Below are 107419 nucleotides of genomic sequence, written 5' to 3' on the forward strand. Positions count from 1 at the left end.
TATGTTTGTGGGGGGTGCGCTGTCCTGGCGTGTTGTGCTGTTGGCTGGTGTTTTGGTGGGGGGGGCGGGGCGCGCGGCCTTTGTTGCCCCCCCCCCGCGACCGCAGCCGCCGTTCGATCTCGGCCGCCGCCGCCTCGGCGACGCCGATGACGGTGGAGGAAGAAGAAGGGTCGCTCGGCACCACCTCGACCAGATCGAGCGCAAAGCGCGATTTCAGCCGTGCCGCAAGGTCGAGGCAATTGGCGATCGGATGGTCGACGCGCACCTTGATCAGCCCTTCGGAGACTGCGAGCGACACCAGGCGCTGCGCCGTCTGCCGCGAGATGCCAAGCGTGGCGGCGATCTGGTCCTGGGTGTTGCCTGCGACATAATAGAGCCAGCCGGCACGCGCCGCGTCGTCCAGCCTGTTGCCGCCGCTGTCCTGCCGCGAATTCAAGTTCCTGCCTCCCAACCCCGCCGAGCATAAGAGGCGGAGCGCAGTAGTTTCGCAGGGAATGAACTTGCGCGCAATTGCCTATTGTAAGAGCAATTGCTTAGTGATGAAACTTGGTGTTTGGAGCGAAGTGACAAGTCGACCCAGTCTCGTTGCAACAGCAAGGCTGTCGAGGTTGCACCAATCCCGGTTCTAAAGCGCGTTGCGTTCGATCGGCCTCATGCGACACGTTTTAGGTTGCTTTTTATGCATGTCGTCATCGCAAAACCGCTGCACACTTTGCGCGACATGCATTAGCGGGGACGCGGCGGTTTATCTCGCGCGCTAAACGCTTTAAGGAATTTTTTGAGAATGGAGCCTTGCATGACGCCGAAAGCGGTTTTCTGGGATATGGACGGCACGCTGGTCGACAGCGAGCCGCTGCACGAGGCGGCGCTGATTGCGGCGCTGCACAGCGTCGGCATCGCGCCGCCGGCCGACCTGCATGAGCGCGTGCTCGGCATCGCCGCATGGCCGGTCTACGAAATGCTGCGCGACGAGTTCGGCCTCGACCTGCCTTTCGACGACTGGATCGTGCGCAAATACGATCACTATCTGCCGATGGCCGAAACGCTGACGCCACGCACCGGCGCGATCGAGATTTTCAATGAGCTGCGCGCGCTTGGCGTGCCGCAAGCGGTGGTGTCCAACTCGGACAGACTGATCGTCGATGCCAATCTGCGCGCCGTAGGCCTTTTCTATCCCGGCATGAAGACGGTCAGCCGCAACGACGTGCGTGAAGGCAAGCCGCATGCCGAACCTTTCCTGCGCGCCGCCTGGTTGGCCGACGTCGATCCCGCCGAGGCCGTGGCGGTCGACGACAGCGTGACCGGCGCCACGGCGGGGCTGGCAGCTGGGATGAAGACGATCTTCTGGCCAGAGGTGCCCATGGAGGGGCCGCCGGGGGCGATTGTCATCAACAGCGCCGCTGAATTGCGGGCCGAACTCGGGCTTTAAGCCAGCCCGGCGGGACCGCCCTCAACTCCGGTAGGCAGGCTCCTGCTCGTCGAGGATCGCCTTCAGTTCGGAAAGGTGGCGCTCGGCCTGGCCGGGATAGTCTTCCTGTTCCCTTGCCGCTTTCTCCGCGATCTCATCCGACAGTACCCGCAGCGGCCGACCTGTCCACAGCGCCTTGATATAGGTTTCGGCGGCGCGCTCGAAATAGAACATGCGGTTGAAGGTGTCGGCGACGCTGTCGCCGATGACCAGCACGCCATGGTTGCCCATCACCATCACCTTGACCTTCGGGTCGACAAGCAACTGGGAGCAGCGCTCGCCCTCTTCCTCGAAGGCCAGCCCGCCATAATGAGCGTCGACGACATGGCGGTTGAAGAAGATCGCCGAGTTCTGGTCGACCGGCGGCAGCGTCGAGTCGGCGAGCGAGGCAAGCACGGTGGCGTGGATCGAGTGGACATGCATGACGCAGCGCGCATGACGCACGTTGCGATGGATGGCACCATGCAGGCCCCACGCCGTCGGGTCGGGCGCATTCGGGCCGATAAGCGTGTCGGGATCATTGGCGTCGATCAAAAGCAGATCGCTCGCCTTGATGCGCGAGAAATGCACCTGGTTGGGGTTCATCAGGAATTGCGAGCCATCGTCGTTGACCGCCAGCGAAAAATGATTGGCCACCGCCTCGTGCATGTTGAGCCGCGCCGTCCAGCGGAAGGCGCAAGCGAGATCGACGCGCTCCTCATAGAACGGCAGGTTGGTCAGCACTTCCTTCTGCAGGCGGGCGATGCTCATCGTAACCTCCGTGAAGAGGCGAGGATGCCGCGCGACTGGAACGCGCGCAACCGGTTTCGTTTGGTGCAGGCGAACGCGATTGCTATGCCGCCGTGCTGGTGGCAGTGCCAGCTCTCAGCCCGCCATGCTCGACGATGAAATCTATCACCTCCTGAAGCCCCTTGCCGCGCGACAGGTCGGTGAAGCCGAACGGCCGTTTGCCGCGCATGCGGGCAGCGTCGCGTTCCATGATGTCGAGATTGACGTTCACATAGGGCGCAAGGTCGCTCTTGTTGATGACCAGGAAATCGGACCGGGTGATCGCCGGTCCGCCCTTGCGCGGAATCTCCTCGCCTTGGCAAACCGAGATGACATAGAGCGTCAGGTCGGCAAGGTCCGGCGAGAAAGTGGCGGCGAGGTTGTCGCCGCCCGATTCGATGAAGACGACATCGAGATCCGGGAATTTTTTGGTCATCTCGGCGATCGCCTGCAGATTGATCGAGGCGTCCTCGCGAATGGCGGTGTGCGGGCAGCCGCCGGTCTCGACGCCGATGATGCGATCCTCAGGGAGCGCCTGCAGCCGGGCCAGCATCATGGCGTCTTCCTTGGTGTAGATGTCGTTGGTGACGACGGCGATCGAGAACTCGTCACGCAGCGCCTTGCAAAGCTTTTCGGTGAGCGTCGTCTTGCCCGAGCCGACCGGACCGCCGATGCCGACGCGAAGAGGACCGTTGGGTGATATCATGCGGGGAACTCCGTGAGGGCAAGAATGGCAAAGCCAAGCCCGATCAGCAGGCACAGCGGCGAATAATAACGCAGATCGAGCCGCACGAAAGGCTGCTCGGGCGTCAGCCGGCGCCACCAAGGCGTGAAGCCGGCAATGCCGCGCGCCAGGAAGACCAGTGCGATGAGCAGCGCTGTGGCGGCGAGCCCGGCCTTGGGAAAGGGCGTGGCAAACACGCCTTCGAGCGCCATCGGCCACAGCGTCGCCAGGCCCAGGCATGCGGCGACGGCGAAGCTGGCGAAGGGCGCCGGCATCTCGTCGACGCCACGGAAGCCGACCACCGCGCGGGCGCAGGAGGCAGCGTCCCTGCCCGGCCAGATGCCGCCAATGCCCCAATAAACATGCAGTGCTGTGATCAACAGCAGGACGAGCGAGAGGGCGAAAGCGAGAATGATCATGAGCGGAACAGCCGCGAATACTGGGCCTCGTGCTTCATCGCCGTGACGTCGGAGATGAAAGCGCACCCGCCGAGATCATCGAGGGTCGAGCCGGCAGCGCGGTCGGCCGTGGCCAGGGCAAGCGGTTCGAAGGCGGCCAGTAGCGTCATCGCGGCACTCTGGCCAACGATGCCAAGCCGGATCGCAGCCTGGACGAGATTGGAGAAGAAGGCCTGCAGAAAGGCCGCCAGGGCGTCCCGCAGCGCAATGCCGTGACCGCCGGCAACGGCGCCGACGGCAACGCAATAGGCACATTCGGCCGGCAGGCGATCCAGCACCTGGCACGGCCAGGCGAAGGCCGCCTTCAGGAAAGCAGCGCCCTGCAGCATGGTCTCGGCATGGCGCTCGCGCGAGCCTGCCAGAGCTTCGGCAAGGGCGACGATTTCATCGAGATCGCCGGTTTCGCGCGCCCTGCGCCAGCTTTCGGCAAACAGCACCGCATCATTCCAGCCCGAACCCATCTCGACCAGCGTTTCCAGCCACGCGGCGAGCTCTTTGCTGTCGGCAACCAGCCCGGCATGCACGGCTTGCTCGAGACCATGGCTGTAGGAAAAGCCGCCGACCGGGAAGGAAGGCGACAGCCACGCCATCAGCCGCAACAAAGCAATATTGGAAGGCTGGGCAACGTTGGAAGGCTGGTCAGTCATGGTCATGGTCGTGCGAATGGCTGTGGGAATGCGATTCGGTATGGGTATGGGAATGCGCTTCGGCATGGCTGTGCGCATGCGCCTCGGCGTGAGAATGGCCATGGCCGGAATAAGCGCCGCGCACCGGCTTGAATGGCTCGGAGACGTCGCTCACCGTGGCGCCCAGCCCTTCCAGCATCGCCTTGATGACATGGTCGCGCAGGATGAGGATTCGGTCAGCCTCGATGCTTGCCGCGAGATGACGGTTGCCGATATGCCAGGCAAGTTCGGCCAGATGGACAGGGCCGCCGGCACGGATATCGTACAGCGGCTCCTCGGCCGCGATGATCTCGATGTGGCGGCCATCCTCCAGCACCAGCCGGTCACCATGGTTCAAGGTCACCGGTTCGGGCAGGTCGACCAGCACCTTGTCGTTACGCACCGTTTCGATGGCGCGACGGCGCAGATGCCGCTCGTCATGGGCAAGCACCGCACTGTCGTATGGCGTGGTGGTTCCGGCTTCGCCTGCGGCCAGGACGGAGACGGCGCGCGGGAATTTGGTGAAGTCGGTGCGAATATCGAGCTTCATGTAAAAACTGCCTCTCCCAAAAAGCCTAGCCTATCGCGTCCGCCGCCCCAATGGGGCTCAGACGATCGTGTCGAAGAGCCGCAGGATGAACGATATCTGATAGACGAGCGCGCCGGCGACAAAGGCGATGTGAAAGCGGCGGTCGCGCAGCAGGATCGCAATGACGCAAAGCGCGACGAAAACCGGCGTGCGGATCAGATATTCGACGCCAAAATGGGCGAAATGCTCCGGCCCTTTCAGCAGCGTATCGATCACGTCGAGCAGATAGGTCGCCGCCAGCAGGCCGAAGAACCAGGCCCGGCGCGAATAAAAGAAATCCTCATAGCTGGTGTAGTCCAGCATCGAATCCGGAAACAGCAGCGCGCAGAGCAGGAACAGCGTGACGGCGTAGAAGATGATGAACAGGTATTTGCCGAAAGTCCAATTCTCGATCTGGAACAGGCCGAACTCCCACCACCAGAAATGCACCAGCATTAAAAGCACCGACGCAACCCAGGCGAGGTGCACGGGATAGAGCCGGTATTGGCCGGGATGCTGGACGATGCGGGCGAGCCCCGACAGCAGCCGTGTGACGCCAAGGCCGATCACCATGCCCAGGACGATGCGGATATGCGGGAAAATGTCGTGGGCGTAGGGGAGTTGCTGGTCCATAGGCCTGGCGCGGCATGTTCTACATTTGGCGTTCTAGATTGTGATCTGAAAAGTGAAAACCGGTTTCTGCTGCGCTGACCTGCCGTTCGAATCTTGAGTCCGTTGAGACCTTGGCTATTGGTGCGCCGCAAGCAGATCGGATGAAATGGATGGCGTCTGCGCCAGATACTTCGTTGCCTTGCGAAAATAGGCCAACGGCCCGGAATCGAGATACTCGCGCGCGTCCTGTATTCCCTGACCGCGCGCCTGGATGAACAGCGCCGGCGCAAAGGCGCGTTCCGCTGGCGACAGATAGCCTTGTCGCTCGAAGGACCAGCCTTGCGTGCCGGTGGCGGTGTCGCGGTACTGAGTGAAACTCGCCGCAGTGTTGGAATTGAAGATACCAAAGCCGAAGAAGGTGACCGCGAGATCGGTTGCGAACTCCTCCATCTCGGTGCCGCCCGGCGGTTCTTCAGGCACCGAGAACAGCAATGGATGACAAATCTCATGCGCGAACGTCGCAATGAGCTTCATGGGCTTGGGAACGATCGCCGGATTGTAGGTGATTGTCATGGCACCGCCCCGGGACACGGAGAAGGTCCCGGCAGGCTCCCGCGGCGCGTCCTGAAGGACCTGAAGCGGTCCCAAAACCGGATCGATTGAATCTTCCTGTGGCACGAGATTGAAGCGGGCCGCATCGATGCCAAAATATGCCGCCACCTGCCCGAAATAGTGCGATGCAGCGGCGTGCCCCTGTTCTTCAGAGGGGGTGAAAAATGCTCGTGTTGGCAAGATCAGCGAACGTTTGCGCAGCGCGGCTGCCCCGCCGAAATGCCTGAGCAGCCAACCCCAGCAATCGAGCTGCCACTCCTCGTCGTCGGCGTCCAGCGGGGAGCTTGTGCGCCAGAACACGCATCACCTCAAAACAAAAAGTACCTTTGCGCCATCGGTAGCACGGTTGCTGGCTCGCAGGTCAAGAGTTCGCCGTCGGCGCGGACCTCATAGGTTTCCGGGTCGACCTCGACATGCGGCGTGGCGTCGTTGAGCACCATCGAATGCTTGCCGATGCCGCCGCGGGTGTTCTCGACCGCGACCATCTGCTTGTCGATGCCGAGCCTGCCGCGCAGGCCGGTGTCGAGCGCGGCCTTGGAGACGAACGTCACCGACGAATTGGTCATCGCCTTGCCGTAGGCCCCGAACATCGGCCGGTAATGCATCGGCTGCGGCGTCGGGATCGAGGCGTTGGGATCGCCCATCGGGGCGGCGGCTATCATGCCGCCGATCAGCACCATGTCCGGCTTGACGCCGAAAAAGGCCGGATTCCACAGCACGAGGTCGGCGCGTTTTCCCACCGCCACCGAGCCGATGTCCTTCGACAGGCCATGCGCGATGGCCGGATTGATGGTGTATTTGGCGATGTAGCGGCGGACGCGGAAATTGTCGTTGTCGCCGGTCTCCTGCGGCAGCGAACCGCGCTGCCGCTTCATCTTGTCGGCGGTCTGCCAGCAGCGGATCGCCACTTCGCCGACACGGCCCATGGCCTGGCTGTCCGACGAGATGATCGAGAAGGCGCCGATGTCGTGCAGAATGTCTTCGGCGGCGATGGTTTCCTTGCGGATGCGGCTCTCGGCAAAGGCGATATCTTCGGGGATCGACGGCGACAGATGGTGACAGACCATCAGCATGTCGAGGTGTTCGGCCAGCGTGTTGATCGTGTAGGGGCGTGTCGGGTTGGTCGAGGACGGAATGACGTTAGGCAGGCCGCAGACCTTGATGATATCAGGCGCGTGGCCGCCGCCGGCGCCTTCGGTGTGGAAGGCATGGATGGTGCGGCCCTTGATCGCCGCGACCGTGTTTTCGACGAAGCCGGACTCGTTCAGCGTGTCGGTGTGGATCATTACCTGCACGTCGTAATCGTCGGCGACCGACAGGCAGCAGTCGATTGCAGCCGGCGTCGTGCCCCAGTCCTCGTGCAGCTTCAGCGAGCAGGCGCCGGCGAGCACCATCTCCTCGAGCGCGGCAGGCAGGGACGCGTTGCCCTTGCCCGACAGGCCGATATTCATAGGGAAGGCGTCGAAAGACTGGATCATGCGCGCCAGATGCCACGGCCCAGGCGTGCAGGTGGTGGCCAGCGTGCCGTGCGCCGGGCCGGTGCCGCCGCCGAGCATGGTGGTGATGCCCGACATCAGCGCTTCCTCGATCTGCTGCGGGCAGATGAAGTGGATATGCGCGTCGAAGCCGCCGGCGGTCAGGATCTTGCCCTCGCCGGCGATGATCTCGGTGCCGGGACCGATGATGATGGTGACGCCGCCTTGGGTATCCGGATTGCCGGCCTTGCCGATCGCGGCGATACGGCCGTCCCTGAGGCCGATATCTGCCTTGACGATACCGGCGGTGGCATCGACGACCAGCGCATTGGTGATGACGGTGTCGACCGCGCCTTGCGCGCGCGACACCTGGCTCTGGCCCATGCCGTCGCGGATGACCTTGCCGCCGCCGAACTTCACCTCCTCGCCGTGAAGAGTGAGATCCCTTTCGACCTCGATGAACAGCTCGGTGTCGGCGAGCCGGACCTTGTCGCCGACGGTCGGGCCGTACATCTGCGCATAGGCGGCGCGGGTGATTTTAGCCATCAGCAATTGCTCCCGAAATACAGCCCGAAAATACCGCTTGTCGAAGCCGGGCCCCACATTGCCGCCATCCTATGGTCACGCAATGACCCGCTGAGCGACACTTTCCGATCCTATTTAGCGTTTGAGGTGGCCGGGCCACCCCAAAACGACAATTTGCCAATCGATGGAAAGGAACATCCATGCGCAAAACGACCCTTCTGGCAGCCGCCGCCACGCTGGTGCTCGCAACCGCCGCCAGCGCCCAGCAACAGCCTGCGCAGCAGCCCAGTCCGGCGCCGGCTGCGCCTGCTCCTGCCGCGCCCGGCGCGCAGCCGCAGGCGCCCACCATCCAGGCGATCAACGTCGTCGATATCAAGGATCTGCCCGCGGACACTCAAGCCAAGGTCAACGAGGTGATCGCCAAGCGCAGCGATGCCGACCTGCAGAAACTGCGCGGCTCGATCGACGCGACACCGCAGGTCAAATCCGCGCTCGAAGCCAAGGGGCTCACCTCGGCGCAGGTGATCGCCGCCAGCATGAGCACCAATGGCGCGCTGACGCTGATCACCAAGAAAGCGAGCTGACGAGACGAGGCGGCGGGCCGGCGCCCGGCCAGCCCGCCGCATCGCAAAGGGAACCTTCACGGGGGACGTTGCGTTTCGGTCCTGTCGCCCTGACACGAGCCTCGAAAAGGACCCTGAGAACGAGCGATGGCGATCACCACCTTCTCCGACACCAGATGGCTGCATGGGATTGCCGCGACCGCGTTTCTGGCAGCCAGCATTCCGCACGCCGCGCTGAACGCGCAGAGCCTCGACAGCGCCGAGACCGTCAACCGGATCGTCGGCTCGGAGGTCGGCCAGGAAGAGACCCAGACAAATGCGGAAGCCGGCAAGGTCAGTTCGGCGATCGACCGCACGCGTGAAAACATCGCCGCCGTGCGCAAGACATCCAAGCTCGACAAGGTCGATATCGTGTTTCTTACCGATGCCGCGCGCACCGAAGGCGGCCCGCCGCCGGCGATCGAAAACAAGGTCAGGCAACATCGGGACGACATCGCCGAGCTGCGCAAGGAGATCGAAGCGAACGCATTGCTGTTCAACGCCATCGATTCGCGGCGAGTGCAAACCGAGGACGTTCTGGCGGTGGAATTCGACGATCCGGGAAAGGTCGTCATCTATGCGGCGGCCAAGCCGCCCGGCTGAGCCGAAACTGCTCGACGCCTTCGATCTCACGGCGCGCCCATGATCTTCTGCTGAAATCCGTAGACCTCGCGCTTGCCGCCGAACGGCACCAGGGTAACGTCGCGCTCTTGGCCGGGCTCGAAGCGCATGGCGGTGCCGGCAGCGATGTCGAGGCGCATGCCGCGGGCCTTGTCGCGATCGAATCTCAGTCCCTCATTGGTCTCGAAGAAATGATAATGGCTGCCTACCTGGATCGGCCGGTCGCCGCTGTTGGCTACCTTCAAGGTGACCGTCGCCAGACCCTTGTTCAGTTCGATCTCGCCGCTTGCCGTGATGATTTCGCCGGGGATCATTGCGGCCTCACATGACGCCAAAAGCGAGGCCGGCGCCAATCGCGGCACAAGCGGCGCCAGCGGCGCGGGCAAGCCCGCGGAAGCGCCAGCCGAGGCCGAGACCGGCCGCGATGCCGACGGCGTGGAGCAGTGCCGTGGCAACGGCAAAGCCCGCCATATAGCCGAGTCCGCCGACATTCCCAGGCACCTCGGTGCCATGGGCATAGCCGTGGAACAGCGCGAACAGGCCGATGACGGCGACGCCGGCCGAGACAGGAAGATCGACGGCGAGCGCAACCAGCAGCCCGAGTGCCACGACGGACGCCAGTATCGCCGGCTCGACGAAAGGCATCGGCACATGCAGCATGCCAAGCACGCCGCCGGCCAGCATGACGCTTACGAAGGCCAGCGGCCATGCCCAGATCACTTTGTCGCCCTTGAGCGCGGCCCATAGCCCGACGGCAATCATCGCCGTCATGTGATCGAGGCCGGAGAGCGGGTGGGAGAAGCCGGCGGTGAAGGACCAAACCGTGCCGACGCCGACATGGGCATAGGCTGGCATTGCTGCCGCCAGCAACAGGACCGCCGACAGCGTTGAGCGTTTCATCGTAGCGGGGATCATCGGCGTACCTTCCATCTTCGAGTACCTCTCACGCTGCCTTGCGGGCCGGAGCGCAGCCCTCTGCCTTGAGGACGCGCTTGGTGGAGGCCGGATATTTCTTCAGCAGCGCTGCCGAACGGATCGGGCGGGCCGAGAAGTTGCCGCCGCAATTCGGACAGGCGCCGCCGAGCACGTTTTGTGCGCAGTCGGCGCAAAAGGTGCATTCGAAGGTGCAGATCACCGCATCCGTCGCATCGGGCGGCAGATCCTTGTCGCAGCACTCGCAGTTGGGACGCAGCTCAAGCATTTTCCTCTCCTTGGCGGTGTTATCTGATCGGCTCGTGCACGGTCACCAGCTTGGTGCCGTCTGGAAACGTCGCCTCGACCTGCACATCGTGGATCATTTCTGCAATGCCTTCCATCACCTGGGCCCGGGTGACGACATGGGCGCCGGCCTCCATCAGCTCGGCGACCGCGCGGCCGTCGCGGGCACCCTCGACGACGAAATCGGTGATCAGCGCGATCGCTTCCGGACGATTGAGCTTGACGCCGCGTTCGAGCCGCTTGCGGGCCACGATCGCCGCCATGGCGATCAGCAGCTTGTCTTTCTCCCTTGGCGTCAGATTCATGCTTTTTCCTGCGGTGGCACAATCGAGATCAGAGTGACCATAATTTGGGCAGGCCCGCCCGTCCGTTGAGCAATTCGACAAGCGGCACCAGCCGCTTGCGGAGCTGGTAGCCGTCCTCGGCGAACAGCCTCGCAAGAAGCTTGCCAGATTTCCGCACGCTCCAGAAACTGACGCCGCCCTGGCCGCCGACTATGCCCCGGGCCGGCTCGAGCAAAGCCTCTGCCCGTGGCGACACCATCAGCAGCGTCGCCACGGCGACGGCACCGCCGGCCGCTGCGGGACGGTTCAAGGCGGCCGCAATGTCCGGCCCGATGCGGAACTCCTCTGCATGGACCAGCGCCCCGTCCTGGCGGACGCGCCAGCGGTCGTGGAAATGGCCTTGCGTGGCCCGTTCACCCATGGCCAGGCGGCCGAAGACGGTGGCCTCCAGGATCAGCGCCTCGGCTCCGGTGGCAAGCTCCACGTCAAGGCTGCGGGCAAAGGCCGAGCGGTCGAAGACGATGGTTTCCTGTGGCAGCCAGGCAATGTGGCCGTCTTCCCCGACAGTCAGCTGCACCCGCACTTCGGCGCGGTCGGACGCGGCGCGATAGATTTTCTCGCAGGCCTGCGTTGTTATGGTTGCGGAGGCGCCGGCACCGACATCGACCTCCCAGGCGAGCCGGTCGCCACCGGTCAGCCCACCGGCGGTGTTGATCAGGACGGCTTCGAGCGGATCGGCCGAGACCGCCGGCATGCGGATCTTGGCTGAACCGTCCTGGTACAGACGCCGAAGACGCGTGCGGCCTCCGTTCCAGTCGCAGCCAAGCCGCGCGACGCCGGCAACACGCTGGGCCGGCGGCACTGAAGTCAAGCTATATGCGATCGTATCCACGACACCAACGTTAAGCACTGCGGCGGCTTTGTCGATATATAGCTTGTTGCTTGACAGCGTTTCGGTTTCTATAGAGGGAGCCACCTTGGTACGGTCACCGGCGCCTGGCGGGGGTAAAAGGCGACGATGACGACGTAATCGAGGACAAAAGGGGCGCTGATCAGTTGGCGTCGGGAAACGACAGAGTTGGGGAAGAAACCGAATGGCTGACCAGCTGGCAAACGATATCATCGCCAAGATCAAGGCTCATGCCGAGCCGGGCGGCGAGGAAATCACCACCAGTACCGAACTGACCGCCCTTGGCATCCATTCGCTGGAACTGACGGAGATCATCTTCGATCTCGAGGAAGAGTATGGCATCGAAATCGAGATGAACACTGTCGATGCCTGGAGCAATCTGAAGAATGTCGGCGACATGGTCGAGGCGGTTCGCGCGCTGATCGCGAAAAAAGCCTGACTGAATGCACAAGCGCGTCGTCATCACGGGCATCGGCGGATTATGCGGGCTCGGCACCAATGCATCGGCAATCTGGAATGAAATGCGCGCCGGCCGTTCGGCAATCGGCGCGATCGACAATCCGCTGCTGCATGATCTGAAGGTCAAGGTCGGCTGCGAAATCAAGGCGCTTCCCGAGCACGGCATCGACCGCAAGCAGGTCGTGTCGATGGACCGCTTCAGCCTTCTGGCGACGATCGCCGCGCGGGAGGCGGCACAGCAGGCGGGATTGAACCCGCACGCGGCCAACACCTACCGGATGGGCACCATCGTCGGCGTCGGCGTCTGCGGCTGGGAGGCAACCGAAGAGAACTATCGCGCCATCCTGCTCGAAGGCAAGAACCGCGCCGGCATCTTCACCGTCCCGAAAGTAATGCCGGGCGCTGCAGCCGGCCATGTCAGCATGAATCTTGGTCTGCGCGGGCCGGTGTTCGGCATCACCTCTGCCTGCTCGTCATCCAACCACGCCATTGCCTCGGCGGTCGATCAGATCAGGCTCGGCCGGGCCGACGTCATGGTCGCCGGCGGCACCGATGCGCCGCTGGTCTGGGGCATCCTCAAGGGCTGGGAGGCCCTGCGGGTACTGTCGCCGGACACCTGCCGGCCGTTTTCGGGCGACCGCCAGGGGCTCGTGCTCGGCGAAGGCGCCGGCATGGTGGTGCTGGAAACATATGAGCATGCCATGGCGCGCGGCGCCGCCATCCTTGCCGAAATCGCCGGCGTCGGCCTTTCCGCCGACGCCTCCGATATCGTCGCGCCAACCATCGAAGGGCCTGAGGCGGCGATGCGCTTCTGCCTCGTCGATGCCGGGCTCAATCCCGAGGACGTCGACTATCTCAACGCGCATGGCACCGGCACCAAGGCCAACGATCAGATCGAGACGGCGGCGATCAAACGCGTGTTCGGCGGCCATGCCTACAAGCTTTCGGTGTCCTCGACCAAATCGATGCACGCCCACTGCCTCGGCGCCTCCGGCGCGCTGGAAATGATCGCCTGCGTGATGGCGATCCGCGAAGGCATCGTGCCGCCGACCGCCAATTATCGGGAAGCCGACGCCGACTGCGATCTCGACATCACGCCGAACGTGGCGCGCGAACGCACCGTGCGCACCGCGATCAGCAACAGCTTCGCCTTCGGCGGCACCAATGCGGTGCTGGCGGTAAAGGCCGTGTGACCGCACCCCTTGCGGGTCCTTCACCGGGGCCGGCGAAACTTTCCATGCGCATATTGATCGCGCCAGGCGTCGCGCCTAACTCTCTGCGACCCGCCATGACCGTGCCGCTCGGCGCGGTCCCCTACCAGGAGTTTCGATGACCGATCTGTCCGCGTTTCCGATTGCCAGGCGCTGGCCGGCGAGCCACCTCGACCGCATCCAGCTTTATTCGTTTCCGACGCCGAACGGGGTGAAGATATCGATCGCGCTGGAGGAACTTGGCCTGCCTTACGAGCCGCATGCCGTCGATATCGGCAAGAACGAGAGCTGGACCCCGGAATTCCTGTCTTTGAACCCGAACGGCAAGATACCGGCGATGATCGATCCGGACGGCCCGGGCGGCAAGCCGATCGGCTTGTTCGAATCCGGTGCCATCCTGCTTTACCTCAGCGACAAGACCGGCCAGCTGGTCCCGGCAGACGCGACGCTGCGTTATGAGACGATCCAGTGGGTGTTCTTCCAGATGGCTTCGATCGGGCCGATGTTCGGCCAAGTCGGATTCTTCCACAAATTCGCTGGGCGCGAAATCGCCGACAAGCGCCCGCTGGAACGTTATCGCGACGAGTCGCGACGGCTGATCGGCGTCCTCGAAACGAGGCTCAAGGGCCGTAGCTGGATCATGGGCGACGATTACACGATCGCCGATATTTCGATGCTTGGGTGGGTGCGCAATCTGATCGGCTTCTACGAGGCGCGGGAACTCGTCGGTTTCGACGATTTCCCCAGCGTGGGCGCATGGCTGGAGCGTGGCCTCGCCCGACCGGCGGTGCAGAGGGGCCTCACCATTCCGGCCAGAAGCTGATCTTACGTCGATTCCGCTCGGCTATTTTGCCTTGGTCCGGGGCTTTGAGCCGCCCTTGCCGACTACGGAAGCAGCAAGCGACGCCGCACCTTTGGCGGTGGCAAGCACGGCACCGGCGGCGACATTGGCCGTTGCTTTAACAGTGCGCATTGCGCTGCCTGCGATCGATCCTCTGCTGCTTGCCGATCTTTTGGGCTTGGGTGCAGCGGCTTTGGCCGCGGCAGGCATCACCTTTTTCGGCGCCGCCTTGCCAAAGCTGGGCTTTGCCGCATCCTTGGAGCGGGCCGCTGCTGCCGGGCCGGCGCTGGTTTTCACTCGAGTGGCTTTTGATCGTGTTGCCCTGCCCTTGGCGGGCGCAGGCTTTCTTGCCATGGTTTCCATCGAACGGTTCCCTCATGGGCACAATTGCCGTGTCCGGGATAACGGCCTGAAACTGGCAAGGTTCCGGCCGGGCGGTTCCTTGCAAGTCAGGCCAGGTCGCCGACCACCAGGTCGGCGGGCCGCCGACGGGCAAGCACGCGGTCGATGTTCGGCATATCGTTAGAGGCGATCCAGGCGCGCGCGTCCTCGTCGGAGCGGCCGTGCTCGTGCCATCGCGCCAGCAGTCGGCGCTCGAGCTCGGCGCGCGGCACATCGACGAAGATCGAGAAGTCGAACAGCGGCGCCAGCCGCGTCCAGGGTTCCTCGTCGAGCAGCAGATAATTGCCTTCGACCAGGATGAATTTGGTGTCGGCGGCGACAATCGCAGCGGCGGCGCGCGACAGCTCCATGCTGCGGTCGAAGACCGGGATGGCGATATCCGGCTCGCCGGCGCGGATGCGCTTCAGCAGCGCTTCGAAGCCGGCAAAATCAAAGGTTTCCGGAGCACCTTTTCGCGCGCGAAGGCCGCGTCGATCGAGCACGACGTCATCGTAATGGAAGCCATCCATCGGCACGACTTCCGCCGTGCCTTCCGGCAGCAGGTCGTGCAAGCCTGCCGACAATGTCGACTTGCCGGCGCCGGGCGGACCGGCAATGGCAACGATGAAGCGCGGCGCCTTGCCGGCGCGCTTGAAAATGGCAGCAGCGATATGGGCGATTTCTGACATTGGCCCCTTACGGTGGTTCTGGCGCATTTTGGCGGCAGTTTTCGGAAATTTCAAACGCCGGATTGTGCCAAGCCTTCAATCGGGCCTGGATTGACCGATCCGCAGGAAATCGCCGTCGAAGCCGATGTCGCGCACGGCACCGTCAGCCGCCAGGATACGCATGCGGCCCGGCGAGGTCGTGACGTCGTGCGGCGGCTCGCCGGATGGCCAAGGCAGCGCGCCGATGACATGGCGGAACGAAAAGCGGCGCCCTTCGGAAAGGGCAAAGGCGGTCGCCACGCCTTCGCGCTTCAGCCAATTGTCGCCGAGCGATGCGGCGTGGCCGACGGCCGTGCGGCCGTCCTCGATGCCGAGCACGCCGCGGTGGCGGCCGCTCCACGGCGCATAGTCGCGCCCGCCATTGCTGACCCACAGCATGGTGACCGGCAGTTCGGCCGGGTTCTTCAGCACCAGCACGAGGTCGGCTTCCGCCTGGCGCGCCAGCGCCGTCCAGCCCGGTCCGCCATGGTCGGCTTCGACCAGCGTGACGAAGTCCTCACGCAGCTGGTCCATGCGATAGGTGGTCAGGTCAATCGTGCCGCCGTCGGCAGCGGGAAAGCGCGTCAGGTCGGCGGTTCGCGCCGGGTAGGCGAGCAACGAGCGGCCGCGGGCCGGATCGGGCTCCGGCGCCTCACTCGGCGTTGCGGCAAGGCGCTTCGGCGAGAACGCTAGCCTGCCGCCGGCCGTCATCACCGTCATCGGGTGGTGGGCGACGGGAATGGCGCCGGCGCCGCCGGAAAAGACGTGCTCCTGATAGAGAAAGGGATGATCGTCGCGCAAGGTCAGGATCTTGTCGACGGTTGCGCCCATGACCGGGCGCTGCAGGCGGAAGACGGCGCGCCAGCCGTCGGCCGCTGCCGCGCTGTCGACGACGTCCCAGCGACTATTTGCCGGCCAGCCATGCAAAGGTGCCGCTTCGACGTCGCTGATCGAGAAGGGTGCGCAGAGGAAATCGCCGGACAGGTGGACCGTCCCTTCGGGCAGGTCTTTCGGCAGCATCTCGCGCGGCTCGCCGACCCAGGGTGCGCGATGCAGCGGCTTCAGCCGGCGGCCATCGATATCGACCGTCATGTCGGCGAGATGGCCGACGGCAAGATCGACCGATACCGAAATGCCCTTCGCCGTGATCGTGACCGTATCCATGTGCACCTACCGATTCTGCCAGCCCGATTCTGGCGGCCCGATTCTGCCGGCGCCAGCAAAGCCCACTCGCCGCCGATTGCGCAAGCGCGGTGGCCGGCAATTCACATCAGGCGGCGCCACGTCGGCCTGTGGACAGGGCACCGTTCGAGGCCCCGAGCGATATTAACCAAATGGACTGTGCCTTTGCGTTAAGATAGCTTCGCCTCGTCTCAGAAACAGCCTGCCTTCGGAACTGACTTGTCCGCCTTCCGATTCTTTTCGTCCATCCACAAATGCGTCGCTGTGCTGGCGCTGCTGCTGTTTGCTGCCGGCTGCACGACTGTCACGCCGCCCGACAGCGTGCTGGCGGTACCGGCGCCGCCGCAGAAATATGCCGCCATGGTCATCGATGCCGGCACCGGCAAGACGCTGTTCGAGGTCAATTCGACGGCGCCGCGTTATCCGGCGTCACTGACCAAGATGATGACGCTCTACCTCCTGTTCGAGGCGCTGGACCAGGGCCGCATCAGCAAGGAGACGCAAATCCCGGTGTCGGACAACGCCGCCCGGCAGCCGCCGACCAAGCTGCGGTTCAGGCGCGGCGAGACCATCGACGTCGATTCGGCGATCCGCGCCGTCGTCGTCAAATCGGCCAATGACGTGGCGGTCGCCGTCGCCGAATATCTCGGCGGCAGCGAAGAGGCGTTCGCCGGCATGATGAGCGCCAAGGCGCGCCAGATCGGCATGAGCAGCACCGTTTTCCGCAACGCCTCGGGCCTGCCGGACGGCGACCAGCACACCAGCGCGCGCGACATGGCGGTGCTCGGCATGGCGCTGCACGCCCGCTTCCCGCAGCATTTCCACTATTTCTCTGAAAGCGACTTCATGTTCCGCGGCAGGCTGGTGCGCGGCCACAACGACATGCTCGGCCGGGTGCGCGGGGTCGACGGCATCAAGACCGGCTACATCAGGGCTTCGGGCTTCAACATCGTCACCTCCTATAATGCGGACGGGCACAGGCTGATCATCGTGGTGATGGGCGCCGACAGCGCCCGCCAGCGCAACGACCATGTCGAGGCGCTGATCCAGCGCAGCCTGTTGCCGACCTCCGAGGCAAAGACGCGGCTGCTGTATGCCGAGGAGCAGTGACAGTTGAAGTCCGAGTGTTGACCGCGTGCGGGTTCAGGCGACAAACGCAGAGCCGCCGTTTTGCGCGACACTGCTGAGATACTTTGCCGGCGGCTTGCCAAGCGCTTTCTTGAACATGGTGATGAAGGCGGTGACCGATTCGTAACCGAGATCGGCCGAAACCTGCTGCACGCTGGCGCCGGAGGCCAGCTCGCGCATTGCGACGATCAAGTGCAATTGCTGGCGCCAGCGCCCGAAGGTCAGCCCTGTCTCCTTTACCACGAGACGTGCGAGACTGCTCTCGCTGAGCGCAACGCGATTGGCCCATTCCGCCAGGGTGCTACGGTCGGCCGCATCTTCCGCCAGCGCCGCGGCGATCCGCCTCAAGCGCGGCTCGGACGAGATCGGCAGGTGTAGCTGCTGAACAGGCATGCGCGGCAGTTCGGTTAGCAGAACCCTGGTCAGGAGCTCGCCCCTCGCGTCATCGTCCTCGTCGCGATCCGCCAGCTCGATAATGAGCTCGCGCAGCAACGGCGTGATCGAAAGCGTGCAGCACCGGTCCGGCAGGTCGGTAGCTCCCGGTTCGATATAGACGAAGAAAATCCGGGCATTGGCGGTCGCGATATTGCTGTGCTCCATGTCGCCGGGAATCCACACCGCGCAATGCGGCGGCACCATCCACAGGCCGCTGGGGACGCGACATGTGACGCCACCGCCCAGCGCGAAGACGAGTTGCCCTTTGCGGTGGTGGTGGTCCGGCACCTCCGCCCTGGTTTCGGTAACGTCGACGCGCACGGCGATTGCCGGGGCGAGGACATCATCCGGATCGAAAGGCCAGGGGTAGCGGAGAGGCTGTCTCATATTGACTGATTTTAGCGATCGACTGCCAAGATATCTAAATTACTCAAACAGGAAAGTCGATAGTTTAGGGATGAGTAACTCAGAAGGCGACAGGCGGGCTTCCATTTAGTCATGCCCTGCTCGCGTTCTGAACGTCGGACCAACAAGCCCGGCGCACGAAAACAGGCTGGCGTCCGCCACGCAGCAAGAAGGGACGATACCAATGCTCGCCTTGGTCACATCTTCCGACAGCGCCACCGGGTTGCGGCTCGCCGAGCTAGGTGAGCCCGAGCCCGCCCCGCATGAGGCGCTGGTCTCGGTCCGGGCAGTCTCGCTGAACCGCGGCGAACTGCGCCTGCTCAACATCCGTCCGAACGGCTGGGTGCCTGGTCAGGACGTCGCCGGAATTGTCGAGCGCGCCGCGGCCGACGGCTCCGGGCCGGCCGTCGGCGCCCGGGTTGCGGCTCTGGTCGACGAGGCCGGGTGGGCCGAACGGGTCGCCGTTCCGACCGACCACCTCGCCGTCCTGCCGGACGACGTCAGCTTCGTCTCCGCCGCCACTGTTCCGGTCGCGGGCACGACCGCGCTGCGGACCCTGCGCCTCGGCGGCGACCTGGCCGGCCAGCGGGTCCTGATTACCGGCGCAAGCGGCGCGGTCGGCCGTTTCCAGATCCAGATCGCCCGCCAGCAGGGCGCGTCGGTGGTGGCGGTCGCCGCTGAACGGCATGCCGACGATCTCCGCGGCCTCGGAGCCGAACGGGTCGTCGAAACGATCGAGCTGGCCGAAGGACTGTTCTCGCTGATTACCGAATCGGTGGGCGGCGATAGCCTCGCCCACGCGATCGAACGGATCGCGCCCGGCGGGACCGTCGTCATGTTCGGCTCGAGCAGCGGCGAACTCACGCCCATCGGCTTCCGCCAGTTCGTTCCGGGGCACGAAGGTGCGCGGCTGCAGACCTTCGCCTACTACGCCTCCGGTCCGGAGGTTGGCGCCGACATCGCCTCGCTGCTCGCGCTGATCGCAGCCGGCCGGCTCGAAACGCGCGTGGTCATGACCGTACCGTGGCGGGACGTCGCCCAAGCTCTGGACGCGCTGCGGCAGCGCAGCATCAGCGGCAAGGCAGTGCTTACCGTGACAGAATGAGCAGGCGCGGCCGCCGGACGGGACGGTGTCTGTCTCCCCCCGGGCTGCTACGGCAACTTGAGCCCGCTGGCGATTGCCCGTTGAAGCCGGCGCCTGCTTCCGCTAAGAAGCCGTGGCTGGCCGGTTTACCGGCTGGTTCGTTTTTGGGATCACCGATCCTGAAGGCACCCGTAGCTCAGCTGGATAGAGCGCTGCCCTCCGAAGGCAGAGGTCACAGGTTCGAATCCTGTCGGGTGCGCCAAATCTCAAAATGTACGGCCCGGAGACATGGGTTGCGGTTTATACCGGAGAAATGATGGACCCCCCCCCTGGGTGAGACACTAATTAGGGACAGTTCCCCAGATTTGGGTTGCGCACAGCCTCCTAACGCAACGGTCAAGTAGGCGACCGCGGGAAGTCTGCAGGGGGTCGAGCTTGTGTAAAAACGCCGGGCCTGGCTCCAATCAGATCCGTGGATCGTGTACTGTGATGAGACGTCGGGACCGAGGATCAGCGGATATGGACGAGGAGGGCTTGCCCGAGATCTCAGCCCGATATATTCGCTTCGCCGATACGGAAGCTCGCGGTCGCTCGCCGCTCTACGAGGAGTTGGCTCGGGCAGTCGCTGGGAACCGGGAGGCGCTCGGTTTCCTGTCGACCCTTCCGGACCTAAAGCGGCAACCGAACCTTCTACTTGCAGCGGTGCGTCACCTGTTCGGCACGCCGACAGGGTGGACCGAGTTTCGCCAGGCGCTTCAGGCTAATCCCGACGCTATCCGCTCGCTCATGCTCGAGCGCTCAACGCAAACCAACGAGCCGGGAAGATGCGCCACCCTGCTCCCCGTGCTGGCGCGTTTGCCGCAGCCGCTGGCCCTCATCGAGGTCGGGACCTCCGCAGGGCTCTGCCTCATGCCCGACCTCTATGGCTATGGCTACGGACGCAAGGTGATCCGCGCACCCGCGATGGCCTTGGAGCCGCCTGTCTTCCGATGCCTCGCCAGCGAAACAACGCCATTGCCGACGGCCTTGCCGCAAGTCGTCTGGCGGGCGGGATTGGACCTGAGCCCGATAGATGCTTCGGACGACTCGCAAGTCGCATGGCTTGAGACACTGGTCTGGCCGGAACAGACAGCACGGCTCGCCAATCTGCGGGCGGCCCTGAAGATCGCTGCCACAGTCAAGCCTCGGGTGGTGAAGGGCGACCTGCGCGGGAGCGACCTCGTGCAACTCTGCAACGAAGCGCCAAAGGACGCTACACTCGTCATCTTTCACACAGCCGTCCTCGACTATGTCTCCGACCTTGGTGACAGAGAAGCTTTCGCCGAGCAGGCGATGCGTCTCTCGCCTTATTGGGTATCGAATGAGTTCCCTCGCGTCTTCCCGTCCATCGCCACACGCGCCGGAACAAGCTGGCCGCCCGGCCGCTTCCTCCTGTCTGTGAACGGCTCCCCTGTAGCTTGGACTGACCCGCATGGCGCCTCGCTCGAATGGATCGCGGACGAGGCGTAGGCTGTAGGTGGTGGATTGCCGTCCTTGGCCAGAGACGCCCTTCGGACTTGCTACCGGGCGGTTGAAAGAAGGAACGGCGCGCTGGGCGCGCGAAGACCGCATCGGCAGTCGGGAACCACAGCTATCGGCAAGCCGTTTACGCTGCAAACCCGCCTGTCGATCCTCAGAGCCGGGCGAGTTCTCCGAGACCCACAAATTGGAGATTGATCATGACTAGCGCTGCCGACCGCGATCCGCGCCACCACACGCAGAAAATGCAGAAAAAGTTGGAGGAGGTGAAGCAGCACCTTCGCGAGGACATCGAGAAGGTCGATGAGCCGCAGCTGAAGGCGATGTTCGAGACGTCCGCCGAGGTGATCGGCGGTCTCCAGAAGGCGTTCCAGGACTATGAACAGAAGAATGAACCCGCTTGGCGTTGAACGCCTTCTTCGCGGGTAGGTTTCAAAGGAGCGCGCCGTGCCTGCACCGCCCGAAATGGATGTCGTCCTTGAAAAGCTGCCTTTGAGGATCGGCGCCTATATCCCCGATGACTTGCTGGAGGACTGGTTTGCGCCGGGAACGGGCATGAACCCGGTCAGCAAGGAGGCGCTTGCCGCCGCCAAGAACTACGGCTGGCGTTTCGAATGCGAGTTCAAGCACTACCCCGAACGCAAGGAAGGCGTGTTCTGGAAGTGGGTGCCGGCCATCTGACCGGCGCTGGACGGTTCATCGTTCCGCGGAAACGCAGAACCGGCCTATCTTATTGTTTGACGCAAATACCGGACGGGAAACCGCTTCACACTTTTCCTGGAATTGCTCAGCCTCCGCCTATCGGCGTCGTCACCTTGCCGGTTCCGCCGCATTCGGGGCAGGTGCGGCCGTCGATCATGCCTGACCCTGCACAGCGGCGGCAAATATTCTCGCCAGCGCCTGGAGTGCCTGCGGGGACTTCGTCCGTGTTGGTCTGACCGGCTTGCCGGGGGTTGCCCTGCAGTTTGTTTCTCAGCCGGGCGACCCAGCCTTCGTCGACCTCGAGCGGCCTGCTGCTGTCGTCCGGCAGGCCTTCGCCGGATTGGCCGATGGTTTCATTGCGCGGCCGGTCGTTCGCGCCTGTCGTGATCTTCTGAGCCATTGCGTTTGCCTTTACGCCTTGCAATTTTCGAACGCCTCAGCTCCGCAGAGGTTCCGGTTCGACCGGCAGCCTTTCAGCCGGGTTTTCGCCGCACATTATCCATCCTGAACCCGGACCTGAACCCGGATTTCGGCCGCGCCGGCATGCGGGCAAGCGAAACGGTCATATCCTGATCAGGCACCTGGTAGGCCATCGACCGCGTCAGCAGGCGAACCGCTTCCATGATCAGCGCGACGGTGACGGCTTCTCCGGGGCAGCGATGGGTAGTCTCCGGATCTCCGCCGCCATGCGGGATGAAGTCGAAGCCGTGGGTTTTCCAGCTCAAGCCGCGCTCCGGGATAAATCGGTCCGGCTCCACAAACAGGCGGCGATCGTGGTTGGTGCCGTGCAGGTCGAGCAGGACCCAGTCGCCTTTGCCGAAGCGGTAGCCCTTCCATTCGAAGGGGTGGCGGGCGCGGCCGCCGATGAACGGGAAGAACGGATAGAGCCGGCGAACCTCCTCGGCGAAGGCTTCCAGCCCGTCGTCATCGCCGGCGGCGAACTTATCGTACCATTGGCGGTGCTGGTGAAGCGCCAGCGCCGCAAACATGATGAAGCGGCCGATGGCGACAACCGGCCGGATGATGTTGATGATCTCGACCGCAGCACTGGCAAGATCGAGCGGCATTCCCTCGGCATCGACATATTCGCTGACCAGGCGGACCGGGCTGTTTGCCGGCAAATCAAGCGCGCCGCTTCGAACGCGCCGTACAAGCTCGCCGATAGTGCGTTCGGTCCGGCGTCGCCGCCACAGCGCCAGCATGGTCGACGGCCCAATGCCGCCGGCGTTCTCGACCATGCCGCTGAGCTCGCGGCAGAGTTCGGCGCGATCCTTGTCGGCGGGGATGCCGGCCCAAGCCGCTGCCGCCTGGGTCAGGACGAGGTTTACGGCGTCGAACAGGACGATCTCGTCACGCCGCTGCCAGTCTTCCAGCTGGTCGAGCCAGGCGCGACGGAAGGTTGCGCGAAGCCGCTCGATCTGGTCGCCATCCAACAGGATCGACAGGAAAAGCGCCTTGCGGTGGCGGTGAGCGGCGCCGTCGAGCGCCTGGACGCTACCCTTGTCCTGCAGCAGCCGCAGCGTGGTCTGCGGCATCGCACCAATTCGGGTGAAGTGGTCGCCGCCATAAAACATCTCGGCAGCCTCGGCACCGCGGACGCAGATTGCCGGCCGCAGCATCAGGCGCGTGGCAAAGATGTCGGTGTTCATGCGCCGGCAGCGGGCCGAAATGAAGTCATAGCCTTGGCGCAGCAGGGCCAAGGTGCTATCGAACGCGGCGCGCGGAATGGGTTTTGCGGCATGATTGCCGCCGTCGGCATCGATCAGTTCACGTCTGTTCATGGCGTGCTCCCTGGCGTTGAAATTGCTCAACGCACGGCCGGCACTTTCGATCACTCGACTTTTTGACGGCTTTGCCGCGCCGCCCTTCGGCCGCGGCTGGCAAGGATGGTGGTCAGCGTGACCGGACGAAAAGCCCAGCTGTCGACGCCGACGTCATACTGGCGCGTGACCGGGGTCAGCCTGCCGTGGGAATGGCCATGCAGGTCGATCGATTTCCTGCCGATCTGATTCCAGGTGCGAAAAGGATAGTGGCAAAGGATCAGCAGGCTGCCGTCGAGCGCCAGCTCCTTGTAGTGTTGCGTGCTCGCCCAACCTGTGGCCTCAATGGTGGCCGCAGCATCGTTGTTGCCGATGATCAAATGCTTGCTGCCATGAAGAGACGCCAGCAGCGACGACACGAACGCGGCCGATCCCCTGGCAAAATCGCCGAGATGCCAGACCTCGTCCTCCGGCCCGACAGTCTCGTTCCAGATCGCAATGAGCGACCGGTCATGTTCCGCCAGCGAGCCGAACGGGCGGCGGTCGATGCGCAGGATGCGCGGGTCGCTGAAATGCGTGTCTGCGGTGAAGTAGATCATGCGCACTCGCTGGGCCTGTTGTCGAACTGCCGCGCAGGTAGGCGCGTGGCGCACCAAGTCCATGTTGCTCTCCCCGATGCTTGCTCAACCCGCTCGATCGCCGGTTGTTCCTGGAAGCAGGCCTAGGCGGTTTTCGCTCGTTGGCACTTTGAAACGGGGGGCACTTTGAAACGGGGGAACTTTGAAACGGGGGAACTTTGAAATGAGACGCAGGTTAGAATGCTTGAGGCCGATGCTCTGAAAGGACCTCGACGATGACCGACGCAGCACCTCTTGGGCGAAGCCCGGCTCAGGCGCGGGGCGATATCGATGCCGGGCGCGAAGGGGACAAGACCCCGGGCATCGATCCGGCTGCGGCTCCCATGGAAACGGACGCGGAATCCGCCGGCAACGCTCCGCCGAAGAGCCCTGCCGCGCGCCATGAAACGCCGAAGTTTACCAACCAGGCGAGCTATGCCAATGCGATGCGCCCGCTGAAGGATGAGCCCGACGTCCAACCGCGCAGATATTGGCCGGTCCTGGTGATTGCCGCCATCGTCGTGCTGGCCGCTGCAGTTTTCATCGGCGCAGCCATGCTGCGCTGAATACCGCTGCCCCAGGTTCGGCGGCGCGATGGCTGGACATTTTGTTTCCGGTCCGGGACCTTGCTGACGCGCCAAGTTCAGGCGTGATCGAGTCTGCTGCACATTGACCACCAACCATCAATTCTTTGCCCGTGACGCCACCACCGTGGCGCGCGACATGATCGGCGCCACGCTGCTTTTGCACGGCGTTGGCGGCATCATCGTCGAGACCGAGGCCTATCGCCCGGATGACCCGGCTTCGCATGCTTTCGGTGGCAGGACGGTGCGCAACGGCGCAATGTTCGGCGCCCCGGGCAGCGCATATGTCTATCGCTCCTATGGCCTGCATTGGTGCCTCAATGCCGTGTGCCTGCCCGGCAGTGCCGTGCTTGTCCGCGCAATCGAACCGCGATTAGGGCTGGAGGTGATGCGGGCCAATCGCGGCGTTGACGATCCCCGGCTGCTTTGCTCGGGACCGGGCCGCCTTTGCCAGGCGCTGGCAATCGACAAATCCCATGACGGGCTGCCGCTGGACGTGCCGCCATTCGAATTCAGGCAGCCGGGCGACGCCGGCGCCGTTCTGACAGGCCGCCGGATCGGCATTTCCAAGGCTGTCGATGCCGAGTGGCGGTTCGGACTGCGCGACTCGGATTATCTGAGCCGCAAGTTCTGATGCCCGCGGCAGCGGCAGAGCAGTTGCCCCCCGGCATCACTCGTCGGGTTTGCCGAGATGCATGGGTGTCGCCTGCTGGCGGGCTTCCCTGGTCACCTCGTCGGCTCCGGCAGGTGAAATCCCTCGCAATGCCTTCGCAGCTACGGTCAGGCGCCCGCGATCATTGCCGAAGCTCTTGATCAGCTGGCGGACCTGGTCGGCCGTGACGCCGTTCTGTTGGGCAAAATACTCGACTTCACGGTCGTCTTCCGCAGCAACGCGGTCGCGCTCGCGGAAATCTCGCTTGCTCTTATCGTCGGCCATTTTTTCCTCCTGGTGGAGCGTCGCATCCATGGCAACGTGGGTAAGCGGCTTTCGTTGCCGCGATCGGGCGGACTTTTCCGCCGCCGTGCCGACTGCCCAGGAACCATGAGGCGAGCAGCCGGTTTGGCTTGGATGCAGACATATTCGGCTACAATTCATACCGATGGAGAATACGATGACGCTCGCAAGCAAAACCACCGTAATTGCCGCGGCGCTGGCCATGTTGACCGCGCCGGCATTCGGCCAGACGAGCCCACCTGCGCCCGCCGCGCCGGCACCGGATCGTGGCGCCGAACCGTCGCCCGCAATGAGCGGGCAGAGCCAGGATGCCATGCGCGAAATGATGCGCCAGATGATGACCGAGATGCTGGAGGAGAGAATGCAGGAAGATCGCGCGCCCCGGGCAGAACGGCGAGGTCCCGACCGCTGGCATCGCGACTACAGGATGGGCCCACCTGAGCGAGGGTGGGAGATGGGAGGGCGCGGCGGCATTCCACGCGGGATGCATGGCGCGAAGATGCGAATGATGTTCGCCATAGTAGATGCGGACGGCGATGGCGCGCTTTCTCAAAGCGAAGTCCAGGATTTCGTCGGGCGAATATTCAACGCCGTCGATGAGGACGGTGACGGCAGCGTCGACATGCAGGAAATCCGGTCCTTCTTCCACGGAGGCGGCGCCGAGGATCAGGAGTAAGTCTCCTACCGGTCGGCAGGAGGCCTGTCTGGGGCAGCGCGAGCTCGTCGGCCGGGGAGGATAAAAAGTCGCCGGCAACTGGATACCAGGCTGCCAGCCGGGGAGATGCGTTCCTTGGCTGGCCTTGCCGAACGCCGCGGACCAATCAGACCAGCAGGAATTCATTGGCCATGACAGAGAAAGCTACAGAGAAATCCCCGACCATCGCTCGTATCTGGCGCGGCAGAACCGTGCCTGAAAAGGCGGATGCCTATGAGAGCTACAACTATCAAGCCGGCATCAAGCCGCTGATCGAGAAGGCGCTGGGCGTGCAGACCTTTCGCGAGGACACGCCGACCCATTCGGAATTCGTGACGATTTCCTATTGGGAAAATGTCGAGGCGATGGCGGCGCTCACCGGCGGCGATCCGACGAAAATCCACCATCTCGAGCGGGACGAAGAGTTCCTGATCGAGTTGCCGTCGCGGGTGCAGGTGTTGCGCATCCGCTCCAGTCACGGCCGCCTGCAATAGCCCTGAGGAACGCCGCCCGGTTCGGCCCGATCTAGGAAATCGCCTTCAAATCGATCTCGGTGATGTGCCAGCGGCCGAGATTTGCGGTGTAGAGCTTGTCGCCCTTGAAGGCGATGTTGGTTGGATGAGCGAGCGTCGTTGCCGCCGGATCCTCGATCAGCACCTCGAGCCCGCTGTGTTTTCGCCAACGATAGATGCGGCTCGGCTCGTAGCACGAGATGAACAGCGACCCGTCCGGCGCCAAGGCGACGCCATCGGGAACGTTGCTCACGCCGTCCACGACGAGCTGGCGAGGTCCTGCCGTGCCGTCGGCACGGATCGGCACATAGCTGACGCAGGCTGCATGGCTTTCCACGACGTAAAGTCCGTTCCCATCCGGCGCCATCGCCATGCCGTTGGCGAAGGCCATGGTCTCGCTGCACCACAGGCCGCCTTCGCCGGTCTTCAAATCGTAGCGAAAAATGCCGGAGCGGTTGTCTTCGCCTACGCTGTCGGAAACGTAGAGCCAGCCGCGTGTCTCGTCGACGATCGGATAGTTCGGCACGCGGATGCCGGCCGAGGCGAAGCGCTGCATACCAGCCGTCGCGGCATCCCAGCGAAAGATCGCCGAATGTCTCAAATCGCATGCAAAACAGTTTCCCGCGCTATCGAAGGCGATGCCGAGCAGAAAGCCCTCCGTACCGCCCATGCGTTCGACCGAGCTGCCATCGGCGGCCAAGCGCAGCAGGTCGCCGGTTTCGGTGCCGCACCAGATCGAGCCGTCGCGATGGATGGCCACGCCTTCCGGATGGGCGACGCGCGGGCTGGTGAAGATGCCATCGAAGAAGACCCTCGCGGCCGACATTTCGAGCAACGGCTTTGCCATGCGCTGCCCTCTTCAATCCGGTGCAGTATGCGACCGCTGTGCGGCGATGCAGCGCTCGACCATCCGCCGGTCGGTGGCCAGGATCTCGGCGATCAGCGCGCTGCGCTCCCTGGCGCTGACGAATTCGAGGCGTCGCATGCCGAGCGGGTCGATGCGGTTTCGCAGGATGTCGAGCGTCTCGTTCGACGGTAGCGCAACTTCGCGGCAATCGGCATCGAATGTCAGGGCAAAGCCGGTGGCATCCTGGAGCTGCTGGCGCGTCACGCCCGGCATGGTCTCGATGACGGCCAATTGCCGGCTCTCGCCGTCGAGCCGAAACACGCAAAGGTCGGTGAACACCAATGCCGCGCCGGTCCGATAGCCCATCGGCTCGCGTTCGGCCTCAGTCAACAGGCCGCGCGCCGAGCTGGCAATCTCGACCGTCTCGACCAGCGACTGCACGGAATGGCGGGGGACGTAGAGCAGATAATCGCGATGCATGTTGGCGACGTCGGCCATGCCGCCTTGCCCCGGCAGCCGGATAAGGCTGCCGTCACGCTTGCGCAGCGCAATGGTGTTGACGCGCCCACGGCGGTCGACCTGCGCGGCACCGACGATCTCATGCGTCACCGCGCCGGCCTGGTAGTAGGTCGAATAGGTGTCGTCGCCGCCGGCATGCGCCACCGCCGTCTCGCAATCGAGGCTTTCGATCAGCGACAGGATCATCGGGCTCGGTGCTATGTCGAGATGGCCGCAACTCATGGTGGCGATGATCATGTCCGGCGCATGCGTCGCTTTGGCCAGCCGGTAGGCGACATTGGCGAGCGGCGACACCGCGCCGGCACTGGCAAAGCTCTCATTGTCGAGCTCAGCGGCGATGCGGGCGGCGATGATCTCGTTGATGGACGCCTCCTTGTTGCCGTGCACGAGCCTGGGCATTGCGAGGACTGTTTCAGCGCCGACTTTTGCAGCGTCTTGAACCCGCTCCGGCACGCCTTCCGAAGGCATGCCCAGGCTGTCCGACAAAGGTATTTCCTTGGCCGCGAACGCCCCCGCCAACGCTTGATAATCCGTCACATAGAATGGCAGGCAGGAGGCGGGATAGGCACCGCCTGGTGCCAGCGCGATCGCCGACACCTGGTTGCGGGTCAAAATGCTCTGCCGACCATCATGCCGCAGCCCTCCGACCGGGACGATCTCCTCGACCGTCACCAGCACCTGGCGCGCCGCGCCGGCCATGGCGAAATCGAGCGCCCGTGGTCCGATGATCTGGACATTGCCGCTCTCGTCGGCACACTGGGCATGGACGACGAACGTATCGAGCCGCAAGGCCGGGATGATCCCGGTCGTGATTCCCGCGATCGGATCGGGCACGGCGATCGCACCCGGCACGCGCGCCAGCATGTCCGAACCCTCCGGAAGCTGAAACGGCATCGACGGCAGGTTCTGCTGCCCCGCCCGCAGCGCCTGGATCATGGCCAGCGCCGTCCAGTCGCGGACCGGCACGGCATTGGTCTCGGCAGCCGCGCGGAAGCGCGGCGGCAAGCCAAAAATATCGAGGCTGGAAAAGCAGATATCAACCTCCGCCACGGCATTCGCTTCGAGAAGCAGTTCGAGCGGCAGGCCGCCGGCCCAGCAGACATAGCGAAGATCCTTGACGCCCAAGCGGGCGATGGCCCGCAACAAGGCGATCGGCAGCCGGGCAAAATGATGGCCACCGACACCGAAGACGTCGCCGCCGCCGACCATCGCGGCCAGGCCCTCGACATCGGTGAAGCGCGGCCGGTTTTGCTTGACCAGGGATGTCATTGCCCAGCCTTCGGCCGCGCGGCGCTTTTTTCGGCGAACGCCTTCACCCGCTGCTGGCCGGTCTCGCTACGATAAAGCCCGCCCAGTACGTCGCGCTCCATGGCAAGGCCTTCCGCCAAGTCGCCCGACACGGCGTGCGCCGTCAGCGCCTTCAATGCCTCGATCGCGGCAGCCGGTTCGGCGGCTATCATGCCGGCGAGTTCCAGCGCCCGCGGCATCAGCTTTTCGGCGTCGACGACCTCGTTGACCAGCCCGGCGGCGAGCTCGGAAGCCGGCACGATGGCGCCGGTCATCAGCAAAAGGTTGGAGCGGTTGCGGCCGAGCTTCTGGACGCTGCGCTGCGTGCCGCCGCCGCCCGGGACCAGCCCGAGCTTGATCTCGGGCAGGCCGAGCTTCGCGAACTGGTTGGCGATGACGATGTCGCAGCACAGCACCAGCTCCATGCCGCCGCCGAGCGCAAAGCCGTTGACCGCGGCGATGACCGGCTTGCGGTTGTTCTCGACCGCCGCATACATGCGCGTGCCGGCGGCCTGGAAGGCGTCGAACTCGATAGCCGTCTGGGCAGCGTATTCCTTGATGTCGGCGCCGGCCATGAAGCCGCGCCCCTCGCCGGTCACCACGATCGCGCCGACGCCGTCATCCTGCGACAGCGCCTCGAAAACCTCGGTGATCTCGCTTTGCATCAGCCGGTTCATGGCGTTGAGCTGATCGGCGCGCCGGAAGGTGACGACTGCGACGCGCCCGGATATTTCCAAGGTGAGTGTCTGGTGAACGCTCATCGTCAGGCAGCGTCCACGGTCATGTCGCCGGACGCCTCCAGCGCGGCGATCTCGTCGCTGTGGAGGCCGAACTCGGCCAGTATCTCGCGGCCATGCTGGCCGACCAGCGGCGCCGGCCGTTCTATGGTAGCCGGCGTCTCGCTCATCTTGACCGCCGGCGCGACTACCCTGACCTTGCCGCCGCGCGGATGATCGTAGCTGGTGATCATGCCCAGGTGCTTGACCTGCGGGTCCTCGGCTGCGCGCCTTATGTCCTTCACCTCGGCACACCAGATGTCGGCTGCCAGCAGCCGCGCCAGCAGGTCCTGCGTGGCAAACTTCCTGGTTTCGGCGTTGACCTTGTCGAACACCTCGTCGCGCCTGTCGAACAGCGTCTTCAGATCGTCGTAGACAGCAAGCTGCGGCGCCTCCAGCACTTCATACAGCGTCTTGAACGGGCTCATGGCGATCGACACATAGCCGCCGTCCTTCGCTTCATAGACACCGAACGGCGCCTGCATGCCGGGGTGGCCGATGCCGGAATTCGGGCGCACGAAATCCTCGCCGAGATTGAGCACGGCGACATATTCCTGATTGAGATGCGCCAGCATGCCGGCGAGCAGATTGACCTCGATCTTCTGGCCCTTGCCGGTCTTCTCGCGATAGTAGAGCGCCGACAGGATGCCGTAGACCATGTTCATGGCGCCGATCTGGTCGGCCAGGCCGGCACCGGCCGGAACAGGAGCCTGATCGCCGCGGCCGGTGTTGGAGATCAGCCCGGACAATCCCTGGATCAGCATGTCCTGGCCGGGGCGCTCGACGTAGGGGCCCTCCTCGCCATAGCCGGAGCCCGAGCAATAGATGATGGCGGGATTGACCGCCCTGAAATCCTCGTAGCCATAGCCGAGCCTGGCGAGCACGCCGGGGCGGAAATTCTGCACCACCACATCGGCCTTCTCAGCCATGTCCATGATGATGGCATGCACCTTGCGACTTTTCAGGTTGAGCGCGATGGAGCGCTTGTTGCGGTTCCAGGCGAGGAAATTCGGGCTTTCGGAGCCGCCGACCCATTTGGCGAAGAAGGTCATACCGCGGAACATGTCGCCGGCGCCGGCACGCTCGATCTTGATGATGTCGGCGCCCATGTCGCCGAGCAGCTGCGTGGCGAACGGCCCTTGCAGCAGATGGCTGAAATCGAGAATGCGGACGCCTTCGAGGGCTTTGTTCATTTCATGTCTCGTTGGTTGTCAAAGCAGGTCGGGTACGTAGCGGGGTGCCGCGGTGAGGCCGCCGTCGACGCGCAGGTCGGTACCGGTGGTGAAGCCGGCGGCGTCGGAGGCCAGATAGACGGCGGCTTCGGCCACCTCGGACGGTTTGCCGATGCGGCCGAGCGGATGCATCTTGACCCAGGCCTTGGCGAGATTGCCGCCGATCTCCTTGACCAATTTGTCGTTCATCGGCGTGTTGATGGTGCCGGGCGAGATCGAGTTGACGCGGATGTTGAGCGGGCCGAACTCGACCGCCATCTGACGCGTCATCGCCATCACCGCACCCTTGGCGCCGGCATAGGCGGTCCAGCCGTCGAGCCCGATATGCCCTTGTGCCGAGGCCATGTTGATGATCGAGCCCGATTTCTGCGCGATCATATGTGGCAGCGCATATTTGCAGCCGCGGAACACGCTGGTAAGGTTGACCGCGATCAGCCGGTGCCACTGCTCGTCGCTCATTTCGTGAACCGGCATGCCGCCGATGGCGATGGCGGCATTGTTGACGAGAATATCGAGATGGCCGGTCTTGCCGACGGCTGCGTCGATCAGGGCGGCGATGTCGGCCTCCTCCGCCACGTCGCAATGGATGTAGTCGGCGCGGTGGCCGGCGGCGCGCAGCTCGGCTGCGAATTTTTCACCCTTCTCGTCGGCGATGTCGCCGAGGAAGACGTGCGCGCCTTCCCTTGCCATCGCCTCGCTGATCGCGTGGCCGATGCCGTCGGCGGCGCCAGTGACGATTGCGGTTTTCCCTTTGAGACGATCCATATCAGCCTCCAATGGCGCGCCGGCGCTTTGCTTCGTCGAAGGCGACGGCGGCAATGATGATCATGCCGGTGATGACCAGTTGCCACTCGGTCGGCAGGCCGAGACCGCGCAGCCCGTTGGACAGGAACTGCAGGATCAGCACGCCGAGCGCCATGCCGGTCAGGCTGCCTATGCCGCCGGCAAGGCTCACCCCGCCGAGCACGGTGGCGGCGACGACCTGGAACTCGAAATTCAGCCCGGCAGTATGCTGCGCCGAACCGACGCGGGCTGCCAGGATGATGCCGGCTACCGTCGCCAGCAGCGCGCTGATGATGAAGCAGGTGAACTTGACGCGGCGCACGTCGTAACCCGCCAGCCGTGCCACTTCCGGATTGCCGCCGACGGCGTAGATCTGCCGCCCGAACGGCCGGTGCTGCATCACGTAGGCGAAGACGGCGAGCAGGACGATGGCGATGACAGCCGAATAGGGAACGACGTTGAACAGGCGGCCGTCCGACAGCGCGATGAAGCTGTCGAGCGCGGCGTCGTCTGGAATAGCACGCTGGCCGGTATAGAGATAAACGCCGCCGCGCATGATGAACATCGTGCCCAGGGTCACGATCAGCGAGTTGATGCCGGCATAGGCTGTCAGATAGCCATTCACGACGCCGATGATCAGCCCGAACAGCAGCGCGCCGCTGATGCCGAGCAGCAGAGAATTCGTGTCGTTCATGATGATGATCAGCGGCAGTGCGATCGTCGCCAGCAGCGAGCCGATCGAGATGTCGACCTCGCCTGATATGAAGACGATGGCGCAGCCGATGCCGGCTGTCAGCGCCAGCGAAGCCTGACCGAGCACATTGGTGATGTTGCGCACGGAGAAGAAATTCTCGGCGGTGAAGGAAAAGAACGCGATCACCAGGATGAGGCAGAGGAGCAATGCCAATTCCTGCCGCGCGACGAGCCGCGCCAGCATGGACGGCCCAGCTTTCATGGTGTCGGTGCTTGCCAGGCTCATCGCTTGGTCCCTTTGCGAAGCGTCATCGTCTTAGCCGATTGCCGCATTGAGGATGTTCTCCTGCGTGGCCTCGTCGCGAGGCATGATCGCGGTGAGGCGGCCTTCGCACATCACCGCGATGCGGTCGGCAAGCCCCAGCAGCTCGGGCATTTCGGACGTCATCATGACGACCGCCAGGCCTTCGCCGGCGAGCCGGTCGATGAGCGCAAAAATCTCCGACTTGGCGCCGACGTCGATGCCGCGGGTCGGTTCGTCGACGACGATCACCTTGAGACCGCGCATCAGCCAGCGCGAGATCAGCACTTTCTGCTGATTGCCGCCGGACAGATTCTTGACCTGCTGGAACAGGCTGGGCGTCCGGATGCGGAAGCGGTCGACATAGTCCTGCACCGCCTTGCGTTCCCTGGCCTTGTCGATGAAGCCCATTCTGGCGAAGGCACTGAGCGAGGCGAGGCTGGCATTCTGGTAGACCGGCAACTCGCCCATCAGCCCCTCGCTCTTGCGGTCCTCGGTAAGCAGGCCGATGCCGAGCCGGACGCCGGTGTGCGTTTCGTGCGGCAGCAGCCGGCTGCCATCGACCGAAATGGCGCCGGACGTGATCGGGTCGTAGCCGACGATGGCCTTGGCGAGCTCGGTCCGGCCGGCGCCCATCAGGCCGAAGAAGCCGAGGACTTCGCCGGCATGCGCCTCGAACGACACATCCTTCAGCTTCTTGGCGGTGCTGAGCCCTTCAACGGAAAGCGCGACCTTGCTGCCCGGCGCGCCGCGCTTGCGCGGGAACAGGTTTTCGATGCGCCGGCCGATCATGTCCTGGATCAGCGTGTCGTTGGTATGTTGGCCGATCGGCCTGGTCGAGACGTGGCGGCCGTCGCGCAGCACGGTCACGGTGTCGGCGATCTCGAAGACCTCGTCGAGCTTGTGGCTGACATAGAGCACCGCGATGCCCAGCGCGGCCAGCCGGCGGATGACGGTGAACAGCAGCGAGACCTCGTTAGGCGTCAGCGAGGAGGTCGGCTCGTCCATCACCACGACGCGGGCCTCATGGGCGAGTGCGCGGGCGATCTCGACCATCTGCTGCTGGCTGACCGGCAGCGATCCCGTGCGCGCCGCCGGGTCGACGTTGAAGCCGATACGCTTGAACAGAGCGGCCGCATCGGCACGGATCTTCTTCCAGTCGATCGAGCCGCCTTTGCCGGTCGGATAGCCTTCGAGGAAGATGTTTTCGGCGACGCTGAATTCGGCGATCAGCGCGATCTCCTGGAACACCACCTTGATGCCCTCTTTCAGGCTATCGCGCGGCGACTTGATGTCGGCCTCGCGGCCGCGCAGGCGGATGGTGCCGGCATCCTTGCCGTAGACCCCGGCCATGATCTTGATCAGCGTCGACTTGCCGGCGCCGTTCTCGCCCATCAGGGCATGGATTTTGCCGGGTTCCAAGGTCAGATCGACATTGTCCAGCGCCACCACGCCGGGAAAACGCTTGCCGATGCCGCGCATCTCCAGCGCCGGCACGCTTTTGTCGACAGCCACGGTTTCGCCGGGGTGAAGGAAATCAACCGACATTGGCTCTGTTCCGCACGATGTCGAGATAGGTCGCCAGGATGATGACGATGCCGGGCACCACCATCTGCAGGTCCTGGTTCCAGCCGAGGATGATGATGCCGTTGTCGATGACCTTCAGCACGAGCACTCCAAGCAATGTGCCGAGCAGCGAGCCGCGACCGCCAAGTAGGCTGGTGCCGCCGAGGATGACGGCGGCAATCACCGTCAGCTCGAAGCCGCGGCCGGCGGTCGGCTGGCCGGCATTCATCAGCGACGACAGGATCATGCCGGCGACGCCGACGCACAGGCCGGTGACGACGAAGGCGAACAGTTTCAGCCGTTGCGAGCGCACGCCGGAGAGACGAACCGCGCGCTCGTTGGCGCCGACAGCGTAGAGATAACGGCCGAGCGTGGTGAAGCGCAGCGTTGCCGCGGCCAGCGCGAAAATCACCGCGGCAACGACCACGGGCAGCGGGATCGCGCCGATATAGCCAGCGCCGAGATCGGTGAAGCCGGCAAGCCGGTGGTGGTTCTGCACCGCCTCGCGGGTGAACAGGTAAACGCCGCCCTGCAGCATCATCATGGTGCCGATGGTGGCGATCAGCGAGTTCACCTTGAGGCTGGTGACGACGAGGCCGTTGAAAAGGCCGACCGCGCCTGAAAAGGCGAGCGCCGCCAGCAACCCGAGCGTCAGACTGTGCGTTGAATTGAGCACGGCCATGCCGATGCAGCCGACAAAAGCCAGCGATGCACCGACCGACAGGTCGACTTCCGCAGTGATGATCAGCATCGTCATGCCGGAGGCAACGATCAGCACCAGCGCGCATTGGCGCAGGATGGCGATGATGTTGGCCTCGGAATAGAATTGCGGCGCGGCAATCGAAATGGCGATGCAGAGCACGGCCAGGATCACGCCGAGCACCAGCTGGCTGCTGCCCAGCAGCTGGCCGCCGATGAAACGCCTTGGCGCAGAGGATTGCGTAAGCTCGCTCATGTCCATTTTATTTCCGGGCCCGTATCGGTGCCGTCGCCGTCTGGAAACTGCCGGCCAAAACAGGACGGTTGCCCTGTTTTGCCGTTCGGCATATCCGATCCGCCGCCCTTCCCGCCGTGGGGGAAGGGCTACCCGGAATCCTTACTTCTTCAGATCGGCGGAAGTTTTCATGCATTTTTCCGGTGGCTGAAGCGCATTGACGGCATCCCATTTGATTTTGCGTGTGGTGCCATCGTAGTCGTAGAACTTCTTCCAGTCGTCGCCGTTCATCGGCGCGGTCGGGCTGACGATGTGTTCCGGCACCTCTTCGCCATTGAAGAGCTTAACCGCTGCATCGATGGCGGTGTAGCCTTCCTTTTCCGGGAACATCGCGGCCTCGATGCGGTAGGACGGCTCGTTCTGCATCGCATTGATGAAGGCGAGGCCTTCGCCGCCGGTGCCGACAGTCAAGAGGCCGTCCTGCGACTTGCCGGCCGCTTTCCAGGCCTGAAGGCCGCCGAGCGAAGAGGAATCGTTGATGCCGTAGATGATGTTGATGTCGGCGTTCTTGGCAAGAGCCGCCGAAGAGACTTCGAGCGCGCGATCGGGATTGCCGCCGCCGTCGAGGTCGTGGACCATGACCGCGTCGGGGATGATGGTCTTGAGGCCATCCATGAAACCCTGCGACCGCAGCACGGTGGCGGACAGCAGCGGCAGGCCGACATTCATCACCTTGGCTTTGGCTTCGAGCTTTTCCTTGGCGTATTTGCCGGCTTCGACGCCGGCGGTGTAGCCGGTGTCGTAGTCGCAGATCGCGACCATTGTGGTCATGCCCTTGACCGGATTGCCTTCGAGCACGACCGGAACGTTGTTGGATTTCGCCTGGCGCAGCAGCGGCACGACGCCTTCCTCGTTGACGGGCGTGATGATCAGGACGTCGACGCCCTTGGCCATGAAATCTTCGGCGGCGGAGACCTCCTTGGCAACATCCAGATTGGCGTCCTGCACCTCGAGCTCGATACCGAGTTCCTTGGCGCGGGACTGCATGCCCTTGATGACGTTCTGATACCACTCATGCGTGGCGTAGTTGGTGACGTAGCCGATGCGCTTCGGCATGTTTTCGGCGTGTGCCGCGGCGGCGCTCAGAGCAAGCACCGCCGCCGAGGCAAATAGCATCGATTTGGACCAGTTCATGTTCTTCTCCCTGTATTTCTTGTCAGTTGCTGAACGGATAGTCCCGCCGTTCCGGGTCGGCACGTGAAGAGGCGGCAGCTTCGCCCGCGCCCAGCGCCGACGATATCGCCTCGGCCGCCGCCTTCGTCCGCTCGAACACGGTGCTGCGATCGAAGCGGGCGGCCTTTTGCGGCAGGAAGGGGACGGTGAGCGCGGCAATGACGGCGCCGGTATGGTCGCGCACCGGCATCGAAATGTTGGTGCAGCCCTCGACAGCCAGCGAGGCGCGCATTTCATAGCCGAGCCTTGCGACTTCGTTCAGCCGCGCTTCGATTTCCGCCCGGCTGCCTTGGCCTTCGCCTGCAGCGACGATCCGTTCGACGATGCGGTCGCGCTCGGCGCGGCTCGAATGCGCCAGCAGCACCGCGCCGGAGCTCGTTTCGAGGATCGGGAAATGCGAGCCAAGGGCAACCGAATAACGCATCGGCAAAGGCGAATCGATCTGCAGCACGACCAGTGCGCTCTCGCCTTCGCGCACGACCAGATGGCAGCTCTGGTCGGCATTGGCGGCGAGGCCGCGCATCACCGGCAGCGCGCATTCGACCAGGCGGTTCACCGGAGGATGCATATGCGCCAGTTCGAACAGCTTCAGCGACAGGCGGAAGCGGTCCGATTGCGTCCGGAAAATGTAGCCGCGCTTCTCCAGCAGCAGCAGGATGCGGTAGATCTCGTGAATGGAGCGCCCCATTCCGGTGGCGATCTCGGTCTGGGTCAGCGGCTCGCCGCTGGCAGCCATGAATTCCAGTATGTCGAGCGCCTTCTCCACCGCCGGCACCCGATAGCCGTTGCGGCCGCTTTCGCCTTCGTCGACGATCTGGGCAATATCGGCGGCCATTACGCGACGCTCCGTTGCGGCTGGCCATGCCTGGTCTCGCGATAGAGCCGGTTCAGCCGATCCGCGAGCTCGGCCGCCTGCAATTCGCCGGCGATCGCCGCCGCGGCATGAGGGGCGCATTGGCGGAAGAAGCTGATGAAGCCCGGATGGGTCGGGCGCAGATAAGAGGCTTCGATCGTCGCCAGCGTCGAGGCGAAGAAGCCGCCCGAGAGCGCGTTGACCTCGGTATCCTGCCACGCCGCCAGCGACCCCGGCTGTCCGCCGGATTTCACATAGTCGCCGCGCTGATAGCCGGGCGAGCACAGAAATAGCGCGTAATCGATGGCCGCCTGCTTGTGTTTCGATTGGGCGCTGACGCCGATGCCGGCGCCGCCAAGCAAGGCGCCGGCAGATCGCGGCGTCGGCACGTCGGCGAAGCGCAGATACGGCCTGTCGGGTATGGAGGCATAATTCACATAGCCGAAGGCGAACGGCACGTAGACCACGTCGTCATGCGCGACCATATGATCATAGCAGCGGATCGGGTTCCATTTCGGCGAGTTCGGATGCGACAGCGCCACAAGCTGGCGCAATTGTCCGACGGCCTGCTCGATTTTTTCCCTGGCAATGAACTCGTCGCCGTCTTCGCGGGGCTCACCCAGCGTCAAAAGCAGGCACATGGCGTCAGTCGGCACCAATGGCAGCCCAAGCCATTTGCCGTCCTTCAAGGCGCGCCGGCCGAGCTCCAGCACCTCGTGATGGCTGCGCGGCAGCGGTCCGTAGCGCTCCAGGAGATCGGGGCGATACGAGGCAACCTGACAGGCAGCATCGATCGGCAACGCCCATTGAAGCCCGTCCCTTGCGTAGGATTGCCAGGATGCGCCGACCGAATCCCGTTCGAAGCCGTGGCGCTGCTCGGCCGACAAATCGAACGGCACCATCAGCCCGCCTTCGGCAATATCGCCGATGAACGGATGGTCGAACACGACAAGGTCATAGGCGCCGAGCACCGGACCAAGCGCGCCCTCGCCGAACTCATAGAGGCTGCGGCGGTCCCATTCGATCTCAAGACCGGGATTGGCGGCACAATACGGCCCGATGCTGGCGTCGAGCGGACCCCAGCAGCGTCGGTGATCCCACGCGAGGCCGCGCAGCCTTGTCATGCCGAAATTCCTCCCAGAGGCGGCCATGCGCCGGCCCAGCCGATTAGTAGCAACTATTTTTACCTAGACAAGTAGTTTTTACATACGCAAAGCCAGTCCTCGCTTCCGTTTGGCCGAGAAAGCCGCCCAACCATCCCTGGTGCGCATAGCGTTGCCGCCGGCCTGCAACCAAAGGCTGCGATGGATCTGGCTTTTTGGGAACTTTCGCGACGAACATTCGTTCGGTTGGCGCAGCCATCTGGAGCAGCAGCACTGAAATTAGCAGCCACGTCGCAGGGAGCGGACTAAATGGACCAACCGTGGGCGCGGCCATGAACCGGTTTACCGCCTTGGCATTCGCCACGTTTCTGGCGATAACTTCGATCTGGGTACTGTTTCTGGTTTCTTAGGATTTGGCTCTGGTTGCTTGGGATTTGCCGCTGGTTTTTAGGATTTGGAGGGTTCTCGACAGGTTGACCGCTTAACGATGACGTCCGCCGCGTGTGGTTCTGCCAGCCGGAGCCCCGTGCGTGAAGAAACTGTCGCCAGGAGCACACCGGCGCGCACATTCGGGGGTTGGCAGCCACGCTGCCTGCAACGTTCCATCGGTTTTCAGGAAACGGCGAGATGTCATGTTGCTGAGGGCGATCGTTCGAAATTGTGCCGCCATCCGTGTTGGCCGCGTCGGCGCGACGATGCTTGTTGCCGCGCTGCTTGCCGGCTGCCAGGGCGGCGTGCTCGATCCGCAAGGGCCGGTGGGGGCGGCGCAGCGGACGATCCTGCTCAATTCGGTCGCTATCATGCTGGCCATCGTCATCCCGACGATCGTGGCGACGCTCGGCTTTGCCTGGTGGTTCCGGGAAACCAACACAAGAGCGCGGTACCTGCCGGAATGGGCCTATTCCGGACGCATCGAACTGGTAGTCTGGTCGATCCCCATCCTCGTCATCCTGTTTCTGAGCGGCATCATCTGGATCGGATCGCATGACCTCGACCCAATGAAGCCGTTGGATTCCCAGCAAAGGCCGTTTGAGGTGCAGGTCGTCTCGCTCGACTGGAAATGGCTGTTCATCTACCCCGAGCAGAATGTCGCGAGCATCAACCAGCTCGTGGTGCCGGCGGGCAGGCCGGTGCATTTCTCGCTTACCTCGGCAAGCGTCATGAACGCGTTCTTCGTGCCTCAGCTTGGCGGCATGATCTATACGATGAATGGCATGACGACGCAGCTTCACCTGCAGGCGGATCAGCCCGGCGAATTCTATGGGCGGTCGGCCCATTTCAGCGGTGACGGTTTTCCAGGCATGCAATTCGTGCTGCATGCCGTCGCAGCGGATGCCTTCGATGCGTTCGTCAATTCGGCGCGAAGCCAGGGACAGGCACTCGACAAGGCCAGCTACCAGGAACTGGCCAGACAGAGCATCGACGTGCCGCCTTCGACCTATCGCTCGGTCGAGCCGGACCTTTTCCATGAAATCGCGACGCAGGGCGTTCCGCCCGCGCCCGGTCCCCAGGCCGGTCGCCCCGAGCCGAGCGTATCGCCCAAGGCAGGAGGCTGACAATGCTCGGAAAATTGAGCTGGGACGTCATTCCGTTCGATCAGCCTCTGCCGATGATCGCCTCGGCGGTCGTCGCCCTGGCAATCCTCGGCGTGCTGGCCTGGGTCTTCCTGGCCGGCCATTTCCCCTATCTCTGGCGCGAATGGATCACCAGCGTCGATCACAAGCGGATTGGCGTCATGTACACGCTGCTGGCGCTGCTGATGCTGCTGCGCGGCTTCAGCGACGCCGTCATGATGCGGTCGCAGCAGGCCCTCGCCTTCCAGGCGCCCGGCTATCTGCCGCCCGACCACTTCAACCAGGTCTTTTCCGCCCACGGCACAATCATGATCTTTTTCGGGGCGATGCCGTTCGTCATCGGCCTGATGAACCTGGTCGTGCCGCTGCAGCTCGGCGTCCGAGACGTTGCCTTTCCGACGCTCAACTCGGTGAGTTTCTGGCTCACCGCCACCGGTGCGCTGCTGGTCAACATCTCGCTGGTGATCGGTGAATTCGCGCGTACCGGATGGCTGCCCTATCCGCCGCTCAGCGAGACCGCCTATTCGCCGGGCGTCGGCGTCGACTATTATCTGTGGGCCGTGCAGATAGCGGGCGTCGGAACGCTGCTCACCGGGATCAATTTCGTCACCACGATCCTGAAGATGCGGTCGCCCGGCATGAGTTACCTCAGGATGTCGATGTTCTGCTGGACCTCACTCGCCGCCAGCCTGCTCATCGTCGCCGCCTTCCCGATCCTCACCGCCACGCTCGCGATGCTGACGCTCGACCGCTATTTCGGCTTTCATTTCTTCACCAATGAAGCTGGCGGCAACATGCTGATGTTCGTGAACCTGATCTGGGCCTGGGGCCATCCCGAGGTCTACATCCTCGTCCTGCCGGCGTTCGGCATCTTCTCGGAGGTCATCTCCACCTTCTCCAGCAAGCCGCTGTTCGGCTACCGCTCGATGGTGGCCGCGACGCTCTTCATCTGCATCGTCTCCTTCATGGTGTGGCTGCACCACTTCTTCACGATGGGCGCCGGCGCCGACGTCAACGCCGCGTTCGGCATCGCCACCAGCATCATCGCTGTCGGTACCGGCGTGAAGATCTATAACTGGATGTTCACCATGTATGGCGGCCGCATCCGCTTCGCGACGCCAATGCTGTGGTCGCTGGGCTTTATGGTGACATTCGTTATCGGCGGCATGACGGGTGTGTTGCTGGCGGTGCCACCGGCCGATTTCCTGCTCCACAACAGCCTGTTCCTGGTGGCGCATTTCCACAACGTCATCATCGGCGGCGTGCTGTTCGGCGCCTTCGCGGGATATACCTACTGGTTTCCCAAGGCATTCGGCTTCCGGCTGCACGAGGGCTGGGGCAAGCTGGCCTTCTGGCTGACGCTGATGGGATTCTACGCCACCTTCGTACCGCTCTACGCTGTCGGCCTGCTCGGCATGACCCGCCGCATGCAGCATTTCGACGTGCCGGCATGGCATCCGTGGGTGCTGGTTGCCGGCGTCGGCATGTTGATCACCACCGCCGGCGTGGTCGCGCAGATCGTACAGCTCGTCGTCAGCATCCGGCAGCGCGCGGCGCTTCGCGACGCCACCGGAGATCCCTGGGACGGCCGCTCGCTGGAATGGGCCACGCCCTCGCCGCCGCCGGTATTCAACTTCGCCGCGCTTCCGCATGTCGAGGGCGAAGAGCCCTACTGGAGCATCAAGCAGCGGGCACGCGAGCAAAACCGGCTGCGCGACGAGCCTGACTACGAGCCGATCGAGATGCCCCGCAACAGTCCCACCGGGTTCATCTGCGCCTTCTTTGCGACCGTGATGGGCTTTGCTCTCATCTGGCACATCTGGTGGATGGTGGCGCTCGGCGCGCTCGGTGCTTTGGCCACCTTCGTCGTATTCGCGTGGCGCGACATCCCCGAATACGTCATTCCTGCCGCCGAAGTCGCCCGGATCGACCGCGCCAACCGAAGTGCGCGCCGCGAGGCGCTGGCCACTTACACGGGGCCAAGGCCATGACCGCGATCGACGTTCGAGAGCGTGACCCCTACCGCCTCCATGGCGGGCACGGCCATGCACCCGGCCACGGCGACGGCGGCCCGGCACCGATCCGGATCGTCGTGGGCTACGGCTTCTGGATCTTCCTTCTGAGCGACATCGTGATGTTCTCGGCCTTCTTCGCGGCCTATGCCGTGCTGGCGGGCAAGACGGCGGGCGGGCCGAGCGGGGCCGAGCTGTTCGACCTGCGCAACGTCGCGATCGAGACGGCCGCTTTGCTGTTGTCGAGCTTTACCTGCGGTCTCGCCAGCCTTGCCGTGACAGCGCGGCGAAGCTCCTGGTTCTATGTCGCGATGACTGTCACCTTCGTGCTCGGCGCCAGCTTCATCCTGCTCGAGTTGCGCGAGTTCGCGCATATGGTTGCCAGCGGTGCCGGACCGACGCGCAGCGCTTTCCTGTCGGCATTCTTCACGCTGGTGGGATGCCATGGCCTTCACGTGACGGCGGGGCTGCTGTGGCTGCTCACGATGATGGCGCAGATCTTCGCCAAGGGATTCCGCGACGATATTCTTCGGCGTTTCATGTGCTTCAGCCTGTTCTGGCACGCCCTCGACATCATCTGGGTCGCCCTGTTCACGGTGGTCTATCTCCTGGGAGCAAGTCGATGAGCAATGCGGACGATCGCCACGCGCAACGGCGCGACACCGATGGCCTGGAGCGCTACGACATCGATACGGCGCCGGGTGACGAATACCTCGGCGACACCGAGGTCGGATCCGGGCTACGCGGCTATGTGATCGGCCTCGGGCTGGCAACGCTGCTGACCATCGCCTCGTTCTGGTTGCCCGGAACCAACCTGATATGGGCACCCGGCATTCCGGTGGCGCTGGTCGTGCTGGCGATCGCCCAGATGGGCGTGCATCTCGTCTTCTTCCTGCACATCACGACGGGACCGGACAACACCAACAACGCCCTGGCGCTTGCCTTCGGCGTGCTGATCGTAGTTCTGGTGATCGGCGGCTCGATCTGGATCATGGCCAATCTCGACCACAATTTGATGCCGATGAATGCGATCATGAACATGAACCGCTAGCGATTTGAGGCGCAGCGCAGTGCCTCCAGCCCGGCCTTGCCCGCCGCTTCAGACGCGTTGCCGGATGACGGACCGGTATCAGCTGCGCTGGCTGGAGTTTTGATTTTTGCGATCCTGCGGCGATATCGCGCCTTTCGAGGCCTTTGAGCCGCCGCCCCACTCCTGGGCTTTCCGTGCCTGATCGCCTGCTTCCTTCGGTGCCTCGGCCTTGTCGCTGCCGCTGGCTTTCTTGCCGGATATGGGTTGGTCGACAGGGTTTGATTTGTTGTCCATCATGCTTCTCCGTTTGTGCCGAACCAGGCGACGGGGTGGCGTGGCGTCCTCAAGCCCGTTCGAACGTGCCGACGAGCTCGGCCTCTCCCACGACGTGCGGCTCGGCCTGTTTCAGCACGTCTTCGACGGCAGCCTTCTCGCCGAGATGAAGCGTCTCGGCGTCGAGTGCAAGAAGCCGGAAATGGTAATGGTGGAGCCCATGCCCAGGCGGCGGCTGGGGGCCGTCATAATGAGGATTGCCGAAATCGTTGACGCCGTGTCCGAGGCTCTCGGTCTTGGCGCCGGCGGTCGTGCCTTCGGGAAGAAAGTTGCGCTGTGCGTCGATGTCGTAGACCGCCCAATGACGGAACATGCCTGAAGGGGCGTCGGGGTCCTCGACGGCCAGGACGAAGCTTTTGGTTCGTTGCGGCGCGTCCGTCCACTCCAATGGCGGCGAGACGTTGCCGCCGTCGCGGGAATAGCGCGGCGGTATTTTTTCGCCATCGGCAAAGGCAGAGCTTTTGAGAGTGAAAGCCATGGTCTCCATCTCCCTGTCTGACGTTCCCTCATAAACAGCTACGAGCCGCCGATGTTCCGGTCGCCGCCCCGGTCAAACCCAGTCAAACCGGATTGCCGGCCGTTGGCCGGAACATTCGCCGAGGAAGCGGGTTTTTCGGTTCGGACGCATCGCCGCGGAAACGGCAATGGGCTCGGCAATGGACGAAGGGCGCGACATGACCGGGCTAAGCGGTAAGCAACCAAGCGGGGCGAAAGGTGTTGTGGTCGCATTCTCCGTGCCGGGCGGCGAGACAATCTATACCCACGAGCGGGAAACCGTCGCTGCCGTTGCGCGCACGATTGCGGCGTTGAAGGGCTTTGCCTTCCGCGAGGGCCTGAGTGACGGCGGCGGTGACGGTCGCCGACTGTATTTCGTGCCGGACGACAGCCTGCTTGCCGTCGATGCGCTCCAACTGGGCATAAACGGGCCGGAGGACCTCTTCGGCGGTGTGGTGCCCTGGCGCCTCGCAACCACCAAGGCCATAACCCACGAGCTGGTGGACAGGTCGGCGGCACGGCCAAAAGAATGGCCAGCCGGCTTCGGCAGAGCCGTCGGCGCTGCCGTACTGCCCGGCTATACCGCATTTTCACGCGATGACGCGCTGCGCGCAGCGGAACGTCTGCTGCAGCTAGGGCTGGTCCGGTTCAAGCCACCGCGCGCTTCGCGGGGCCGCGACCAGCACACCGCCGCGACCGTTGCCGACATCGAAAGGCTGCTGGAACGATATCCATCCTCCGACCTGAGGGAATACGGCCTTGTTCTCGAAACGGAGCTTCGCGACATCGTCACGCTGAGCATTGGCAGAACGGCGATCGACGGAACATCGGTCGCCTATTACGGCGTGCAGCGAATGACGGCCGACAATGCCGGACAGCCCGTTTACGGCGGATCCGATCTGGTCGTCGTGCGCGGCGGATGGGAGGCGCTGGACGGGCTGCAGCTTTCTCCGGCGCTAAGTTTGGCTGTGGCGCAGGCGAGGATCTACGACGCCGCGATGGATGGCTATCCCGGATTCTTTGCCTCACGGCGCAACTACGACATCGGCCAAGGTGTCGATTCCTCGGGCATCTGGCGATCGGGAGTGCTGGAAGCCAGCTGGCGGATCGGCGGCAGCAGCAGCGCCGAGCTTGCGGCGATGGACGCCATGAAGCGCGACCCCGACGTGCAGATCGTGCATGTCTCCGCCGTCAAGCAGTTTGGCAGCACTGCCCACCTGCCGCTGAACGCAGCGATCCATTTCCACGGGGAGGACCCCGAGGAGGGTCAAATCACGCGTTATACCGTCGTCACCCAGGCGATCCGAGCGCCGGTCGGGGAGGCCGGCCGATCGTCGTTCTAACCATGTCAGGTTGAAGCCAAGCACGCCTCCGGCAGGGAACATCCGCCAATGGCCCGAGTTTGTTTCGGGCAGGCAGCAAGTCAGAGACCGGAGGAAAAAATGATCGAGATGATTTCCGCTCCCCAGAATGTCGCCGCCTTTCGTGTCACCGGCACCGTGACGGCGGACGACTACGACAAAGTCATCCCGGCAATCGAAGCGAAACTGAGCGACCATAAGGACATCGGCGTCCTGACCGATCTTGCCGATTTCGAGGACATGACGGCTGGCGCCTTGCGGCGCGACCTGCAGTATGGGCTGAGCAAACTTGGCGAGGTCCACCGCTTCAAACGTGCCGCCGTGATTTCCAACAAGCAGTGGATCAAGGCAGCCACGGAAATGACGGACGCGCTGTTTCCGCAAATCGAGGCGCGGGTGTTCCCGGAGGACGAAAAAGCCCAGGCCCTGAAATGGGTGGCAGGCGTACAATAGCGGTGTTGGGGAGTGCCATGCCATTCGACAAACGACAGAATCCGGAAGGCCTCTGGGAGGTCTATGACAGCGAGAGCGACGAAGCCGTCGTGGTCGGCGGGTTGCCGCTTTCCGGTCTCGACGAAAGCGAAGCCGATGAAGCGATTGAAAAGCTCAATCGGGGCGATCTGACGTCGGACAACATCCCCGAGACGGTTCGGTCAGGGTGGCCTCCGACCAAGGACGGTTTGTGATGACAGCCTGACGGACGTCACCGAGGACCGGTCGCGGATCTACGACGAGGCCTTGACCCCAAGCTTGCGGGCTTTGTCCTCAAATTCGTCGCGAATATCCTCGATCGTCGGCAGATGCAGGCGCCGCAGCTGGGCGTGCAACTTTTTGGCGGCATCTGAGCTCAGGTCGCGCTTGAAATTGGTCGCGACCTCCTCGGCCGAGCCGTAATGGCGATAGCGCTCGATCTCGGTCTTCGTGGCTTGCTGGACGTGCTCGAGCGTCTTGCGTTCGGCATCGGATTTTCCGTCTGGTTTGGCCCGCATGACCGGATTGAACGCTTTGCTGATAACGAATTCGACCAGTTCCTGCTGGGCGTGAGCCATGATTGTTCTTCCTCGAAGAAGGGCTGTCCGAGCCTAGAACGGTTCATCGGGGGAAACGCTGAACCGATCTCTCTTGTTTTGACGCAATTCCGAACGGAAAACCGTTTCACACTTTTCCTGGAATTGCTCTAACCGCGGCGGCAATTGAAGGTTCCCTGGCTTGGGATTTCATTGCCGCTGGAGGTCAAGGGCGAAGATCACAGCCGCGCCTTGGTGGTGCGCGGCGTTGCCAGGAGCAGGCTTGTTTCGCTGCCGGTAATTCCGGGAATCAGCCGGATACGTCTCAGCACCGCATCGAACTCGCTCAGCGTCTGGGTTCCGAGTTCTATCACCAGGTCCCACCGGCCATTGGTGGTGTGGATGGTCGAGACCTCGGAGAAGCCGCCCAGCGCCCGGATGACGCGATCGGCGGCATGGCCCTCGATCTCGATCATCATGATGCCACGCACCCGCTGATCGACCGCGTCGGCGCGTAGAATGACGGTGTAGCCGACGATGACGCCGTCTCTTTCAAGTCGCTCGATCCGGGACCTTACCGTTGCCCGGGAGACACCCAGGCTGACGGCAAGGTCGGAAATGCTGCGCCGGGCGTCGTGCCGCAAAGAGGTGATGATCCGCTCGTCAAGTTGGTCCATGATTGCTCACAGCGGAAGTAGATCGTGCCACAATGGTAGGGCACTTCAACAAATTTGCCAATTTGACATGTTCATTCTGCCAGCGATGCCCGCTTCAATAAAGCCATCGTAATTCGGTGGGTATGACAATGCATTGCACGATCGTTGGGGCGCCGATCCAGGCCGGCTCAGGCCGCATGGGCTGCGAGATGGGGCCGAGCGCGCTTCGCACGGCCGGTCTGGCCGGCGCGCTGACCGAGCTTGGCCATACGCTGACCGACCTCGGAACGATTGTCCCTGCCGATATGCGCCCTGTCGTACACGGCAACGCGGCGGTGAAGGCGCTGCCGGAAATCGCCGCCTGGACGGCAGCGATCAGCGAAACTGCCTATGCCGCAAGCGCCGATGCGATGCCGATCTTTCTCGGCGGCGACCACAGCATTTCGGCCGGCACGCTCGCCGGCATAGCCCGCCGCGCGGCGAATGCCGGTCGGCCGCTCTTCGTGCTGTGGCTCGACGCCCACCCCGATTTTCATACGCTCGACACGACGACCAGCGGCAATCTGCATGGCGTGCCGCTGGCCTATGCAAGCGGGCAGCCCGGCTTCGAGGGCTATTTCCCCCGCCTTGCAGCACAGGTGGAGCCGGCTTGCATATGCGCGCTGGGGATCCGCAGCGTGGACCTGGCGGAACGGGATGCATTGCGCAGAGCCGGCGTGACGGTCCACGACATGCGTTCGATCGACGAGCACGGCATAGCGCAACTGCTTCGCGCCTTTCTCGAACGGGTGAGCGCCGCCAATGGCATGCTCCATGTCAGCCTCGACGTCGATTTTCTCGACCCGTCGATCGCCCCGGCGGTGGGCACCACCGTTCCCGGCGGCGCCACCTTCCGCGAGGCGCATCTGGCGATGGAAATGCTGCATGACAGCGGCCTCGTCACCAGTCTCGACCTGGTCGAGCTCAACCCATTTCTTGACGAGCGCGGCCGCACCGCCACGCTTTTGGTTGACCTGACCGCAAGCCTGATGGGCCGGCGGATCATGGACCGCCCGACGAGGGGGTTCTGAGCCATGACCGCCAATTTGAACATCGTCCCGTTCGTCAGCGTCGACCGCATGATGAAGCTGGTGCTTGCCATCGGCATCGAGCGCTTTCTGGTCGAGCTTGCCGCCTATATCGAAGAGGATTTCAGGCGCTGGGAGCTGTTCGACAAGACGCCGCGCGTCGCCTCGCACAGCATTGACGGCGTCATCGAGCTGATGCCGACCAGCGACGGGCAGCTTTACGGCTTCAAATACGTCAACGGGCATCCGAAGAACACGCGTGACGGCCGCCAGACCGTGACCGCTTTCGGCGTGCTTGCCGATGTCGGCAACGGCTATCCGATGCTGCTTTCGGAAATGACCATCCTGACGGCGCTCAGAACCGCCGCAAGCTCGGCCGTCGCGGCGAAATACCTCGCTCCAGAGGCCGCCAGGTGCATGGCGATCATCGGCAATGGCGCGCAATCGGAATTTCAGGCGATCGCCTTCAAGGCGCTGCTTGGCGTCGACAGGCTGCGCCTCTACGATATCGACCCGGCGGCCTCGACCAAATGCATGAAGAACCTTGCCGGCCTGGGCTTCGACATCAAGCTCTGCGCGTCGGCGCAGGAAGCCGTTGAAGGTGCAGAGATCATCACCACGGTTACCGCCGACAAGCGGTCGGCAACAATCCTGACCGACAACATGGTGGGATCCGGCGTGCACATCAACGCGGTAGGCGGCGATTGCCCGGGCAAGACCGAGCTGCATCGCGACATTCTGCTGCGCTCGGATATTTTCGTCGAATATCCGCCGCAGACGCGCATCGAAGGCGAGAGCCAGCAGCTCGATGCGGATCATCCGGTCACCGAATTGTGGCAGGTGATGACAGGAAAGGCAGCAGGCCGGACGGGCGCCCGACAGATCACATTGTTTGATTCCGTCGGCTTTGCGATCGAGGATTTTTCCGCGTTGCGTTACGTTCGCGATCAGCTTCAGCGGACCGGCCTTTACGAGGAACTAGACCTTCTGGCCGATCCCGATGAGCCGCGTGACCTGTTTGGCATGCTGCTGCGCGCCGAAAAAGCGACCGGGCTGGCGGCCGCCGGCAGCTGAGCTGCGATCCTGTCGGTCAGTCCTTCTTTTCCTGATACAGGCGCTCGGTGGCGCGCTCGCTTTCCCTGCGCTCCGCCGGGCCGCGACGGCGCTGCGTGAGCAGGGCGTAGGCGATCAGGATTGCCAGCAGCAGTGGACCGCCTGCAACAACGAGCAACCACAAACTATTCCCAGACATCGACCGTCTCCTTTCCCTCACAACCGGGAAGGACCCGAACCGTTCCTCCGTCTCGTTAGGGGTCGTCAGCGGGGCGCGGTGCAATTCAGGATTTTATGCCTCGGTCAGGACGTTGCACGCCTTGTCTGCACTCAGGATGTCCTTATCTAGACTCTTATCCTTCGATCACATGCACTCTCTGCGAAGTGAAGGGAACCACAAGGGCTTTCTGACATTTGGTTGTTCAAGAGACAAACGTGCAGCCACACCGGCTCCGGGGCTAGGAATACCATGCGTGAGAATCAATCCGACGTCTTCGATCTGTTTTCCGAGGTTTACAAGAATGCGGCTCAGGAGGAGATAAGCCTCCAGCAATATCTGCTTGCCTGCCGCGAGGACAAGTCGATGTACGCCTCGGCACCCGAACGGATGGTCGAGGCGATCGGCGAGCCGACCTTTGTCGATACCAGCAAGGACGAGCGGCTCGGCCGTATTTTTTCGAACCGGACGATCAAGATCTATCCAACCTTCGCCGACTTTTACGGCATGGAGGATACGATCGAGCGTATCGCCGGTTATTTCCGCTATGCCTCGCAAGGGCTCGAGGAACGCAAGCAGATCCTCTATCTGCTTGGCCCGGTCGGCGGCGGCAAGTCCTCGCTTGCGGAGCAGCTGAAAAGGCTGATGGAGCAGCGTCCGATCTATACGCTGAAGGTCGGCGGCCAGGTCAGCCCGGTCTTCGAATCGCCGCTCGGGCTGTTCGATCCCGACCGCATGGGCGACCTTTTGGAGGACAAATACGGCATCGCCCGGCGGCGGCTGAACGGCCTGATCTCGCCCTGGGCGGCCAAGCGCCTCGACGAATTGTCCGGCGACATCTCCAAATTCAGCGTCGTCAAGCTGATGCCGTCCAGGCTGCGCCAGATCGGCATTGCCAAGACCGAGCCGGGCGACGAGAACAACCAGGACGTTTCGGCCCTGGTCGGCAAGGTCGACATCAGGCAGCTGGAAAACTTCAGCCAGTCCGATCCGGACGCCTACTCCTATAGCGGCGGGCTGAACCGGACGACGCAAGGGCTGCTCGAATTCGTCGAGATGTTCAAGGCGCCAATCAAGGTGCTGCATCCGCTGCTGACCGCCACCCAGGAAGGCAGCTACAACGGCACCGAGAATTTCGGCGCTTTCCCCTATCAGGGCATCATCGTTGCCCATTCCAACGAATCGGAATGGCTGCAGTTCAAGAACAACAAGAACAACGAGGCGTTCCTCGACCGCATCCTGGTGGTCAAGGTGCCGTATTGCCTGCGCGTCACCGAAGAGCGGCAGATCTACGAGAAGCTGTTGCGCGAAAGCGAATTGGCTAACAGCCCCTGCGCTCCGGAAGTGCTCGATATCCTCAGCCGGTTCACCGTCTCGACCCGCCTGGCCGAACACGACAATTCGCCGCTCTACACCAAGATGCGCGTCTATGACGGCGAGAACCTCAAGGAAACCGATCCCAAGGCGAAGTCGGTCCAGGAATACCGAAACGCCGCCGGCGTCGACGAAGGCATGACCGGCGTCAGCACCCGCTTCGCCTTCAAGATCCTGTCGCAGACCTTCAATTACGACACCGAAGAGGTGGCGGCCGATCCGGTGCATCTGATGTACATCCTTGAAGAGGCGATCAAGCGCGAGCAGTTCCCGAAGGAGACCGAGGCGGACTATCTCGATTTCATAAAGTCGGAGCTGGCCACCCGTTATGCCGAGTTCATCGGCCACGAGATCCAGAAGGCCTATCTGGAATCCTACAGCGAATACGGCCAGAACCTGTTCGACCGCTATATCGCCTACGCCGATGCCTGGATCGAGGATCAGGACTACAAGGATACCGATACCGGCCAGATCCTCAATCGCGAGGTCTTGGACAACGAATTGTCGCAGGTCGAAAAGCCGGCCGGCATCGCCAATCCCAAGGACTTCCGCAACGAAGTGGTGAAGTTCACGCTGCGCGCGCGGGCCAGAAACCATGGCCGCAACCCGTCATGGACAAGCTATGAGAAGCTGCGCGAAGTCATCGAGAAGCGGATGTTCGGGCAGGTCGAGGACCTGCTGCCGGTGATCAGCTTCGGCTCCAAGCAGGACAGCGTGACGGAGAAGCGGCATACCGAATTCGTGCAGCGGATGATCCAGCGCGGCTACACCGAGCGCCAGGTCCGCCGGCTGGTGGACTGGTACATGCGGGTGAACAAGGCGGGTTGAAGCCAGCCCGGGGTAACATATGCCGATCTTCATTGATCGCCGACTGAACCCGAAGGACAAAAGCCTCGGCAATCGGCAGCGTTTCCTGCGGCGGGCGCGCGAAGAGTTGAAGCGCACCATCCGCGATCAGATCCGCGCCGGCAAGATCGCCGACGTGGACGCCGAGCATGCCGTTTCGATGCCGGTGCGGGGTACCGGCGAGCCGAGCTTCAACGATGCCAGGAACAGCGGCAGCCGCCAGCACGTCCTGCCCGGCAACAAGCATTTCACCCCAGGCGACCGGCTGCCCAAGCCCGGCCAGGGCGGCGGCATGGGATCAGCCCCGGGAAGAACCGAATCGGAGGACGATTTCCGTTTCGTGCTGTCGCGCGAAGAGGTTCTCGACCTCTTTTTCGAAGACCTCGAACTGCCTGATATGGTCAAGCTCAACCTCAAGGAGATCCTTGCTTTCAAGCCGCGCCGGGCCGGCTTCGCCGCGACCGGCTCGCCGACCAACATCAATGTCGGGCGCACGATGCGCAACAGCCATGGCCGCCGCATAGCACTCAGGCGCCCCAAGCAGGAGGAACTCGACGCAATCGCGCAGGAGATCACGTCGCTGGAGGCGAAGCCGCAGAACGCCGAGATGCGCCAGCGCATCGTGGCGCTGCAGGAAGAGCTTGAGCGGCTGGAGCGCCGCCGCAAGCGAATCGCCTATGTCGACCCGGTCGACATCCGCTTCAACCGCTTCGACGCCCAGCCGGTGCCGAATGCCAATGCGGTGATGTTCTGCCTGATGGACGTGTCCGGCTCGATGGGCGAACGCGAGAAGGATCTGGCCAAGCGCTTCTTCGTGCTGCTGCACCTGTTCCTGAAACGGCGCTACGACCGGACCGAGGTGGTCTTCATCCGCCACACGCACGAGGCGCAGGAGGTGGACGAGGAGACCTTTTTCTACAACACCCAGAGCGGCGGCACCGTGGTTTCCACGGCGCTCGAGGAGATGCACCGCATCGTCGAGCAGCGCTATCCCAGCCGCGAATGGAACATCTATGTCGCCCAGGCCTCGGACGGCGACAATTTCGTCACCGATTCGGAGCGCTGCATCACCCTGCTCGACGAACAGATCATGCGGCTTTGCCAGTATTTTGCCTACGTCGAGATCCTCGACGAGCGCGAGAGCCACATCTTCGGCGCCACCGACAACGGCACGTCGCTGTGGCGTGCCTACAGTGCGGTCAAGCTGAGGTGGTCGAACTTCCAGATGAGCCGCATCGCCACGGCGGCCGACATCTACCCGGTTTTCCGCCAGCTCTTCGCCAGACAGCCGGGTTATCAAAAGAGCGGTGAAAGAGGGGGCTGATGGCGAGCAAATCCGGGTTGTTGTTTTCCGGTTCCGACTGGGATTTCAGGACGCTGTCGCGCGCCTACGAGACCATCGAGGCGATCGCCACCGAAGAGCTCCACCTCGACGTCTATCCGGTACAGATGGAGATAATCTCGTCCGAACAGATGCTCGACGCCTATTCCTCGGTCGGCATGCCGCTGATGTACCGGCACTGGTCGTTCGGCAAGCACTACCTCTACCAGGAATTGCTGTATCGCAAAGGCGGACGGGGGCTTGCCTATGAACTCGTCATCAATTCCAATCCCTGCATCGTCTATCTGATGGAAGAAAACACCATGGCCCTGCAGGCCCTGGTGACGGCGCACGCGGCACTCGGCCATAACCATTTCTTCAAGAACAATTATCTGTTCCAGCAGTGGACGGACGCCAGCGCCATCCTCAGTTATCTCGACTTCGCCAAGGGTTACATTGCCCGCTGCGAGGAGCGGCATGGCGTCGATGCGGTGGAAGAGATCCTCGATGCCGCACATGCGCTGATGGAGCAGGGCGTGTTCAGATATCACCGGCCGCCGAAGCTGTCGTCGGAAAAGCAGCGCGAGGGCGTTCGCGAGCGCCTGGAATACGAGGAGCGTTCCTACAATGACCTATGGCGCACGCTGCCGCCTTCGAAGGACGGCGCCAAGCCCCGCGAGACGGACATCATGGCGGAACGCAAGAAATCGCTCAAGCTGCCCGAGGAAAACCTGCTTTATTTCCTGGAGAAGAACAGCCTGATCCTGGAACCCTGGCAGCGTGAGGTCATCCGGATTGTCCGCGTCATCGCGCAGTATTTCTATCCGCAGCGCCAAACGCAGGTGATGAACGAGGGCTGCGCCACCTTCGTGCATTACACGCTGATGAACCTTTTGTTCGACCGCGGCCTGATCGGCGAAGGTGCCATGCTGGAGATCCTGCGCAACCATTCGAACGTGATCTTCCAGCCGGGCTTCGACGATCCGCGCTTTTCCGGTATCAACCCTTACGCGCTGGGCCTCGACATGATGCAGGACATCCAGCGCATCTCGACCGCGCCGACCGCCGAGGACCGCGACTGGTTTCCCGATATCGCCGGCAATGGCGACTGGCGCCAGACCCTGCTGGACGCCTGGGCCAACCATCGCGACGAGTCCTTCATCCGCCAGTATCTGAGCCCTACCCTGATCCGGAAATGGCGGTTCTTTGTGCTTGCCGATGCGGCCAACGATCCGCACTACGAAGTCGCCTCGATACACAATGAGCGCGGCTACGAGAGCATCCGCGCCGCACTCGCCCACAGCTACGATATCGGCGCCAGCCGGCCGGACATCCAGGTGGTGGACGTGGACCTGCTCGGCGACCGGCATCTGCGCCTGCAGCATAAGGTCAAGGACGGCATAGTGCTGGAAGGCGGCAGCCGCGACGCCACACTGCGGCATATCCGCAAGCTCTGGGGCTACGAGGTCAGCATGGTCGCGGTCGACGCGCAGACCGGCGCCACAGTCCACGAACGGTCGACCAGCCAGATCGGGGAATGACCGAACCGGACTTGCCAGCGAAGTCGGGTGTCGTTGCCTTTACCGGATCACCAACCACCCTATCTACGCGCGCACCACGAGGGCATGGTCGGGAGCAGGAACATGCGCGCATTGACGATCGCCACGCTTCTGCTGGTCGCCGTCTCGATGGCGCTCTCGCTCGCGCACGCTTTGGAATTGCCCGGCAAGTTGCGCCTCAAGGAGGCCACCTACAGATCAGTGCAGGCGATCTACTATCCCGGCTTCACGATCGGCGGGTTCGCCGAGATCGGCGGCATCATTGCACTCGCCGTCCTGCTTTACCTGACGCCCTATCCAAGCGCCCAATTCTGGTGGACCTTGGCGGCGCTTGTCTTCCTGCTGGCGGAGCACGCGACCTATTGGTTGGTCACGCACCCCGTCAATAATTTCTGGGTGCAAGACACTGCCCTGCCGAAATCCGCCGCGACGTTCTTTTCAATGTTCTCTCGAAAGCAGACTGGCGACTGGAGAGATTTGCGCAACGTCTGGGAGGCTTCGCATGTCGCCAGGGCAGGCCTGGCGATGCTGAGCCTCGTCTCAATTGCTGTCGCCGCGACATTTTTTGTCGAATAGCGCCAGGGATCGAGACGGCGCCCTCGTCCGCCAATTTTGCGGCCACGAACGCTGCATCCGTCAGATCAGGGAACGGACCCGGCGCCGTATTGTCTTAACGTCAAGCGATCCGGCCGTTCAGCGGTCGGCGCGATGCTTGTTGTGGGCGCTTTCCTGGTGCTCGCCGCGGATGATGTTGCGATCGTCGGGATCGGCAATATCCTTCGGGTCCGATCTGAGCTCGGCACCGCGCCGGAACGCCTCGCGCTCTTGCCTGGTCTTTTTCAAATCCGCTTCCGCGTCGAAATCCTTGCCGGCGTTTTTCGTGTTCTCGCGCTCTTCGATGATGCGCAATTGCTGCTCATGAGTCTTTTTTCCGGCCATCGGTGACCTCCTTCTTTTGATTTTCCGCTTTCCCAGGGTCCAAATTCGCTACAGCCCGAAAGGATAGGTCTCGGGAAGGCCTGTCCCCGCATGTTCCGGCCCAAGCGGCGTCACGGCACAGGTTTCATCGAACCAGACGAAAGCATCGAACTGGCGGGCGAGCGAGGCGTCCGCATAATGGCTGTGGAGCTCGGTTTCGGGCCGGTAGATGACGCCGATAAAGCGTTCCAGCCGGCGCTCCAGAAGCCGTTCGCGCAGCGTGTCGTCGCGCTCGAAATCGAGCAGGAAAGGCGAGACGCCGCTGTCGTGGCAAAGCCGCTCATAGCTGTCGTTGTGGGAAGGCCGAACCGGTTTCACTTCCATGTCGCCGTCCCAGTCGGTGGCGGCGGCCACCGTCCCGGAATGCGTACTGAGCCCGATCAAGGCAACCTCGTCGCCAAAACGCTGGCGGCAGAGCTGGCCGATATTCAGTTCGTCCCTGACGATCCCCATTTCGGTATAGCGGGCATCGCCGATATGGGAATTATGTGCCCATACTACCGCCTTGGCATTCGGGCCGCGGGCCTGCAGCAGGTGCTCCAGCGTTTCGAACATGTGGGTGTCGCGCAGGTTCCAGGACTGCGCGCCGCCATAATACATGGTGCGGTAATAACGCTCGGCGGAGGCGACCAGGCGGGCGTTCTGGGTGGCGTCGAGGAAATCGATACCGTCCTGCTGCGCATAGTCGAGCTCTCTGGAAAGCAGTTCCCGGCATTGCTCGAGCACAGCCTTCTCGCATTTCTGGTAACCGGAAGTGAGTGCGACACGGCCATAGGTGGCCGGGTCGTTCTGCCACGGCGTCAGGCAGCCATAGCGTTCGCGCGCGATCCTCGCCGCCTGCGGATCGACCCGGTCGAGATATTGCAGGACCGCTGCAATCGATCCGCCCATATTGTAGATGTCCAGGCCATAGAATCCGGCCCGCCGGGAGGATTTGCTGATCCGCTCATTACGCACTCGCATCCAGTCGACGAACGCCGCGACGTCGGTGTTGCGCCACATCCAGGTGGGAAAGCGCTGGAACGGCGGCGCGGCGCCCGGCCGCGGCGGCCGATGGCGGACGTAACGGTCGATCGCCGCGGCATCGGGCCAGTCGGCCTCGACCGCGACGATGGTGAAGCCATGCTTCCCGATCAGCCTGCGAGTGATCGCGGCGCGCGCACGGTAGAACTCCGACGTGCCGTGGCTGGCTTCGCCGAGCAAGACGACGCGGCGGTCGGCAAACCGGTCGAACAGCGCACCGAAGGCCGGATCGTCGAAATCCGGAAGCGGCTCGGCGGCGGCCGCGATCATCTGCGGCAGGCTGCTCCTGCGCTGATGCCGGTGCGGAAGCTCGGCCGCTATCTGGCTGTCGCTGCCTGGCTCGCCCCAGCCTTGCTCGCCGATCAGCGGAACAAACCGCACGCCGCCGAAATCCTCCTCGGTGTAAGTTGCTGCGCCGGTCCGGGTGACCTTGAGCAGGCGCTGCGAGTCGAATTCGTCGCCGACCGGGATGACAAGCCGGCCGGCGACGTCGAGCTGTTCCTGCAGAGCGAGAGGTGCGCCGGGTCCGGCGGCCGCAACCAGGATCGCATCGAAGGGTGCCGCCTCTGGCCAGCCCTTAGTGCCATCGCCGGTGCGGACTTCGATATTATCGTAGCCGAGCTTTTTGAACCGTTGCCTCGCCGTTTCAGCTAACGCGGCGTGGCGCTCGATCGTGTAGACGCGTTCGACGATACGGCTCATCACGGCAGCCGCATAGCCTGATCCGGTGCCGACCTCGAGGACGTGGTCACCGGCTCCGACCTCTGCCATTTCGATCATGAACGCAACGATATAGGGCTGCGATATCGTCTGACCTTCGGCGATCGGCAGCGGCCCGTCCTCATAGGCGAATTCTTCGAAACCAGGCTCGACGAAAGCCTCGCGCGGGACCTCGCGCATCGCTAGAAGGACATTGCGGTCGCGAATGCCACGGCGGCTCAGGTGGATATCGACCATTTGGTTGCGGGCATGGGAGAGATCGAGCATCTTTCTGCTCCTCCTAGGGCTTCCGCTGCAATCGCCCAACCTGCTCAACGGCACTTCGGCCGGCTCATATCTCAGGGCCTCGGCGGTCCCCTTGGATTCAAGCAATGCGGTGCATCTTCCTAACCGTTGGCAAGCCCCGAGGTTCCCCAAAAGACCGACCCGCTTTTGTCTGGCGAGGCGCGTTGCAGGATCGACAAGCGGGCGCCGGCCGCGCCGCCCAAACTTATTTCGAGGCAAATCCTTTCTCCGACGCGACGCCACTCCAGATAACGACGGACGAGTGTATTCCGGAGGCATTTCCATGAACGACGAGGCCCGCACCACTACGCACATGACCGGCCTTGACCAGATCGATCTGATGGACCGCTACTGGCGCGCCGCGAACTACATCTCGGTTGGCCAGATCTATCTGCTCGACAATCCGCTCTTGCGCGAGCCCTTGCGGCCCGAGCACATCAAGCCGCGGCTGCTCGGCCATTGGGGCACGACGCCCGGCCTCAATTTCATCTATGTGCATCTGAACCGGATTATCCGCGAACGTGGTCTCGATGTCCTGTTCATCTGCGGTCCGGGTCACGGCGGCCCGGCAATGGTCGCGAACACCTGGCTCGAGGGCACCTACAGCGAGATCTATCCCGAGGTCGGCAGGGGCGAAGGCGGCCTGCGAAAGCTGTTCCGGCAGTTCTCGTTTCCCGGCGGAGTGCCGAGCCACGCGGCTCCGGAGACGCCCGGCTCGATCCACGAAGGCGGAGAACTCGGCTATGCACTGGTCCATGCCTTCGGCGCCGCCTTCGACAATCCGAACCTTGTCGTTGCCTGCGTCGTCGGCGACGGCGAAGCCGAGACCGGCCCGCTCGCCGCGGCCTGGCATTCCAACAAGTTCCTGAATCCGGCATCCGATGGTGCCGTCCTGCCGATCCTGCATCTCAACGGCTACAAGATCGCCAGCCCGACGATCCTCGGCCGCATGGAAGACGAGGCGTTGCGCAGCCTGTTCCTCGGCTATGGCTACGAAACCTTTTTTGTCGAAGGTCATGAACCTGCCGCGATGCATCGCGAGATGGCCCGCACGCTCGATACGGTGCTCGACCGGGTCCACTCCATCCAGGAGCCGGCACGAGCCGCGGGCTGGAAGGGAGAGCGGCCGCTGTGGCCGATGATCGTGCTGCGCAGCCCAAAGGGCTGGACCGGGCCGAAAGAGGTCGACGGCAGACGAGTCGAGGATTTCTGGCGTTCGCACCAGGTGCCGGTGTCGAATGCACGCGGCGATGCGGCGCACCGCCAGATCCTGGAAGACTGGATGCGCAGTTACGAGCCGGAAAAACTGTTCGACAAAGGCGGCCATCTCCTGGCGGAGCTCGCTGCGCTTGCGCCAACAGGACCAAGACGAATGGGCGCAATCCCCTACGCCAATGGCGGCCTGCTGAAACAAGACCTGGTGCTTCCCGACTGGAAAGGCCTGGCGCTCGACGTACAGCGTCCGGGCGGTGCTGTCGGAGAGGCGACGCGGACCGTCGGAAGCTATCTTCGCGATGTGATCCGCTTGAACGCCGATGCCAGGAATTTCCGGCTGATGGGACCCGACGAGACGTCCTCCAACCGCCTCGACGACGTGTTCGAGGTTACGGACCGGGTCTGGATGGAGCGGATCGAGCCCTACGACGTCCATCTTTCCCGTGACGGTCGCGTCATGGAAGTGCTCAGCGAGCATCTTTGCCAAGGCTGGCTGGAGGGCTATCTGCTGACCGGCCGCCATGGCCTGTTCTCGTGCTACGAGGCGTTCGTCCACATCGTCGATTCCATGGTCAACCAGCATGCCAAATGGCTGAAGACCTCCGGCGAGCTTGCCTGGCGCAAGCCGATCGCCTCACTCAACTACCTGCTGACCTCGCATGTCTGGCGGCAGGATCATAACGGCTTCAGCCATCAGGACCCGGGCTTTGCCGATTTCGTCGCCAACAAGAAGGCCGACACGGTCAGGCTCTATTTCCCGCCCGACGCCAACACGCTGCTGTGGATCACCGACCATTGCCTGAAAACCTACAACCGCATCAACGTCATCGTCGCCGGCAAGCAGCCGGCGCCGCAATGGCTGTCCGCCGAGGACGCGGAAGCGCACTGCCAGGCCGGCGCCGGCATCTGGGAATGGGCCGGGACGGTTGCCGAGGGCGAAGAACCGGATGTGGTCCTGGCTTGCGCCGGCGACGTGCCGACACTGGAGGCGCTTGCCGCAGCCGACATCCTGCGCTCGGGCATTCCGGACCTGAAGATCCGCGTCGTCAATGTCGTCGACCTGATGATCTTGCAGTCGAATTCCGAGCATCCGCATGGCTTTGCCGACGACAGATTCGACGCACTGTTCACCAGGGCCAAGCCGGTCATCTTCGCCTATCACGGCTACCCCTATCTCATTCACCGTCTGACCTACCGGCGCGCCAATCACGACAACATCCATGTGCACGGCTTTCGCGAGGAAGGCACGACGACGACGCCGTTCGACATGGTCGTGCTCAACCAGCTCGACCGCTATCATCTGGCGCTCGCTGCGATCGCGCGCGTGCCGGGGCTGGCCGAGCGGGCGAAGGAGCTTGCCGCGGCGCTGCATGGGAAATTGGCTGAGCATACGGCCTATGTCCGCGAACATGGCGAGGACATGCCCGAGATCCAGAAATGGTCCTGGCCGCAGGACGGCGCGACGAGGGCCGGCGATTGATGCGACGATCGATCCTTGCGTTGAATGCCGGCTCGTCCAGCATCAAGTTCGGACTTTACGACCTTGCAGCGTCCGCCGAGCCGGATCTTGCCTCGCGCGGTTCGCTGGATCTGGGCGATGCGCCAAGGCTGACCGCGAAAGCCGCCGATGGGGAGCTGCAGTGCGATCGGCCACTTACCGCGGACGCATCACGCGACATGGGCCTCGGCCAGATGCTGCAGTGGATCGAGAACGAACTTGGCGGAAGGAAGTTGATCGCCGCCGGCCATCGCATCGTCCATGGCGGACGCGAGTTCGTCGAACCTGTCCGCCTGACGCCGACAGTTATCGAGGCTCTCGACAGGCTGACCCCGCTTGCGCCATTGCACCAGCCACGCAGCCTCGCACCAATCCGGGCGCTTGCCGCGCTGCGGCCCGACCTGCCGCAGGTCGGATGTTTCGACACGGCCTTCCATCGGACCATCGATCCTCTGGTCAGCCGTTTTGCGCTGCCGCGCCGCTATGAGGCAGACGGCATCCACCGCTACGGCTTTCACGGGCTTTCGTACGAATATGTTGCCGGCCGGCTCAAGCAGATATCGCCCGATCTGGCGGCGAAAAGAACCATCGTCGCCCATCTCGGCAACGGGGCGAGCCTGTGCGCCATGCGCGACGGGCGAAGCGTCGATACGACGATGGGCTTTTCGGCGCTTGATGGCCTGGTCATGGGCACACGCTGCGGCGCCATCGATCCGGGCGTGCTTTTGTACCTGCTACTGGAAAGAGGCCTTTCGGGACAGGCGCTGCAAGACATGCTCTATGAGGAATCCGGCCTGCTCGGCGTGTCCGGCATTTCCGGCGACATGCGCACGCTGGAGGCCAGCGACGACCGCCGGGCGCGCGAAGCGGTGGAGCTTTTCGCCTTCCGCGCCGGCAGGGAAGTTGCCGCCCTCGCCAACACGCTGGGTGGCCTCGAATGCCTGGTGTTCACCGGCGGCATCGGCGAGCACTCTGCCCGGGCCCGCAAAGCGATTTGCGGCAGGCTTGGCTGGCTCGGCGTGGCGATCGACGAGGCCGCCAACAGCTCTCATGCCGCGCTGATGAGCCAGGCGGAGAGCAAAGTGGAAGTCCGCGTCGTGGCGACCGACGAGGAAGGTGTGATCGCCCGCCACACGCGCAAGGTGATGGAGGGGCCCGGGTGAGGCGGATGGCCTCGGCTCAGCTCGAATGGCTCTGCTCGACCAGATGGTATTTGTACCGGTCGCGAATATGCGCGTTGAAGAACCGGCCCTTCGACGAGGCTTTGCGGAATGCCGCGTGGATCTGCGGCGGCACGTCCTCGTAATCATAGCGGTTTCCGCTCGGGACGAACCATACGGAGAGTACCCTCGTCGCCGGCTGGTAATCGATGCTTCTGATCGCAGTTGAAGGCATCCTCGACAGGTCCAATGCTCGGCACTGCTCCAATCCACCCCATAGTGTGAATAACCCTGCACGGAGAGCGAGGTTTCTTCCTGCCGAAGCAGCCTTGCCGCTACGGGCGGGCTTCACCAAATACGATTGATGGCACCGCTCAAGACATCGGCTGCAGCCCGCCAGGGCGATCTCTTTGCCGCCGCCGACGACCTGCCGGAAGGATTCCGCTACCAGCCCGAACTGATGACGCCGGACGAGGAGGCAGCGTTGGCGAGCCAGCTCGCAACCCTGCCTTTTCAGCCCTTCGACTTCTATGGCCATCTGGCAAACCGGCGGGTCGTCGGTTTTGGGCAGCGTTATGATTACGACCGGGGCGAAGTCGTCGAGGCGCCGCCAATACCCGGCTTTCTGCTGCCGCTCAGGGAAAAGGTTGCAGCCTTTGCCCGCTTGCCCGCCGAAACCTTCGTGCAGGTGCTGATCAACGAGTACCGGCCGGGCGCCGGTATCGGCTGGCACCGCGACAAGCCTCATTTCGAGGCGGTCGCCGGCGTTTCGCTGCTGGCCGCCTGCAGCTTCCGCCTGCGCCGGAAAAACGGCACGCGATGGGACCGCAAGACGGTCACCGTCGATCCAAGATCGGCCTATCTGATGACGGGTGCCGCGCGTAACGAATGGGAGCACAGCATTTCGCCGGTTGCCGAGCACCGCTATTCGATCACGTTGCGCACGCTGCGGCCGCAACGCGCTTAAAGCAGAGCGGTGAGGAAGCCCGAGCGCTGCCCTAAGACCTTGGCTGAAACAAATTCATCCGTCGCCATGCCGACCGGCAAACTCCGCCAGCATGGCGCGCTGGCCTTTCAGGATCTTGAGGTTGGCTTCAGGCAGGGAGAACCAGCCCGCTCTGTCGACTTCGGCAAATTCCTTCATCGAGCCGGACCTCGGCGGCCATTCCATGACGAAGGTGTTGCTGTTGACGGCGTCGCTGTCGAAATCCGCCTCGACGCACCATGCGATGACGAGCTTGCCGCCCGGCTGCCTGTAGCTGCCAAGGTGTTCGAAAACGCCATCGATGGCGACGCCTAGCTCCTCTTCTGCCTCGCGTTTTGCTGCCGCCAGCTCGTCCTCGTTCTCGTCGACCAAGCCCTTCGGGATCGACCATGCGCCGTCGTCCTTCTTCGCCCAGAATGGTCCGCCCGGATGCACCAGCAAGACCTGGAGATGTCCTTCCCTTCGGCGAAAGATGAGCAATCCTGCGCTGCGTTGGGCCATTCCGCTATTCCCCTGACGAAACTGAAACGAACGTCCGGGCCGGCATATGGAACAGCCTGCCATGGCGGAACGATTTCGGCTCGCAGCCGTTCCGTCCGTTCGACAAATGAGTGATCGACATGGCGACGCCGCGAGCTGCCTGGAAGGGCTTTATGAAAGTCGGATCGGTTTCCTGTGGCGTCAAGATCATCGGCGCCGTCAGCGAGGCCGAGAAAGTGCATTTCAGGATCCTGAACCGCAAGGACGGTCTCCCGGTCAAGAGCGCTTATATCGACGAGGAGACCGGCGACACGGTCGAGGCGGCGGAGCAGGTAAAAGGCTATGAGGTCGAAAAGGGCGAGTTTATCCATATAGAGTCGGACGAAATCAAGAAACTGAAGATGGTATCGCAGCATACGCTCGAGATCGGCGAGTTCGTGCCCGCCGCCGAAATCGACGCACGCTACCTCGAAAAACCCTATTATCTGGTTCCGGCCGACGCGCCCTCCACGGAGGCTTTCGCGGTGATCCGGGACGCCATGGCCAGGAAGAAAGTGGCAGCCCGCTCCTGCGTCGTGCTGTACCAGCGTGGCCGAGAGGTGCTGATCCAGCCGCTTGGCAAGGGCATGGTGATGACGGAATTACGCAACCACAATGAAGTGGTCGCGGCAGACACGGTGTTCGAAGGGCTGAAGGCTCGCAAGGTCGATGCCGAGATGCTGGAAATCGCGCAACTGCTGATCGACAAGAAGCCGGCCAAATTCGACCCGTCGAAGTTCGAAGACACTTATGAACAGGCGCTGGTTGCGATGATCGACGCCAAGCGCAAGGGCAAGAAACCGCCCAAGCCGGCACCCGAGCCGAGGACGAACGTCGTCAATCTCGCCGATGTTCTGCGCAAGAGCCTGGCGCAGGAGGGCGGCAAGGCTCCGAACAAAAGTCCGAGGGCGGCGGCGAAACGCAAATCGGCCTGAATGTCCGAAAGCAGATCGAACGGAACCGAAAACACTCGCGCGCATTTAGATGACGTAGCAATCCGTCGGCAATCCAAGCGGAGCGGGGGACTGGTGGACGTAGTTGAACTAAGGACTGGCGGGATCCCGCAAGTTTCCTCCGCCGATCTGATGCAGGCGTTGCCTGTGGCCGTCTACACCACCGACAAACAAGGCTACATCACCTTCTTCAACGAACCCGCTGCCGATCTCTGGGGATATCGTCCGGTTATCGGCCAGGATCGCTGGTGCGGGTCATGGAAGCTTCGCCACCTCGACGGGCGACCGATGGCGCATGACGAGTGTCCAATGGCCGTTGCCTTGCTGGAGGAGCGGGACGTTCTTGGGGGCCGAGCCATCGCCGAGCGGCCGGACGGCCAGTTCATCCCGTTCAGTGCGCATCCGGTCCTGCTTCGCAATGTGCGCGGTGAGGTTGTCGGCGCCATCAACACCCTGCTCGACCTGCGCGTGCAGACGCTGGCCGACGACGCCGGCATAAGGCTCGCCGCCATCGTCGAATCCTCGATGGACGCCATCGTGTCCAAAGACCTGAACGGCATTATCACCAGCTGGAACGACGCGGCACAACGCCTGTTCGGCTATACGCCCGCCGAGGCGATCGGGCGCCCGGTGACGATCCTCATCCCGCCCGACCATCTGGATGAGGAAGCCATGATCATCAGCCGCATTCGCGCCGGCGAACGGATTCCTTCATACGAGACTATCCGGCAGCGCAAGGACGGCACCCTGGTTCCGGTTTCGCTCACCATCTCGCCGATACGCGACGGCATCGGGCGTATCATCGGCGCCTCCAAGATCGCGCGCGACATCAGCCCCCACAAGGAAAGCGAACGGCGCATCCGCACACTCATGCGCGAAGTCAACCATCGGGTTAAAAACCAGTATTCGGTGATCGTCTCGATGATCCGCGAGACCAGCAAGCTGGCGGGTACGCCAGAGGCCTTCCTTTCACGGGTCCGAGAACGCATCATGGCGCTATCGGAATCGCACGACCTCCTGGTCGATGCGGAATGGCGTGGCGCGACCATCGGCGAATTGATCCATGCCCAGACCAAGGCCTTCGCGACACAGGCCCGTCTGTCGATGAGCGGGCCGATGATCATGCTGCAGCCGAACGCGGTGCAATATCTCGGCATTGCCTTTCACGAGCTGGCCACCAATTCGGTAAAGCACGGAGCGCTGTCGCACCATGACGGACGGGTCGAGGTCGAATGGACCGTGACCCCAGCCGCCGATGGCAGCGACGGCTTCCGCCTTGTCTGGCGGGAACTGGACGGACCATTGGTGGATGAAAACACGCGACGCGGTTTCGGAACGGTTGTGCTCAAACGCGTCACGCCGCAGGCGCTCAGCGGCACCGGCCGCCTGGAATTCGCCAGGCACGGCATCACCTGGACGCTGGAAGCGCCGCTGCGCTTCGTTCAGATGTCGATGGCTGGCATCGCGGCTGATTGAAGGCCGCTACACCGGCCGCGGCTTGGCGGCCGTCTGGCAACGCAATCCCTTTGGTAGCAATCAGGAGGAGCAGCGATGAGTTGGCTGGGCACCTGGCGGAATCAGTACGGGTCGGTCGTCGAACTGACCACCGAAGAGGGCGGACGGATCAGCGGAACCTTCAGGACGGCGCTGGAGGACAGCCCCTTTTTCGGCATGACGTTGCCGCTGTTCGGAGCCTGCCATGGAGACGTCATCGGCTTCACCTGCGCGGCCGAAGGGCGGGTCGGAGCCGCGGCGGTGAGCTATACCGGCATCCTCAGGAACGGGAAGCTGGAGATGCTGTGGCACACCGTTGCGGATGCCGCTTTGTCGGCGGAAAAGGAAGGTGCCCCGGCCCGAGCCAGGAAACTGCCCGCCTGGCGCGCCTTTGGAACCAGCCTCGACAGTTTTGAACGCGTGTCCTGACGCGTCGCGCCCGCCGCTCGCAAGTGAGGCAGCAGGGTCCCGCGGCGCGTAGGAACTCGCACCGACGATGGCGCGTTGGTGCGCCAGGACATGCGCTGTTCGTTACGGGGTCGACCCAATGAGCGTGCTTTATCGCGCAGCGAAAATCGCCGAACAGGCTCATGCCGGGCAGACGGACAAGACAGGGCGGCCATATATCGAACATTGCCGCCGGCTCGTCGATGCCGTCGAAACGCTCGACCAGAAAGCTATCGCCTATCTTCACGACGTCATCGAAAAAGGCGACGGCTGGAACCGCGACCGGCTTGAGGCGGCCGGGTTCGGGCCGTCCATCGTGTCTGCCGTCGACGCCATGACGCGGCTGCCGAACGAGGACGATGCCGCGTTCGTTCGCAGGGCTGCGGCCAACCCGCTGGCGTTGCCTGTCAAGCGCGCCGATCTTGCCGACAATCTATGGCAGGCACGGCAGATCGGGGCCTCGACGGCGAAATACGAAGACGGCCTGCGCATCCTCAGAGAAGAGTTCGCGAGCTGACGGACCGCTGGCGGCTGTCGCCGATGTGGGTCTACTCGGTGACGTGCGGTGTGTGCCGCTTGTCTTCCGCGGGATCGGCCTCGATCCGCGCCCTGCCGGGATCGAACGCACCGTGGCGGGCGATCGCCAATGCCGGGGTGTCGGGCGTCTCGTAGGCCCACATGAAGTCTTCTGCCGACGAACCGACCGCATGAACCCGCCAATAGCTTGCCGTGCCCTTCAGCGGGCTGTGGCTCGTCGTGTTCGTCTTCTCCAGAAGGTCGAAATAGATGTCCTCGAAGGGTATGTAGAAAACAGGATCATGGCCGTCTTCATAGAGCAGCTTTGCCCGCTCGCTCGACGCAATAATGGCATCGGAGAACCGGACGGTCACGGTTCCATCGAACGGGACAATCCTGAGCGGGCCTGGGCGGGGGGCGGAATCTGCGGCTAAGGACTGCATTCGACTTCTCCGTTGACTGCGCTGCCTTTCCGAAACGTGTTGTTGCCCGTCAGGGTTCCAGACCGCCGGCGCGCCGAGCCCGGATGGTGGAACGGTTCTGCAAGGTCGTCGTTGTTTCAGACCTCCGCACGCGCCATAATCGCAATGGCCGCCACTCACCGACTCAACAGCAAATGGATAACATGCTGGATCGATCGCCTACCCTTCCAAGGTCGCTTGGCGCTGCGCTGCGAAGGGAAGTGCCGCGGTTTACGGCACCCGGCAATGAAATTTCGTGCACCACGGTCGCATCCTACAACGTGCATAAATGCGTCGGCACCGACGGCAGGTTCGATCCGGAGCGGGTCGCGGCCGTGGTTAAGGAACTCGACGCCGACATCATTGCTTTGCAGGAGGCCGACGAAAGAACCGGAAGCAGGCAGGGTTTACTGGATCTCGCAGCGCTCGAGCGGGACAGCGACCTCGTCCCCACCCATGTCCCGGAAAACCGCCGCAGCCATGGCTGGCACGGAAATCTGATCCTGGCACGCCGCGGCGTGGTCGAAAGCGTGAACCAGATCCGGCTGCCCGGCCTCGAGCCGCGCGGTGCGGTTATCGCGGACCTGGAACTGAAGGGCGTCTCCCTCCGGATCATAGCCGCACATTTCGGCTTGCTGCGGCGGTCGCGCTCGCAGCAGGCCAACGCGCTGGTCGAAGCCACGCACCCGGTTCTGCGGCCAACAATCCTGCTCGGCGACCTCAACGAATGGCGCGTCCGCAACAGGTCTTCGCTGCTGGCCCTGCTGCCGCATTTCGGTCCGATCGATGCGGTTCTGCCGAGCTTTCCGTCGCGCTTTCCGCTGTTTGCGCTCGACCGCATCCTGGCCAGGCCGCCGCACCTGATTTCCAGCATCGAGGTGCACAAGACGCCGCTGGCGCAGCGGGCTTCCGATCATCTGCCGATCAAGGCCCGGCTGAACCTGGACGCGATACGGCAGCCGCGGCTGCAACCAGAATGAACCTGAAGGGTTGTTAGTCAGATTTCAGACCGTTTGCTTCGCTGATGTTTATCGGTGCACTTCATGGATACAGCCATCTCGCGGTTTGCCCGGGACAAGATCGCTGCCGGCAATAGCGGGCTGCTGCTGATCGCCGACAATTATGACGCGTTTGCCGCGCGAATCCTTGCTGCGCGCAGTGCCACAAGCAGCCTCGACCTGATGTACTATCTCTGGCACGACGACCATAGCGGCCGGCTGCTGATGCAGGAGGTCGTCAAGGCGGCGGAGCGCGGTGTCCGCGTCCGCATGCTGCTGGACGATATCAATCCGCGCAACAGCGACGCTGCTTACCTGGCGCTCAACAGCTACAAGAACATCGAGCTGAGGCTGTTCAACCCCAGCGGCATGAGGAACGGCAGCATCTTTCGCACGCTGGAGATGGTCGCCCGGCTGTTTGCGATGACCCGCCGCATGCACAACAAGGCCTGGATCGCCGATGAGGGCTTGGCCATCGTCGGCGGAAGAAATATCGGCGATGCCTATTTCGACGCTGCGGAGACGAATTTTCGCGATCTCGACCTGTTGCTTCTCGGTCCTGCCGTAGGGCAGACGATGCAGATATTCGAGGCGTTCTGGAATTGCGAGGCGGCAAAGCCGATCCAGCTGCTTAACCCGGCTGCGGTGGTCTCGCGCGCCGATTTCCTCGACAATCTCGATGCGACAGCAGACGGCCAGCTTTTGAACAGCCTCAGTGCCTGGCGCACGATCACGGAGTTCGTTGCAGCGCACAGCGACGTCTGCTGGACCAAAGGCGTTCGCGTCATTTCCGATCCGCCGGAAAAGGTGCGCGGCAAAAGGCGCAGGAACTGGCTGACCAAAGAGCTGCTTCCCGCTATCGCGGCGACCAGCCAGCGCCTCGAAATTGTCTCGCCCTATTTCATCCCCAGCCGCACCGGGTTGGCCATCCTGTCGAAGCTGGTGGATCGTGGCGCCGAGGTTGCAATCCTGACCAACTCGCTCGCCGCGACGGACGTCGCCGCCGTGCACGGCGCCTATGCCAAATGCCGCCGCAAGCTGCTTAAAAAAGGTATCCAGCTTTTCGAATTGCAGCCCTTCGACCGCCAGGCCAACATCTCCGTTTTCGGTTCAAAGGGAGCCAGCCTCCACACCAAGGCCTTCACGGTCGACGATACGCTCGGGTTTGTCGGCTCCTTCAATTTCGATCCGCGGTCGGTGTCGTTGAATGCGGAAATGGGCGTGCTTTTCCATGATACCAATCTGGTGATGGAGTTGCGCCGGCTGTTCGAGCACGAAAAGTCACCGCAGACGAGCTATCAGCTGGTCCTGGACAAAGGCGCCTTGCGGTGGCTCGGCATGGCGGATGGCGAGATGCGGCAATATTCGCGTGAACCGGAGGCCAGTCTCTATCGGCGCATCGTTGCAGCGCTGGTTGGGTGCCTGCCGATCGAATCGCAGTTGTAGAAGCGACGGATTTGTCGGAACGCAACTCTTTGTCGGAACGGAACTCGGGGATCACGAGTTGTAACCCGTGTCCGGAGCATGCCGATGAAGACCACGATATACAGTTTTCTTGCTGAGCTCTTGCCGTTCTGGATGGCGCATAAACGCAAAATGCGCGCCGACAGCGCCGCCGAGTGGCCGGCACGACCGGCTGCTGCGCATGACGATGTTCGGCCGTCAGGCGATCCTAATCGAGCAGCACCGGCGCGGCGGCGCAACACGTCCTAAGGGCAGAATGATCCCGCTCCAACTGTCTGGCTAGCCGCATTTCCGCGACGCCGATAATCCCATTTGGCTGCAGAAGCTCTAGCCCTTAGGGCGATCACGCTATCGTCAAGTATCGCTATTCGAAATCCGGCGTTGCCAAGCATCCATTTTGCAGCACGTACGTTAATGTGCACTACAGGTTGCCGCTATAGGTGAGCGCCATGAGTGATAGTGCGATAGAATTCTTGCAGGACTGGATCCACGAAAACGTTCATGTGCCGCCGCCTCCGATCAAGCTTGAAAGGGAGGCGGAAATCCTCGCCAGGGAATGCAAGGAAGAGGCTGCCGATGCCGGCGTACCCATCGAAGACATCGAGGAAGAGGTCGGCGACCTCAAGGACCTGCTCGTCGCCAAGCTTGAAGACGCAGCCGAGGACGAGGCCCGGCAACTCAACGGCCACGGCCAAAAGATTTCTACGCTGGCGGCCGGGCAAAAGCGGGCCGTATGACGCCGGTCCGAGCGCAGGCAAGGCATCACGAGGTGCGCCGCTTCGGCCTATTGTCCGATCATGTCGTCGACCTCGCCGTGGCACGTCTCGCAGGCGACGCCTTTAGCGATATGGATCGAATGATTGAAATAGACGAAGTCGGGGACACTGTTCACCCGCTGCCACTGCAATGGCTGCCCGGAGGCAAGGCTTGCCCGTACCGGCGCCAGCATGTTCGCGTTGGTGAAAAGCTGCGAATGGCAGGTCATGCACACCTCGGTCGCCGGCAGACCCGCCGATGACGAAGTCTCGACGCCGCTATGGCAATAACGGCAATCGACGCCAAGCTCGCCGACATGGTGCCTGTGGCTGAACGGCACTGGTTGCGCCAACGGCCGGCCAACGCCGGTGACGAAGTCCGAACGCAGGATGGCGGTGCCACCGAGAGCCGCAAAGATCGCCATGAAACACGCGCCCCACAGAGCGAAGCGTGAAATGCCGTTGGCGCTCCTCGAAAAGACCTGCGGCATTCCCTCGCCGATTTCGCATCCAGCAAACCGTATTCACCCCCCCAAAACCCTAACTGCGGCTGCGTGGGTAAGTTCCGGCTGGAGCAGCGGAGATCACAGAATGGTTACCCCGCCCTGGCCCATCAGGTCGGGCTGACCGGAAACCATCGAACCGTCCGTGCGTTCGGATGCGGGTCACGTTTTGTTTCACCCGGATAAGCATCATGACCATCCCCGACCCCCATCCCATGCGCCGCCGGTCCGGCATTGCCTTCTGGTGGACGATGTTCGTCGGCGCGCTGCTGACGATCCTCGGCCTGCTGATCGGAGGGGGCGGTGCCTGGTTGATTGCGCTGGGCGGATCCTGGTATTACCTGCCCGCCGGGATCGCCCTGCTGGCCGCCGGCAGCCTGCTGCTTGCCGGCAATGCCGCCGGTGTATGGCTTTATGTCCTGATCTGGCTGGCGACCCTCGCACCCGGCAGCCACCATTTCATGGAGACCAGGATCGGCGACGCCATCATTGCCTACGCACTGCCAAAAAGCTGACGCCCGACGATGACGGCTTCGCGGGACGCTTCCATCCTGATCGTCGGCGCCGGCCCGACCGGGCTGACGGCGGCAGTCGAACTGGCAAGGCGCGGCATTGCACCTCGCATCATCGACCGCAAGGAAGGCCCTACGCCGCTCGCCAAGGCGGTCGGCATCAGTTCGCACAGCCTCGACATCCTTGAACCGTCCAAAGTCGCTGCCCGATTGCTCGCCGAAGGATTGAAAATTCGCCGAGCCCGTTTCTACTTCGAAGGACGAGCGCTCGGCGAGATCGATTTCTCGATCCTGCCGCACCGCCATAATTTCCTGCTGTCGCTGCCGCAGCGCGATACCGAATCGCTGATGACCGATACACTCAAGGGATTTGGCGTCGACGTCGAATGGCGAAGCACATTTGTCGGCATGGCCGAGCACAAAGACCGGGCCGAGGTGCGGATCGAGGCGCCCGACGGCCCTGACGAGGCAAGTTTCGACCTTGTCTTCGGAGCCGACGGTGCGCAAAGCACGGTGCGTGATGCCATGGGCATCGGCTTCGATGGCTACACGCATCGGCGGCAATGGAGCATTGCCGACGCCGACATCGACGATTGGCCCTATGAGCCGATGGCCGCCCACGCGTTTCTCCACAGGGACGGTGACGTCGGTTTCATCATCCCGATCGGCGAGAAGCGCTATCGCGCGGTCTCCAACACCGAGGATGCGCTGGCGCGCATCCCCGGCAATTACCGGATCACGCGGTTGTTGCGGACCGACCGCTTCCATATTCCGGTACGACAGGCGCCGCGCTATCAAACCGCATGCGCCTTCCTGGGAGGCGATGCCGCGCATGTGCATTCGCCGCTGGGCGCGCGCGGCATGAATCTCGGCATCGAGGACGCCGCGTCATTCGCCAGGCGTTTCGTCGACGGCACGCTTGCCGGCTACACAAGCGAACGCCACCCGGTAGGGCAACGGTGGATCACGCTCAGCGAGCGCATCCTGTCGCTGGCCCAATCGGACAACGGCATCATGCAAGGCGTCAGGAACGCGGCCTTCAGCGTCGTCGGCCATCTGCCGCTGCTGCAACGGCCGCTGCTGGAGCGTGTCGCCGGGCTCAAGGAATGACGTGGTCGCATAAACCTTTTCGCCGGACATGCGTTGTTGGGTTTCAAGCCAGGGAGATGACCATGCAGATGAAATCGGAAATCGCCGGCGAGGCCGCCAAGCAACGGCACATCCAGCGCCGTATCGACGAGAAGGACAAGTCCAAATCCAATGGCAGGCAAAAAGGCGCCATGCAGGCCGGCGCCCGCAAATATCCCGAGCCGCCCTTCCCCGAGCAGCACCAGCCGAAGCCGGGCCATGAATGGGCGATCGAGCCGGCGCCGCTTTACGATGCGCCGTACTATATCGGATCGAAAAAGCTCGACGGCAAAGTGGCCGTCATTACCGGCGGCGATTCAGGCATCGGCCGTGCGGTGGCCGTGCTCTATGCGCGTGAAGGCGCCGATGTGGCGATCGTCTATCTCTCGGAGGATAGGGACGCCAGAGATACCAAAAGGGCCGTCGAAGCGGAAGGCCGGCGCTGCATCCTGATCAAGGCGGACGTCAGCGAACGCAACCACTGCCACAACGCGGTGGCTGAGATCGTGCAGGAGTTTGGGCGGATCGACGTGCTGGTCAACAACGCCGCTTTCCAGATCCACTCCAGCGATTTCAGCGAGCTGACCGAGGAGCATTTCGACACGACGCTGAGGACCAACCTCTACGGCTATTTCCACATGGCGCAGGAGGCCGTGCCGCACATGAAACCCGGTTCGGCGATCATCAATACCGGTTCAGTGACCGGCATCGAGGGCTCGAAGCAACTGGTCGATTACTCCATGACCAAGGGCGGCATTCATGCCTTCACCCGCGCGCTCTCGGGCAACCTTGTCGAGAAGGGCATAAGGGTCAACGCCGTGGCGCCAGGCCCGGTTTGGACGCCGCTCAACCCCTCGGACAAGGAAGCCGGCGATGTTTCGAAATTTGGCGCTGACACGCCGATGAAACGGCCGGCCCAGCCGGAGGAGATCGCGCCGGCCTACGTGTTCCTCGCCTCGCCGCACTGCTCGAGCTACATCACCGGCGAGATATTGCCGATCGTGGGCGGCTATTGACGGCATGTATTTCATTGCCCTGGCCACCGACTATGACGGCACGCTGGCGCATGAAGGGATCGTTGCCGAGAAGACGCTTGCGGCGCTTGAACGGTTCAAGAAGAGCGGCCGCAAACTCATTCTCGTCACCGGGCGCGAGCTGCCCGACCTCAAGCGCGTCTTTCCCGAAGTCGCGATTTTCGACAAGGTGGTCGCCGAAAACGGCGCGCTGATCTACACGCCGGCCAGCGAGGAGGAGCGGACGATATCTCCGCCGCCCGCCCCCGAGTTCATCGCCAAACTCAGGAAACGCGGTGTCAAACCGCTTTCGGTCGGACGCTCGATCATCGCAACCTGGGAACCGCATCAGGCTACCGCGCTCGAGGTCATCAAGAAATTGGGGCTGGAGCTGGAAATCATCTTCAACAAGGGCGCGGTGATGATCCTGCCCAGCGGCATCAACAAGGCGACCGGGCTGACAGCTGCGCTTCAGGACCTCAGATTGTCGCCGCACAACGTCGTCGGTGTCGGCGACGCCGAAAACGACCACGCCTTCCTGCGCGCCTGCGGCTTCAGCGTCGCCGTCGACAACGCACTGCCGGCAGTCAAGGATACGGCGGATCTCGTGACACGCGGCGCGCGCGGAAAAGGCGTCGAGGAACTGATCGCCAAGGTGGTCGAGCGCGATCGCGAGCTTGTGCCGAACCGCGACGGCATTCTGCTTGGCTCGGAGGATGGCAAGGAGGTGTATCTGTCGCCAACCGATACGGTGCTGATCGCCGGCAGCTCCGGCATCGGCAAATCGACCCTGGCGACCGCACTGACGGAGCGCTTCGTCGAGAGAAAGTTCCAGTTCTGCATCTTCGATCCGGAAGGCGACTATGACGGCCTCGAAGGCGCCGTCCGGCTGGGCGACGGCTCGAACGCGCCGACGAAGACGCAACTGCTCGATCTCCTGGGGAAGCCGGACAACAATCTGGTCGTCAATGGCCTGGCGCTGCGCGTTAACGAGCGGCCGGACTTCTTTGCCGACCTGCTGCCGGGCCTTGGCGGTGTTCGCCTCCGCACGGCACGACCACACTGGCTGATCATCGACGAGGCGCATCACCTCTTGCCGAAGCGGCGCGACGACACGCCAATGGTGCTGGCCATGGAATTGCCGGGCACGATCCTGATCACGGTTCATCCGGACGCGATCTCAACCGAGGCATTGCGGCTGGTCACCGCCGTCATCGCACTCGGCCCCAAGGCGAAAAAGGTCATCAAGACGTTCTGTCGCGAGACCGGCACCGAACCGCCAAAGGACAAGGACCTGAACTCTCCAAAAGACGAGCGCGTGCTGTTCTGGCGGCCGCAGGCGCGCAAGAAACCTGCCATGGTCGAGCCGATCGAGCCGCGGCAGTCGCTCAAGCGCCACAGCCGCAAATATGCCGAGGGCCAGCTGGACGAGAAGGGCAGCTTCTATTTCCGCGGCCCCGACAATGCGATGAACCTCCGCGCCCATAATCTGATGATTTTCGCCCAGATCGCCGAGGGCATCGACGACAGGACCTGGGAACATCATCTGCGCGCCGGCGACTATTCCGAATGGTTTCGCCACCAGATCAGGGACAAGGAACTGGCGCGCGAAACCGCCGAAGCGGAGAAAGACGGCACACTTTCGGCGCAGGAGAGCCGCAGCCACGTCCTGGACGCGGTGCGCCGCCGCTATACCGCGCCCGCGACCGCGCCGAAGGAATAGATGCAAATGGCGCCCAGCCGGTCCCAAGCCGGCTGGGTTCACCTCGTGGTCGATCTCCGTCCCACCTCGGCAGATGGCCGAGTCCCAGTCGGTTCCAACCGTCGATGGTCCATCGTGGAACCTCATCCGCCAAACGAGATTGTGTTCTATCGGGCGCCAGATCTATTCAATGCTGAATAATTGCCCGAAAGGAGACGATGGATGAGCAACGACCGGGACAAGGATGGTCCTGTCTTTTCAGCGGAACAGGCGCGGCAGGGCGAGATCATCCTGCGGACGCGGGCGCGCCGGATCATTTTCATCGCCGGCCTAGTGGGTCTCGTCTTGCTGGCATTGCTGGTGTGGTGGATTTGAATTCCTGACGGCTGGAGCGAAATCATGAAATCACAGCTTGTTGCCGAAAGCGCCGGACAGAGAACGTTCGTCGTTGTGCTTGATCCCGGCGAAGAGGCGTTTGCGCAGCTGACGTCATTTGCGGTCGACCGTGGCGTCGGCGGCGCGTCGCTGACCGCGCTCGGCGCTTTCGAAAGTGCAACCGTCGGCTGGTTCGACCCTGGAGAAAGGACCTACCGGAAAATCCCCGTCCGGGAACAGTGTGAAGTGCTGAGCGCGATCGGCGATGTTGCCATCGGCGACGACGGCAGGCCCAGCTTGCACGTCCACGCAGTCCTTGGATTGAGTGACGGCACCACGAGGGGCGGTCATCTGCTGGACGGCATCGTGCGGCCGACGCTCGAGGTCACATTGGTGGAGACGCCTGGCCATCTGCGCCGCAGGCACCGTCCCGAACTCGGCGTCGCCCTGATCGACTTGGAGGCTTGATCCGAGCCGATCACTTCGTTGATTTGACTGCGGCCGTTTCGGGTACGACCTCCCAACCGAAGACGCTGCGGCCGCCGAGCAGATGCGATTGCTCGAACTCCCCGGCGACGATTTCCTTCAGGCTTGGGCCGGTGACATAGCGCTCGACCTGCCTCGACTGGTCGTCCAGCCGCCGCAACGCGCCGATCTCTTCATCACGGCCGAGCCTGGCCTTGTGGACAGCCGACTTCAGCACGCCGATCGTCTCGTCATAGACCTTCAGCGGCACCGGAAACGGGTGCCTGTCCTTGCCGCCATGCGCCAGCGAGAAGCGGCCGGGATCGGAAAATCGGCACGGCGCGCCATGCACCACTTCGGCGACCAGCGCCAGCGCCCGCACTGTGCGCGCGCCGACATTGGGCACCAGGAGAAGCCCGGCGAAATCTGTCGGGCCGCGCTCGGCCGCCGCGGCGATGTTGCCGTGCAGGCGGCGCATGACGACATCGCTTTCGCGTACATCGTGGTGCGCCGGCATCACCAGATGCGGCAGCAGCTTTTGTGCCGGCTCCGGCGCTGGCGCCGAACCCCGCTCCAAAGCGGCAAGCTCCCTCACGATGCGATCCGGTCCAAGGCCGTGCAGAAGGTCCAGTTGTCCCTGGCGCGACGCTTCGGCGCGGCGGTCGGTCAGGTTGACGATCTCGCCCTGATTGGCGCCCTCGATGGCAGCATGCGGCTGGTCGACAAAGCTCTTCAGGCCCTCGGACAGCCAGTGATAGCGGCGCGCCACCTTGCTGTCGCCGTTCATGCCTTGCTGCACCACCACCCAGTTGCCGTCATCGGTGACGATGAAGCCGTGCAGATAGAGATCGAAACCGTCCTGGACCGCGGCGCTGTCCACCTTGGCGACAAGCCGGCTGGCAGTCGCGAGGCCTTGCCCGTCGAGGCCGACACGCTCGCCGATCAGGGCAAGCTCGTGCGGGGTCTTGCGCGAATGCGCGCCGCGGCCGCCGCAAACGTGGATGCCGAGTTCGCCGGAAAGCGGCGACAGACCGCGCTTCAACGCTCCGACGACGCTGGTGGTGATGCCGGAAGAGTGCCAGTCCATCCCCATCACGGCGCCAAAGGACTGGAACCAGAACGGATGCGCCAGCCGGCGCAGCAATTCATCGCGGCCGTAATGGTGGATGATCGCCTCGCACATGACCGCGCCAAGCCGCGTCATGCGGTCGCCGAGCCATTTCGGCACGCGTCCGCCGTGAAGTGGGAGATCAGCACTTCCCGATCGCTGTGCCACGCTCTTTTGCTTGCTCCTTGAGTCCTGCCTCGACAGATAGGTATCGAAAGGGGTGTGGAGAAGCTATGGCCTGATTCAGGCCGCGATCGTTGCAAGCCGCCAGCTAGCGGGCAGGTTCGCTGAGGAGATCAAACTTCTGGATCTCGCAATGCTCGCCCACCGATGCCAGCAGGTCCATTGGCGGTGCCCCAGTGTCGGGCCGCCTCCAACTGATCTCGAACGAGAACACAGGGTCCTTGAGATCTGGGCGCCTCTCTATTGCGACGAGGCGTGCCCGGTAGCCAAGCGGCCCGATCATCGTATCGAGTTCCTGTCGGGCTGCGGCCTTCCAGGTCAGTGCCAACTGGGCATGGTGTTCGCGCGACATTCGAAGGTCCACCCATTTCAGGACCAGCAAGGTGGCCAGCGTCAGCGCCGTGCCGGCCGCGCCCAAGCCGTATTGGCCACCACCGAAAGCCAATCCGATCGCCGTCATCACCCACAACGTGGCCGCCGTGGTGACGCCGCTGACAAGATTGCCGCGGCGAAGAATGGCGCCACCGCCGATAAAGCCGACGCCGGTCAACACGCCCAGCGGAAAGCGCAAGACGTCCATCGATGCAAACGAATCCGGGTGCTTGCCAACGGTCTCGAGCAGAATACTGGCCTGGATCATTGTGATGGCGGCGGCCAATCCGACCAGCACGGTGGTGCGTAGCCCCGCCGCGTGCCCGCGCGCCTCGCGGTTGAGGCCTATCAACAGGCCGGCGAGCGCGGTCAGAAGCAGTCGTGCCGCGATGTCCTGCCAGACCGGAACAACGAGGAGCATCGCGGTCACCCGTCAGGCCAAGCGCTGCTGGCCAGGAATAGCGCCATGGTCAAAGCGAACAAGGGCAAGAGCGTCTTCATCGCAAATTCTTTTCGTCGATAAGCAACAAACGATGCGCTTGGATTTTGGTTGCGCCGCCGACGATTCACCCCGGCGATGGGCAGCGGCGGAACAAAACCTTCGGCCTGCGGGTTGGTGGGTTCACACCAACGAAGGATTTGCAGTCATGGTCCGCTTGCTGCTTGCCGGAGCCGTCGCTTATCTGGCCTATCGCATCACCAAGGAGATCGGCGGGACCGACGAGGTTGATCCGCTGTCGCCTTCGCCCGAGCAAACCGGCCGCAAGGCGCCGAGGCGGCAAAGCGGGGCACAGAGGAATGGCCGACGGCGGTAGCGAATGCCGTAGCGGCGGCGCGGACCAGCCATGACCGCATTTCCGTTGCCGCTCGACCTTCGTCCGATGGAAGCCAAAGCCGCCGATGCAATCCCTGGCGGCGACGGGCTTTGGCAATACGAGCCGAAATGGGACGGGTTTCGCTGCCTCGTGTTCAAGGGCGACGATGCCGTCGATCTGCGTGCAAAATCGGGCAAGCCGCTTGGCCGCTATTTTCCCGAACTGGTCGCGGTGCTGCGCGATGTGAGCTCGCGACGGTTTGTTGCCGACGGCGAGATTGTCATCGAGGTCGACGGATCGTCCTCGTTCGAGGCCCTGCAAATGCGCCTTCATCCCGCCGAAAGCAGGATCCGCAAGTTGAGCCTCGAGACGCCCGCCATGCTGATCCTGTTCGATATGCTGGCCGAGCCCGGCGGCAGGATCATCATCGAAGAGCCTCTCACCACCAGGAGGCAGGCGATTGGGGCCTTTGTCGCGTCGGCGGCACGGCCCCAACTGCACCTGTCCAAATATACGCACGACGCCGCCACCGCCGAGCGCTGGCTGCAGGGCGCCGGCCACGGCTCGACCGACGGTGTTGTTGCAAAACTGATCGCCGGGCCATACCGGCCCGGCGAGCGCGCCATGGTCAAGGTCAAGCGGCTGCGCACTGCGGATTGCGTGGTCGGCGGCTTTCGCTATCTCGCCGGCAGCAACGAAGTCGGATCTCTGCTGCTTGGCCTCTACAATAGCGAAGGCAGGCTGGACCATGTCGGGTTCACCTCGACTATCGGCAAGGACGACAGGGCGGCGCTGACCAGACGGCTGGAAAAACTGCGGGCCAAACCAGGTTTCACCGGCAAGGCGCCGGGCGGACCAAGCCGCTGGAGCACGGAGCGGAGCGGACAATGGGAACCGATAAAGCCTGAACTGGTGGTCGAGGTTCGGTTCGACCATGTGACAGGCGACCGGTTCCGGCACGGAACCAAGCTGTTGCGCTGGCGGCCGGACAAGGAGCCGCGGCAATGCACGTTCGAGCAGATCGAGTAAGTCCGATCCGAGACACCGCTTCAAGGCGCTTGCTGCCCGCTCTACCGTTCATGACGGACCAATGCATCATTTCACCGGTTCGCCGCGGCCAACCGAGCCTTGGCAACCAAGGCTCGGTTGCGGTTTTGAAATCAGGCAGCTTCCTGCATGGCGCGTTCGTTGACGCCGCTTTCGCCGAGCTTGGAAAGCGCTTCGTCGGTCGCGACCTCTTCCTTGAGAGTTGCCCTGAGCAGCTCGACAACGTCGCTCTTGCCGAGTTCTTCCGCCCACGCGATCAAAGTGCCGTAGCGAGCGATCTCGTAATGCTCGACGGCTTGCGCCGCACCGACAAGCCCGGCGTCGAGCGCGGGAGCACCACTATACTCCTCGAGCATTTCCGAGCCCTCTTCGATGATGCCGTCAATGGCCGGACAGGTTTTGCCGCGGGCCGGCTTGCCGAATTTGTCGAACACCTCCTCGAGGCGGTCGACATGTCCTTCGGTTTCCATGCGGTGTTTCTCGAAGGCGGCGGTCACTTCTTCCGACTCCGCGCCCTTGGCCATTTTGGGCAGTGCTTTCAATATCTTCTTCTCGGCGTAGTAGAGGTCTTTGAGCCCGTCGAGGAACAGATCCTCAAGGCCCTTGCTTGCCGCCTTCGCGGCCTTTTTCGTAGTCGCCATGATCCTCTCCCGAATGGTTGGTGCCGCCTCGCAAAGTGGAGGCGTCCGATAACCCTCCGACAGGAAACAAGTTCCCTGACGGTCCGGCAGCTTTGAAAATTTTTCCGACCCGCCGTGTGGTGTCGCAGGGGCCTTCGACCTGCGGCAGCAATCGGCCAGAAAAGCGCCGTCAGCGCTCGCCGATATGCTCGACCAGGCGGGTATATTCGGCCTCGGCCAAGCCGTAGCCGCCATCCGCCAGTGCGACGAGACCATCGCGATCGCGGATGATAATTTCGCCGCGGCGGGACCGGATGAGCCCTCGCCCCTCGAGCAGCTGCAGCGCGACCGTTACACCCGGGCGCCTTACGCCAAGCATGATCGACAGGAATTCGTGCGTGATCGTCAGCCGGCCGCCATCCACCCGATCGTCACACATGAGAAGCCAGCGCGCCAGCCGGTCTTCAAGTTTCGATCGCGCGTTGACCAGCGCGGTATAGCCAGTCTGGACATGCAGATATTGCACGTAGCGCAGCAAGAACAGCCGCAGCGTCGGGCTTTGCGTCAGCGCCGCCTTGAACGGCTCGGCGTCGATCCTGGCAGCTTCTCCCGCCAGCTGCACATAGCAATCATGGACCGTACGGTCGTCGCCCATTATCAGGGCCGAGCCGGTCATACCTTCCAAGCCGACAAGGCCAACTTCCGCATCGCTGCCGTTCGGCATTTTCGCAACCACCGAACCGATGCCGTCCTCGAGGAAATAAATGGCCTCGATCGGCGATCCGGACACTTCGAGCGATTGCCGTAACTCCAGCGAACAGCGCTCGATGTGCGGCTCGAGAGATGCGAAATCGCCGGCGCTCATTCGGCGCAACAGCTTGTTTTTGTACGGATTTTTATTGGAATTTGCTGGATCAGACATAGCTGGGCCCAAAACAGGGCAAGAGCCTTTTTATCTCCCAGCCGTCCGCGCCCGGTATAACCTGCGGACGATAACGCTTATATAAGCACTGAAAGGTATGGAGCCTACTAAATAAAAAAATGAATCGATGCACGGCAGTTTCTCCTGCCGCTTGCCTACGAAAACATCCGACTGAAAGTTAGAGTTGGAAACGTACCAAAGTCGGTTTGGTACGAAAACGACAATTGAGATCGCCGGGCTCGAAAAGAGCCCGTCGCGAGGAATGCAACGGGCTCCATTCGGGCGTCGTGGGCTACGCCCAGTGATCCAAATGAGGGGTGGGTTGGATCGCAGCAACAATGCAGGTGCAAGGCAGTCGTTCCCAAACTGTCTGCTTGGTAATTTCCGTACATTGAGTTTGGACGAGAGCGGCGCTAATTGAATTGGAGTCGTCCACACAGGCACGGCGAGTGGACGCTTGAAAGACGCTTCGCGCTTTCGCCCTTTTCAAGGGAGGATGGCATGCCGATGCAAGGTGCAGCAACTCCAGCCGAACTGAGCGTGCTGAGAAAAGCGCTCGACGACTGCTGCCGCGAGTTGGGTGTTGCGGACGACAGTCCTGTCCGCGAGCGGTTGGCAGCCCGTATCATGTCGCTGTTCAACGAGGGTGTGCTCAACGCCGATCTGAAAGAAGCGCTGGCCGCCGATCGCCAACAATAAGCTGCTGCTATGGTGGCGTCCTCGGCGCCGAAAGGTTCGGCACCGAGTCGCCCTTTCTAGCCAGGGTCCCGGTTTGCCAAGGATCTTGGAAATCTAGTCTTTTCACGACAAAACGCCCGGCGCTAATTACCAAGCGGCAGGCGTTTTTGTCGCGAGCGTGACACTAACGCGTGTCGCGTTTGGCCGGCCTCATGCGACGCGCTTACTTCCTGTTTTATGCATGTCGTTATCACAAAACCGCTGCATACTTTTGCACGACATGCATCAAATGCGCCCAAGCAGGACCAGGATAATGACGATAAGCAGCACCAAGCCGAGGCCGCCACCACCGTAATAGCCGGTGCCATAGAACGGTCCGCCGCCCAAGCCGCTGAAGCCGCCAAGCAAGGCAAGGACCAAGATGATGATGAGAATGGTTCCAAGGCCCATGATGTCTGCTCTCCTTGTTTGCGCTGCCGCCATTCGCATCAGCGCGTCGCATTGTACAAAGGTATGAACTCACAAGGAGCATTCCTGTTCCGGCGGGACGGTAAGGCGTACGCTCATGCGGCGAGCAAAATGCCGGGCCGGGCCGTCAGAAAAGTCCACAGATGCATGCCCGCGGAGAATGGCATGGCGGCCGCCTTGAACACCCAAGAACATGCTGAAATTCATGGGGAATTTGTCGGAACCTTCGCCCGCCCGAACGGTTGTTTTCGTAGTCGCAACGCGACGACCCTCGTAAAAAGGAGAAGCATCATGCTCACGAAAATTCTCGCAGCTTCGGCGCTTACGATCGGTCTGGCCACGTCAGCGATGGCCCAGAACGTCGGCGATCCCTCCGGAGCTGCTGCCGACGGCAGCGGGCGGACGATAGTAGTCCCGGATAATGGCGGCCCTGACACCGGCACGGATTCGACCATCACCAACAGCATTCGCGATTTCTCAACGACGAATTCGAATGCCGACCGGAATTGCCCACCAGGCCCGCAGGGGGCTCTGCCCGACGCGACCGGCAAGTCTCCGGGCACGATGGCGCCGACGGTGAACGACAACCACTGCGGCAAGTAAGCGCCCGGTTTATCATAGTCTGTGATGAGGCTGCGGAGCGTACGCTCCGCAGCTGTATTGAAAATCGGCCGTCTAACGGCAGCGGTGGTCGAAGCTGACCGCGATATCCCGACCGTCCAGCGCCCGAACGATGAAGCCAACCAGTTCCTCGTCGGTTTGCCGGAACCAGGGAAAGCGTTTGCGCAAATCGGCTATGACGACAGTGGTCGAGAGAATGTCGCCCGAATTGTAGTCGGCCATGACGATATGAACGGCTTTGTCGGTATCAATACCGATTCCAAGCGGCGACTTGATCTGCCCCACGGAAGCCTCCACCCATCTGTCCCGGCAGACGATAGCAAGACTGCGGCAAAGCGAAAGAGCTTGTACGATTCCGTACGGTCCTACGGGTTGCGTTGCACTTTGCAGGACCCAGCCGGCGTCCTCTCTTTTTGTATTTTTGTGTTATCCAAATCATTTGTTTGGCTCGCGGCGGCTGTGGCCACTGCGACCAGGCAACCTCGTCGCAGCTTCCGCGTTGAGCCATCGGAGGGATGACATCAGCCTCGGAGAACCCCCATGAAAACGCTTCTATCCATCACTGCGGCAGCGATGATGGCCGGCGCGCCTTTGGCTGTTTTTGCCCAATCGGCGACGCTGACGCCGCTGACGACCGACACCATGAGCAAGGTTGACACCGCGACATTCGTCAAGACCGTGCCCATCGCCAATACATTTGAAATCGAATCGAGCCGACTTGCGCAGACGCAGGCGACGGCTGACGATGTGAAGGCCTTCGCGGCGCAAATGGTCACGGACCATACCAAGGCCGGCGAGGACTTCAAGGCGGCGCTCGGCAAGGGGCAGACGACTTCGGCCACCGCGCCGGCCGGCCCGTCGCTGGACACCAAGCACCAAGCGCTGCTCGACCAACTCAAGGAGGCCAGAGGGGACAGTTTCCAATCAAAATATATCGACATGCAGACCCAGGCGCATAAGGAAGCGGTGGCGCTGTTTTCCGCTTACGCGAATTCCGGCGACGATCCGGCGATGAAGGAGTTTGCCAAGAAGACGCTGCCGGTGCTGCAAATGCACGAACGTCACGTCAAGGACCTCGCTGCCGCACATCAATGAGAGCGAAGAGTGCCTTTTGCAAACGAAAGGCCGCCCCACACACGGCCTGTGTGACGCGGCTGTCGTCCGGCCACACGGCCGGGAACAAAGCACCGAGAGTGCCGTTATTTACCCGGCTTGTTCGGGGAGGATCCAATGGAAGGCGGCGTTCGCGGGGCGTCAAGGATAGTAGCGCCGGCTTTCGGCGCCGTCCTGGTCGCCGCTGTCACAGGCTGAAATCGCTTTCCGAACGGGACAGGCTGCCTTCATGCGCTACGGCGAGATATTTGCAAATGTTACGGCACTCATGTTGCTGGCCTTGATGATTGGCGGCGTCTTCGTCCTGTTTGGAGAGCCGCTGTGGCCGCGGCACTACGCGAGAATGGTGCTGGTTACGGATATCGATGCCATGACCACCGCGTCAGTCCGAACAAGCTGCCTGCCCAGTCCCTGCCTGCCCGACACCATCGATCATACCGTGCTCACTCCTCGCCCCGAGGACGGACCTTGATTTGCGATTTGCAGACGCTGGAGCTGGGTACGGAAAAGCCCGCCGCGCAGCTCGGGCGGCGGGCTTTTTTGGTGAATCAACCCACGGTAGACCGTCTGGCCACGACTAGGTCAGGATAATCACGATCTTGTAGGTATTCGGGTCGACGATGACGATCCGGCCGTCGGCGAGCACGAAATACTCATAGCCTTCGTAAGCCGGAACGATCTTGACGATGCGCGCCGGCAGGCGATGCAGCCGGACCTTCTTTCGCGGGACCTCGACACCGACGGAGATGTCGAAATCGACGTTGGAAACGGGTTGGACGTTCGTCTCCTTGATGACCTGAGTGATCTCTGTCTTCTGCTCAACGGTCACATTGCTGATGGAAGCGGTCGAACTCTGGTCCTGCTGGGTAGAAGTATTGCTCTGAGCCTGGTTTGTGGTCGTGGTCCCAGCCTTACCCTGAGCCTGCTCTTCGGTCTGCATCTTGGAGCTGCCCTGAGCCTGCTCGGTGGTGGTGGTTCCAGCCTTGCCCTGGGCTTGCTCCTCGGTCTTCATCTTCGTGTTGCCCGTGGCCTGCTGGTCAGTCGTGGCGCCAGCCTTGCCTTGGGCCTGCTCTTCAGTCTTCATCTTCGTGTTGCCCGTGGCCTGCTGCTCAGTCGTAGCGCCAGCCTTGCCCTGAGCCTGCTCGCCGGTCTTCAGCTTCGGTTTGCCCTGCGCCTGTTGATCAGTGGTGGCGCCGGCCTTGCCCTGAGCCTGCTCGCCCATCTTGGCGCCGTTCTGGCAATTGGCAGTGCCGGCTGCACAATTGGCGCCGGACTGATCGTCGGTCGACTGCTGCATCTGGGCAAGTGCGGCCCCGCAGCTGACGCTGATTGCTAACATGCTGGTGATCAGAACGCCTTTCATGAGAGATCTCCTTGGAAAACGCGTCCCTTCACCCCGCAAAACTGCGTCTAAAAAACTTTGTTCCAAACTAATGGAGGGAAACGGCAAGCGATCCGAGTGGCGGAACAAGCTCCACCTGATGACGTTACCGGCCTATAGCGACCCCGCTGCGAACGGCATGACGCGGCGCAGCGCAGAGGTGGCTCACGAGGAAAGGAGACAATCATGAGAATGCATCTTTCGGCGGCCGCGGCTGGGTTTTTGCTGCTTGCGGGTGTCGGCGCCGCTGCCGCTCAGGACGTGGTCATCGAACCGCAGCAGGAGACGATCGTACGCGAGTATGTGAAAAAGCAGCCTCTGGCGTCCGTCCAGCTTCCCGGCGTGGAGCTCAATGTCGGCTCGACCCTGCCCGATACCGTCGAGCTTCATGAGGTTCCCGACGTCAAATACCGCTATGTCGTCGTCGACAATCGGACCGTCCTGGTCGATCCTGGCACGCGCAGGATCGTGAAGGTCATCGAGTGAGCAAGCGCGTCGCTTTGAAGGGACATGCGGCGCGTCCAGCATTGTCGACATCCCGACGCAGAAAGGCCCGCCGTTTCGAAGCACGGCGGGCCTCATAGCGGAGACGAGGTCCGGACAATTTCTGAACCAGCATTGGCTTAGAACGCATGATCCCAGCACGCCCTGTGCTCGCCAGGCCCGAAACTTTGAGAGAATATTCCTGGCTTCGCATCTCGCGGGAAATACGGTGCTTTGATCCGACGGTCAGCATTCCCGATGATGCCGACAAGGCTTGGCACTCCGCCTGGCCGCAACGACTTCAGCACCGACGGGATAGATCATGTCTGGGAACACCAACACTTTGCACTCATTTTTCTCCGCAAGTATAAGCCGGCGCGCCGGTCTCGCTGTACTTCTCGCGTCGGCGGTTGCGATTGTCGGCCTTGCTGCGCCGTCGCTCGCCGAGGACAAGACGGCGGTCAAGGTCGGCATCATGAGCGGCGAGGACGAGGACGTCTGGCGCGTCGTCACCGCCCAGGCGGCGGAGAGGGGCCTGACAATCGAGACCGTGGTGTTCAACGACTATACCCAGCCGAATGAAGCGCTCGAGCGTGGCGAAATCGACGCCAACGCCTTCCAGCACAAGCCCTATCTCGACAACCAGATCAAGACGCAGGGCTATCACATCGTCCCGGTCGGCTATACCGGGGTCTGGCCGATCGGCCTTTATTCCAAGAAGTACGCGAAGATTGCCGACCTGCCAGAAGGCGCGGTCATTGGCGTGCCGAACGACCCGTCCAATGAGGGCCGCGCACTGCGCGTCCTGCAGAGCGAACATCTGATCAAGCTCAGGGAAGGCACCGGCATTCTGGCGACGACCACCGACATCGCCGAAAACCCGAAGCACTTGGTCATCAAGGAGCTGGACGCAGGCATCGTCGGGCGCTCGGTGGAAGACCTCGACGCGGCCGTAGTCAACACGGATTGGGCGCTTAAAAGCGGCCTCACACCGGAGAATCGCATCGCCCAGGAGGCGGTGGCCGACAATCCCTACCGCAATTTCATCGCGGTCAAGGCCGGCAATGAAAACCAGCCCTGGGTAAAGACATTGGTCGCCTCCTATCAGAACGAAAAGGTGAAGGCCGAATTCGATCGGGTCTACAAGGGAACCGGCATCAGCGCCTATTGATGCCGAGCTCGACTGGGCGCCGAAGCCCGGCATGGTAAAGCGGTCCGCGCTTCAACGCGGACCGCGATCGCGTTTGCGGGACACCAATACAGGAACTTTCATGAACCAGCATTTCGCCTCGGTCATCGAAGTCATGCATCCCGTCGGCGGCCGCTCCGCGGGACCGAACGATGTCGTGCGCCTCATCGAGCTGAAGCGCCGCTTCGGCGCGACAGCGGCGCTGGACGGCGTGTCGCTCAGCGTGCGCCAGGGCGAGATCCTCGGCATCATCGGCCGCAGCGGCGCCGGCAAGTCGACGCTGATACGCTGCCTGAACGGCCTGGAGCGGCCGGATTCAGGACAGGTCTACATCGAAGGCCGCGACATCAGCCGGCTCGGCGAGCGCGAATTGCAGCCGCTGCGCCGGCGCATCGGTATGATCTTCCAGCATTTCAACCTGCTGTCCGCCAAGACCGTCGAAGACAATGTAGCGCTGCCGCTCAAGATCGAAGGCCGGCCCAGGGCCGAACGCCTGGCGCGCGCCGCCGAGCTGCTCGAGCTCGTCGGGCTGTCGGAGAAGGCGAAAGCCTATCCGGCGTCGCTGTCGGGCGGGCAGAAGCAGCGTGTCGGCATTGCCCGGGCGCTTGCGGCGCGCCCGGCGCTACTTTTGTCCGACGAAGCGACCTCGGCGCTCGACCCGGAGACGACGCGCTCCATCCTTGCCTTGCTGAGGGACATCAACCGGCAGCTTGGCCTGACCATCCTGCTGATCACGCATGAGATGGAGGTGATCCGCTCGATCGCCGACCGGGTCGCGGTGATCGACGCTGGGCGGATCGTCGAGCAAGGGCCGGTGTGGTCGGTCTTTGCCGACCCGAAATCGGCGATCACACAAAGCCTGCTCGGCGGCATCCGGCCGCAATTGCCGGCGGAGATCGCAAGCCGGCTAACGCAGAACGCCGGCGTGGAGGCGATCCTCAGGATCGACGTGGCCGGTGAGGCCGCCCGAAGCCCGCTTTTGTCCGATCTTGCCTCGGCAGTTCCCGGCTCGTTCCGCCTCGTGCATGGCGGCATCGATCACGTCCAGCAGCAGCCTGTCGGGACACTGTTCGTGGCGGTCGCCGGCACCAATGAAGCTCACCTGGCAGAGGTGATCGCGTTCTTGAAAGCCCGCCAAGCGCGGGTGGAGGTGCTTGGCCATGTCGCCGGTTCTGTTTGAGCTTCTCGTCCGTTCAATCTGGGAAACGATCCTGATGACGGCCGCCTCCGGCCTCGTCTCGCTGGTTTTCGGGCTGCCGCTCGGCCTGGCGCTGGTCGCCACCGACCGCGGCGGCATCGCCGAAAACCTGTGGGTGAACCGCGCGCTTGGCGCTGTCATCAATGGCTTCCGCTCGGTGCCTTTCATCATCCTGCTGGTTGCGCTGATCCCGGTGACGCGGCTGATCGTCGGCACCTCGATCGGCACCTGGGCAGCGATCGTGCCGCTGTCGATCGCGGCGACGCCTTACTATGCCCGGATCGCCGAAGTGTCGCTGCGCGAGGTCGACCACGGGCTGATCGAGGCAGCACGCGCCATGGGCGGCAACCGCTGGACGATTATTCGAGAGGTGCTGGTGCCGGAAGCGTTGCCCGGCATCGTCGCCGGCTTTACCGTGACGCTGGTGACGCTTATCGGCGCCTCGGCCATGGCTGGCGCCATCGGCGCCGGCGGGCTCGGCGACCTCGCCATCCGCTACGGCTACCAGCGCTTCGAGACGTCCGTCATGATCGCCGTGGTCATCGTCCTGATCGTCCTGGTCTGCGGCATCCAGTGGGCCGGCGACCGGCTGGTCGCGAGGCTGGACCACAGAGCGTGACCGGCGAACCGCGGCCAATCAACGCCTTTAATTTCCGGGAAAGTTCAGATTGTTCTCGATGGTCTCGCTGGCCCAAGCGAGCTTTTCGCGATCGTCGGGGCGCAAGGGAGCCTCGACCGCGACGGTGAACAAGTGCCAGGCGAGACTGTCGGATAGAAGCCATGTGGTGACCTGTTCGCTGAAGATCACGTGCCCCTTATCGAGTGTCTTGATGTTGCCGGTAATCAAGTCCGCACAGTGCAACATGGCCTCGGGGTAAGGGCTATCATGCCATGCCGCTAATGCAGCTGCTACATCCATTCCGGCAAGCACTATGCCCTCCAGCCAGGGAACCGCGTTCCCTTCATCGGGATGCATGGTCATCGCTTTTCGCCAGGCAGCCTGAAACAGCTCCTCGACAGCCTGCTGTTCTTCCAACGGCCAATCGCGCCAGGAGGTCCTTTCGAGCTTTGCGGCAATCACGTTGGCGTCGAACCCCATCGAAGGTTCGCCTTGGATGGCAAGTTCAAGCACTCTCGGCAGAAAGTGCCGGTAGTCATCGACGTCGCCGACCGTCCATATGGCCGATCCGGCATAGGCGCCGAGGTTTTCACCACTGAGCTCCCGAAGCGGACCACTGGATACTCCCCGAAAGATCGATTCCAAATCCTTGTACGGCGAGCCATGCAGGTGGCGGGGCGATGGATAAGACGCGAAAGCGGCATAGACGCGTTCGACTGCGTAGGCCAGTTCAGACGAGAGATCAGCCTCCAGGGGATTTGGGTTGCTCATCCGCTACGACTCCGAACAGGTCTCTGGCTTGCTCTGCGGTATAGTAGCCAAGCTTGACATCCCGAGCGACCAATTGCGGATCGCGCTGCAACGGATCGCCGTAGCCGCCGCCGCCCGGTGTGCCGACGCGCACGCGGTCGCCTGCCTTCAGCGCGATGTCCTGTTCCTTTGAGAGGTGCGGCGGCACATGTTCCTCGCCGTTGCGGAACACAGTCACCGTGTTGACCGCGCCGTCCTTGCCGCCGAGCGCGCCTTGCGGGCCGAACCGGCCGTGATCCATGACGAAAGAGGCGCGGGCGTCGCCGCGCAGGATCTCTACCTCATAGGCGAGCCCAAACCCGCCGCGGTGCTTGCCGGCGCCACCCGAGCCTTCGCGCAGCGCATAATGCCGGTAGAGCACCGGGAAGGCCTGCTCCATGATCTCGACCGGCGGCGACTTGGAGATGCCGATGGTCGAGCAGCCATTGGTCAGGCCGTCGTGACCGGCATTGCCGCCATAGCCGCCGCCGGAGATCTGGTACATGACATAATCGCGGCCACGGACCGGATCGTTGCCGCCGAGCGCGAAATTGCCGCTGGAGCCAGCCGGAGCCGCCGTCACCCTGTCCGGCAGGGCCTGCACCATCGCCGCGAACACCGCCTCGGCGATGCGCTGCGAAACCTCAGCCGCGCAGCCCGATACCGGCCGCGGATATTTGGCGTCGAGGAAGGTGCCTTCCGGCCGCTTGACGATCAGCGGCTCGAAGGCGCCGGCGCTGATCGGCACATCGGGGAAAATGTGCCGCATGGCGAGATAGACCGAGGACAAGGTCGTCGCCAGCACGCTGTTCATCGGCCCAGCGCAGGGCTTTGACGAACCGGAGAAGTCGAAGCTGAGCGTGTCGCCCTGTTTTTCGGCCGCCAGCGCGATAGTCAGCGGCTCGTTTACCACGCCGTCTGAATCGACGAAGGCCTGCGAGCGATAGATTCCGTCGGGAATGGCCGATATGTTGACGCGCATCTGTTCAGCGGCGCGGCGCCGCAATTCGGCGATCGCTTCGACAACCGTTTCATCTCCGTAACGATCCAGGATTCCGTTAAGCCTGTCCTGGCCGATCAGCAGTGCCGCCGCCTGCGCGCGGATATCGCCAATGCGCTGGTCGGCGACACGGATGTTGGAGCAGATGATGGCGTAGATCTCCGGGTCGAGCACGCCCTTCTTGAACAGTTTCACCGGCGGCAACCGCAAGCCTTCCTGCTCGACCGCCGTTGCCGAGGCGGAGAATCCGCCCGGCACCGAACCGCCAATGTCGGGCCAATGGCCGGTGTTCGAAAGCCAGCAGAATATCCTGCCGTCGCGGTAGACCGGCATGGCGAAGCGCACATCCATGAGATGGGTGCCGCCGAGATAGGGATCATTGACGATGTAGATATCGCCCGGCTCGGGCGGCAGGCAGCGTCCGTCGGCGATCATCTTGATCACGGTTTTGGTCGAATACTGCATGACGCCGACGAACACCGGCAGGCCCTGGCTGCCTTGCGCGATCAGCGAACCATCGAGCGCCGAATAGATGCCATCCGAACGGTCATTGGCCTCGGCGATGACAGGCGAGAACGCGGCGCGCGAAAATGTCAGGTCCATTTCGTCGCAGACTTGCTGTAGCGCCGCCTGGATGACCGAAAGGGTGATGGCGTCGAGTTTTTCCATCTCAGGCCTCGCCGATATCGATGATGATGTTGCCGTCGGCATCCGATCGCGCCCGGTCGCCGGGCTCCAGCACAGTCGTCGCGTCCATCTGTTCGAGGATCGCCGGCCCCATGATGACTGCGCCGAGCGGCAGCTTTTCCCTGCTGTAGACCGGCGTATCGTACCAGCGCCCGCCATACCAGACCGGCCGGATTTCGCGCCGCGCCTCTTCGAGCGTTTTGGCGCGCCCAGCCGGATCGATCAGCCGGGACAGATCGATGGTCGGCCGCACGCCAGTGACCGACGTGTTGAGGTTGACCAGATTGGCGCGGATCTCGGGTAGCTCGACCTTGAAGCGGGCGAAATAGGCACTCTCGAACAGTTGCTGCAGTACCTCGCGTGTCACCGCAGACGACGGCAGCGGCACGTTGATGATATGCGTCTGGCCGACGAACTGCATGTCGGCGGAATGCGTGATACGGATTGCTTCCGGCTTCACCGCTTCCTTGCCGATCAGCTCCTCGCCTTCGTTTCGGTGCCGTTCCAATGTCTCGTGGAGTTGGGTTTCATCGAGACTGGCCACCGGCTGGTTGACCGTGTTGACGAAATCATGGCGCAGATCGGCGACGACGCAGCCGAGAGCATTGGTGATGCCCGGCCGCGCCGGCACCAGCACTTTCGGCAGGCCTAGTTCGCGCGCCAATGCCGTCGCATGCAGCGGCCCGGCGCCGCCGAAGGCGAACAGCGCGAAATCGCGCGGGTCGTGGCCGCGCGACACCGAGACCATGCGGATGGCGCCAGCCATTTTCACGTTGCCGAGCCGCAGCACCGCACCCGCCGCCTCGACGCCGGACAAGCCTGTGGCGCGGCCGATCCTGTCCTCGAATATACCGGTGACCCGCTCGACGGTGACCGGGTTTTCCACCGCGAGCAGCTTCTTCGGCGCCAGCCTGCCGAGCACCAGATTGGCGTCGGTGATGGTCGGCTCCAAGCCGCCGCGTCCGTAGCAGATTGGCCCGGGATTGGCGCCGGCGCTTTCCGGGCCGATCTGGATCAGGCCGGCCGCATCGACGCGGGCGATCGAGCCGCCGCCGGCGCCGACCGTATGCACCGCCACCATTGGCACGTGGATCGGCATCGCATATTCGATCTCGATCTCGTTCGACACCGCCGGCTCGGCGTTGCGGATCAGCGCCACGTCGGTCGAGGTGCCGCCCATGTCATAGGTGACCAGGTTTTCGAAGCCGGCGCGTTTTCCGGTATAGGCGGCAGCGATGACGCCGGAAGCGGGGCCGGACATGACGGTCTTGGCCGACTCACGTGTGACAAAGCGGGCCGAGATCATGCCGCCATTGCCGTTCATGATCAGGAAGTCGCGGGCGTAGCCTTTTGACGCCAGCTCCTTGCGCAGCCGCTCGACATAGCGTTCGAGGATCGGTTGCACCGAAGCGTTGACCGAAGCGGTCACCCCGCGCTCGAATTCGCGCGCTTCCGAAAGCAGGGCGTGGCCTGTCGTGATGTAGCCGTTCGGCCAAAGCTCGGCCGCGATCTCGGCGGCGCGCCGCTCATGCGCCGGGTTGGCGTAGGAATGCAGGAAATGGATGACCAGGGATTCGCAGCTGGCTGCGATCAGTTGTGAAATCGCTGTCCGCATCTCGGCCTCGTCGAGCGGGATGCGCGCCGCGCCCGAGGCCTCGACCCGCTCCGACACTTCGAACCGCAGATTGCGCGGAATGATCGGGACGAACGTGCCCGTCATGCCATAGGCCTGCGGCCGTGTCCGCCGGCCAAGCTCGATGACGTCGCGAAAGCCGCGCGTGGTGATCATGCCGGTCTTGGCCAGCCGGCGCTCCAGGACCGCGTTGGTGGTGGTCGTCGTGCCGTGCACTATGAGGTCGATGCCGTCGACCGGAAAGCCGGTGGCGCCAAGTGCTGCAACGACGCCGAACGCCTGGTTGTCGACCGTGGTCGGGGTCTTGGCGATATGCACCCGGCCACCGTCACGGCCGTCGATCAGAAGGAGGTCGGTAAAAGTTCCGCCGACATCGATGCCGGCGACGACGCCGCCAGTCGAATCCAGCGCTTGCGCCGAAAAATTCTGTCCCATTGTCGAAACCCGAAATGCCCGAACTGCCTAGATGCCTTAGTTTGGAAAGCTGTTTTACGGTGGCGTCTTGACGCAAATATCGTTTGTATACTAATAAATTCCGGACACAAGAGCTTACCGCTTCGGAGTGTGCAAACGGCACGCTGGAACCTGACCGGTTCGGGCGCGCAGGTGGAGATTTGGCGCCGGCGCTGAGCCGGCCCAGAAGGTTAGGTTTGATGAACACCACATCCGCGTTCAACACAGCCGGCGCCCGGCCGCTGCAGTTCCCGATACCGGCCAATGTCTATGCCGAAACCGTCGTCTCGGTGAAGCATTATACCGACCGGCTGTTTTCGTTCCGCATCACCCGGCCGCAGTCGCTGCGCTTCCGCTCCGGCGAATTCGTCATGATCGGCCTGCCCAATGCCGAGAAGCCAGTATTCCGCGCCTATTCGATCGCCAGCCCGTCCTGGGACGACGAACTCGAATTCTTCTCGATCAAGGTGCCGGACGGCCCGCTTACCTCGGAGCTGCAGAAAATCGGGATCGGCGATACAGTCATCATGCGGCAGAAGTCGACCGGCACGCTGGTGGTCGACGCGCTGACGCCGGCCAAGCGCCTGTTCATGATCTCGACAGGTACCGGCATCGCACCCTTCGCCAGCCTGCTGCGCGATCCCGACACCTATGAGAAGTTCGAGCAGGTGGTCCTGACCCATACCTGCCGCGACAATGCCGAGCTCACCTACGGCCAGGAGCTGGTGACAGCGCTTGAGAAGGACCCGCTGATCGGCGAACTGACCGGCGGCCGCGTCACGCTGTATAATTCGACGACGCGCGAGACCTCCGTGCGCATGGGCCGCATCACCGCGCTGATCGGCTCGGGCAAATTCTACACCGATCTCGGCATCGACAGGCTCAATCCCGAGACCGACCGCATCATGATCTGCGGCTCGATGCATATGCTCAAGGACGTCAAGGAACTGGCCGAAAGCCTCGGCTTCCAGGAAGGCTCGCTGCACCATCCGGCAAGCTTCGTCGTCGAGCGCGCCTTCGTCGGCTGAGACGCGCAGTTCAGCGTCCACTGGTTCGAGACCCTGATTTTGATCATGCGGTCAAAAATCGGCTGCCTTGACTGTCTTTTTCCGTTATGACCGCTTGAAGGACTCGTGAAGCGCTGCTTCACGGTCTATCTTCGGCATAAGTCGCTGAACAAGAGGCAGGAGATGAGCAGCACAATCCGCGAAACCGATCTCGGCACGTCCAAGATCACGCCGCTGCCGGCGCGCGCCGCCGCCAATGCGCCGATGCCGCAAGCCCATGGCATTGCTCGCAATCCCGGCATGAGGCTCGATCTCGGCTTCATGGAATCGATGCGCGGCGTCAACCGCTCGGCGCTGGAACGCCGCGTCGCCAGCCTGACCAAAAGACGCTCGATCAAGGCCGATAACCAGGCGGCCTGGCTGCTGCGCGCCGTCGCCTGCATGGACCTGACGACGCTGAACTCGAACGACACGGAAGAGCGCGTGCGCAGGCTCTGTGCCAAGGCAGTCAACCCGTTCCGTCGCGACATCGTCGAGGGGCTGGGCATTACTGGTGAAAATATCCGCCCGGCGGCGGTCTGCGTCTATCATCCCTTCGTCGCCACCGCCGTAGAAGCGCTGCGCGGCAGCGGCGTCCATGTCGCCGCCGTTTCGACCGCCTTCCCGCATGGCCTTGCACCGCTTTCGACGCGCCTGCAAGAGATCGAAGCATCGGTCCGCGACGGCGCCGACGAGATCGACGTCGTCATCCCGCGCGGCCTGGTATTCGCGGCGAAATGGCAGGAGCTCTATAACGAGATCGTCTCGATGCGCGCCGCTTGCGGCGAGGCGCATCTGAAGGTGATCCTCGGTACCGGCGACCTCGCCACGCTGCGCAACGTCATGCTCGCCTCGATGGTGGCGATGATGGCGGGTGCAGATTTCATCAAGACCTCGACCGGCAAGGAAAGCGTCAACGCGACGCTGCCGGTCGGCCTTGCCATGGTGCGCGCTATCCGCGCCTATTTCGAGGAAACCGGCTATCTCATCGGCTTCAAGCCGGCCGGTGGCATTTCCACGGCAAAAGCCTCGCTCGATTGGCTGGTGCTGATGAAAGAAGAACTGGGCCGGCCGTGGCTGGAGCCGGAGCTGTTCCGTTTCGGAGCATCGAGCCTTTTGACCGATATCGAGCGCCAGCTCGAGCATCATCTGACCGGCCACTACTCGGCCAATCATCGCCACGCGATGGCGTGATTCGGAGCGCTTCATGAACATCCTCGAACGCTATCACGCCATGGAATACGGCCCGGCGCCGGAGGCGCGCAACGAGGCCGATGCGTGGCTTGCCGCGCGGGATTTCGGCAAAGCGCTGTTCATCGGCGGCGACTGGAAGGCAGCCAGCGGAGGCAAAACCTTCGACACCAGCGATCCGTCCTCGGGAAAGCTGCTGGCCAAGGTGTCGGATGCCGGTGCCGCCGATATCGACGCGGCGGTTGCGGCGGCCACAAAAGCGCTGCCGAAATGGAGCGCCAGCACCGGATATCAACGCGCCAAAGTGCTCTACGCCATCGGCCGCGCCATGCAGCGCCACCAACGGCTGTTCGCGGTGCTGGAATCGATCGACAATGGCAAGCCGATCCGCGAAAGCCGCGACATCGACGTGCCGCTGGCGATCCGCCATTTCATCCATCATGCCGGCTGGGCGCAGGCGCTGGACAGGGATTTTCCCGGCCACAAGGCCGTCGGCGTCGTCGGCCAGATCATCCCGTGGAACTTCCCGCTCTTGATGCTCGCCTGGAAGATCGCGCCGGCGCTCGCTGCGGGCTGCACCGTGGTGCTCAAACCCGCGGAATTCACGCCGCTCACCGCGATCCTGTTTGCCGAGATCTGCGGACGCGCCGGCGTGCCGAAGGGCGTCGTCAACATCGTCCAGGGCGGGCCGGAGGCGGGCGCGACCATCGTCAACCATCCCGGCGTCCAGAAGATTGCCTTCACCGGTTCGTCCGAGGTCGGCAAGATCATCCGCAAGGCCACTGCCGGCTCGGGCAAAAAATTGTCGCTGGAGCTTGGCGGCAAGTCGGCATTCGTCGTTTTCGAGGATGCCGACCTCGACAGCGCCGTCGAGGGTCTGGTCGACGGCATCTGGTTCAACCAGGGCCAGGTGTGCTGTGCCGGCTCGCGCCTTCTGGTGCAAGAAGGCATCGCCGACGCCTTCATCGCCAAGGTCAAGACGCGGATGAGCCGGCTGCGCATCGGCAGTCCGCTCGACAAGAACACCGATATCGGCCCGCTGGTCGATTTGACTCAGCTCGATCGCGTCAAGGGCCTGATCGCCGAAGGCGCCAAGCAGGGCGCGATCTGCTGGCAGCCGGACTCGGCACTGCCCGCCGCGGGCTATTACCATCTGCCAACGCTGGCGACCGGTGTTTCGCCGGCTAACATCTTGGCACATGAAGAGGTGTTCGGGCCGGTGCTCGCCACTATGACCTTCCGCAACACCGAGGAAGCGATCGAGCTCGCCAACAACACACGCTATGGCCTGGCCGCTTCGGTGTGGAGCGAGAACATCAATCTTGCCCTGCACGTCGCGCCGCAATTGAAGGCCGGCGTCGTCTGGGTCAACGGCACCAATATGTTCGACGCCTCCTGCGGCTTTGGCGGCTACCGCGAGAGCGGCTTTGGCCGCGAAGGCGGGCGCGAGGGCATGTTCGAATATCTCTCGGCAAAACTGCCGCTCGGCCCGATCATCAAACCGGCAACGTCTTCGGCCCGACCTGTCGAGCAGGCGGAAGGTGGCGCCATCGACCGCACGGCAAAGCTGTTCATCGGCGGCAAGCAGGTCCGGCCGGACGGCAATTATTCCTTCGCCATCGCCAGCGCCAAGGGCAAGCTTGCCGGCGAGATCGGTCTCGGCAACCGCAAGGATATCCGTGACGCCGTCGCGGCCGCGCGCGCCTGCAAGGCCTGGCCGGAGGCGACCGCCTACAACCGCAGCCAGGTGCTCTATTACCTGGCCGAAAACCTTTCCGGCCGCGCAGACGAGTTTGCCGCCCGTTTGACCCAGCTCACCGGCGCGACCGCCAAGGCGGCGCGTGACGAGGTCGAGCTGTCGATCGAGCGCCTTTTCCTCTATGCCGGCTTGGCCGACAAATTCGAGGCCCGCGTCCACCAGCCGCCGGCCCGCGCCGTCACATTGGCGCTGCACGAGCCAGTCGGCGTCGTCGGCATCATCGCGCCGGATAATGCGCCTCTGCTTGGCCTGATCTCGCTGGTGGCGCCGGCGCTTGCCATGGGCAACACCGTAGTCGCAGTGCCATCCGAAAAATACCCGCTGCTTGCCACCGACCTCTACCAGGTCATCGAATATTCCGACGTTCCCGCAGGCGCCATCAATATCGTTACCGGCCGTAGCGCCGAGCTTGCCGGCGTATTGGCCAAGCATGACGATGTCGACGGGCTCTGGGTGTTCGCCGATGCCGAGACTTGCGCCAAGGCCGAGGCCGAGTCCATCGGCAATCTCAAACGCGTCTGGACCGGCAACGGCCACAGCCTCGACTGGCCCTCGAACGAAGCAGCCGGCGATGCCTTGCTGCGCCGTGCGATCGAGGTCAAGAACGTCTGGGTGCCCTACGGCGACTGAGTGTCCCGGAGGGACGTCCGGGCTTGACGGGCCAACAAATGTTCTTTACCGAGAAAAAACATTTGGCCGGCAGGCGAATATCGAAACAGGCGGGATGGTAGTGCCCGGCTGGCACATTGCGCCCCGGCCTAATGCCGGTAAAAAGCCGAACGATCACAGACGGGCGAGGAGAGAAGCATGGCGGATCTGACAGGCAAGGTCGTTGTCGTCACGGCGGCGGCGCAAGGCATCGGCCGGGCGAGCGCGCTGGCGTTCGCCAAGGCCGGCGCCGTCGTCCATGCCACCGACATTAACGAGGTGGTGCTCGCCGACCTCGGCAAGACGCCCGGTATCAAGACCCGCAAGCTCGACGTGCTGAACGACGAGGCGGTGAACGCCGCTTTTGCCGAGATCGGCGCCGTCGACGTGCTGTTCAACTGCGCCGGCTTCGTCCATTCCGGCTCGATCCTCGAGATGAAGGACGGCGATCTCGACTTTGCCTATGATCTCAATGTCCGCTCGATGATCCGCGCCATCCGCGCCGTGCTGCCCGGCATGCTGGAGCGCGGCGACGGCTCGATCATCAACATGGCGTCGCTGGCCAGTTCGACCAAGGGCGTGCCGAACCGCTTCGTCTATGGCCTAACCAAGGCAGCCGTCATCGGCCTGACCAAGTCGGTCGCCGCCGACTATGTCGGCAAGGGCATACGCTGCAATGCGATCTGTCCGGGCACGGTCGAAAGCCCGTCGCTGCAGGACCGCATGCATGCGCAGGGCGACTACGAAGCAGCTCGCGCCGCCTTCATCGCCCGCCAGCCGATGGGCCGCCTCGGCACGCCCGAGGAAATCGCCGATCTCGCCGTCTATCTGGCCGGCGCCACCTATACGTCGGGGCAGGCTTATAATATCGACGGTGGCTGGTCGATCTAAGAGGCCATTTAAAAACCCTACTCCGCCGGGCGCCTGACGCGGCTTTCTGCGCTTCCGGTGCTCACGTACTTTAAGTACGCTCCGCTCCGGTTCTCGAAACCCACGCCATTCGCCGCAGCGGAGCGAGTTTGCAAACGGCCTCTGGTCGCAACTGGGAGAAAACTGCATGAAACTGCTGCGCTATGGCGAGGCGGGGAGCGAACGCCCCGGCCTGCTCGATGCCGATGGAACGATCCGCGACCTCTCCGCCCATGTCACCGACATTGCCGGCAAGGCGCTTGACCCGGCATCGCTCGAGACATTGTCGAAGCTCGACCCGAAGACGCTACCGGCGGTTTCCGGCAAGCCACGCATCGGCGCCTGCGTCGCCGGCACCGGCAAATTCATCTGCATCGGTCTCAACTATTCCGACCATGCTGCCGAAACCGGCGCCACCGTGCCGCCGGAGCCGATCATCTTCATGAAGGCAAGCTCGGCTATTGTCGGGCCGAACGACGACGTGCTGATCCCGCGCGGCTCGGTGAAGACCGACTGGGAGGTCGAGCTCGGCGTGGTGATCGGCAAGACTGCAAAGTATGTCACCGAGGCCGAGGCGCTTGATTATGTCGCCGGCTATTGCGTCGCGCACGACGTCTCCGAGCGCGCCTTCCAGGCCGAGCGCCAGGGCCAGTGGACCAAGGGCAAGTCCTGCGACACGTTCGGGCCGATCGGCCCGTGGCTGGTGACCAAGGACGAGATCAAGGACCCGCAGAACATCCCGATGTGGCTGACGGTCAACGGCAAGACCATGCAGAACGGCTCGACCAAGACCATGGTCTTCGGCGTCGCTTATCTCGTCTCCTATCTCAGCCAGTTCATGTCGCTGCACCCGGGCGACATCATCTCGACCGGCACGCCGCCCGGCGTCGGCCTCGGCATGAAGCCGCCGGTCTTCCTGAAGCCCGGCGACGTGGTCGAGCTCGGTATCGAAGGACTGGGCATCCAGAAGCAGACGTTCAAGGCGGATTTGTAGGCGGCGCTTTGCCTTCTCCCCTGGGGGCTAGCGTGCGCACACATCTGCTTCGGAGAGGTGTGCGCACGCTAGCCCACAAGGGGAGAAGGGGAGTCGGCACCTGCGCTATTTCAGCACCTTCCCATCGGCCCCAAACCGGTATGTCTTTGCCGGATCCGGCGTCGCGTAGAGCGTGGCACCCGGTTCGGCGTTATAGACGCCGAAGATGCGCACTGTGATCAAGCCGGCCTTCTCGCAGTCGAGATAGAGATTGGTGTCGGCGCCAAGGTGCTCGGCATGGACGACCGTGCCTTTCCAGGCGCCGGATTTCGGATCGACGGTCAGGTGCTCGGGGCGGACACCGATGGTCTTGGCCGTCTCGCCAAGCCTGGCCCCGTCGACGAAGTTCATCTTCGGTGAGCCGATGAAGCCGGCGACGAATTCATTTGCCGGCGAATTGTAAAGCTCCATCGGTCCGCCGATCTGCTCGATCTTTCCCGCGTTCAGCACGACGATCTTGTCGGCCAGTGTCATCGCCTCGACCTGGTCGTGGGTGACATAGATCATCGTGGCCTTCAGCCGGCGATGCAATTGCGCGATCTCCAGCCTGGTGTTGACGCGCAGTGCGGCGTCGAGGTTCGACAGCGGCTCGTCGAACAGAAAAAGCTTGGGCTCACGCACCACGGCGCGGCCGATGGCGACGCGCTGGCGCTGGCCGCCGGACAACTCGGCCGGCCGCCTCGAGAGGTAGGGCTCCAGCGACAGCATCGAGGAAGCGATGCCGATGCGGCGGTCGATCTCGGCCGCCGGCGTGCCCGCCTGCTTGAGGCCGAGGCCCATATTGTTCTTCACAGTCAGATGCGGATAGAGCGCATAGGTCTGGAACACCATGGCGATACCGCGCTTGGCCGGCGGCGTGGCGGAGACGTCCGCCCCGTCGATCACCACGCGGCCCGAGGTCGAGTCCTCCAGCCCGGCAATGACCCTGAGCAGCGTCGACTTCCCGCAGCCGGATGGACCGACGAAGACGACGAACTCGCCATCCGTCACCTCGAGGTTGATGCCCTTCAGCACCTCGACCGGCCCGAAGGCCTTTTTGACATTCTCGATATTCAGCGAGCCCACGGCGTCGTCCCTGTTCTAGAGTTTCACGGCGAGGCCGCTGCGCACGCTCTCGTCTGCGGCCAAGCAGACGGCGAGCGACTTCACCGCGTCGTCCATGTGGCGGGTCAAGTCCAGATCCTCGCGGATCGCCTTCAGCACAAACGCCTGTTCCAGGTCGCAGAGGTCCTGATGGCCGGGCTCGCCTTCCATCGACAGCATTTCGTCCGGTTTGGCGAATTTGCCGTCGGCTCCGGTCGCCGCGCTGTGCAGGCGGATGGTCGAGGTCTTGGTGTGGGTGTCGATGTCGTCGGACCTGACACCCTCCTTCATGACGATCGACACGCAGCCATTGGGCGAGATCACGTCCTTGACGAAGAAAGCCGTCTCCGAAATCATCGGCCCCCAGCCGGCCTCGTACCAGCCGACCGAACCGTCGCCGAACAGCACCTGCAGATGACCGTAATTGTACATTGACGGCGCGATCTCGTCGCTCAGCCTCAGCCCCATACCGCGCACCTCGACTGGCCTGGCGTCGGTGATCTGCAGCATCACGTCGAGATAATGCACGCCGCAATCGACGATCGGCGACGTCGTCTGCATCAACTGCTTGTGCGTCTCCCAGGTATGTCCGGAGGATTGCTGGTTGAGGTTCATGCGGAACACGTAAGGGCCGCCGAGCTTCCGCGCCTCGGCAATCAGCCTGATCCAGGACGGATGGTGGCGCAGGATATAGCCGATCACCAGTTTTTTGCCGTTGGCCTTGGCGGCGGCGACGACGCGCTCTGCATCTGCGACGGTGGTTGCCAGCGGCTTTTCGAGGAAGACGTGGCAGCCGGCCTCGAACGCCTTGACGGCATAGTCAGCATGGCTGTCGGAATAGGTGGCGATGCAGGCGACATCGGGCTTTTCGTCGCGTAGCGCCTCGTCGAAGGAACGCCGGATGGCGTAGGTCGAAAGCCCTTCCGGCAGCGGCACATCGGAGCGGTTGACCAGCGCGGCGATCTGGAATCCCGGATTGGTGTGATAGGCCAGCGCATGGCTGCGCCCCATATTGCCGAGCCCGGCGACGACAACGCGAAGGGGTTTTTGCGAATTCACTTGACCGCTCCCGAAGTGATGCCGCGGATCAGCTGCCGCGAGAAGATGACGTAGAGGATCAGCACCGGCATGATCGCCAGCGACAGTGCCGCCAGGATGGCATTCCAGTTGGTGACGAACTGGCCGAGGAACAGTTGCGCGCCGAGCGTCACCGTCTTGGTTTCCTCCGACGGCGCCAGGATCAGCGGGAACCACAGATCGTTCCAGATCGGGATCATGGTGAAGACGGCGACCGTCGCCATAGATGGCCTGACCAGCGGCAACACCAGGCGGAAGAAGATGGTGTATTCCGATAGTCCGTCGATGCGGCCGGCGTTCTTCAGGTCGTCGGAGACCTGCTTCATGAATTCCGACAGGATGAAGACGGCAAGCGGCAGGCCCTGCGCCGTATAGACCAGGATCAGCGCCGTCAGCGTGTTGACCAGCCCGCTCGCCACCATCAATTGCAGGATGGCGACGGTGGCAAGGCGGATCGGGATCATGATGCCGAGCGCCAGATAGAGCCCCATCAGCGAATTGCCGCGGAAGCGGTATTCCGACAGCGAGAAAGCCGCCATGGCGCCGAACAGAAGCACGAAGAACAGCGAGGCGACGGTGACGACAAGGCTGTTCTGGAAATAGTGGATGAAATCGCCCTGGCCGATCACCGTCGTGTAGCCGATCAGGTCGAAGGTCCCTGGCGTCGGCGGCGTCAGCGGCGCGCCGAAAATCCCTGCGCGCGATTTGAACGAATTCATGATCACGAGGATCACCGGAAACAGCGCGATCGCCGTGTAGGTCAGAAGGATCGCATGCGCGCCGATGGTGCGGGGCAGCGAGCGGGTTGCGGTGCTCATGGTCGCGCTCCCCTAAAACTGGTAGCGACGCAAGCGCGTCTGTACGAGGAACAGATAGACGCAGACGCCGCCGAGGATGATCAGGAACATCATCGTGGCGATCGCCGCGCCCATGTTGGGATCGCCGACCTGCAGCTGGAAACCGAAGAAGGCGCGGTAGAGGAAGGTGCCGAGAATATCCGTTGAATAGTTCGGCCCGGCCAGCGCGCCTTGCGCGGTGTAGATCAGGTCGAAAGCGTTGAAGTTGCCGACGAAGGTCAGGATCGAGATGATGCCGATCGACGGCAGGATGAGCGGCAGCTTGATCTTCCAGAACTGCGCCATCCCAGTGATGCCGTCGCATTCGGCCGCTTCGATCACCTCTTCGGGAATGGACAGCAGTGCCGCATAGATCAGCATCATCGGGATGCCGACGAACTGCCACACCGAGATCAGGCTGAGCGCGGTCAGCGCATATTGCGCCTTGCCGAGCCAGGGCGTGAACAGGCTTTTCAGGCCGACAAGGTCCATCATATGCGGCGCCACGCCCCATAGCGGCGACAGGATCAGCTTCCAGGCGAAGCCGACGATGACGAAAGACAGGATCGTCGGTACGAAGATCGCCGTGCGGTAGAAGGCGGAAAACCGTAGCCTGGGGCTGGACAGAAGTGCGGCCAAAAGGACGCCGATCGGGTTCTGCACCAGCATGTGGATGATGAAGAACCAGACATTGTTCCTGAGCGCGTTCCAGAAATTGACCGACCAGTTGGGATCACCGAACAGCATGCGGAAATTTTCCAGTCCGACGAAGACCTGCGACTGGTTGATGTTGCGGAACAGCGATAGCTGCAGCGTGCCGGCCAGCGGCAGGATCATGATCGCCGTATAGACCAGCAGCGCCGGCGCCAGGAAAACGCCGATATGCCAACGGAACGGTCTTTTCGGTGCTGCGGCCATGCGTTCGGTCCCCGCCGATCAGGTCTTGCTATTGCCGCCAAAGGGCGCGGCGCCTCCCTCCCCCTCGAGGGGAGGGTGCCTCGCAAAGCGAGGCGGGCGGGGTCGGCAGAGGCAGCGCGCCATCGTCGTTCGACCGTGCTTTCGAGCAGCGATCAAGCCGCAGCCTGCCTCGACCGACCCCCTCTGTCGCCTTCGGCGACATCTCCCCCTCGAGGGGGGAGACAACGCTTCGCCGCGCTTTACTTCGCCGGCTTGTACCAGCTGTCGAGGCCGTCCTGCAGCTTCTTGGCGGCAGCTTCCGGCGTGTCGGTGCCGTTGATGACGTTGGCCGATTCAACCCACGTCTCGTTTTCGAGGTTCGGCGTGCCGCGCGACAGGATCTGGTAGGTCGAGCGGATCGTCGACTTGCACTTGCCGCGCCAGGAGACGAATTCCTGGGCCAGCGGGTCTTCCATCTTCACCGGGGTGTTGTTCAGGCTGAAGAAGCCCGGCAGCGCGTTGGCGTAGATGGTGGCGAAATCCGGCGAGGCCACCCAGGACAGGAAGGTCTTGGCCGCATCCGCGTTCTTCGAGGCCGCATTGAGGCCCATGCCGATGTCGGTGTGGTCGGAGATGTAGCAGGTGTCGCCGGCCTTCTGCACCGGCGGCGGGAAGGCGCCCATCTTGAACTGCGCCTGCGTGTTGAACAGGCCGATCTCCCACGAGCCGGCCGGGTAGATGGCGGCGCGGCCGAGCGTGAACAGGTTCTGGCTGTCCGGATAGGTCTGCGCCTCGAAGCCGTCGCCGAGGTAGTCCTTCCACTTGGCCAGTTCCTTGAAGGGCTCGACCCACTGCGGATCGGTCAGCTTCTGCTCGCCCTTGATCAGCGCCAGGCGGCCTTCCTCGCCCTTCCAGTAGTTGGGGCCGATGTTCTGGTAGCCCATGGTCGCCGCTTCCCAGAGGTCCTTGGTGCCCATCGCCATCGGGATGTAGGTGCCGTCGGCCTTGATCTTGTCGAGCGCGGCGAAGAATTCGTCGCGCGTCTCCGGCACCTTGATGCCGAGCTTGTCGAAGGCGTCCTTGTTGTAGATGAAGCCATGGATGACGGAGGCCATCGGCACGCAGAAACTCGACTTGCCGTCGTCGGTCTGCCAGGCGGCCTTGGCGACGTCGGAGAAGTTCTCCATGCCGGGCAGGGTCGAGATGTCGGCGAGGTTGCCCTTCTTGAAGAGTTCCAGCGACTTGTCGAACGGGCGGCAGGTGATCAGGTCGCCGGCCGAGCCGGCGGCGAGCTTGGCGCCGAGGGCGGCGTCATATTCGGTCGGCGCCGACGGCGCGAACACCACCTTGATGCCCGGGTTCTTGGCTTCGAAGGCCGGGATCAGCTTGTCCTTCCAGATGGCAAGGTCGTCGCCGCGCCAGCTTTCGATGTTGAGCGTTACGTCGTCGGCATAAGCCACCCCGGCGGAGCCGAGAATGCTGGTGCCGAGAAGAAGTGCCGTCAGTAGCTTCGTTGTCATGCTCAGTCTCCCTGTTGACCTTTTTCAGGTTCGGTTTTGATGAGAACAGAGGCATTGCGCCCCTTGCTCCCCTCGATCGCGGAAAGGGCCGGCCGCAGCTTGTGGCCAGTCCCTTCCAATATCTTCTCGGCTGCATCGGCGCTGGCGGCGCCGGCGGCGAGCAGAATAGCGGTCTTGACGACGCCGCCGCTCCTTTCGAGCAGGCGCGCCGCCTCGTCCTTGTCGCGCCCGCTGACGGCGGCGACGATGCGTGCGGCGCGGTCGCGCAGCTTGATGTTGTCGGCCATGAGGTTGACCATGTAGCCGTCATGGACATGGCCGAGATGGATGGCGGCGAGCGTCGACAGCATGTTGAGCGCGATCTTCTGGGCGGTGCCTGCGCCCATGCGCGTTGAGCCGGCAATCAGCTCCGGCGGCGTTTCGAGCAGGATGGCGATGTCGGCCAGCCGCAACAGCGGCGCATCTCTGTTGTTGGCGATGGCAATGGTCGCCGCACCGCGGCGCCTGGCGTCCTCGATCGCCCTGACTGCATAAGGTGTCGAGCCGCTGGCCGAGACGGCGATCAGGCAGTCGCCCTTGCCGATGCGGGCGGCGGCAACTGCTGCCGAAGCTTCCTCGGTGTCGTCCTCCGGCCCGCCGGCCAGTGTCTTGAAGGCCTCGTCGCCGCCGGCGATCAGGATGGCGATGCGGTCGCGTTGGATGCCGAAAGTGCCCGGCAGCTCAAGCGCATCGGCCAGTGCCATCAGGCCCGAACTGCCGGCAGCCGCATAGGCGAGCTTGCCGCCGCTTTTCAGTCTGCTTGCGATGATTTCGGCTGCCGCAGCAATGGCAGGAATGGCGCCGTGCACGGCCTTGGCGGCCTCGATCTGTGCGTTGGCCAAAGAGGAAAGGACGGCTTCCGGGGCCTGGATATCCAGTCCCTCGGCATTCTGGTGAAGCGCTTCGGTGCGCGTTTCGGCCATCCGCTTTCCTCCAATCGAGAAAACCATACCAAAAAAATACCACTTGTCCACACGCATTAATGAAATCCTTGCGGCAGTGCAGGCTTGCGAACGAAATTGGCTGATTTTCCAACAAACTACGCCTTAACTTTTTGAAACGGAAATTAATCCTTGGCTATTGGTATTTTATTGGTATTATCCGCCCGGAGGAGAAATCGCGTGAAATTCGTGCTCGGCATCGATGGCGGCGGCACCAGCTGCAGGGCGGCCTTTGCAACGGCCGACGGCATCGTCCTCGGCCGCGCCAAAAGCGGTGCCGCCAACATCCGAACCGATCTCACCGGCGCCAGGACGAACATCGTCGACGCAGCGCAGCAGGCCTTTGTCGCCGCGGGCAAGGATCCCGCACTGATCCCGCAAACTCCGGCCGTTCTCGGTCTTGCCGGCGCCAATGTCGGCACCTACCGGCAGCAGCTCGAAGCGATCCTGCCGTTTCGCATCAGCCGTGTCGAGACCGACGCCGAGATCGCGCTGGAAGGCGCGGTTGGCTCCGGCGACGGCGCCATGGCCATACTCGGCACGGGCACCGCCTATATGGCACGCAAACAAGGCAAGTCGCGCGCCATCGGCGGCTGGGGGTTCCAGGTCGGCGACCAGGGCAGCGGCGCCCGTATCGGCCGCGACCTGCTCGAGCAGACGCTGCTCGCCTATGACGGCATCCGCCAGGGATCGCCGCTGACGGAGACCATGCTCGCCATCTTCCGTAACAATCCCGAGGATCTGGTCGAATTCACCACCAACGCCAAGCCCGGCGATTTCGGCGGCTTCGCGCCCAAGGTGTTCGAACATGCCGAAAAAGGCGACGTCGTCGCTATCTGGATCCTCGACAAGGCGGTCGCCGATGTCGAAGCAGCGCTTGGCGTGCTCGACCTGGGCGGCGGCGATCCGCTCTGCCTGCTCGGCGGGTTGGCGCCGCTTTACGCGCCGCGCCTGTCGGCCCGCTACCGGGCGCTGCTGAAACCGCCGCTCGACGACGCGCTGGGCGGCGCGGTTCAGATGGCGGCTCGGATTTTCGCAAACACGGCGGAGGCAGCTCGATGAGTGAGGCCGCCGACCAGATATTCGCGGCGCTGAAACAATCGTCGCAGAGTGGCGCGCCGCTCTATCTGCAGCTCAGGAAGAGTATCGAGGATGCGGTCAAACGCGGGCTGATC

General features: G+C 63.1%; 122 protein-coding genes, 1 tRNA gene and 1 pseudogene (1 of these 124 cut by a window edge). 63 read left to right on the forward strand and 61 right to left on the reverse strand.

The features are described 5' to 3' along the window. A partial coding sequence (locus tag NKH99_RS20100; protein ID WP_353015137.1) for a helix-turn-helix domain-containing protein occupies positions 1 to 436 on the reverse strand: 436 nt, incomplete at its 3' end. 360 nt (positions 437 to 796) lie between these two features. Between NKH99_RS20100 and NKH99_RS20105 the strand changes: the two genes are divergently transcribed. Further along, positions 797 to 1429 carry an HAD family hydrolase gene (locus NKH99_RS20105; RefSeq protein ID WP_352615083.1) on the forward strand — a complete coding sequence of 211 codons (633 nt, stop codon included), beginning with the start codon at positions 797 to 799 and terminating at the stop codon, positions 1427 to 1429. A 21-nt stretch (positions 1430 to 1450) separates the two neighbouring features. Here NKH99_RS20105 and NKH99_RS20110 read toward each other — a convergent pair whose 3' ends face one another. From NKH99_RS20110 to ureC, 8 genes are all read right to left on the reverse strand, one after another. Next, positions 1451 to 2218 (reverse strand): class II aldolase and adducin N-terminal domain-containing protein, encoded by a 768-nt coding sequence (locus tag NKH99_RS20110; protein WP_352615085.1) that lies wholly within the window; start codon positions 2216 to 2218, stop codon positions 1451 to 1453. Positions 2219 to 2300: 82 nt separating this feature from the next. Further along, positions 2301 to 2942 carry an urease accessory protein UreG gene (gene ureG, locus NKH99_RS20115; protein ID WP_352709115.1) on the reverse strand — a complete coding sequence of 214 codons (642 nt, stop codon included), beginning with the start codon at positions 2940 to 2942 and terminating at the stop codon, positions 2301 to 2303. Further along, the gene (locus tag NKH99_RS20120) at positions 2939 to 3379 is read right to left on the reverse strand and encodes a DUF3995 domain-containing protein (protein WP_352709116.1); all 441 of its coding nucleotides are present in this window, start codon (positions 3377 to 3379) and stop codon (positions 2939 to 2941) included. The genes ureG and NKH99_RS20120 overlap by 4 nt, the downstream gene beginning before the upstream one ends. Next, positions 3376 to 4071, reverse strand: coding sequence for an urease accessory protein UreF (locus NKH99_RS20125; protein ID WP_352709118.1), 696 nt, complete (start codon positions 4069 to 4071; stop codon positions 3376 to 3378). The genes NKH99_RS20120 and NKH99_RS20125 overlap by 4 nt, the downstream gene beginning before the upstream one ends. Beyond that, positions 4058 to 4633, reverse strand: a complete 576-nt coding sequence (locus NKH99_RS20130; RefSeq protein ID WP_352821547.1) for an urease accessory protein UreE — start codon at positions 4631 to 4633, stop codon at positions 4058 to 4060. Before NKH99_RS20130 ends, NKH99_RS20125 begins: the two co-directional genes overlap by 14 nt. A 57-nt stretch (positions 4634 to 4690) precedes the next feature. Continuing rightward, positions 4691 to 5284 (reverse strand): hypothetical protein, encoded by a 594-nt coding sequence (locus tag NKH99_RS20135; RefSeq protein WP_352474742.1) that lies wholly within the window; start codon positions 5282 to 5284, stop codon positions 4691 to 4693. 114 nt (positions 5285 to 5398) lie between these two features. Further along, entirely contained in the window at positions 5399 to 6175 is a 777-nt protein-coding gene (locus tag NKH99_RS20140; RefSeq protein WP_353015141.1) for a hypothetical protein, read from the reverse strand. Between the two features lie 8 nt (positions 6176 to 6183). Further along, positions 6184 to 7896 carry an urease subunit alpha gene (ureC, locus tag NKH99_RS20145; RefSeq protein ID WP_502900087.1) on the reverse strand — a complete coding sequence of 571 codons (1713 nt, stop codon included), beginning with the start codon at positions 7894 to 7896 and terminating at the stop codon, positions 6184 to 6186. 179 nt (positions 7897 to 8075) lie between these two features. Here ureC and NKH99_RS20150 point away from each other — a divergent pair, with 179 nt between their 5' ends. Then, positions 8076 to 8459 carry a hypothetical protein gene (locus NKH99_RS20150; RefSeq protein WP_023677006.1) on the forward strand — a complete coding sequence of 128 codons (384 nt, stop codon included), beginning with the start codon at positions 8076 to 8078 and terminating at the stop codon, positions 8457 to 8459. A gap of 126 nt (positions 8460 to 8585) precedes the next feature. Beyond that, positions 8586 to 9080: a hypothetical protein gene (locus tag NKH99_RS20155; RefSeq protein ID WP_023677007.1), complete on the forward strand. Its 495-nt coding sequence runs from the start codon at positions 8586 to 8588 to the stop codon at positions 9078 to 9080. Positions 9081 to 9106: 26 nt separating this feature from the next. Here NKH99_RS20155 and NKH99_RS20160 read toward each other — a convergent pair whose 3' ends face one another. Genes NKH99_RS20160 through NKH99_RS20180 form a run of 5 tightly spaced genes read right to left on the reverse strand, consistent with a single transcriptional unit; the run spans position 9107 to position 11492 of the window. Beyond that, the gene (locus tag NKH99_RS20160; protein ID WP_353015143.1) at positions 9107 to 9412 is read right to left on the reverse strand and encodes an urease subunit beta; all 306 of its coding nucleotides are present in this window, start codon (positions 9410 to 9412) and stop codon (positions 9107 to 9109) included. 7 nt (positions 9413 to 9419) lie between these two features. Further along, positions 9420 to 10013, reverse strand: a complete 594-nt coding sequence (locus NKH99_RS20165; RefSeq protein ID WP_352540030.1) for a HupE/UreJ family protein — start codon at positions 10011 to 10013, stop codon at positions 9420 to 9422. A gap of 28 nt (positions 10014 to 10041) precedes the next feature. Beyond that, positions 10042 to 10299 carry a DUF1272 domain-containing protein gene (locus NKH99_RS20170; protein WP_352619414.1) on the reverse strand — a complete coding sequence of 86 codons (258 nt, stop codon included), beginning with the start codon at positions 10297 to 10299 and terminating at the stop codon, positions 10042 to 10044. A 19-nt stretch (positions 10300 to 10318) separates the two neighbouring features. After that, the gene (locus NKH99_RS20175; RefSeq protein WP_353015146.1) at positions 10319 to 10621 is read right to left on the reverse strand and encodes an urease subunit gamma; all 303 of its coding nucleotides are present in this window, start codon (positions 10619 to 10621) and stop codon (positions 10319 to 10321) included. 28 nt (positions 10622 to 10649) lie between these two features. Beyond that, a complete protein-coding gene (locus NKH99_RS20180; RefSeq protein ID WP_352539909.1) occupies positions 10650 to 11492 on the reverse strand; it encodes an urease accessory protein UreD in 843 nt (280 codons plus the stop codon). A gap of 202 nt (positions 11493 to 11694) precedes the next feature. Between NKH99_RS20180 and NKH99_RS20185 the strand changes: the two genes are divergently transcribed. The 3 genes from NKH99_RS20185 to NKH99_RS20195 all read left to right on the forward strand — a co-directional run bounded on the left by NKH99_RS20185 (position 11695) and on the right by NKH99_RS20195 (position 14003). Continuing rightward, positions 11695 to 11949, forward strand: coding sequence for an acyl carrier protein (locus NKH99_RS20185; protein ID WP_023677013.1), 255 nt, complete (start codon positions 11695 to 11697; stop codon positions 11947 to 11949). A gap of 4 nt (positions 11950 to 11953) precedes the next feature. Further along, on the forward strand, positions 11954 to 13162 hold the full coding sequence (locus tag NKH99_RS20190) for a beta-ketoacyl-[acyl-carrier-protein] synthase family protein (protein WP_353015148.1): 1209 nt from the start codon (positions 11954 to 11956) through the stop codon (positions 13160 to 13162). Positions 13163 to 13298: 136 nt separating this feature from the next. Further along, positions 13299 to 14003: a glutathione S-transferase family protein gene (locus NKH99_RS20195; protein ID WP_352771134.1), complete on the forward strand. Its 705-nt coding sequence runs from the start codon at positions 13299 to 13301 to the stop codon at positions 14001 to 14003. Positions 14004 to 14024: 21 nt separating this feature from the next. Here NKH99_RS20195 and NKH99_RS20200 read toward each other — a convergent pair whose 3' ends face one another. From NKH99_RS20200 to NKH99_RS20215, 4 genes are all read right to left on the reverse strand, one after another. Next, on the reverse strand, positions 14025 to 14153 hold the full coding sequence (locus NKH99_RS20200) for a hypothetical protein (protein ID WP_302893450.1): 129 nt from the start codon (positions 14151 to 14153) through the stop codon (positions 14025 to 14027). Further along, positions 14140 to 14400 carry a hypothetical protein gene (locus NKH99_RS20205; RefSeq protein ID WP_352539907.1) on the reverse strand — a complete coding sequence of 87 codons (261 nt, stop codon included), beginning with the start codon at positions 14398 to 14400 and terminating at the stop codon, positions 14140 to 14142. Before NKH99_RS20205 ends, NKH99_RS20200 begins: the two co-directional genes overlap by 14 nt. Before the next feature lie 70 nt (positions 14401 to 14470). Continuing rightward, positions 14471 to 15091, reverse strand: coding sequence for a nucleoside triphosphate hydrolase (locus NKH99_RS20210; RefSeq protein ID WP_352539906.1), 621 nt, complete (start codon positions 15089 to 15091; stop codon positions 14471 to 14473). 75 nt (positions 15092 to 15166) lie between these two features. Next, a complete protein-coding gene (locus NKH99_RS20215) occupies positions 15167 to 16273 on the reverse strand; it encodes a hypothetical protein (protein ID WP_353015150.1) in 1107 nt (368 codons plus the stop codon). Between the two features lie 237 nt (positions 16274 to 16510). Between NKH99_RS20215 and NKH99_RS20220 the strand changes: the two genes are divergently transcribed. Next, positions 16511 to 17401 carry a D-alanyl-D-alanine carboxypeptidase family protein gene (locus tag NKH99_RS20220; RefSeq protein WP_352682993.1) on the forward strand — a complete coding sequence of 297 codons (891 nt, stop codon included), beginning with the start codon at positions 16511 to 16513 and terminating at the stop codon, positions 17399 to 17401. 33 nt (positions 17402 to 17434) lie between these two features. Here NKH99_RS20220 and NKH99_RS20225 read toward each other — a convergent pair whose 3' ends face one another. Then, on the reverse strand, positions 17435 to 18241 hold the full coding sequence (locus NKH99_RS20225) for an AraC family transcriptional regulator (RefSeq protein WP_352682991.1): 807 nt from the start codon (positions 18239 to 18241) through the stop codon (positions 17435 to 17437). A 202-nt stretch (positions 18242 to 18443) separates the two neighbouring features. Here NKH99_RS20225 and NKH99_RS20230 point away from each other — a divergent pair, with 202 nt between their 5' ends. From NKH99_RS20230 to NKH99_RS20250, 5 genes are all read left to right on the forward strand, one after another. Next, positions 18444 to 19364, forward strand: coding sequence for a zinc-binding dehydrogenase (locus NKH99_RS20230; protein ID WP_353015153.1), 921 nt, complete (start codon positions 18444 to 18446; stop codon positions 19362 to 19364). Between the two features lie 164 nt (positions 19365 to 19528). Beyond that, positions 19529 to 19605 (forward strand) — tRNA-Arg (locus NKH99_RS20235). A gap of 257 nt (positions 19606 to 19862) precedes the next feature. Further along, entirely contained in the window at positions 19863 to 20852 is a 990-nt protein-coding gene (locus NKH99_RS20240) for a DUF2332 domain-containing protein (protein WP_353015155.1), read from the forward strand. A 209-nt stretch (positions 20853 to 21061) separates the two neighbouring features. Beyond that, on the forward strand, positions 21062 to 21271 hold the full coding sequence (locus NKH99_RS20245) for a hypothetical protein (protein ID WP_352474763.1): 210 nt from the start codon (positions 21062 to 21064) through the stop codon (positions 21269 to 21271). A gap of 37 nt (positions 21272 to 21308) precedes the next feature. Further along, positions 21309 to 21542: a hypothetical protein gene (locus NKH99_RS20250; RefSeq protein ID WP_352539901.1), complete on the forward strand. Its 234-nt coding sequence runs from the start codon at positions 21309 to 21311 to the stop codon at positions 21540 to 21542. Between the two features lie 106 nt (positions 21543 to 21648). Here NKH99_RS20250 and NKH99_RS20255 read toward each other — a convergent pair whose 3' ends face one another. From NKH99_RS20255 to NKH99_RS20265, 3 genes are all read right to left on the reverse strand, one after another. Beyond that, a complete protein-coding gene (locus NKH99_RS20255; RefSeq protein WP_353015272.1) occupies positions 21649 to 21963 on the reverse strand; it encodes a hypothetical protein in 315 nt (104 codons plus the stop codon). A 73-nt stretch (positions 21964 to 22036) separates the two neighbouring features. Continuing rightward, positions 22037 to 23344: a cytochrome P450 gene (locus NKH99_RS20260; protein ID WP_353015159.1), complete on the reverse strand. Its 1308-nt coding sequence runs from the start codon at positions 23342 to 23344 to the stop codon at positions 22037 to 22039. 50 nt (positions 23345 to 23394) lie between these two features. Then, positions 23395 to 23922, reverse strand: a complete 528-nt coding sequence (locus NKH99_RS20265) for a metallophosphoesterase family protein (protein WP_353015266.1) — start codon at positions 23920 to 23922, stop codon at positions 23395 to 23397. A 254-nt stretch (positions 23923 to 24176) separates the two neighbouring features. Between NKH99_RS20265 and NKH99_RS20270 the strand changes: the two genes are divergently transcribed. Both NKH99_RS20270 and NKH99_RS20275 read left to right on the forward strand, forming a co-directional pair. Beyond that, a complete protein-coding gene (locus NKH99_RS20270; RefSeq protein ID WP_352682364.1) occupies positions 24177 to 24506 on the forward strand; it encodes a hypothetical protein in 330 nt (109 codons plus the stop codon). Between the two features lie 103 nt (positions 24507 to 24609). Continuing rightward, positions 24610 to 25158 carry a DNA-3-methyladenine glycosylase gene (locus tag NKH99_RS20275; protein ID WP_353015162.1) on the forward strand — a complete coding sequence of 183 codons (549 nt, stop codon included), beginning with the start codon at positions 24610 to 24612 and terminating at the stop codon, positions 25156 to 25158. 36 nt (positions 25159 to 25194) lie between these two features. Here NKH99_RS20275 and NKH99_RS20280 read toward each other — a convergent pair whose 3' ends face one another. After that, positions 25195 to 25461: a DUF3606 domain-containing protein gene (locus NKH99_RS20280; RefSeq protein WP_352455899.1), complete on the reverse strand. Its 267-nt coding sequence runs from the start codon at positions 25459 to 25461 to the stop codon at positions 25195 to 25197. A gap of 163 nt (positions 25462 to 25624) precedes the next feature. On the opposite strand from NKH99_RS20280, the gene NKH99_RS20285 reads away from it, so the two are divergent. Next, on the forward strand, positions 25625 to 26155 hold the full coding sequence (locus NKH99_RS20285) for an EF-hand domain-containing protein (protein ID WP_353015164.1): 531 nt from the start codon (positions 25625 to 25627) through the stop codon (positions 26153 to 26155). A gap of 170 nt (positions 26156 to 26325) precedes the next feature. Continuing rightward, positions 26326 to 26667, forward strand: coding sequence for a hypothetical protein (locus tag NKH99_RS20290; protein WP_353015166.1), 342 nt, complete (start codon positions 26326 to 26328; stop codon positions 26665 to 26667). A gap of 31 nt (positions 26668 to 26698) precedes the next feature. Here the strand turns inward: NKH99_RS20290 and NKH99_RS20295 are convergent, their stop codons facing one another. The 11 genes from NKH99_RS20295 to NKH99_RS20345 form a co-directional block, all read right to left on the reverse strand. Further along, entirely contained in the window at positions 26699 to 27532 is an 834-nt protein-coding gene (locus NKH99_RS20295; RefSeq protein ID WP_353015167.1) for an SMP-30/gluconolactonase/LRE family protein, read from the reverse strand. A 12-nt stretch (positions 27533 to 27544) separates the two neighbouring features. Next, entirely contained in the window at positions 27545 to 29320 is a 1776-nt protein-coding gene (locus tag NKH99_RS20300; protein WP_353015168.1) for a CoA-transferase, read from the reverse strand. Continuing rightward, the gene (locus NKH99_RS20305; RefSeq protein WP_353015169.1) at positions 29317 to 30099 is read right to left on the reverse strand and encodes an enoyl-CoA hydratase/isomerase family protein; all 783 of its coding nucleotides are present in this window, start codon (positions 30097 to 30099) and stop codon (positions 29317 to 29319) included. Before NKH99_RS20305 ends, NKH99_RS20300 begins: the two co-directional genes overlap by 4 nt. Before the next feature lie 2 nt (positions 30100 to 30101). Next, positions 30102 to 31307: a CaiB/BaiF CoA transferase family protein gene (locus NKH99_RS20310; RefSeq protein WP_353015172.1), complete on the reverse strand. Its 1206-nt coding sequence runs from the start codon at positions 31305 to 31307 to the stop codon at positions 30102 to 30104. 18 nt (positions 31308 to 31325) lie between these two features. Continuing rightward, positions 31326 to 32111 carry an SDR family NAD(P)-dependent oxidoreductase gene (locus tag NKH99_RS20315; protein ID WP_023677038.1) on the reverse strand — a complete coding sequence of 262 codons (786 nt, stop codon included), beginning with the start codon at positions 32109 to 32111 and terminating at the stop codon, positions 31326 to 31328. Position 32112: 1 nt separating this feature from the next. Beyond that, the gene (locus NKH99_RS20320) at positions 32113 to 33108 is read right to left on the reverse strand and encodes an ABC transporter permease (protein WP_352501149.1); all 996 of its coding nucleotides are present in this window, start codon (positions 33106 to 33108) and stop codon (positions 32113 to 32115) included. A 30-nt stretch (positions 33109 to 33138) separates the two neighbouring features. Further along, positions 33139 to 34671: a sugar ABC transporter ATP-binding protein gene (locus NKH99_RS20325; protein WP_352814053.1), complete on the reverse strand. Its 1533-nt coding sequence runs from the start codon at positions 34669 to 34671 to the stop codon at positions 33139 to 33141. Continuing rightward, complete coding sequence (locus NKH99_RS20330) at positions 34661 to 35644, reverse strand: ABC transporter permease (RefSeq protein WP_352682380.1); 984 nt, start codon at positions 35642 to 35644, stop codon at positions 34661 to 34663. The genes NKH99_RS20325 and NKH99_RS20330 overlap by 11 nt, the downstream gene beginning before the upstream one ends. Positions 35645 to 35785: 141 nt before the next feature. After that, positions 35786 to 36817, reverse strand: a complete 1032-nt coding sequence (locus tag NKH99_RS20335) for a sugar ABC transporter substrate-binding protein (protein ID WP_352473034.1) — start codon at positions 36815 to 36817, stop codon at positions 35786 to 35788. A gap of 22 nt (positions 36818 to 36839) precedes the next feature. Next, entirely contained in the window at positions 36840 to 37691 is an 852-nt protein-coding gene (locus NKH99_RS20340; RefSeq protein WP_352615125.1) for an IclR family transcriptional regulator, read from the reverse strand. Beyond that, positions 37691 to 38833 (reverse strand): extracellular solute-binding protein, encoded by a 1143-nt coding sequence (locus NKH99_RS20345; protein ID WP_353015175.1) that lies wholly within the window; start codon positions 38831 to 38833, stop codon positions 37691 to 37693. The genes NKH99_RS20340 and NKH99_RS20345 overlap by 1 nt, the downstream gene beginning before the upstream one ends. A gap of 611 nt (positions 38834 to 39444) precedes the next feature. On the opposite strand from NKH99_RS20345, the gene cyoA reads away from it, so the two are divergent. From cyoA to cyoD, 4 genes are read left to right on the forward strand one after another with little or no spacing between them, the layout of a single operon-like run. Next, positions 39445 to 40368: a ubiquinol oxidase subunit II gene (gene cyoA, locus NKH99_RS20350; protein WP_352979620.1), complete on the forward strand. Its 924-nt coding sequence runs from the start codon at positions 39445 to 39447 to the stop codon at positions 40366 to 40368. Between the two features lie 2 nt (positions 40369 to 40370). After that, a complete protein-coding gene (cyoB, locus tag NKH99_RS20355; RefSeq protein ID WP_353015177.1) occupies positions 40371 to 42377 on the forward strand; it encodes a cytochrome o ubiquinol oxidase subunit I in 2007 nt (668 codons plus the stop codon). Continuing rightward, positions 42374 to 43024: a cytochrome o ubiquinol oxidase subunit III gene (cyoC, locus tag NKH99_RS20360; protein ID WP_352615133.1), complete on the forward strand. Its 651-nt coding sequence runs from the start codon at positions 42374 to 42376 to the stop codon at positions 43022 to 43024. Before cyoB ends, cyoC begins: the two co-directional genes overlap by 4 nt. Beyond that, on the forward strand, positions 43021 to 43449 hold the full coding sequence (gene cyoD / locus NKH99_RS20365) for a cytochrome o ubiquinol oxidase subunit IV (RefSeq protein WP_352473039.1): 429 nt from the start codon (positions 43021 to 43023) through the stop codon (positions 43447 to 43449). Before cyoC ends, cyoD begins: the two co-directional genes overlap by 4 nt. A gap of 78 nt (positions 43450 to 43527) precedes the next feature. Here cyoD and NKH99_RS20370 read toward each other — a convergent pair whose 3' ends face one another. Then, positions 43528 to 43725: a hypothetical protein gene (locus NKH99_RS20370; RefSeq protein ID WP_352615135.1), complete on the reverse strand. Its 198-nt coding sequence runs from the start codon at positions 43723 to 43725 to the stop codon at positions 43528 to 43530. A 46-nt stretch (positions 43726 to 43771) separates the two neighbouring features. Next, on the reverse strand, positions 43772 to 44239 hold the full coding sequence (locus tag NKH99_RS20375; RefSeq protein WP_352615137.1) for a YbhB/YbcL family Raf kinase inhibitor-like protein: 468 nt from the start codon (positions 44237 to 44239) through the stop codon (positions 43772 to 43774). 166 nt (positions 44240 to 44405) lie between these two features. Between NKH99_RS20375 and NKH99_RS20380 the strand changes: the two genes are divergently transcribed. From NKH99_RS20380 to NKH99_RS20390, 3 genes are all read left to right on the forward strand, one after another. Further along, positions 44406 to 45599 (forward strand): DUF3182 family protein, encoded by a 1194-nt coding sequence (locus NKH99_RS20380; RefSeq protein ID WP_353015180.1) that lies wholly within the window; start codon positions 44406 to 44408, stop codon positions 45597 to 45599. Positions 45600 to 45698: 99 nt separating this feature from the next. After that, complete coding sequence (locus tag NKH99_RS20385) at positions 45699 to 46070, forward strand: SpoIIAA family protein (RefSeq protein WP_352615141.1); 372 nt, start codon at positions 45699 to 45701, stop codon at positions 46068 to 46070. A 17-nt stretch (positions 46071 to 46087) separates the two neighbouring features. Then, positions 46088 to 46303, forward strand: a complete 216-nt coding sequence (locus tag NKH99_RS20390) for a hypothetical protein (RefSeq protein WP_352769313.1) — start codon at positions 46088 to 46090, stop codon at positions 46301 to 46303. Positions 46304 to 46342: 39 nt separating this feature from the next. On the opposite strand, the gene NKH99_RS20395 is transcribed toward NKH99_RS20390, so the two are convergent. Beyond that, a complete protein-coding gene (locus NKH99_RS20395; protein ID WP_352539878.1) occupies positions 46343 to 46666 on the reverse strand; it encodes a hypothetical protein in 324 nt (107 codons plus the stop codon). Positions 46667 to 46863: 197 nt separating this feature from the next. Next, positions 46864 to 47301, reverse strand: coding sequence for an Lrp/AsnC family transcriptional regulator (locus tag NKH99_RS20400; protein WP_352769310.1), 438 nt, complete (start codon positions 47299 to 47301; stop codon positions 46864 to 46866). A gap of 128 nt (positions 47302 to 47429) precedes the next feature. Between NKH99_RS20400 and rocF the strand changes: the two genes are divergently transcribed. Together rocF and ocd are read left to right on the forward strand one after the other, a co-directional pair. Continuing rightward, the gene (rocF, locus tag NKH99_RS20405; RefSeq protein WP_352473047.1) at positions 47430 to 48350 is read left to right on the forward strand and encodes an arginase; all 921 of its coding nucleotides are present in this window, start codon (positions 47430 to 47432) and stop codon (positions 48348 to 48350) included. A 3-nt stretch (positions 48351 to 48353) separates the two neighbouring features. Beyond that, a complete protein-coding gene (gene ocd, locus NKH99_RS20410; protein WP_353015182.1) occupies positions 48354 to 49421 on the forward strand; it encodes an ornithine cyclodeaminase in 1068 nt (355 codons plus the stop codon). Between the two features lie 16 nt (positions 49422 to 49437). Here ocd and NKH99_RS20415 read toward each other — a convergent pair whose 3' ends face one another. Beyond that, positions 49438 to 49599 carry a hypothetical protein gene (locus NKH99_RS20415; RefSeq protein WP_292655465.1) on the reverse strand — a complete coding sequence of 54 codons (162 nt, stop codon included), beginning with the start codon at positions 49597 to 49599 and terminating at the stop codon, positions 49438 to 49440. 270 nt (positions 49600 to 49869) lie between these two features. On the opposite strand from NKH99_RS20415, the gene NKH99_RS20420 reads away from it, so the two are divergent. From NKH99_RS20420 to NKH99_RS20435, 4 genes are all read left to right on the forward strand, one after another. Further along, positions 49870 to 51819, forward strand: a complete 1950-nt coding sequence (locus NKH99_RS20420; protein WP_352449545.1) for a PrkA family serine protein kinase — start codon at positions 49870 to 49872, stop codon at positions 51817 to 51819. Between the two features lie 19 nt (positions 51820 to 51838). Beyond that, the gene (locus NKH99_RS20425) at positions 51839 to 53161 is read left to right on the forward strand and encodes a YeaH/YhbH family protein (protein WP_352814062.1); all 1323 of its coding nucleotides are present in this window, start codon (positions 51839 to 51841) and stop codon (positions 53159 to 53161) included. Continuing rightward, positions 53161 to 54699, forward strand: coding sequence for a SpoVR family protein (locus NKH99_RS20430; RefSeq protein WP_352539875.1), 1539 nt, complete (start codon positions 53161 to 53163; stop codon positions 54697 to 54699). The genes NKH99_RS20425 and NKH99_RS20430 overlap by 1 nt, the downstream gene beginning before the upstream one ends. A gap of 102 nt (positions 54700 to 54801) precedes the next feature. Then, the gene (locus NKH99_RS20435) at positions 54802 to 55293 is read left to right on the forward strand and encodes a DUF1772 domain-containing protein (protein WP_353015184.1); all 492 of its coding nucleotides are present in this window, start codon (positions 54802 to 54804) and stop codon (positions 55291 to 55293) included. A gap of 117 nt (positions 55294 to 55410) precedes the next feature. On the opposite strand, the gene NKH99_RS20440 is transcribed toward NKH99_RS20435, so the two are convergent. Continuing rightward, complete coding sequence (locus NKH99_RS20440; RefSeq protein ID WP_023720508.1) at positions 55411 to 55656, reverse strand: hypothetical protein; 246 nt, start codon at positions 55654 to 55656, stop codon at positions 55411 to 55413. A 48-nt stretch (positions 55657 to 55704) separates the two neighbouring features. Continuing rightward, a complete protein-coding gene (locus NKH99_RS20445) occupies positions 55705 to 57705 on the reverse strand; it encodes a protein-L-isoaspartate(D-aspartate) O-methyltransferase (RefSeq protein ID WP_353015186.1) in 2001 nt (666 codons plus the stop codon). 301 nt (positions 57706 to 58006) lie between these two features. Between NKH99_RS20445 and NKH99_RS20450 the strand changes: the two genes are divergently transcribed. Together NKH99_RS20450 and NKH99_RS20455 are read left to right on the forward strand one after the other, a co-directional pair. Continuing rightward, complete coding sequence (locus tag NKH99_RS20450; protein ID WP_353015188.1) at positions 58007 to 60418, forward strand: phosphoketolase family protein; 2412 nt, start codon at positions 58007 to 58009, stop codon at positions 60416 to 60418. Then, positions 60418 to 61599: an acetate/propionate family kinase gene (locus NKH99_RS20455; protein ID WP_353015190.1), complete on the forward strand. Its 1182-nt coding sequence runs from the start codon at positions 60418 to 60420 to the stop codon at positions 61597 to 61599. Before NKH99_RS20450 ends, NKH99_RS20455 begins: the two co-directional genes overlap by 1 nt. A 16-nt stretch (positions 61600 to 61615) precedes the next feature. Here the strand turns inward: NKH99_RS20455 and NKH99_RS20460 are convergent, their stop codons facing one another. Then, on the reverse strand, positions 61616 to 61831 hold the full coding sequence (locus NKH99_RS20460; RefSeq protein WP_353015192.1) for a KTSC domain-containing protein: 216 nt from the start codon (positions 61829 to 61831) through the stop codon (positions 61616 to 61618). Between the two features lie 129 nt (positions 61832 to 61960). Here NKH99_RS20460 and NKH99_RS20465 point away from each other — a divergent pair, with 129 nt between their 5' ends. After that, positions 61961 to 62563, forward strand: a complete 603-nt coding sequence (locus NKH99_RS20465; RefSeq protein WP_353015194.1) for an alpha-ketoglutarate-dependent dioxygenase AlkB — start codon at positions 61961 to 61963, stop codon at positions 62561 to 62563. Between the two features lie 54 nt (positions 62564 to 62617). Here NKH99_RS20465 and NKH99_RS20470 read toward each other — a convergent pair whose 3' ends face one another. After that, positions 62618 to 63082, reverse strand: a complete 465-nt coding sequence (locus NKH99_RS20470; RefSeq protein ID WP_353015196.1) for an NUDIX hydrolase — start codon at positions 63080 to 63082, stop codon at positions 62618 to 62620. 119 nt (positions 63083 to 63201) lie between these two features. Between NKH99_RS20470 and ku the strand changes: the two genes are divergently transcribed. The 4 genes from ku to NKH99_RS20490 all read left to right on the forward strand — a co-directional run bounded on the left by ku (position 63202) and on the right by NKH99_RS20490 (position 66511). Then, positions 63202 to 64035 (forward strand): non-homologous end joining protein Ku, encoded by an 834-nt coding sequence (gene ku / locus NKH99_RS20475; protein ID WP_353015198.1) that lies wholly within the window; start codon positions 63202 to 63204, stop codon positions 64033 to 64035. 150 nt (positions 64036 to 64185) lie between these two features. Then, the gene (locus NKH99_RS20480) at positions 64186 to 65529 is read left to right on the forward strand and encodes a PAS domain-containing HWE histidine kinase family protein (RefSeq protein ID WP_353015200.1); all 1344 of its coding nucleotides are present in this window, start codon (positions 64186 to 64188) and stop codon (positions 65527 to 65529) included. Between the two features lie 75 nt (positions 65530 to 65604). Continuing rightward, a complete protein-coding gene (locus NKH99_RS20485; RefSeq protein ID WP_353015202.1) occupies positions 65605 to 65976 on the forward strand; it encodes an avidin/streptavidin family protein in 372 nt (123 codons plus the stop codon). Positions 65977 to 66094: 118 nt separating this feature from the next. Next, positions 66095 to 66511 carry an HD domain-containing protein gene (locus tag NKH99_RS20490; protein ID WP_352473064.1) on the forward strand — a complete coding sequence of 139 codons (417 nt, stop codon included), beginning with the start codon at positions 66095 to 66097 and terminating at the stop codon, positions 66509 to 66511. 31 nt (positions 66512 to 66542) lie between these two features. On the opposite strand, the gene NKH99_RS20495 is transcribed toward NKH99_RS20490, so the two are convergent. Continuing rightward, a complete protein-coding gene (locus NKH99_RS20495) occupies positions 66543 to 66953 on the reverse strand; it encodes a DUF427 domain-containing protein (RefSeq protein ID WP_352769276.1) in 411 nt (136 codons plus the stop codon). Between the two features lie 182 nt (positions 66954 to 67135). Between NKH99_RS20495 and NKH99_RS20500 the strand changes: the two genes are divergently transcribed. The 4 genes from NKH99_RS20500 to NKH99_RS20515 all read left to right on the forward strand — a co-directional run bounded on the left by NKH99_RS20500 (position 67136) and on the right by NKH99_RS20515 (position 70170). Beyond that, on the forward strand, positions 67136 to 67951 hold the full coding sequence (locus tag NKH99_RS20500; RefSeq protein ID WP_302893445.1) for an endonuclease/exonuclease/phosphatase family protein: 816 nt from the start codon (positions 67136 to 67138) through the stop codon (positions 67949 to 67951). 63 nt (positions 67952 to 68014) lie between these two features. Then, positions 68015 to 69415, forward strand: a complete 1401-nt coding sequence (locus NKH99_RS20505; protein ID WP_353015208.1) for a phospholipase D family protein — start codon at positions 68015 to 68017, stop codon at positions 69413 to 69415. An 84-nt stretch (positions 69416 to 69499) separates the two neighbouring features. Next, on the forward strand, positions 69500 to 69682 hold the full coding sequence (locus NKH99_RS20510) for a hypothetical protein (RefSeq protein ID WP_353015209.1): 183 nt from the start codon (positions 69500 to 69502) through the stop codon (positions 69680 to 69682). A 200-nt stretch (positions 69683 to 69882) separates the two neighbouring features. Next, positions 69883 to 70170 (forward strand): hypothetical protein, encoded by a 288-nt coding sequence (locus tag NKH99_RS20515; RefSeq protein WP_352449563.1) that lies wholly within the window; start codon positions 69883 to 69885, stop codon positions 70168 to 70170. A gap of 59 nt (positions 70171 to 70229) precedes the next feature. Here NKH99_RS20515 and NKH99_RS20520 read toward each other — a convergent pair. Next, positions 70230 to 70679: pseudogene (locus NKH99_RS20520) on the reverse strand (cytochrome c3 family protein); the annotation flags it as partial. A gap of 203 nt (positions 70680 to 70882) precedes the next feature. On the opposite strand from NKH99_RS20520, the gene NKH99_RS20525 reads away from it, so the two are divergent. The 6 genes from NKH99_RS20525 to NKH99_RS20550 all read left to right on the forward strand — a co-directional run bounded on the left by NKH99_RS20525 (position 70883) and on the right by NKH99_RS20550 (position 75889). After that, positions 70883 to 71206: a hypothetical protein gene (locus NKH99_RS20525; protein ID WP_352923269.1), complete on the forward strand. Its 324-nt coding sequence runs from the start codon at positions 70883 to 70885 to the stop codon at positions 71204 to 71206. A gap of 9 nt (positions 71207 to 71215) precedes the next feature. Then, positions 71216 to 72313, forward strand: a complete 1098-nt coding sequence (locus NKH99_RS20530) for an FAD-dependent oxidoreductase (RefSeq protein WP_353015210.1) — start codon at positions 71216 to 71218, stop codon at positions 72311 to 72313. 62 nt (positions 72314 to 72375) lie between these two features. Then, positions 72376 to 73347, forward strand: a complete 972-nt coding sequence (locus tag NKH99_RS20535) for an SDR family oxidoreductase (protein WP_353015212.1) — start codon at positions 72376 to 72378, stop codon at positions 73345 to 73347. A 4-nt stretch (positions 73348 to 73351) separates the two neighbouring features. After that, positions 73352 to 75067 carry an HAD family hydrolase gene (locus tag NKH99_RS20540; RefSeq protein ID WP_353015214.1) on the forward strand — a complete coding sequence of 572 codons (1716 nt, stop codon included), beginning with the start codon at positions 73352 to 73354 and terminating at the stop codon, positions 75065 to 75067. A 201-nt stretch (positions 75068 to 75268) separates the two neighbouring features. After that, positions 75269 to 75421 (forward strand): peptide ABC transporter permease, encoded by a 153-nt coding sequence (locus NKH99_RS20545; RefSeq protein ID WP_352457805.1) that lies wholly within the window; start codon positions 75269 to 75271, stop codon positions 75419 to 75421. 24 nt (positions 75422 to 75445) lie between these two features. After that, the gene (locus tag NKH99_RS20550) at positions 75446 to 75889 is read left to right on the forward strand and encodes a PPC domain-containing DNA-binding protein (protein WP_023677099.1); all 444 of its coding nucleotides are present in this window, start codon (positions 75446 to 75448) and stop codon (positions 75887 to 75889) included. Positions 75890 to 75899: 10 nt separating this feature from the next. Here the strand turns inward: NKH99_RS20550 and NKH99_RS20555 are convergent, their stop codons facing one another. Together NKH99_RS20555 and NKH99_RS20560 are read right to left on the reverse strand one after the other, a co-directional pair. Beyond that, positions 75900 to 77162 carry a DUF763 domain-containing protein gene (locus NKH99_RS20555; protein ID WP_352771065.1) on the reverse strand — a complete coding sequence of 421 codons (1263 nt, stop codon included), beginning with the start codon at positions 77160 to 77162 and terminating at the stop codon, positions 75900 to 75902. Positions 77163 to 77265: 103 nt separating this feature from the next. Continuing rightward, entirely contained in the window at positions 77266 to 77970 is a 705-nt protein-coding gene (locus NKH99_RS20560; protein ID WP_352771063.1) for an MgtC/SapB family protein, read from the reverse strand. Between the two features lie 226 nt (positions 77971 to 78196). Between NKH99_RS20560 and NKH99_RS20565 the strand changes: the two genes are divergently transcribed. Then, on the forward strand, positions 78197 to 78364 hold the full coding sequence (locus NKH99_RS20565; RefSeq protein ID WP_352614260.1) for a hypothetical protein: 168 nt from the start codon (positions 78197 to 78199) through the stop codon (positions 78362 to 78364). A gap of 30 nt (positions 78365 to 78394) precedes the next feature. Then, positions 78395 to 79393 carry an ATP-dependent DNA ligase gene (locus NKH99_RS20570; protein ID WP_352539856.1) on the forward strand — a complete coding sequence of 333 codons (999 nt, stop codon included), beginning with the start codon at positions 78395 to 78397 and terminating at the stop codon, positions 79391 to 79393. Between the two features lie 131 nt (positions 79394 to 79524). Here NKH99_RS20570 and NKH99_RS20575 read toward each other — a convergent pair whose 3' ends face one another. Further along, the gene (locus tag NKH99_RS20575; RefSeq protein ID WP_352614258.1) at positions 79525 to 80052 is read right to left on the reverse strand and encodes a YciE/YciF ferroxidase family protein; all 528 of its coding nucleotides are present in this window, start codon (positions 80050 to 80052) and stop codon (positions 79525 to 79527) included. A 169-nt stretch (positions 80053 to 80221) separates the two neighbouring features. Continuing rightward, complete coding sequence (locus NKH99_RS20580; RefSeq protein ID WP_352473082.1) at positions 80222 to 80953, reverse strand: Crp/Fnr family transcriptional regulator; 732 nt, start codon at positions 80951 to 80953, stop codon at positions 80222 to 80224. A 501-nt stretch (positions 80954 to 81454) separates the two neighbouring features. Here NKH99_RS20580 and NKH99_RS20585 point away from each other — a divergent pair. Beyond that, positions 81455 to 81652, forward strand: coding sequence for a hypothetical protein (locus tag NKH99_RS20585; RefSeq protein WP_352449586.1), 198 nt, complete (start codon positions 81455 to 81457; stop codon positions 81650 to 81652). Between the two features lie 264 nt (positions 81653 to 81916). Here NKH99_RS20585 and NKH99_RS20590 read toward each other — a convergent pair whose 3' ends face one another. Next, positions 81917 to 82081 carry a DUF3309 family protein gene (locus NKH99_RS20590; RefSeq protein WP_023677107.1) on the reverse strand — a complete coding sequence of 55 codons (165 nt, stop codon included), beginning with the start codon at positions 82079 to 82081 and terminating at the stop codon, positions 81917 to 81919. Between the two features lie 183 nt (positions 82082 to 82264). Between NKH99_RS20590 and NKH99_RS20595 the strand changes: the two genes are divergently transcribed. Further along, complete coding sequence (locus NKH99_RS20595; protein ID WP_352539853.1) at positions 82265 to 82702, forward strand: hypothetical protein; 438 nt, start codon at positions 82265 to 82267, stop codon at positions 82700 to 82702. Between the two features lie 72 nt (positions 82703 to 82774). Here NKH99_RS20595 and NKH99_RS20600 read toward each other — a convergent pair whose 3' ends face one another. Next, complete coding sequence (locus NKH99_RS20600) at positions 82775 to 83005, reverse strand: hypothetical protein (RefSeq protein WP_352614257.1); 231 nt, start codon at positions 83003 to 83005, stop codon at positions 82775 to 82777. 255 nt (positions 83006 to 83260) lie between these two features. On the opposite strand from NKH99_RS20600, the gene NKH99_RS20605 reads away from it, so the two are divergent. Together NKH99_RS20605 and NKH99_RS20610 are read left to right on the forward strand one after the other, a co-directional pair. Continuing rightward, positions 83261 to 83815 carry a DUF4142 domain-containing protein gene (locus tag NKH99_RS20605; protein WP_353015217.1) on the forward strand — a complete coding sequence of 185 codons (555 nt, stop codon included), beginning with the start codon at positions 83261 to 83263 and terminating at the stop codon, positions 83813 to 83815. A 247-nt stretch (positions 83816 to 84062) separates the two neighbouring features. After that, positions 84063 to 84305: a polymerase gene (locus tag NKH99_RS20610; protein WP_352473088.1), complete on the forward strand. Its 243-nt coding sequence runs from the start codon at positions 84063 to 84065 to the stop codon at positions 84303 to 84305. A gap of 105 nt (positions 84306 to 84410) precedes the next feature. Here NKH99_RS20610 and NKH99_RS20615 read toward each other — a convergent pair whose 3' ends face one another. Then, complete coding sequence (locus NKH99_RS20615; protein ID WP_352473089.1) at positions 84411 to 85196, reverse strand: DUF1236 domain-containing protein; 786 nt, start codon at positions 85194 to 85196, stop codon at positions 84411 to 84413. A 204-nt stretch (positions 85197 to 85400) separates the two neighbouring features. Here NKH99_RS20615 and NKH99_RS20620 point away from each other — a divergent pair, with 204 nt between their 5' ends. The 4 genes from NKH99_RS20620 to NKH99_RS20635 all read left to right on the forward strand — a co-directional run bounded on the left by NKH99_RS20620 (position 85401) and on the right by NKH99_RS20635 (position 88703). Then, positions 85401 to 85700: a DUF1236 domain-containing protein gene (locus NKH99_RS20620; RefSeq protein WP_352473090.1), complete on the forward strand. Its 300-nt coding sequence runs from the start codon at positions 85401 to 85403 to the stop codon at positions 85698 to 85700. A gap of 319 nt (positions 85701 to 86019) precedes the next feature. Then, positions 86020 to 86868 (forward strand): MetQ/NlpA family lipoprotein, encoded by an 849-nt coding sequence (locus tag NKH99_RS20625; RefSeq protein WP_353015219.1) that lies wholly within the window; start codon positions 86020 to 86022, stop codon positions 86866 to 86868. A 133-nt stretch (positions 86869 to 87001) separates the two neighbouring features. Further along, positions 87002 to 88066, forward strand: coding sequence for a methionine ABC transporter ATP-binding protein (locus NKH99_RS20630; RefSeq protein ID WP_352540028.1), 1065 nt, complete (start codon positions 87002 to 87004; stop codon positions 88064 to 88066). Further along, positions 88047 to 88703, forward strand: coding sequence for a methionine ABC transporter permease (locus NKH99_RS20635; RefSeq protein ID WP_352820853.1), 657 nt, complete (start codon positions 88047 to 88049; stop codon positions 88701 to 88703). The genes NKH99_RS20630 and NKH99_RS20635 overlap by 20 nt, the downstream gene beginning before the upstream one ends. Before the next feature lie 27 nt (positions 88704 to 88730). Here NKH99_RS20635 and NKH99_RS20640 read toward each other — a convergent pair whose 3' ends face one another. Genes NKH99_RS20640 through NKH99_RS20650 form a run of 3 tightly spaced genes read right to left on the reverse strand, consistent with a single transcriptional unit; the run spans position 88731 to position 93247 of the window. Further along, entirely contained in the window at positions 88731 to 89474 is a 744-nt protein-coding gene (locus NKH99_RS20640) for a hypothetical protein (protein ID WP_352539846.1), read from the reverse strand. Next, positions 89446 to 91161 (reverse strand): hydantoinase B/oxoprolinase family protein, encoded by a 1716-nt coding sequence (locus tag NKH99_RS20645; protein WP_352539845.1) that lies wholly within the window; start codon positions 91159 to 91161, stop codon positions 89446 to 89448. Before NKH99_RS20645 ends, NKH99_RS20640 begins: the two co-directional genes overlap by 29 nt. 1 nt (position 91162) lies before the next feature. Then, positions 91163 to 93247 carry a hydantoinase/oxoprolinase family protein gene (locus tag NKH99_RS20650; protein ID WP_353015222.1) on the reverse strand — a complete coding sequence of 695 codons (2085 nt, stop codon included), beginning with the start codon at positions 93245 to 93247 and terminating at the stop codon, positions 91163 to 91165. A gap of 218 nt (positions 93248 to 93465) precedes the next feature. On the opposite strand from NKH99_RS20650, the gene NKH99_RS20655 reads away from it, so the two are divergent. The 5 genes from NKH99_RS20655 (at position 93466) to NKH99_RS20675 (ending at position 99812) form a co-directional block, all read left to right on the forward strand. Beyond that, positions 93466 to 94293 (forward strand): ferredoxin--NADP reductase, encoded by an 828-nt coding sequence (locus NKH99_RS20655; RefSeq protein ID WP_352771472.1) that lies wholly within the window; start codon positions 93466 to 93468, stop codon positions 94291 to 94293. A gap of 162 nt (positions 94294 to 94455) precedes the next feature. Continuing rightward, positions 94456 to 95505, forward strand: a complete 1050-nt coding sequence (gene deoC, locus NKH99_RS20660; RefSeq protein WP_353015224.1) for a deoxyribose-phosphate aldolase — start codon at positions 94456 to 94458, stop codon at positions 95503 to 95505. A gap of 13 nt (positions 95506 to 95518) precedes the next feature. After that, a complete protein-coding gene (locus NKH99_RS20665) occupies positions 95519 to 97891 on the forward strand; it encodes an aldehyde dehydrogenase family protein (RefSeq protein WP_352979572.1) in 2373 nt (790 codons plus the stop codon). Positions 97892 to 98068: 177 nt separating this feature from the next. Beyond that, positions 98069 to 98800 (forward strand): SDR family oxidoreductase, encoded by a 732-nt coding sequence (locus NKH99_RS20670; protein WP_352473100.1) that lies wholly within the window; start codon positions 98069 to 98071, stop codon positions 98798 to 98800. A 166-nt stretch (positions 98801 to 98966) separates the two neighbouring features. Then, positions 98967 to 99812, forward strand: a complete 846-nt coding sequence (locus NKH99_RS20675; protein ID WP_352684100.1) for a fumarylacetoacetate hydrolase family protein — start codon at positions 98967 to 98969, stop codon at positions 99810 to 99812. A gap of 105 nt (positions 99813 to 99917) precedes the next feature. On the opposite strand, the gene NKH99_RS20680 is transcribed toward NKH99_RS20675, so the two are convergent. The 6 genes from NKH99_RS20680 to NKH99_RS20705 form a co-directional block, all read right to left on the reverse strand. Beyond that, a complete protein-coding gene (locus NKH99_RS20680) occupies positions 99918 to 100916 on the reverse strand; it encodes an ABC transporter ATP-binding protein (protein WP_352527632.1) in 999 nt (332 codons plus the stop codon). 15 nt (positions 100917 to 100931) lie between these two features. Beyond that, a complete protein-coding gene (locus NKH99_RS20685) occupies positions 100932 to 101993 on the reverse strand; it encodes a Gfo/Idh/MocA family protein (RefSeq protein WP_353015227.1) in 1062 nt (353 codons plus the stop codon). Next, positions 101990 to 102829: a carbohydrate ABC transporter permease gene (locus NKH99_RS20690; protein WP_352449604.1), complete on the reverse strand. Its 840-nt coding sequence runs from the start codon at positions 102827 to 102829 to the stop codon at positions 101990 to 101992. Before NKH99_RS20690 ends, NKH99_RS20685 begins: the two co-directional genes overlap by 4 nt. A 12-nt stretch (positions 102830 to 102841) precedes the next feature. Continuing rightward, a complete protein-coding gene (locus NKH99_RS20695) occupies positions 102842 to 103765 on the reverse strand; it encodes a carbohydrate ABC transporter permease (protein ID WP_023718922.1) in 924 nt (307 codons plus the stop codon). Positions 103766 to 104004: 239 nt separating this feature from the next. Then, complete coding sequence (locus tag NKH99_RS20700; protein WP_352449606.1) at positions 104005 to 105264, reverse strand: ABC transporter substrate-binding protein; 1260 nt, start codon at positions 105262 to 105264, stop codon at positions 104005 to 104007. A gap of 2 nt (positions 105265 to 105266) precedes the next feature. After that, positions 105267 to 106226 carry an N-acetylmuramic acid 6-phosphate etherase gene (locus NKH99_RS20705; protein ID WP_031212743.1) on the reverse strand — a complete coding sequence of 320 codons (960 nt, stop codon included), beginning with the start codon at positions 106224 to 106226 and terminating at the stop codon, positions 105267 to 105269. Between the two features lie 198 nt (positions 106227 to 106424). Here NKH99_RS20705 and NKH99_RS20710 point away from each other — a divergent pair, with 198 nt between their 5' ends. Beyond that, a complete protein-coding gene (locus tag NKH99_RS20710; protein WP_353015230.1) occupies positions 106425 to 107306 on the forward strand; it encodes a glucosamine kinase nucleotide-binding domain-containing protein in 882 nt (293 codons plus the stop codon). Continuing rightward, positions 107303 to 107419: the 5' portion of a GntR family transcriptional regulator gene (locus tag NKH99_RS20715; RefSeq protein ID WP_352472800.1), read on the forward strand. 666 nt of this gene lie beyond the right edge of the window; 117 of the gene's 783 nt are visible here — the first part of the coding sequence; it begins with the start codon at positions 107303 to 107305; its stop codon lies beyond the right edge, outside the window. The genes NKH99_RS20710 and NKH99_RS20715 overlap by 4 nt, the downstream gene beginning before the upstream one ends.

The sequence above is a fragment of the Mesorhizobium sp. M0854 genome, from assembly GCF_040319815.1.
Classification (GTDB): Bacteria; Pseudomonadota; Alphaproteobacteria; order Rhizobiales; family Rhizobiaceae; genus Mesorhizobium.

Excerpts from the sequence above, each read along its gene's own strand:
- NKH99_RS20155 (WP_023677007.1), top strand. The coding sequence starts at position 8,586 with ATGGCGATCACCACCTTCTCCGACACCAGATGGCTGCATGGGATTGCC.
- NKH99_RS20400 (WP_352769310.1), bottom strand. The coding sequence starts at position 47,301 with ATGGACCAACTTGACGAGCGGATCATCACCTCTTTGCGGCACGACGCC.
- NKH99_RS20535 (WP_353015212.1), top strand. The coding sequence starts at position 72,376 with ATGCAGATGAAATCGGAAATCGCCGGCGAGGCCGCCAAGCAACGGCAC.
- ureG (WP_352709115.1), bottom strand. The coding sequence starts at position 2,942 with ATGATATCACCCAACGGTCCTCTTCGCGTCGGCATCGGCGGTCCGGTC.
- NKH99_RS20130 (WP_352821547.1), bottom strand. The coding sequence starts at position 4,633 with ATGAAGCTCGATATTCGCACCGACTTCACCAAATTCCCGCGCGCCGTC.
- NKH99_RS20390 (WP_352769313.1), top strand. The coding sequence starts at position 46,088 with ATGCCATTCGACAAACGACAGAATCCGGAAGGCCTCTGGGAGGTCTAT.
- NKH99_RS20135 (WP_352474742.1), bottom strand. The coding sequence starts at position 5,284 with ATGGACCAGCAACTCCCCTACGCCCACGACATTTTCCCGCATATCCGC.
- NKH99_RS20305 (WP_353015169.1), bottom strand. The coding sequence starts at position 30,099 with ATGAGCGTTCACCAGACACTCACCTTGGAAATATCCGGGCGCGTCGCA.
- ureC (WP_502900087.1), bottom strand. The coding sequence starts at position 7,896 with ATGGCTAAAATCACCCGCGCCGCCTATGCGCAGATGTACGGCCCGACC.
- NKH99_RS20185 (WP_023677013.1), top strand. The coding sequence starts at position 11,695 with ATGGCTGACCAGCTGGCAAACGATATCATCGCCAAGATCAAGGCTCAT.
- NKH99_RS20435 (WP_353015184.1), top strand. The coding sequence starts at position 54,802 with ATGCGCGCATTGACGATCGCCACGCTTCTGCTGGTCGCCGTCTCGATG.
- NKH99_RS20320 (WP_352501149.1), bottom strand. The coding sequence starts at position 33,108 with ATGAGCCTGGCAAGCACCGACACCATGAAAGCTGGGCCGTCCATGCTG.
- NKH99_RS20540 (WP_353015214.1), top strand. The coding sequence starts at position 73,352 with ATGTATTTCATTGCCCTGGCCACCGACTATGACGGCACGCTGGCGCAT.
- NKH99_RS20425 (WP_352814062.1), top strand. The coding sequence starts at position 51,839 with ATGCCGATCTTCATTGATCGCCGACTGAACCCGAAGGACAAAAGCCTC.
- NKH99_RS20395 (WP_352539878.1), bottom strand. The coding sequence starts at position 46,666 with ATGGCTCACGCCCAGCAGGAACTGGTCGAATTCGTTATCAGCAAAGCG.
- NKH99_RS20265 (WP_353015266.1), bottom strand. The coding sequence starts at position 23,922 with ATGATCTACTTCACCGCAGACACGCATTTCAGCGACCCGCGCATCCTG.
- NKH99_RS20200 (WP_302893450.1), bottom strand. The coding sequence starts at position 14,153 with ATGCGCACTGTTAAAGCAACGGCCAATGTCGCCGCCGGTGCCGTGCTT.
- NKH99_RS20570 (WP_352539856.1), top strand. The coding sequence starts at position 78,395 with ATGACCGCATTTCCGTTGCCGCTCGACCTTCGTCCGATGGAAGCCAAA.
- NKH99_RS20160 (WP_353015143.1), bottom strand. The coding sequence starts at position 9,412 with ATGATCCCCGGCGAAATCATCACGGCAAGCGGCGAGATCGAACTGAAC.
- NKH99_RS20455 (WP_353015190.1), top strand. The coding sequence starts at position 60,418 with ATGCGACGATCGATCCTTGCGTTGAATGCCGGCTCGTCCAGCATCAAG.
- NKH99_RS20270 (WP_352682364.1), top strand. The coding sequence starts at position 24,177 with ATGACCGACGCAGCACCTCTTGGGCGAAGCCCGGCTCAGGCGCGGGGC.
- NKH99_RS20580 (WP_352473082.1), bottom strand. The coding sequence starts at position 80,953 with ATGTCTGATCCAGCAAATTCCAATAAAAATCCGTACAAAAACAAGCTG.
- NKH99_RS20345 (WP_353015175.1), bottom strand. The coding sequence starts at position 38,833 with ATGACAAGGCTGCGCGGCCTCGCGTGGGATCACCGACGCTGCTGGGGT.
- ocd (WP_353015182.1), top strand. The coding sequence starts at position 48,354 with ATGACCGCCAATTTGAACATCGTCCCGTTCGTCAGCGTCGACCGCATG.
- cyoB (WP_353015177.1), top strand. The coding sequence starts at position 40,371 with ATGCTCGGAAAATTGAGCTGGGACGTCATTCCGTTCGATCAGCCTCTG.
- NKH99_RS20485 (WP_353015202.1), top strand. The coding sequence starts at position 65,605 with ATGAGTTGGCTGGGCACCTGGCGGAATCAGTACGGGTCGGTCGTCGAA.
- NKH99_RS20675 (WP_352684100.1), top strand. The coding sequence starts at position 98,967 with ATGAAACTGCTGCGCTATGGCGAGGCGGGGAGCGAACGCCCCGGCCTG.
- NKH99_RS20330 (WP_352682380.1), bottom strand. The coding sequence starts at position 35,644 with ATGAGCGAGCTTACGCAATCCTCTGCGCCAAGGCGTTTCATCGGCGGC.
- NKH99_RS20295 (WP_353015167.1), bottom strand. The coding sequence starts at position 27,532 with ATGGCAAAGCCGTTGCTCGAAATGTCGGCCGCGAGGGTCTTCTTCGAT.
- NKH99_RS20645 (WP_352539845.1), bottom strand. The coding sequence starts at position 91,161 with ATGGAAAAACTCGACGCCATCACCCTTTCGGTCATCCAGGCGGCGCTA.
- NKH99_RS20340 (WP_352615125.1), bottom strand. The coding sequence starts at position 37,691 with ATGGCCGCCGATATTGCCCAGATCGTCGACGAAGGCGAAAGCGGCCGC.
- NKH99_RS20495 (WP_352769276.1), bottom strand. The coding sequence starts at position 66,953 with ATGCAGTCCTTAGCCGCAGATTCCGCCCCCCGCCCAGGCCCGCTCAGG.
- NKH99_RS20440 (WP_023720508.1), bottom strand. The coding sequence starts at position 55,656 with ATGGCCGGAAAAAAGACTCATGAGCAGCAATTGCGCATCATCGAAGAG.
- NKH99_RS20385 (WP_352615141.1), top strand. The coding sequence starts at position 45,699 with ATGATCGAGATGATTTCCGCTCCCCAGAATGTCGCCGCCTTTCGTGTC.
- NKH99_RS20530 (WP_353015210.1), top strand. The coding sequence starts at position 71,216 with ATGACGGCTTCGCGGGACGCTTCCATCCTGATCGTCGGCGCCGGCCCG.
- NKH99_RS20700 (WP_352449606.1), bottom strand. The coding sequence starts at position 105,264 with ATGACAACGAAGCTACTGACGGCACTTCTTCTCGGCACCAGCATTCTC.
- NKH99_RS20375 (WP_352615137.1), bottom strand. The coding sequence starts at position 44,239 with ATGGCTTTCACTCTCAAAAGCTCTGCCTTTGCCGATGGCGAAAAAATA.
- NKH99_RS20170 (WP_352619414.1), bottom strand. The coding sequence starts at position 10,299 with ATGCTTGAGCTGCGTCCCAACTGCGAGTGCTGCGACAAGGATCTGCCG.
- NKH99_RS20665 (WP_352979572.1), top strand. The coding sequence starts at position 95,519 with ATGAACATCCTCGAACGCTATCACGCCATGGAATACGGCCCGGCGCCG.
- NKH99_RS20125 (WP_352709118.1), bottom strand. The coding sequence starts at position 4,071 with ATGACCATGACTGACCAGCCTTCCAACGTTGCCCAGCCTTCCAATATT.
- NKH99_RS20150 (WP_023677006.1), top strand. The coding sequence starts at position 8,076 with ATGCGCAAAACGACCCTTCTGGCAGCCGCCGCCACGCTGGTGCTCGCA.
- NKH99_RS20280 (WP_352455899.1), bottom strand. The coding sequence starts at position 25,461 with ATGGCCGACGATAAGAGCAAGCGAGATTTCCGCGAGCGCGACCGCGTT.
- NKH99_RS20545 (WP_352457805.1), top strand. The coding sequence starts at position 75,269 with ATGAGCAACGACCGGGACAAGGATGGTCCTGTCTTTTCAGCGGAACAG.
- NKH99_RS20650 (WP_353015222.1), bottom strand. The coding sequence starts at position 93,247 with ATGGGACAGAATTTTTCGGCGCAAGCGCTGGATTCGACTGGCGGCGTC.
- NKH99_RS20300 (WP_353015168.1), bottom strand. The coding sequence starts at position 29,320 with ATGACATCCCTGGTCAAGCAAAACCGGCCGCGCTTCACCGATGTCGAG.
- NKH99_RS20615 (WP_352473089.1), bottom strand. The coding sequence starts at position 85,196 with ATGAAAGGCGTTCTGATCACCAGCATGTTAGCAATCAGCGTCAGCTGC.
- NKH99_RS20325 (WP_352814053.1), bottom strand. The coding sequence starts at position 34,671 with ATGTCGGTTGATTTCCTTCACCCCGGCGAAACCGTGGCTGTCGACAAA.
- NKH99_RS20460 (WP_353015192.1), bottom strand. The coding sequence starts at position 61,831 with ATGCCTTCAACTGCGATCAGAAGCATCGATTACCAGCCGGCGACGAGG.
- NKH99_RS20290 (WP_353015166.1), top strand. The coding sequence starts at position 26,326 with ATGACAGAGAAAGCTACAGAGAAATCCCCGACCATCGCTCGTATCTGG.
- NKH99_RS20175 (WP_353015146.1), bottom strand. The coding sequence starts at position 10,621 with ATGAATCTGACGCCAAGGGAGAAAGACAAGCTGCTGATCGCCATGGCG.
- NKH99_RS20575 (WP_352614258.1), bottom strand. The coding sequence starts at position 80,052 with ATGGCGACTACGAAAAAGGCCGCGAAGGCGGCAAGCAAGGGCCTTGAG.
- NKH99_RS20230 (WP_353015153.1), top strand. The coding sequence starts at position 18,444 with ATGCTCGCCTTGGTCACATCTTCCGACAGCGCCACCGGGTTGCGGCTC.
- cyoD (WP_352473039.1), top strand. The coding sequence starts at position 43,021 with ATGAGCAATGCGGACGATCGCCACGCGCAACGGCGCGACACCGATGGC.
- NKH99_RS20190 (WP_353015148.1), top strand. The coding sequence starts at position 11,954 with ATGCACAAGCGCGTCGTCATCACGGGCATCGGCGGATTATGCGGGCTC.
- NKH99_RS20605 (WP_353015217.1), top strand. The coding sequence starts at position 83,261 with ATGAAAACGCTTCTATCCATCACTGCGGCAGCGATGATGGCCGGCGCG.
- NKH99_RS20430 (WP_352539875.1), top strand. The coding sequence starts at position 53,161 with ATGGCGAGCAAATCCGGGTTGTTGTTTTCCGGTTCCGACTGGGATTTC.
- deoC (WP_353015224.1), top strand. The coding sequence starts at position 94,456 with ATGAGCAGCACAATCCGCGAAACCGATCTCGGCACGTCCAAGATCACG.
- NKH99_RS20315 (WP_023677038.1), bottom strand. The coding sequence starts at position 32,111 with ATGGATCGTCTCAAAGGGAAAACCGCAATCGTCACTGGCGCCGCCGAC.
- NKH99_RS20450 (WP_353015188.1), top strand. The coding sequence starts at position 58,007 with ATGAACGACGAGGCCCGCACCACTACGCACATGACCGGCCTTGACCAG.
- NKH99_RS20215 (WP_353015150.1), bottom strand. The coding sequence starts at position 16,273 with ATGGATACGGTCACGATCACGGCGAAGGGCATTTCGGTATCGGTCGAT.
- NKH99_RS20420 (WP_352449545.1), top strand. The coding sequence starts at position 49,870 with ATGCGTGAGAATCAATCCGACGTCTTCGATCTGTTTTCCGAGGTTTAC.
- NKH99_RS20510 (WP_353015209.1), top strand. The coding sequence starts at position 69,500 with ATGAAGACCACGATATACAGTTTTCTTGCTGAGCTCTTGCCGTTCTGG.
- NKH99_RS20465 (WP_353015194.1), top strand. The coding sequence starts at position 61,961 with ATGGCACCGCTCAAGACATCGGCTGCAGCCCGCCAGGGCGATCTCTTT.
- NKH99_RS20695 (WP_023718922.1), bottom strand. The coding sequence starts at position 103,765 with ATGGCCGCAGCACCGAAAAGACCGTTCCGTTGGCATATCGGCGTTTTC.
- NKH99_RS20640 (WP_352539846.1), bottom strand. The coding sequence starts at position 89,474 with ATGAGCAACCCAAATCCCCTGGAGGCTGATCTCTCGTCTGAACTGGCC.
- NKH99_RS20585 (WP_352449586.1), top strand. The coding sequence starts at position 81,455 with ATGCCGATGCAAGGTGCAGCAACTCCAGCCGAACTGAGCGTGCTGAGA.
- NKH99_RS20500 (WP_302893445.1), top strand. The coding sequence starts at position 67,136 with ATGCTGGATCGATCGCCTACCCTTCCAAGGTCGCTTGGCGCTGCGCTG.
- NKH99_RS20210 (WP_352539906.1), bottom strand. The coding sequence starts at position 15,091 with ATGTCAGAAATCGCCCATATCGCTGCTGCCATTTTCAAGCGCGCCGGC.
- rocF (WP_352473047.1), top strand. The coding sequence starts at position 47,430 with ATGCATTGCACGATCGTTGGGGCGCCGATCCAGGCCGGCTCAGGCCGC.
- NKH99_RS20595 (WP_352539853.1), top strand. The coding sequence starts at position 82,265 with ATGGCGGCCGCCTTGAACACCCAAGAACATGCTGAAATTCATGGGGAA.
- NKH99_RS20670 (WP_352473100.1), top strand. The coding sequence starts at position 98,069 with ATGGCGGATCTGACAGGCAAGGTCGTTGTCGTCACGGCGGCGGCGCAA.
- NKH99_RS20550 (WP_023677099.1), top strand. The coding sequence starts at position 75,446 with ATGAAATCACAGCTTGTTGCCGAAAGCGCCGGACAGAGAACGTTCGTC.
- NKH99_RS20705 (WP_031212743.1), bottom strand. The coding sequence starts at position 106,226 with ATGGCCGAAACGCGCACCGAAGCGCTTCACCAGAATGCCGAGGGACTG.
- NKH99_RS20655 (WP_352771472.1), top strand. The coding sequence starts at position 93,466 with ATGAACACCACATCCGCGTTCAACACAGCCGGCGCCCGGCCGCTGCAG.
- NKH99_RS20335 (WP_352473034.1), bottom strand. The coding sequence starts at position 36,817 with ATGAACTGGTCCAAATCGATGCTATTTGCCTCGGCGGCGGTGCTTGCT.
- NKH99_RS20560 (WP_352771063.1), bottom strand. The coding sequence starts at position 77,970 with ATGCTCCTCGTTGTTCCGGTCTGGCAGGACATCGCGGCACGACTGCTT.
- NKH99_RS20370 (WP_352615135.1), bottom strand. The coding sequence starts at position 43,725 with ATGATGGACAACAAATCAAACCCTGTCGACCAACCCATATCCGGCAAG.
- NKH99_RS20620 (WP_352473090.1), top strand. The coding sequence starts at position 85,401 with ATGAGAATGCATCTTTCGGCGGCCGCGGCTGGGTTTTTGCTGCTTGCG.
- NKH99_RS20525 (WP_352923269.1), top strand. The coding sequence starts at position 70,883 with ATGACCATCCCCGACCCCCATCCCATGCGCCGCCGGTCCGGCATTGCC.
- NKH99_RS20630 (WP_352540028.1), top strand. The coding sequence starts at position 87,002 with ATGCATCCCGTCGGCGGCCGCTCCGCGGGACCGAACGATGTCGTGCGC.
- NKH99_RS20480 (WP_353015200.1), top strand. The coding sequence starts at position 64,186 with ATGCAGGCGTTGCCTGTGGCCGTCTACACCACCGACAAACAAGGCTAC.
- NKH99_RS20610 (WP_352473088.1), top strand. The coding sequence starts at position 84,063 with ATGCGCTACGGCGAGATATTTGCAAATGTTACGGCACTCATGTTGCTG.
- NKH99_RS20445 (WP_353015186.1), bottom strand. The coding sequence starts at position 57,705 with ATGCTCGATCTCTCCCATGCCCGCAACCAAATGGTCGATATCCACCTG.
- cyoA (WP_352979620.1), top strand. The coding sequence starts at position 39,445 with ATGTTGCTGAGGGCGATCGTTCGAAATTGTGCCGCCATCCGTGTTGGC.
- NKH99_RS20165 (WP_352540030.1), bottom strand. The coding sequence starts at position 10,013 with ATGATCCCCGCTACGATGAAACGCTCAACGCTGTCGGCGGTCCTGTTG.
- NKH99_RS20205 (WP_352539907.1), bottom strand. The coding sequence starts at position 14,400 with ATGAGGGAACCGTTCGATGGAAACCATGGCAAGAAAGCCTGCGCCCGC.
- NKH99_RS20105 (WP_352615083.1), top strand. The coding sequence starts at position 797 with ATGACGCCGAAAGCGGTTTTCTGGGATATGGACGGCACGCTGGTCGAC.
- NKH99_RS20310 (WP_353015172.1), bottom strand. The coding sequence starts at position 31,307 with ATGAACAAAGCCCTCGAAGGCGTCCGCATTCTCGATTTCAGCCATCTG.
- NKH99_RS20285 (WP_353015164.1), top strand. The coding sequence starts at position 25,625 with ATGGAGAATACGATGACGCTCGCAAGCAAAACCACCGTAATTGCCGCG.
- NKH99_RS20590 (WP_023677107.1), bottom strand. The coding sequence starts at position 82,081 with ATGGGCCTTGGAACCATTCTCATCATCATCTTGGTCCTTGCCTTGCTT.
- NKH99_RS20415 (WP_292655465.1), bottom strand. The coding sequence starts at position 49,599 with ATGTCTGGGAATAGTTTGTGGTTGCTCGTTGTTGCAGGCGGTCCACTG.
- NKH99_RS20515 (WP_352449563.1), top strand. The coding sequence starts at position 69,883 with ATGAGTGATAGTGCGATAGAATTCTTGCAGGACTGGATCCACGAAAAC.
- NKH99_RS20195 (WP_352771134.1), top strand. The coding sequence starts at position 13,299 with ATGACCGATCTGTCCGCGTTTCCGATTGCCAGGCGCTGGCCGGCGAGC.
- NKH99_RS20245 (WP_352474763.1), top strand. The coding sequence starts at position 21,062 with ATGACTAGCGCTGCCGACCGCGATCCGCGCCACCACACGCAGAAAATG.
- NKH99_RS20120 (WP_352709116.1), bottom strand. The coding sequence starts at position 3,379 with ATGATCATTCTCGCTTTCGCCCTCTCGCTCGTCCTGCTGTTGATCACA.
- NKH99_RS20110 (WP_352615085.1), bottom strand. The coding sequence starts at position 2,218 with ATGAGCATCGCCCGCCTGCAGAAGGAAGTGCTGACCAACCTGCCGTTC.
- NKH99_RS20505 (WP_353015208.1), top strand. The coding sequence starts at position 68,015 with ATGGATACAGCCATCTCGCGGTTTGCCCGGGACAAGATCGCTGCCGGC.
- NKH99_RS20565 (WP_352614260.1), top strand. The coding sequence starts at position 78,197 with ATGGTCCGCTTGCTGCTTGCCGGAGCCGTCGCTTATCTGGCCTATCGC.
- NKH99_RS20240 (WP_353015155.1), top strand. The coding sequence starts at position 19,863 with ATGGACGAGGAGGGCTTGCCCGAGATCTCAGCCCGATATATTCGCTTC.
- NKH99_RS20690 (WP_352449604.1), bottom strand. The coding sequence starts at position 102,829 with ATGAGCACCGCAACCCGCTCGCTGCCCCGCACCATCGGCGCGCATGCG.
- NKH99_RS20255 (WP_353015272.1), bottom strand. The coding sequence starts at position 21,963 with ATGGCTCAGAAGATCACGACAGGCGCGAACGACCGGCCGCGCAATGAA.
- NKH99_RS20225 (WP_352682991.1), bottom strand. The coding sequence starts at position 18,241 with ATGAGACAGCCTCTCCGCTACCCCTGGCCTTTCGATCCGGATGATGTC.
- NKH99_RS20470 (WP_353015196.1), bottom strand. The coding sequence starts at position 63,082 with ATGGCCCAACGCAGCGCAGGATTGCTCATCTTTCGCCGAAGGGAAGGA.
- NKH99_RS20625 (WP_353015219.1), top strand. The coding sequence starts at position 86,020 with ATGTCTGGGAACACCAACACTTTGCACTCATTTTTCTCCGCAAGTATA.
- NKH99_RS20635 (WP_352820853.1), top strand. The coding sequence starts at position 88,047 with ATGTCGCCGGTTCTGTTTGAGCTTCTCGTCCGTTCAATCTGGGAAACG.
- NKH99_RS20380 (WP_353015180.1), top strand. The coding sequence starts at position 44,406 with ATGGGCTCGGCAATGGACGAAGGGCGCGACATGACCGGGCTAAGCGGT.
- NKH99_RS20260 (WP_353015159.1), bottom strand. The coding sequence starts at position 23,344 with ATGAACAGACGTGAACTGATCGATGCCGACGGCGGCAATCATGCCGCA.
- NKH99_RS20490 (WP_352473064.1), top strand. The coding sequence starts at position 66,095 with ATGAGCGTGCTTTATCGCGCAGCGAAAATCGCCGAACAGGCTCATGCC.
- ku (WP_353015198.1), top strand. The coding sequence starts at position 63,202 with ATGGCGACGCCGCGAGCTGCCTGGAAGGGCTTTATGAAAGTCGGATCG.
- cyoC (WP_352615133.1), top strand. The coding sequence starts at position 42,374 with ATGACCGCGATCGACGTTCGAGAGCGTGACCCCTACCGCCTCCATGGC.